Here is a 115343-nt window from a genome sequence, read left to right on the forward strand (position 1 = left end):
CTTTGATCTGGAACGCGCGTTGATGGCGGGCGATTTGCAGGTGGGCGATCTGGAGGCTGCGTGGAACGACCGTTTTGCCGCTGATTTCGGATACCCGGTCGACAAGGCGTCGAATGGCGTGTTGCAGGATGTGCACTGGTCGGTCGGGCTCTTTGGCTACTTCCCGACCTATTCACTGGGCAATGTCTATGCGGGCTGCCTGCACGAGGCGTTGCGGGCGGCGGTTCCGGGGCTGGACGACCAACTGGCGCAAGGCGACACGTCGGCGGCGACCACATGGCTGCGCGACAATTTGCAACGCCACGGCGGGCTGTTCGAGCCACGCGAGGTGATTGCCAAGGCCAGCGGACAGGCTCCGGGGCCCGAGCCATTGCTGGCCTATCTCAAGGCCAAGTTCAGTGACATATACGCGCTCTAGCCTGTCGTAACCTGATGCAAGTTCTGCGTTATTCCCCTTTTGGGGTGTCGCGCGCTGCTGTCTGCTTGGTTCACTTTTGTGAACGAGTGGAGTGTTACGATGAAACAACTGACTTTGGCCGCTGTGGCCGTATCCCTGATGGCCGCCCCCTTGGCCGCGCAGGAAACCACCCAGGCATCGGTGAACGGCCCGTCCGGCGATCCGACCTATAGTGTGCAGATCACCGGCGCGAATGGGGAAATCTACAACTGTCGTCCCGATATCCAGACTTTGGGTGGGCAATTGGTGCGGCGGTGCCAACGCCTGAGCGGTGTGGTGAACGGCCAGTTGCTGGGTGGGTCTTTGTCTGCGGGCGGTGCCCTGGCGGCGGGTGCGGTGCTGGTTCTGTTGGCGGCTGGATCGTCCTCGACCACCACGACCAACTAACAATGCGTGGCACGGCGTGTTGCGCGCCGTGCCACCTGTATAGTCAGGGTGATGCAGCGGTTAGGCCTCTGCGCCACCCTCAACGATGTCGTCCTCGCCCTGATCCGCGATCCAGGCGACGCTCACGACTTCCTCGTTCTTGCCGGTGTTGAACACCCGCACGCCGCCTGCGCTGCGCGAACGGAAGCTGATGCCGTCCACAGGCACGCGGATCGACTGACCCTTGGAGGTGGCGAGCATGATCTGGTCGTCCATCTCGACCGGGAAAGAGGCAACGATATCACCGGTTTGCATCCGCTTATCCCACGCCGTGACCCCCATGCCGCCGCGCCCCCGCAGGGGGTAATCGTGCGACGAGCTGAGCTTGCCTGAGCCGCCTGCCGTGATGGTCAGAATGAGGTTTTCGGCGGCGGACATGGCAGGGTAGTCGATCTCGACATTGGTGTTTGCGCCAACTTCTTCCTCGTCCACGGTGTCGGGATCATCCGCGATGCCTGCCATAGCACGCCGCATCTTGAGGTAGGCGGCGCGTTCGTCGGAACTTGCGTCGAAATGGCGGATCACGGACATCGAGACGACGCGGTTGTCGCCGGACAGCTTGATCCCGCGCACGCCAGTCGATGCACGCGAGTTGAACACCCGCACATCATCGGCGCGGAAGCGGATGGCGCGGCCCGCATTTGTCACCAGCATCACGTCGTCATCGTTGGAGGCGATGCGCGCATTGATCAGCTTCCAGCCTTCGCTGTCGCCCTCGAACTTCATGGCGATCTTGCCGTTCGCCTTCACGTTGGTGAAATCGGACAGCTTGTTGCGGCGCACTGTGCCGTGATCGGTGGCAAAGACGACCTGAAGGTCATCCCACTCCTTTTCATCGCGATCCACGGGCATGATGGCGGCGATGCTGACGCCCGCAGGGATCGGCAGGATGTTGACGATCGCCTTGCCCTTGGAGGTGCGGCCCCCTTGCGGCAGGCGCCAGGTCTTGAGCTTGTAGACCATGCCGTCGGTGGTGAAGAACAATAGCTGGGTGTGGGTGTTGGCGACGAAGAGGGTGGTGATCACGTCCTCTTCCTTGGTCTGCATGCCGCTGACGCCCTTGCCGCCGCGTTTCTGGCTGCGGAAATCGGCGAGCGGTGTGCGCTTGATGTAGCCGCCAGAGGTGACGGTCACGACCATATCCTCGCGCTCGATCAGGTCCTCGTCTTCCATGTCGCCGGACCAGTCGACGATCTCGGTGCGGCGCGGCACGGCGAACAGCTCGCGCGTCTCGCTCAGCTCGGCGGCGATGATGCCCATAATCCGCTCGCGCGAGCCGAGAATTTCGAGGTATTCCTTGATCTTACCTGCCAATTCTTCAAGTTCGTCGGTGACTTCCTTGACCCCGATCTGGGTCAGGCGCTGGAGGCGCAATTCGAGGATCGCGCGGGCCTGGGTTTCGGACAGGTTGTAGGTGCCGTCGTCATTCGCAGTATGGGTTGGATCGTCGATCAGGGCGATGTATTGCAGGATGTCCTCGGCAGGCCAGCGGCGCGTCATCAGCTTTTCGCGCGCCTCGGCGGCGTCGGCGGATTGGCGGATCGTGGCGACCACCTCGTCGATATTGGTGACGGCGACGGCGAGACCGCACAGGATGTGGCTGCGTTCGCGAGCCTTGCGGAGTTCGAAGGCGGTGCGACGCGCGACGACCTCTTCGCGGAAATCGATGAAGGAGGTGAGGAAGCGGCGCAGCGTCAACTGTTCGGGGCGACCGCCGTTCAGGGCCAGCATGTTGCAGCCGAACGACGTTTGCATGGGTGTAAAGCGAAAGAGTTGATTAAGTACGACCTCAGCGGTCGCATCCCGTTTCAGCTCGACCACGACGCGCACACCGTTGCGGTCGGATTCGTCTTGTACGTGGGAAATGCCTTCGATCTTTTTGTCGCGGGCAGCCTCGGCGATCCGCTCGATCATCGTGGCCTTGTTCACTTGATAGGGAATCTCATCAATAACAATGGCGTAGCGGTCTTTCCTGATCTCCTCGACCCGCGTTTTCGAACGCACGATCACGCTGCCGCGCCCTTCGAGATAGGCCTTTCGCGCGCCAGAGCGGCCCAGCATGATGCCGCCCGTGGGAAAGTCGGGGCCCGGCACGTAGTCGATCAGCTGTTCTGAGGTCAGATCCGGGTCTTCGATCAGGGCCAGGCAGGCATCGACCACTTCGCCCAGGTTGTGGGGCGGGATGTTGGTGGCCATGCCGACCGCGATGCCGCCGGCGCCGTTGACGAGCATGTTGGGGAAGCGGGCGGGCAGGACGGTTGGCTCGCGGTCCTTGCCGTCGTAATTGTCCTGAAAATCGACCGTGTCCTTGTCGATATCGGCGAGGATAAAGGACGCGGGTTTGTCCATCCGCACCTCGGTATAGCGCATGGCGGCGGGGTTATCGCCGTCCATGGAGCCGAAGTTGCCCTGACCGTCAAGTAGCGGTAAAGACATGGAAAAATCCTGCGCCATGCGCACGAGGGCGTCATAGATCGCAGAGTCACCATGGGGGTGATATTTCCCCATCACGTCGCCGACGGGGCGGGCGGACTTGCGGTAGGATTTGTCGTGCGTGTTGCCCGTTTCGTGCATCGCGTAAAGGATGCGCCGGTGCACAGGTTTTAGGCCGTCACGCAAATCGGGAATGGCGCGGCTGACGATGACCGACATGGCGTAGTCCAGGTAGGACGTGCGCATTTCTTGTTCGATCGACACCGTGGGCCCATCATAGGCCGGCCGTTCCGGTGGCGTCATTTCATCATCGTTTTCAGGGGGTTGTGGCGTGTCGTTCACGTGGCTCTGCCCGTTCTTTGCGTGGCTCTATATGTTGCGTTTCAGTCTATCAGAAACCGCAGATAAGGTGCAATGCCTCAGCGGCCCCGCTGTTAGCAGCCGCGTGGATTCGGTGCTAATGCTCTGTTTTTATTGATTATTAATCTGTGTCAGGTTCTGATGGGGCAAGAGCAACAAAAAGAGGTGCAAAATGGCACACACCGAGACCGAGCTGATGTTGAAAGGGTATGGGCTGACCACGGCGGAAATGTTCTATCGATTGCCGGACTATACCCATGTGTTGAACACCTTTGTCTGGCAGGATTACGACATCGCGCCAGACCATCCGCGCCTGTTCAAATTCATCGATTTCTGGAAGGCGGAAATCGAGGGCGCGCTGCATTCCGTGCGCTTTACCCATCGCAAAATGATGGCGAGTGGGGAGTGGCGCAATGTGACCGGAGAGTTCACGCTGCATTGAAATGTGAACGCGGCGTGCGGTGCGGGTTGGGGCGTGCCCGACAGCCAGATTGTGCAGTTTGGCGTGGAAACTGTACGTTTTCGCGGGGGTGACATGGGCGCGATTTGGGCCTGTTTTCGCAGAACTGCGCAGATTGGGCGCGAAACTGTACGTTTTCACCTGTCCTGGCGCGTTAACCGGCCGTTCACCTTTGTGCGGTGTTAACCTGTTGCCGCCAACATTAACGATGCGTTCAGAAACGTGCCCGCTCAGGCCGAGCAGGAGGCCCCGCCCAGCACGCAGAACTTGGCGCAGTGCGGGTGGTTGAGCGACACGTCACGCTCGGCCTCGGCCAGGGTCGTGCCCAGTTCGAATTGCGGATCGTAAGGCAGGAGGGTGCAGGCGAGCACCGCCGGTGTCTCGGCCCCTTTGCGTTTCACCACCATGCGGGACGACGAACACATCACCGCCTCGGGGTGCTTGTTCAGGATGCCCCAGCAGGCTGTCGTGATTTCCGGCACTTCCACGCGCGTGTCCATCTCGGGGAAAAGGACGGTGGCGCCGGGATTGTGCGCGTCGATGTCCCAACCATGGGCCGCAAACAGCGCAGCGTAGCCATTGCGCGCCTCTGCCTCGCTCTCGGCCATCTCGATCCGGCCTGCCACCGCAAGCCGTGCGCCGATGGAGGACAGCCAGTTGATCCCGCGCACTGTCTTTTCAAAGGTGCCGACCCCACGTTCGGTGTCATGGATGTGGGCGGCGTGGTGATCGAGGCTGATCCGCAAGGTCAGCTTGGCCCCGTAGGTCTCGACCAGTTCGATCAGCCCGGCCTTGATGGCGGGGCGCATCATCGGCGCCATTGCGTTGGTCAGGACCAGCACGTCATAACCGCGCACGAGGCTGCGGCCCAGCATGTCGAGGAAGTCGGGGTTCATGAACGGCTCGCCACCTGTGAACGCAATCTCGCGCACGTTCCATTTGCGCGCCTCGAGCTGGTCGAGGTAGTCCGACACCTCGTTCGCGGTCATGTAGACCAGCGCATCATTGGTGGGCGAGCTTTCGATGTAGCAGTTGGTGCAGGCGATGTTGCACAGCGTCCCGGTATTGAACCACAGCGTTTCGGGCTTGCTCAGCGCCACCTTGGCGCGCGCCTCACCTTTGGCTGTCACGTCGGGGTCTTGAAACTTGCCCAGATTGGCGAGGTCTTTCATAGGGTCGTCCAGTTCATTGGTCGCGTGGTGCGACCCTAGACCTACGCAAGAGGGCTGCAAGTGGAAAGCGGGTCAATGACGGCCTGACAGCTTTGTGATAGGCATATGGTCGCAAGGGCGGCCGCACCCCATTCCTGCGTTGAGTACCGTTTTGATTCTGCTTATGTTTGCGCAAACATTTACTAAGGAGCACATACCATGGTGTCGCGCGTCATTCCGGTCGAGCCCTTTGATCTGGTCATCTTTGGGGGCACCGGTGATCTGGCCCGTCGCAAGATTTTGCCGGGTCTGTTTCGTCGCTTTTGCGCAGGCCAGATGCCGCCGGAGGCGCGTGTGATCGGTGCTGCCCGCGCTGAAATGGACACAAGCGCGTATCGTACCTTTGTCAGCGAGGCCATTCAGGAATTCGCCGGAGTGCTCACTTGCGAGGATGGCACGCTCGACGGGTTTCTGGAGCGTATGCACTATGTGCCCATTGATGCGCGCGGTGAAAACGGCTGGTCCGAACTGGCCGACCTGATGCGCGACGATGTTGTGCGGGCCTATTACTTTTCAGTTGCGCCAGGGCTGTTTGGCGATCTTGCCGAGCGCCTGAACCTGCATGGTCTGACGGATGAGGCGACGCGCATTGTGGTCGAAAAGCCCTTTGGCCGCGATCTGGAAACCGCCCGCGCGCTGAACCGCGATCTGGCGGCCTATTTCGACGAGAGCCAGATTTACCGGATCGATCATTATCTGGGCAAGGAGACGGTGCAGAACCTGATGGCCGTGCGCTTTGGCAACATGCTGTTCGAGCCGCTCTGGAACAGCCAGTATGTCGATCACATCCAGATCACCGTGGCCGAGACTGTCGGCGTTGGTGGGCGCGGCGAGTATTATGACAAGTCCGGTGCCATGCGCGACATGGTGCAGAACCACCTGATGCAGCTTTTGTGCCTGATTGCGATGGAGCCGCCCAGCAAGTTCGATCCGGACGCCGTGCGCGATGAAAAGCTCAAGGTCATCCGCGCCCTTGACCCGGTGGAGCCGCACCATATCGTGCGGGGGCAATACGAGGCGGAAGAGGGCGCGCCAGGCTACCGTGAGGAGGTCAATGACCCACGCTCGCGCACAGAAAGCTATATCGCGATGAAAGTCGGCGTGTCGAACTGGCGGTGGGCGGGCACGCCGTTCTATCTGCGCACGGGCAAGCGCCTGAAGGCGCGCTGCAGCGAGATTACAGTGGTGTTCAAGGCGCTGAACCATTCGATCTTTGGCGAGCAGGAGGATCACCGCAACGTGCTGTCGATCCGCCTGCAACCCAATGAGGGGATCACGCTGGGCGTGACGATCAAGGAGCCGGGGCCGGGGGGCATGCGCCTTGTGGATGTGCCGCTGGACATGTCTTTTGCAGATGCGTTGGGTGATCATGCAAGTGATCCGCCCGATGCCTACGAGCGGCTGATCATGGACGTCATCCGGGGCAACCAGACCCTGTTCATGCGCGGCGACGAGGTCGAGGCCGCCTGGGCCTGGACCGATCCGATCATTGACGGGTGGGAGACACGTGGCGACGTGCCCAAGACCTATGACAGCGGCAGCGAAGGCCCCGTGGATGCGGTGCAGATGCTGGCGCGCGACACACGCGTTTGGCGCAAGGTGGCTTCATGAACATCATCGACTATCCCGATCGAGAAATGCTGGCCATGGGTCTGGCCGACATGTTGGCCAGCGAGTTGAAAAACTGCCTGTTGGTCCATGAACATGCGTCTTTCGTGGTGCCCGGAGGCACGACGCCGGGGCCGATTTTCGACAGCCTGTGCGCTGCCGATCTGGATTGGGCGCGGGTGCATGTGATGCTGAGTGATGAGCGGTGGGTGCCCGAAGATCATGAACGCTCGAACGCGAAACTGCTCAAGGAGCATCTGTTTGTGAACCGTGCGGCGGCGGCCCAGTTCCTGCCCTTTCACCAGCCGGGTGAAACGCCGCAAAGCGCAGCACCCATCCTGTCGGAACGGCTGGCGGGCGAAATGCCGATCTCTCTGCTGCTGTTGGGCATGGGGGCGGACATGCACACCGCATCGCTGTTTCCCGGCGCCGAGGGGCTGGCAGAGATGCTGGCGGATGATGCGCCGTTGGTCGTGCCGGTCACGGTCGCGGGGCAAGAGCCGCGCATATCTTTCTCGGGGCCTGCGCTGGGTGGTGCAATGGCCAAACATCTGGTCATCTATGGCGATGAAAAGCGTGCAGCCTTGGAACAGGCGCGCGGGATGGACGTCACAGAAGCGCCAATTAGGGCCGTTATGGACAGCCTGACAGTACACTGGGCGGAGTAAGACACCATGTGGGATACATTGAAGGCGCGCGCGGCTGAGGTCGCGGATCGCGCAATCCTCGATCTGTTTGATGCAGACCGGGCAGACGATTTTGCCGTGCAGACGCAGTTCATGCGCTTTGACTATGCCAAGACGAATATCGATGCGGGCACGCGCGAGACGCTGTTGGCGCTGGCGGATCGGGCAGGGGTCGCCCAGCGGCGCGATGCGATGTTTGCAGGCGCCCAGATCAACGAGACCGAAGGGCGCGCCGTGCTGCACACGGCCTTGCGCAATCTGGATGGCGGTCCCGTCATGGTCGACGGGGTCGATGTGATGCCCGAGGTGCTGGCCACGCTGGATCGGATGGAGGCCTATGCACGCGAGGTGCGCGCCAGCGCCATAACGGACGTGGTCAATATCGGCATTGGCGGCTCTGATCTGGGTCCGGCCATGGCGGTGCAGGCGCTGTCGCCCTATCGCGACGGGCCGCGGTGCCATTTCGTATCCAACGTGGACGGCGCGCATATCGCGGATGTGCTGCGCGACCTGGATGCAAAGACCACACTTGTCATCGTTGCCTCCAAGACCTTTACCACCATCGAGACCATGACCAATGCCCGCACCGCGCGGGCGTGGATGGCCGATCACGGCGGCGATCCTGCGGCGCAATTTGCCGCCCTGTCCACGAGCGAGGAAAAGACGGCCGCGTTTGGTATCCCGCCTGAACGCGTCTTTGGGTTCGAGGATTGGGTCGGCGGGCGTTATTCGATGTGGGGGCCCATCGGGCTGAGCCTGATGCTCGCCATTGGTCCGGACGGATTTCGCGCCTTTCTCCGCGGCGGGCAGGAGATGGATCGCCATTTCTGCGCGGCCGAAGGGGCAGAGAACATGCCGCTGATGCTGGCCCTTGTGGGCATGTGGCATCGGCAGGTCTGTGGCTATGCCACCCGCGCGGTGCTGCCCTATGACCAGCGGCTGGGCCAATTGCCTGCCTATCTGCAACAGCTTGAAATGGAATCAAACGGCAAATCCGTGGGCATGGATGGCCAGCCCCTGAGCGTGGACAGCGGCCCCGTTGTCTGGGGTGCGCCGGGCACCAACGGGCAGCACGCGTTCTATCAGCTGATCCATCAGGGCACGTCCGTCATCCCGTGTGAATTCATGGTGGCCTGCGAGGGGCACGAGGCCGATCTGCGCCATCATCACGACCTGCTGATCGCCAACTGTTTTGCCCAGTCCGAGGCGCTGTTGCGGGGCCGGTCGCTGGACGAGGCGCGCAGCAAGGTCGCGGACAAGTTCGAGGGTGCGGAACTGGAGCGGCAGGCGGCGCACCGCGTCTTTGCCGGTAATCGCCCGTCGACCACGCTGATCTATCCCAAGCTCGATCCGTTCACGCTGGGCCAGATCATCGCGTTGTATGAACACCGCGTCTTTGTCGAGGGGGTGATCCTGGGCATCAATTCCTACGATCAGTGGGGGGTTGAGCTGGGCAAGGAACTGGCCACGGCCTTGCAGCCGGTGGTCGAGGGCACAGCGCCCGCCACGGGCAAGGATGGGTCGACCCAAGCGCTGGTCGACTATCTGCACCGTCATCGCGGGTGACAGACCGACCTGATTGAGCGCCTGTCGGCGCACGCTATTTGGTAGTGGAATGAGGGACGCCGTCCCTCAAACGCCCTGCGGTTAACCTCGCGAAATGAAGATGTGGAGGCGCGCAGGCTTGCATGGCGCGCGCCCCCTTGGCAGGGTTGCTGTCAAGGGAGGACGTGTGCGCACCAAAGGGGTGCGCGCGGGCACGGCGATCCTCTGACATATCAAGGGAGGCGCCCGATGTTTGGCCAAATGATGAACTTTCCTCTGACCATCTCGTCGCTGGTGGATCATGCCGCACGGTTTCATGGCGAGACCGAGGTGACCTCGGTCAACACGGGCGGTGGTGTGGAGGCGACCAGCTGGAGCGAGATCGGCGCCAACGCGCATCGTCTGGGCGATGCGCTGACCAAGCTGGGGCTGGAGCCGCAGGCGCGCTGTGCGACGATTGCATGGAACAACCGCCGCCATCTGGAGATCTATTTTGGCGTGTCGGGCGCGGGGTTTGTCTGCCACACCATCAACCCGCGCCTGTTTCCCGAGCAGTTGGTCTATATCATCAACCACGCCGAAGACCGGGTGCTGTTCATCGACCGCACCTTTATCCCGCTGGTCAAGGCGATCCGCGACAAGCTGCCCGGTGTCGAACATATCGTGCTGATGGAGGGGCGGGACGAGGCCGCCGCCGAGGAGATTGCGGGGCTTGTGTTCTATGACGAGTTGCTGGCCACTGGCGCGCCTGACTTCGACTGGCCGGACTTTGATGAAAACACCGCCTCGTCCCTGTGTTATACGTCCGGCACGACGGGCAATCCCAAGGGTGTGCTTTATTCCCACCGCTCGACCGTGTTGCATGCCTTTGCCTCGAACACGCGCGATTGCATCGGCTTTTCCGCGCGGGATGTGGTGTTGCCGGTGGTTCCGATGTTTCACGTCAATGCGTGGGGGACACCCTATGCCTGCGCGCAGGTGGGCGCGCAGATGGTGCTGCCGGGGCCGGGTCTGGACGGGCCATCGCTGGTCAAGCTGATCGACACCCACCGCGTCAGCATTGCCCTTGGCGTGCCCACCATCTGGCTGGGTCTGCTGGGTGAGGCGGCCAAGTCCGGGTCCTCCCTCGACAGCCTTGAGCGCACGGTGGTGGGCGGCTCTGCCTGCCCGCCCTCGATGATCACGGCCTTCCGCGAGCAATATGGTGTCGAGTTGATCCACGCCTGGGGGATGACCGAAATGTCGCCTCTTGGGTCGAGCAACCAGCCGCTGGCCAAGCATCTGGACCTGCCCCTCGAAGACCAGCACCGGCTGCGCGAAAACCAGGGGCGGCCACCCTGGGGGGTCGATCTGAAGATCGTGGACCCGGATGGGGGCGAGTTGCCGCGTGACGGGGTGACCCAGGGCGACCTGATGGTGCGGGGGCACTGGATCCTCGACGCCTACTTCCTGACATCGCGCGAAGAGACATTGACCGATGGCTGGTTCCACACGGGCGATGTGGCGACGCTGGATGCGGACGGGTATCTGTCGATCAAGGACCGGTCCAAGGACATCATCAAATCGGGGGGCGAGTGGATTTCGTCGGTGGATCTGGAGAACATCGCCATTGCCCATCCCGCGCTGGCTGATGCTGCCGTGATCGGGGCGCGCCATCTGAAATGGGATGAACGGCCCGTGCTGGTCGCTGTGGCGGCCGAGGGGCAAAGCCCATCCGAGGCTGACGTGCTGTCCATCTTTGACGACAAGATCGCCAAGTGGCAGGTGCCCGACAAGGTGGTGTTCACCGACGCGCTGCCGCGCAATGCGACTGGCAAAGTGCTCAAGCGGAACTTGCGCGATCAGTTCGGGGATGTGCTGGTGGGCTAGGCGCGCCTTGGGGGTGTGCGAACGAAAGGATCCTGTTCCATGAAGCTGGACGTCTGGTTCGAGTTTGCCAGCAGCTATTCCTACCTCACGGTGGCACGTGTGGAGCCTCTTGCGCAGGCTGCGGGGGTTGAGGTTGTGTGGCGCCCCTTTCTGCTTGGCCCGATTTTCCGCGACAGGGGCATGGACACCTCGCCCTTTGTGCTCGACCCGCTCAGGGGCCAGTACATGTGGCGCGACATGGAGCGGCGGGCGGCGCGATTGGATCTGCCGTTCACGCGCCCGGACATCTTTCCGATGAACGGTCTGCACGCGGCGCGGATCATGACGGCGGGTTTGGGCGAGGGGTGGTGCGGCGCTTTTGCGAGGTCCGTCTTTGCGGCGCAGTTCGGGCGTGGTGCTGACATTTCCGATCCCGAGGTGCTGAAGGCGGTTCTGACCGAGTGTGGCCTCGACCCCGACCACTGGCTGCGCCGCGCGCAAGACGACGACACAAAGGCCGCGTTGCGCGCCTTGACCGAGCAGGCGCGCAGCCTTGGCATCTTTGGCGCGCCGAGTTTCGTGGTCGGGCAGGAGATGTTCTGGGGGGATGATCGCCTGGAAGATGCGATCGAGTGGGCTGTCGCTGCTGACAGGTAGCGCGCGCACTGCGACAAGGAACGGGCGCGAGGAAACCCCGCGCCCGCGTGTTTGCGTTCCGGTCTAGCCGACCTTGGCGTTGTCCGTGCGTTTGACCGCCACGATGGACGAGCGGGGCAGGGCGCCTTCGCCATCCGGGAACGGGGCGCTGGGGTGCTGGATGCCGACGAACATGGTGCGTTTGTCGCTGGACCAGGTCAGGCCCGTCACCTCGGACCCGTTGGGCCCCGTAAGGAAGCGGCGGATTTCACCGGTCACGGGGTCGCCTGCCAGCATCTGGTTGTTGCCCATGCCTTCGAATTCGCCCTCATTGTCGTCATTGCCGTCCGTCTGGATCCACATGATGCCGGTCGTGTCAAACATCATCCCGTCGGGCGAGTTGAACATGTTGCCCTCGTTGATGTTGGACGACCCGGCATAAGGGCCGGTTTCGGTCTTGGGGTTGCCCGCCATGACGTAGAGGTCCCACTCGAACGTGTTGGAGGCGTGGTTGTCACCCGAGGGGCGCCAGCGCACGATCTGGCCAAAGTTGTTGGCGGCACGCGGATTGGGGCCGTTGGGAGAGGTGTCGTCGCCACCGGCGTTCGGTTTCACGCCCCGGTTCTTGTTGTTGGTCAGGCAGCAATAGCCTTCGACCGCCGTGGGGTTGACCGCGATCCACTCGGGGCGGTCCATGGTGGTGGCCCCGACTTTTGAGGCGGCCATGCGGCTGAAGATGGCGATTTCGGCCTCGGACATGCCCGTGGCCGCAGGCGTCAGGGCCATCCATTCGCCCGACATGTCGTCGTTGAACTTGGCCACGAACAACTGGCCCTCGCTGAGCAGGGTCGAGGTGTCGCCGCCCGGCACGTAGACATCGTTGGACAGCCACTTGTACATGAATTCGCCACGCTCATCATCGCCCATATAGACGATAACGCGCCCATCGGGGGCGAGCGCATAGGCAGCGTTTTCATGTTTGAAGCGGCCAAGGGCCGTGTGCTTGACCGGGGTGCTGTCGGGGTTCGCGGGGTCGATTTCCACGATGTAGCCAGCGCGGTGCGGTTCGTTCGGGTTTTTCGAGATGTCGAACCGTGCATCAAAGCCGTGGTAGTTGTAGCGGCCCGGATCAACCTCGGTCGACACGCCATAGCGCTGGAAACCGGCGGCGGTGGCCTCGTCCAGCGTGGCCTCTTCGGTTGCGCCGAAATAGCCGTTGAAGTTTTCCTCGCAGGTCAGATAGGTGCCCCAGGGCGTGCGGCCCGATCCACAGTTGTTGAACGTGCCCAGCGACGCGGTGCCGGTTGGATCGGCCTCGGTTTTCAGCAGGTCGTGACCGGCGGCGGGGCCGTCGATTGTCATCGCTGTGTTGTGGTGAATGCGGCGGTTGTAGGGGCTGTCGACGACGACCTCCCAGCCGTTGTCACCTTCGGTGATTTCCATGACCGACACGCCCTGGAAGTTCTGAAGGCGCAGCACATCGCCTGCCGAGGCAGGCTTGCCCCCATCGTTCTCGGGCAGGTTGGTTTTCGTGTTCACATATTCGCTGTTTACCACCAGCAACTCTGTGCCGCCGACGTTGAACAATTCCATCCCGTCGGTGTTTTCGCCGAACACGCGGTCAGACCCTTCGGTGGGGATGCCTGTGGCGGGATCAAAGGCGGGCGCGTCCGAAAACAGCGGATCGCCCCAACGCACCAGTACTTTCCATTCGTAGCCTTCTGGCACGTGAACGGTGCCGTCTGTCTGGATCGGCAGTTGTTCAAAGGCAAAGCGGTCGGATTGGCTGGCCATGGCCGTCGTTCCCTTGAGCATGGACGTGCCCATCACGGCGGCACCGGATCCAAAGGCGACAACGCCGCTCATGAACCCGCGGCGCGAGATTGCGGCCTCGACCACGTGGTCAAAACCCTGCACATCCGGGCGGGGAAAATTCATTTCGTCCCAATCGTCCGGGGACATTGCAGCTTGGTCGATATCTTTCATTCCTTGCTCCCAATTTTTTGGATTTTTCACGCAGCAGATGCGTCGCGATACGGGGTAATGTCCCATCGCAAAACATTTGTGACATGCGCAGGCGTGTTGACCGAAATTATTCCTGTTAAGCGGGAAGTTCCGGCGGGTTTTTGCCGCTTGGCCGACAGGGGGGACGCGCTCAGGTCTTGAGGTGGTTCTGGCGGGCCGGTCCGCGGTACTTTTCCGTCAGGCGGGCGTCGACCTCGGTTCCGTCCTTGAGGTAGATCAGCACGCCCTTGCCGGTCGAGGCGCCCCGCATGTCCCTGATCTGATCCTCGGACCGGGTGGTGCGCTGCGACATGCGCAAGCCCCATTGGTGCAGGTGATCGAGCAGCCTGGCTTCAATGTCGCGGTACGCATCCGTCTTGGCCAGATCGACCAATTCGTCGGGATCGGTGTCCAGGTCGAACAGCATGTTGCGCAAGGACGGGGCGGCGCAGTGCATCAGCTTGTAACGCCCGTCAAACACCATGAAAAGGCGGCAGTCGCGCGGGTCCAGCCCCAGCTTTTCGCCCACGGGCTGCGCCGAAAAGTCGTATTCCGAGATCACGTAGTCGCGCCAATCCGGTGTCTCGCCACGCAGCCACGGCAAGAGGCTGCGCCCCTCGATCACGTGATCGGGCACTGTCCCACCTGCCGCCTCGATGAACGTGGCTGCCAGATCGATCGATTCCACCAGCGCGTCACATACCGTGCCGCGAGTCGCGTCGGCAGATGGGCGCGGATCGTAGAGGATCATCGGCACCTTGACGGAGGGGTCGTGAAACAGGTTCTTTTCGCCCAGCCAGTGATCGCCCAGATAATCGCCATGGTCCGAGGTCAGCACGATCATCGTGCTGCCCATCTGGCCCGTGGCCTCGAGGTGGTCGAGCAGGCGGCCCAACTGGTCGTCGCATTGCTTGATCAGGCCCATATAGGCCGGGATCACCTTGGCGCGGACCTCTTCATCCTGAAAGGATTTGCCGACGGGGCCGTTCATGAAGGTGGCAAAGACAGGGTGCGCATCCGCGCGCTCGCCCTCGGCCCGGTTGGCGGCGGGCACGTGGTTGGGCCCGTACATGTCGTTGTAGGGGGCGGGCACGATATAGGGCCAGTGCGGCTTGATATAGCTGAGATGCGCGCACCAAGGCCCTTCGGCCTGATCGAGAAAGCGGATCGCCTCGGATGTCAGCCAGGGTGTTTCGCTGTCTTCTTCGCGGATGTTGGCGGGCAGGTCGGTGTTGTCAAAGAACCAGCCCGATGCGATCTGCCCGTCCTTGACGCCCGCATTGGCGTAGTCGGCCCATGGGTTGGTGCCGTCATAGCCTTGCGACTTGAGGTATTCGTTGTAAGGGCTTCTTCTTTCGTCATAAAACCCGTCTGGCCCTTCGGCCCACAGCCCATCGTCGCGCACCCAGGGATCGAACCCGCATTCCGATGTGCGCACGCCGATGACGCTGTCGGGATCGAGCCCCAGCCGTTCCATCCCTTCGGCATCGACGGTCATATGCGTTTTGCCGATCAGGTGGCAGGACATGCCGATCTTGCGCAGATGATCGCCCAGTGTCATCTCGCCCACGCGCAGCGGAAACCCGTTCCAGTGCGCCCCGTGGCTGGCCGCATAGCGCCCGGTGTAGTAGCACATGCGCGACCCGCCGCAGATCGGGGATTGCACATAGGCGTTGGAAAACCGCACGCCCATGGCCGCCACGCGATCAAAGTTGGGTGTGTGCAGATGCGGGTGACCTGCGCAGCTGAGGTAGTCGAACCGCAACTGGTCATACATCACGAACAGGATGTTCACGTCTTAGTCGTCCCCAAGCTTCTGCAGCCTGTCGCGGACTGCCATGACCGAGGAATACGTTGAGACCGCATAGGGCACAAGGAAGGTGAGCACGCACTTGAGCCAGGCGGTGGCGTCCATCTGCCCGGTTACCATGCGATCCCCGTGGTTGATCAGCGCGATGACCACGCCGACGATCAGCGCGATCTTGGCGGCGCGCAGAACGACGCTGCGGTCCGTGGCGATCTGCCAGGGGGTGGGAGGAGCCGGTGTGCGCATGGTGGTTCGGGTGTGACCGGTGATCGCAATCTGTGCAAGGGCGTTGATCCGTGTGCACGCAGCTGTGACGCGGCGTGCATAGATACCGCGCCCCGCGCCAGCATGTCTTTGCGATCTAGAGGATGAAATCGACGTTTGTGTCGACCGCGCCGTTGCCGATCGGATCCACGATGTAGATCTGGCTGTCAGCCCGTCCGTCCCCATCGATGTCCATCGACGCGATGGCAACGGAGTCATTGTTTGCATTCACGACATACTTGATCGTCATTTCCCCAGCAGTGCCTGTAAAGTCGCTCACGTGCACGAAGGCTTGATCGCCCGCCAGGCCCGTGTTGGCGTCGATCCCGGACACATCGATCTTGTCACCATCCACCGTGTTGAAATCGTGGACTTCGTCGCGGTTGAACCTGCCGACACCCGTATGTGCGGCCCGTGCAAAGACGAACGTATCGGCCCCGGCGCCGCCTGTCAGGAAGTCGGTGCCCATGCCGCCAATCAGCATGTCGTCGCCTGCGTCCCCGAACAGGCTGTCGTTGCCCGTTCCGCCGTAAAGGGTATCGTTGTCTGCCCCGCCCATGAGCGTGTCATTGCCCTGCAGTCCAAAGATGCGGTCGTTCCCTGTCGACCCTTGCAGAATGTTGCCATGCCCGTGCGTGCCGTAGATCATGTCGTTCTGCGCCGACCCGACCCCGTGTTCGACGTTGAGAATAATGTCATTGCCTGAAAAGGCCCGGGCCAGTTCGTTTTCGAGGTTGAGGTACACGCGCCCGGTCTGGGCTGTGTAGATGACCGTGTCGTAACCTTTGCCGCCGTCGATCAAATCGTTTCCGGCATCGCCGCGCAGCACATCCGAACCCACTTCGCCGAGCAGGGTGTCATTGCCACCTCCGCCCAACAAGCGGTCGTTCCCACTATCGCCCTCAAGCTTGTTGTCCTTGTAGTCGCCGGAAACAGTATCATCGCCCCATCCGGCGACGACATTTTCAAAAGATGAAAACGTGTCGTCGACCGCAGGACCACCCGTCGCGAGGCTTGTGCGCAAGTCAATGTTCAGATTTGAATAGGTGGTGAAGGCGATTGTATCGTTGCCTTCCCCGCCGACAAGCATATCCGCTCCGCGGCCCCCTTCCACATAATCATCGCCACTCCCTGCAAAGATCGTGTCGTCGCCGTCGCCGCCCCGCAAGACATCATCGTCGCTGCCGCCATCCAGAAAATCAGCCCCATGCCCGCCAGTCAGGCTGTCGTTTCCACCGCGTCCTTCGGCGCGATTGATCGCTGAACTGCTGGAACTCCATGTGCGGTAAGAGTCCGCGTTTGTGTCATGGCCGATAAATGTCATATCGTCGCCATTTACAACAATGGTTGCAACATCCGTGAGGTTGAAGATCTGACCATTGACCGACAGCCCATAGTCCTGAGCGTAGAAAACCGTTCCCGGTGCGTAATCGCGGAAGATGACATCTTCGTATCTGCCGTCTCCGAAGATGTTGACCGTGCCCGTCCAGCCATCGTCAAAGACCTCGGCGTCTGTCCTGTGTGAAAGATAGATCGTATCTGGTCTGTAGTTGCCTTTCAGCTCGACGTTATCGGTCCAATACCACCATCGGGGTTCGTAGAAATAGTGTGTGTCTATAATGGTTTCCAGCGACTCTTGCAGCTGGGTCTGGGCGGTTTCATCGCCAAGTATTATCAAGTTCATCGTATCGAGGAGCGTCTCGGCCGACATGTTGAGCCCGGTGATCTCGGAATAGAACCTGTCAATCGTTCCGTAGAGGCGTATCGTCTCGACTGTTCCGGTCAGCACGCCATCTACGAATTGAAGCGATTGGCCTTCGATCTCCATGCGGCCCGAGACACGAACCTGCCCGCCTGAGATAAATGTTTCCTGAAAAAAGTAGGTGTCGCCATCCCAACCTTGTGTGTGTGCCGAGGATCCACCTGTGTCTTCGAAATAGGTGATGAACTCCTCAATGTAGTTCGTGCCTCTCAATACAGCCATTTCTCAATTCCATTTGCGCGTGCGGGCCGAATTCTGCCCAGTTGATCAAACCTATTGATTTTTGCCCATCTTACGGGCGCGTTGCGTCGTTCTCATGTCATTGACGACCCGGACGCTTAGGTCTGGGGAAATGGGGCACGACTTTTACGAATACAGGCGTTCAATGACAGGCCTTGGCTCATCATACTACGCGTGCGTGCGTTTTACCATGGTTTGGCATGCGCACCGCAGCGCCGTTGCCCGGCTGTGTCGTCCGAAATGAGATGAAGAATGGAGCGGGTAACGAGAATCGAACTCGTAACTAAAGCTTGGGAAGCTGCCGTGATACCTTTTCACCATACCCGCCGCTGGACCCTTGAGATAGGCAAGCCCGCCAACAGGGTCAAGCGGATTTGCGGGCCTCGTACACATTGATGCTGGCCGGGATGCGCAGGCCCTGCGCCCCGTCATAGACCGCAAAACGCTGTGCAATCGCATCCGCGAGGGCGCGGCGCTGCCGGTCGTCCGCATCAAAGAATTGCAGCGCGCGGTCGGCGGGCCCGATCCGGCAACACAGATCCGCCGCGTTGCGCAGGGTGCCCGCGGGCGTCAGTGACATATCGATATTGCGTGCCCTGATATCGCTCAGGCGTGCGGCCTCCATCATGGCGGTGACGCGCGGGATCTGTTCAAAGGCAAATGGCCCGGGCTGCGTGCGATCCACCTTGGGCATCGGGCCCAACACGTCGGCAGCTGCGGCGGCAGGCGCCATGAACCACGGATTGTCCGGGGCCGGGCCCCACGCCGCAAAGGTCATCGTGCCCCCCGGTGTCACCGCGCGGGCCATGTTGGCGAAGGCCGCGACGCTGTCCTCGAAAAACATCACGCCAAAGCGCGAGATGACACTGTCAAAACTGTCGGGTTCGAACGGATGTGTCTGCGCATCGGCTTTGAGCAGCGCGGTGTTGGGCAGCGCCTGCACCCGCGTCCGGGCAAGGGTCAGCATGATGTCGGCGATATCGAGGCCGGTCACGTGCCCCGCATCGCCCACACGCGCAGCGGCGGCCAGAACGCTGGCGCCCGTGCCGCACCCTATGTCCAGCACCCGGTCGCCGGGCCGCAAGGCGGCCGTGTCCAGCAGCAGATCGAGCACCGGCTGCATCAGCGCGTCCATCTGCGCCTGCAGATACACCCAGGCCGGGCCTGCGGAACCGTTCCAGAACTCTTCCTGATCCGCGTTGGTCATGCGCGCCTGCGTCTGCGCCGCCCGCCTTCCGTGTCGCCGTTCGTGTTGAAACTGACAGCGGGCAGGTCCACCACACTGTTCAGTATGGGAAACGGGTCGACCGAATTCGGGATGGCCGAGGCATTGACGAAATGCTCCTGAAAGCGCGGCTCGATCGCGGTTTCGACCTTGTGGATGCGGCGCACGGTGTCTTCGATCTCTCCGCGCGCGTCGCGGTTCAGCAGCGCGATGCGCGCGCCCGTGCCCGCTGCGTTGCCGGCGGAGGTGACCTTGTCGAGGGGGGCGTCCGGGATCATGCCAAGCACCATAGCATGTTTGGGCGAGATGTGAGCGCCAAACGCCCCCGCCAGCACCACGCGGTCCACCTGATCGACGTCGAACTTGTCCATCAACAGCCGCGCGCCTGAATACAGGGCGGCCTTGGCCATTTGAATGGCGCGGATGTCAGGGTTGGTGACCGTGATCAGCGGCCCACCTGTGGCGCTGCCGTCATGCAGCACATAGGAGTGCGTGCGCCCATCCGCGATGCAACGGGTCGAACCCGTCTGGTCCGCGCTGCCGATCAGACCGGAGGGGTCGAGCAGCCCGGCGAGGCGCATTTCTGCAATCGCCTCGATAATGCCGGAGCCGCAGATCCCGGTGATGCCGCTGCCCGCCGCAGCCTCGGCGAACCCGTCCTCGTCCGACCACAGATCGACGCCGATGATGCGGAACCTCGGTTCCTTGGTCGCGGGGTCAATTTCGACCCGTTCAATGGCCCCGGGTGCAGCGCGCTGGCCGGAGGTGATCTGTGCCCCCTCGAAGGCGGGGCCGGTGGGGGAGGAACAGGCCAGCACCTTGGTCTTGTTGCCCAGCAGGATTTCCGCATTCGTGCCCACATCGACCACCAGCACCAGGTCGTCGGATTTGTCGGGCGCTTCGCTCAGGGCCACGGCGGCGGCATCTGCCCCCACATGGCCCGCGATACAGGGCAGCAGGTAGACGCGCGCGGACGGGTGGATATTGAGGTCGAGATCATCGGCTCGCAGCCGCATGGAATCCGAGGTGGCCAGCGCGAATGGCGCCTGTCCCAGCTCGAACGGATCAATGCCGAGGAACAGGTGATGCATGACCGGGTTGCAGACAAAGACCGCGTCCACGATCAGCCCCTTGTCGATGGCGGCCTCGGTTGCGATTTGGGTGAACAGGGCGTTCATCCCTTCGCGCACGGCCAAGGTCATTTCGCCTGCGCCGCCGGTGTTCATCATGCCGTAGCTCACGCGGCTCATCAGGTCTTCGCCAAAGCGGATCTGGGGGTTCATGATGCCCGAGGATGCCACGACCTCGCCCGAGATCAGATCGCACAGGTGGGCCGCAATGGTGGTGGAGCCGAGATCGACCGCCAGCCCGTACACCGTGCCGTCGTAGTAGCCGGGCCAGATGTGCATGATGCGCGGTGCGTTTTCGTTGTCGCCGAGGTGGATGGCTGCGGTGACCTTCCAGCTGCCTTTGCGCAGCACCGGTTGCAGGGTTTGCAGGATATGCAGATCGGCGTGGATATTCGTGATGCCCCAATCGCGCTCGATCGCGCGCACCAGCCGTTCCAGATCGCCGGAGGGTTCGTGCATGTCGGGTTCTTCTACCTCGACATAATAGAGCTTGGTCGAGGGGTTCATGACGATATCGCGCGCCTCGGCCCGTTTGCGCACGACCTGTTTGTGCACCTGGCTTTCGGGGGGCACGTCGATCACGATGTCGCCCTGCACGGTGGCCTGGCAGCCAAGGCGGCGGCCGTCGATGAGCCCGCGCTTGGATTTGTAGCGTTCCTCGACCTTGTTCCATTCCGACAGCGCATCCTGCGCCACCGTCACCCCGTGCTTGGGGAATTCACCGTAGCTGGGCGTGATCTGGCATTTGGAGCAGATGCCGCGCCCGCCGCAGACGGAATCGAGGTCGACCCCAAGCTGCCGCGCCGCCGTCAGGATGGGGGTGCCGACGGCAAAATGGCCGCGCTTGCCGGAGGGGGTGAAAACAACAAGAGGTTCGGTGCTCATGAATGTGCCCTGGCTACAGTTTCACGCGACCATATGGAAATTGCAGCCAAGGGAAAGGCAAAGAGCGGCAAAATCCAACGCCGCCGCGTCAAAATCGGCGGCGTTGGTGGCGGTCAATCGCCGGGGCAGGGGCCCTATGGCTTGGTTTTTGGCTTGGTGGCAGCTTTGGCGGCGGGTTTTTTCGCGTCGCCCCCCTTGGTCGCCCCGATCAACCCCCCGAGCACTGTGGCGGCTTCGCCCTCGGGCATCATTGCGGCAAAGCCGGCCTTGACGATGTCGCTGTCCAGCAGGGCCTTGCCAAAGGCCTGATTTGCCTTGAGCGTTTCGACGGACAGATCGCCTGCCTTGGCCGCGCCTTCCTTGGCGGCGGTGATCTGCGCCACGGTCTGCGCGCTGAGCCCTGCCTGGCCCGACATATCGCGCACATTCTCGGTGATCTTGGATACGATGCCGGACAGGTCCGCCCCTTCGGCCAGCGCAGGTTTCAGCAGTTCGGTGATCGTCTTTTCCATCTCGACACGGTCGAAGCTGGCGCCGCGCGCGCGGGTCGCCAGGCTGACCGGGTCCATGTCGGGCGGCAGGATCGGGATCGGCGAGTCCTTCCAGTTCCAGAAGCGGGTGAGGTCGATCTTCTCTGCCGACACGGCCTGACCCAACACGGCCTCGCCAAACACGCCACCCGAGGGCAGCACGACCTGGGCCGTCGGGGCGCCGTCGCCATCCATCTCGTAGGATTTGGCATAGGCCGTATCGCCCTTGGGATCGGCATGGGGCAGGCGGAAGGCGACGTAATTGCCGTGCACGCCCAGCGGCCGCGGGTCCATCAACTGTTCGAGACCTTCGCCCTTGAAGGTCTTGTCCTTGACCAGCCGTTGAATCAGCGAGGCGTCAAGCTGGGCATAGATCGCAGCGCTCGCCTGGCTGCGCAAACCTTCCAATCGGTCAACCACGCGGGTCATGCGCTGGCGGCGCATGCGGAATTCCTTGAACTCGGAAAAGGCACCGCCGACATCCTTCAGGAATTCCTCGCATGTCTTGATATTGTATGTGACTTCGTTGCTGTTGTCCCCTGCGGCCAATTTGGCTTGGTAGTTGGCGAGTGTTTCTTCGTACCGCCACAGGATCCACGGCAAGCCCGCATATTCCGGATAAACAAACCTGTCGCCATCCGGAATTGGGTATCCTTTGCCTTTGATCGCGTTTTCGAGGATTGCTTTTTGGGTCTGCTCTTTTTCGTCGAGCAGTTGCAGGTTGGCGCCAAGAAAATCGTTCATCATGTCGCGCGCGTCGGTCACGCCCGCATTTTGCAGAACGGGCGTCAGGACGCCCTCGTACTTGCGCACGAGGTCTTGGGAAAAGTCCAACGGCACCATCGGCAGAAACACGACCCGTTCGGCATGAACGACGCGGGTTTTCAACTGATAGACTTGCAGCACTTCAAAGAACATCATCGTCAGCGCGTGCATGTGGTTGTAGTTGGCAATGACACGCGTTGCGGCTGACTGCGCCTCATTCTCGGACGCCTCGCGGACCTGCGCGGCCCTGCGCCCGCGAACGGCGTGGCTGGCGGCCACGGTGCGTTGGCTGAGGTTCTTGGACCCTTGTGCGGCGATGTCGGACGCAGCGGCCGAAGACGACATGCCCACCCCCATGCTGGTGCTGAGCGCGGTGGAGCCGGAGCCGCTGACGAACAGTCCGCCACCTGACACCGAGGCCTGCGATTGCGAGGCCGCGCCGAATTGCATCGATTGTCCGGACTGGGTGTCATGGCTGACGGCTGTCTGGGTTTCGTGCACGGCCGATGTCTGATCGTTGCTTGCATCCACGCTGTCGCTTTGCGTCGCCGCCTCTTGCGACTGCGCCCGAGAGGCGCGATGGAAGGATGTGATCGCGATCTTGGTCACTTCGCCCGGTGCAAGGCAGGTGGAGTGCAAGAGCCGCCCCAGTGCGAGCCCTTTTTCGAACCATCCCTGTTCATATGTCAGCAGCGCACCCTCGACCGGCGTGTTCGGCTGGGTTTTGGCTGGCAATTCGGCAAACGGGTCCAGCGCTTGCTTTACCTCGTTCTTGGCAATCTTGGCTGCGTCGGGGTCGCGCATGACAAGCTGATTGAAGAACATTGGCGTGGACACGGCATCATGGTCCATCTTGGGCACCAGATACTCGGGTGTCTCATCACGCACCGCATCTATGTCCCAGGTGTCCTCGTAGTGGCTGAGCGTATCGACCTCGGTTTCCACCTCGGGTTTATCTGTCGCGGTGGAGGTCGTTTTGGGTTTGGTTGTTGTGCGGGTTGGACGGCGCGCCATGGAAATTACCTTCTTTCAAATACCTGGATCGCGTTACACGCCGGAAATAACAGGTGGATACGAACCATTGCACACCACTAGACGCCACAAGTTGTCACGTTCCAAGTCTTATGACACGTTACGCGCGAAAAAAATGAAGCCCAGTAGGTTCATAAGCACTTGCGCGGCCAGGATCGCGGTGCTGCCCGACGGGTCGTAATCCGGGGCCACTTCGACCAGATCAATGCCCACGATCTCGTGCCGTTTGGCGGCTGCCTGCAACATCTCGAGCACGTCGTAATAGAGAAAGCCGCCATGGCTGGGCGTGCCCGTGCCTGCCGCGATAGAGGGGCAGAACGCGTCGATGTCGATGGTGATGTAAAGGCGCGCACCAGCCGGGATGCGCTCAATCACGCCCTGCGGCCCAAGCGTGCGGGCCTGACGGACGGACAGGATATCAGACCCCATGGCGCGGGCGTCCTCGTACCCCTCCTTTGCGGTCGAACTGACATTGCGGATGCCGACCTGCGTCAGCCCGGTGACGTAAGCCTGCTCAGCCGCGCGGCGCATCGGGTTGCCGTGCCCGTGCCGCACCCCGTGGCGTTCATCGACAAAGTCGAGATGGGCGTCGATCTGCAGGATGTGGATGTCGCCCTGATCCTCAAAGGCGCGGATGCAGGGGATGTTGACCGAATGATCGCCGCCAATGGTCACGGGCAGCGCGCCTGCCGCGAGGGCTGCGCGTACGCCCGCCTCGATGTTGCGGTGTGACCCTTCGGTATCGGTGTGGATGATATCGGCGTCGCCCATATCCACGATCCGCACTGTCTCCGGCAGGTAGGTTGCATCGTCTTCGTGATCATATGCGCCCGCATGGCCAAAGCTGAACAGGGTGGACGCCTCGCGCACCGCGCGCGGCCCGAACCGCGCACCCGACCGCCATTGCGTGCCTGCATCGAAGGGCGCGCCGAGGATGGCGACATCCGCCTCCAACGCCGTCCAATCCTCGACGTAAGCGCGTTTGCCAAAGGTCGCGATGCCCACAAAGGGCAGGTTCAGCCGACCGCTCTCGTATCCATGTGTCATGCGCGCCACCTTGGGGCGCACTGCGCGGTGGTGCAAGGGACGCATTTGGCCCTTTCCATTTTGGCGGTTGCGTGAAATAGGGACGTGCCAACTGAAACTCCCTGGCTTGAGGTGTGTGATGGAGATTCGTGAGGCCCTTACCTTTGATGATGTACTGCTGGTTCCGGCCGCATCGAACGTGTTGCCCAGCACCGCGGACACCCGCACGCGGGTCACCCAGCGCATTGATCTGAACATACCGCTTCTCAGCTCTGCCATGGACACGGTGACCGAAGCGCGCATGGCCATCGCCATGGCACAGGCAGGGGGCATGGGGGTTGTGCACCGCAACCTCGATATCGAGGCGCAGGCCCGCGAAATCCGCCGCGTCAAACGGTTCGAAAGCGGTATCGTCTACAACCCCATCACATTGCGCGCCGACCAGACCCTGGCCGATGCCAAGGCGCTGCAAGATCGTTACCGCGTCACCGGCTTTCCGGTGGTGGACGATGCGGGCCGCGTCGTGGGCATCGTGACCAACCGCGACATGCGCTTTGCCAGCGATGATGCGACGCCCGTGTCGGTGATGATGTCCTCGGACAACCTTGCCATCCTGACCGAACCGGCCGACCGCGACGAGGCGATCAGCCTGATGAAGGCGCGTCGCATTGAAAAGCTGCTGGTCACGGATCAGGCGGGCAAGCTGACGGGGCTGTTGACGTTGAAAGACACCGAACAGGCCGTGCTGAACCCAACCGCCTGCAAGGACGATCTGGGCCGTCTGCGTGTGGCCGCCGCCTCGACCGTCGGCGATGCGGGGTTCGAGCGGGCCGAGGCGCTGGTGGATGCAGGCGTCGACATGATCGTGATCGACACCGCCCACGGGCATTCCGAGGGTGTGGCCGAGGCGGTGCGCCGGGCCAAGAGCCTGTCGAACGAGGTTCAGATCGTGGCCGGCAACGTAGCGACCGGTGCCGCCACCCGCGCGCTGATTGATGCAGGCGCTGACGCGATCAAGGTCGGCATCGGCCCCGGGTCCATCTGCACCACGCGCATGGTCGCGGGTGTGGGTGTGCCGCAGCTTACGGCCATCATGGATTGCGCATCGGCGGCGGGCGACGTGCCGGTGATCGCGGATGGCGGCATCAAGTTTTCGGGCGATTTTGCCAAGGCGATCGCGGCGGGCGCATCCTGCGCCATGGTCGGCAGCATGATCGCGGGCACCGACGAGATCCCCGGGCGAGGTGATCCTGTACCAGGGCCGCAGCTTTAAATCCTATCGCGGCATGGGCTCGCTTGGCGCGATGGCGCGCGGGTCGGCAGATCGCTATTTCCAGAAGGACGCCGCCAGTGACAAGCTGGTGCCCGAAGGTATCGAGGGGCAGGTGCCCTACAAAGGCTCTGCCGGGGCCGTCGTGCACCAATTGGTCGGCGGTTTGCGCGCGGCCATGGGCTATACCGGCTGCGCGACCGTGGACGAGATGCGCCAGAACTGTCAGTTCGTCAAAATCACCGGCGCGGGCCTCAAGGAAAGTCATGTGCATGACGTACAGATCACGCGTGAGTCTCCTAACTATCGAATTATGTGATATAACATGGCGTTGTCAGTCATACTTGATGTGAATCCCAGGCCATGACACCCGGCGCGCGCGTGGCGGCGGCCATTGAAATTCTGGATGGGATCGCCGCTGGTAAACCTGCCGAGGTGGCGCTGTCCCGCTGGGCGCGCGCCAGCCGTTATGCGGGCTCCAAGGACCGCGCTGCCGTGCGCGATCACGTGTTTGACGTGCTGCGTCACTGGCGCAGCGATGCCGCGCGCGGTGGCGGAGACACAGGGCGCGCCCGCATGATCGGCCGTTTGCGCGGGCAGGGCGTGGACCCGGCAACGCTTTTTGACGGCGTTGGGCATGCCCCTGCGCCGTTGGAGGATGGCGAACACGCGGCTGGCGGTGATCCGGTTGGCGATGGAGTTCTGTGGGATCTGCCCGATTGGCTGGTGCCCGTATTCAGGGACAGTTTGGGGGACAAGGCGGCCGATACCGCGCGGGCACTCACCCATCGCGCGCCCGTGACGGTTCGCGTCAATACGGCGCGCACCGATGTTGAAACGGCCCGAACACAGCTGTCCGAGGCGGGGATCGCGGCGACCCCAAACCCGCGGGCCAGCACCGCGCTGACCATCACCGAAGGTGCGCGGCGGCTGCGCAACTCTGCCTGTTATCTTGAGGGTCTGGTCGAAATCCAGGACGCGGCAAGCCAGGCCGCCATGCTCACGATATCAGGGCAGGGCACAGCGCTTGATTTCTGCGCGGGCGGCGGTGGCAAGGCGCTGGCCCTTGCCGCGCTGGGGTGGCGCGTGACGGCCCACGACATTGATGCAAAGCGGATGCGTGATTTGCCGGCCCGTGCCGCCCGTGGGGGGCACCAGATCACGCTATGTGCGCCGGATGACATTGCCGAGGCAGGCCAGTTTGATCTGGTGCTATGTGATGCGCCCTGTTCCGGGTCGGGTACCTGGCGGCGAACGCCCGAGGCCAAATGGGCCCTGACGCCAGCGCGCCTAACAACATTGCAGGAAATGCAGGTGGATGTGCTCGAGGCTGCGCTGTGCCATGTGGCCCCGGATGGGCGGTTGGTCTATGCCACCTGCTCTGTCCTGCGCGCTGAAAATCAGGCGCAGATTGATGCATTCCTGGCGCGTCACGATGACTGGCAACTGGCTGCGTCACAGCACTGGGGCGTCGATGAATGGGGCGACGGGTTTTACATCGCCCATTTGTCGCGGTCGCGCAGCACAACCTAAAGTATATCCACTTTCGTCAAAGTTGTGCTACAGAGGGTGAGCCTTCGATGTCGTGCGGCATGGATTAAGGGCCAATTAACCGTTTTCAGCGCAAAACGGTGCCAACGAATCGACTAGGACGAGGTGACGGGTGACCGACAGCGCGCTTTCCCCCAGCAGGCTATCCCGATTTTCCGCAGGTGGCGCGCGGCGCGCATCCAGCCTTTTGGGGGCGTCTGTCTTGTTGGGCGTCATGGCAGCGCTTGCGCCCGAGCCGCTGATCCAACTGGGGCTCGCGGTTGGTGCAACCGTGCTCATGGGCCTTGGCTTTGCCGTCACGCTGTCGACGCGGCAGATGCGCAATAAACAGGCCTCGACGATGACGGCCATCGGCGACTTTATCGAAAAGGATGCTTCGCCCAGTTTCGTCTGCACTCCGGATGGTGAAGTGCTGCGCGCCAATGCGGCCGCACGCTCGACCTACGCGACGCGACGGGGCGAGACCCTGGCAGGCACGTTGCGCAATACGTTCGCCAATCCCGGCGGCATCCTGTTCCGCCTCAAGGCGTCGGCAGAGGTCGAAGGTGCGGCCCGCGAAGACATCGTGACCCGTCGCGGCCACATGCGCCTTGCCGTGCATGAAATGGATGCAGACCACCTGTTGTGGCGGCTGGAGGCTGTGCCGGACACAGGGCAGGGGCGCGGAACGGACGGGCCGGGCCTGCCCATGATCATGGTTGGGCGGACCGGCGCGGTTCTGTACATGAACGAGGCCGCGCGCACCCTTTTGGGGGGCCGGGTCAAGGGGCTCGACGCGGTATTTGACGCGTTGCCGGTGCGATATGGGCAGGTCAATCAGATCGCGACCGCAGAAGGCCCGGTGGATGTCTTGGCCACGCAAGTGGATGCAGGTGCCGGGCGCAATGCGATTTATCTGCTGCCACCCCCGGTCGATGTGCAGAACACGGGCACATGGTCCTCGTTCGAGGATTTGCCGGTTCCGCTTGTGCGCTTTTCGCCCGAGGGCAAAGTGCGCAGTTTCAACCGCAAGGGCGCGGATTTGATCGGCCCGGGCCTTGGCGAAGATATCCATATCTCGGAGCTGATGGAGGGGTTGGGGCGCCCGATCGCCGATTGGCTGGAAGAAACGGTATCAGGGCGCGCCGTTCAGCAATCCGAGTTTCTGCGCCTGAAGCGCGCTGACAAGGAAATGTTCGTGCAGGTTGCGCTGAACCGGATGAGCGATCAGGGCGAAACCTCCATCGTTGCCGTGCTGGCGGATGCGACGGAACTCAAGACGCTTGAGGCGCAATTTGTGCAAAGCCAGAAGATGCAGGCCATCGGGCAGCTGGCGGGTGGCGTTGCCCATGACTTCAACAACCTGCTGACGGCCATCTCAGGGCATTGCGACCTCTTGTTGTTGCGCCACGATCAAGGCGATTCCGACTATAGCGACTTGGTGCAGATCAACCAGAACGCCAACCGCGCTGCCGCCCTTGTGGGTCAGCTGCTGGCCTTTTCGCGCAAACAGACATTGCGCCCAGAAGAGTTGGATTTGCGCGACACGATGGCGGATCTGACCCATTTGCTGAACCGTCTGGTCGGTGAAAAAGTGCGATTGAGCCTGACACATGATCCAGTGTTGAAACCGATCCGCGCTGACAAGCGCCAGCTGGAACAGGTTCTGATGAACCTGGTCGTGAATGCGCGTGATGCCATGCCGGAAGGCGGTGAAATCGAAATCGAAACCGAGTGCGTCACCCTGGAAGAACCACTGGAACGTGACCGTGTCACCGTGCCTGTCGGGGAATATGTATGCCTGCGCGTGATCGATGCCGGCGTCGGCATTCCGGCGGACAAGCTGCAAAAAGTGTTCGAGCCGTTTTACACCACCAAGAAGACGGGCGAGGGGACTGGGCTGGGTCTGTCCACAGCTTACGGTATTGTGAAACAGACAGGTGGGTTCATTTTTGTCGACAGCACGCTGGGTCGTGGAACCTGCTTTTCCATCATGTTCCCGGTCATTGAAAACGTCGCGCCTCGGCCAGCACCTGCGCCCAAGCCGGTGCAGGCATCCGAACCCAAGCACGGCGATGGCGTCATACTGCTGGTCGAAGACGAAGCGCCCGTGCGCGCCTTTGCGAGCCGCGCTTTGAGGTTGCGAGGGTACACCGTGCTCGAAGCCGATTCTGCCGAAGCCGCGTTGAAGACGCTCGAGGACGAGACGTTGAGTGTTGATCTGTTCGTGACCGATGTGGTGATGCCGGGCAAGGACGGGCCAAGCTGGGTGCGCGAAGCGCTCAAGGAACGGCCCGAAGTGCGGGTTGTTTTTGTCTCGGGCTATGCTGAGGATCGCCTGAACAACCAGCAGGACAGCATTCCGAATTCGGTTTTCTTGCCAAAGCCGTTTTCACTGAATGATCTTGCCGAGACAGTTCACAAGCAATTGCACTGAATGGGGTCTGCGCCGGGGCGCGATTGAGAGCCGCCCCTAGTCGGCGATACTGTCATAAAGCGTGAATTCTTCTGCAAACTTGCGCCGGAACCGCGCTTCGACCTCTTCGGATAACTCCAGCGGGACCGAGGGTGACACGTTGGCCTGCTCCAACTCGAATTCCACACCCAGCCGTTCGGTCAGGAAGGTTTGCAGGCGCGGCTGGTCTTCGTATTTGAACAGGTGCGTGACGCCAGTGCCATTCGGCTGCGTTTCCAGGAATTTGAACTGGCTGCCCACGTCGGCAAAGCTGGGTTTCTGACCTTTCATATAGGCCAGTACGAACTCGTCAAAACTGATGCCATGTGTGGCATTCGGCTTGCCCTTCATGAAGTCGCGCTGGCGATACCGCCACCAACTGCCCAACCAGCTGATCGGCTCGCGCATCACGGCCATCACCTCCAGTTCGACATCGCACAGTTTGAGGAACATCGGCCGCACAAAGCGATTGTAACGATAGACGGGGGCGTGTTTCAGCATCGGCGGTTGAGAAATCACGAGGTCAGCATGCGGGCGCAATGCGGCCTCATACGCCGTCGTCCCGGTTTTCGGAACGGACAAAAACGCCAATTTCGCCTTGTAAAACACTAACATCTGCTGCGCCCCATAGTTTTTTTGACGTTATGCCGCGAGGCGTAAACTACTCCTTAACATCTCGCGGCAAAAGGTGGGTTCAGAGAATTTTATTGAAATGTTCCCGATTTGATCTCATAAGGAACGCAAGGGGAACATCGACGCAGACGCGGCAGTGATTGCCGCCCCCCAGCGGGTATGACACAAAGGACCAAATCAATGGCAACGGCAGACCTTTTGACCATGACAGACAAGAAATCGGCAGACAAACAAAAGGCGCTCGACAGCGCGCTGGCCCAGATCGAACGTCAGTTCGGCAAGGGATCGATCATGAAGCTTGGCTCGGAAGGGGCGGTGCAGGATATCGTCGCCAGTTCGACCGGCTCGCTTGGCCTCGACATCGCGCTTGGCATAGGCGGCTTGCCGATGGGGCGGATCGTCGAGATCTATGGCCCTGAATCTTCGGGTAAAACCACGCTGACCCTGCATTGCGTGGCCGAACAGCAAAAGGCTGGCGGTGTCTGTGCGTTCGTGGATGCCGAGCATGCTCTTGACCCCCAATACGCCCGCAAACTGGGTGTCGACATTGATGAGCTGCTGATTTCGCAGCCCGACACCGGCGAACAGGCGCTCGAGATCACGGACACGCTGGTCCGGTCCGGCGCCGTGAACATGGTCATCGTCGATTCGGTTGCGGCCCTGACGCCGAAATCTGAGCTGGAAGGCGACATGGGCGACAGCAGCGTCGGCGTGCAGGCCCGCCTGATGAGCCAGGCGATGCGCAAGCTGACCGGTTCGATCAGCCGCAGCAATTGCATGGTCATCTTCATCAACCAGATCCGGATGAAAATCGGCGTCATGTTCGGCTCGCCCGAAACGACGACGGGCGGCAACGCACTGAAATTCTACTCCTCCGTCCGCCTCGATATCCGCCGCATCGGCGCGCTCAAGGACCGTGACGAGGTCGTCGGCAATGCGACCCGCGTCAAAGTCGTCAAGAACAAGGTGGCACCGCCCTTCAAGCAGGTGGAATTCGACATCATGTATGGCGAAGGCATCTCGAAAATGGGTGAACTGCTGGACCTTGGCGTCAAGGCGGGCGTGGTCGAAAAGTCGGGCTCGTGGTTCAGCTACGGGGATGAGCGTATCGGGCAGGGCCGCGAGAACGCCAAGACTTTCCTCAAGGAAAACAGCCACATCGCCCTTGCGATCGAAGACAAGATCCGCGCCGCGCATGGCCTCGATTTCGAGATGCCAGAGAGCGAAAAGACCGAGGATGACGATATCCTCGAGGCGTGAACCGTCGGGTCAGGGGATGCCCGAAAATCCCCGGTGCACCTGACGGGGTGCGGACAATACCACGGACGGGGCGTTGCGACGGCAGCGCCCCGTTTCGTTTGTGGACACCACCGCGCCACGGGGCTATGTCAAGGCGATCACTCAGACGCCGGGAACCGCACCCATGCCATCGCTCAACGACATCCGCTCGACCTTCTTGAATTACTTTGAAAAACAAGGGCATGCGGTCGTGCCATCCAGCCCGCTGGTGCCGCGCAACGACCCGACGCTGATGTTTGTGAACTCAGGCATGGTCCAGTTCAAGAACCTGTTCACGGGCCTTGAGAAACGCGAGTACACCCGCGCAACATCGGCCCAGAAATGCGTGCGCGCCGGGGGTAAGCACAACGATCTCGACAATGTCGGCTATACTGCGCGTCACCACACGTTCTTTGAGATGCTGGGCAATTTCAGCTTTGGCGACTACTTCAAGCATGAGGCGATCCCCTTTGCCTGGAACCTGATCACGGGTGAGTTCGGCATCCCCAAGGATCGGCTTTATGTCACCGTCTATCACACCGATGACGAGGCGTTCGAGATCTGGAAAAAGGTCGGCGTGCCCGAAGACCGGATCATTCGCATCGCAACCTCGGACAACTTCTGGCAGATGGGCCCGACCGGTCCTTGCGGCCCCTGTACCGAGATTTTCTATGATCATGGTGATCACATCTGGGGCGGTCCTCCGGGCAGTCCGGAGGAAGATGGCGACCGGTTTATCGAGATCTGGAACATCGTGTTCATGCAGAATGAGCAGTTCGAAGATGGCTCGATGATTGATCTGGACATGCAGTCGATCGACACGGGCATGGGGCTCGAGCGGATTGGCGCATTGCTGCAAGGCAGCCACGACAACTATGACACCGATCTGTTCAAGTCCCTGATCGAGGCGTCCTCGGATGCGACGGGTGTTGACCCTTACGGTGATCAGAACGTGCATCACCGGGTGATCGCGGATCACCTGCGCTCGACCTCTTTCCTGATTGCGGATGGCGTGATGCCCTCCAATGACGGCCGCGGTTATGTGTTGCGCCGCATCATGCGCCGCGCGATGCGCCATGCACATTTGCTGGGCGCCAAGGATCCGGTGATGTACCAGCTGGTGCCGACGCTGGTGCGCCAGATGGGGGCGGCCTATCCCGAATTGGGGCAGGCGCAATCGCTGATCACCGAGACGTTGCAGGCCGAGGAAACCCGGTTCAAGCAGACGCTTGAGCGCGGTTTGAAGCTGCTGGATGACGAGGTGAGCGGGCTGGATGAGGGTGCGGACCTGCCCGGGGCCGCAGCGTTCAAGTTGTATGACACTTATGGTTTTCCCCTTGATCTGACGCAGGATGCCCTGCGCGAGAAGGGGCGCGGCGTTGATACGGACGGGTTTGATGCCGCCATGGCCGAACAAAAGGCCAAGGCGCGTGCGGCCTGGTCCGGTTCGGGTGAGGCGGCGGATGCGACCGTTTGGTTCGACGTGGCCGAAACCGGGGGCACGACAGATTTCCTTGGCTATGATACAGAGACAGCCGAAGGGCAGATCGTGGGCCTCGTCGTTGACGGGAAACTGTCGGACGAGGTGTCTGGTGGGCCCGTGCATATCGCCCTGAACCAGACCCCGTTTTATGCCGAAAGCGGCGGGCAGGTGGGCGACGCTGGCATCATTCGCACCGAAAGCGGCGAGGCGCGCGTGACGGACACGCGCAAGACGGCGGACGTGTTCATCCACATCGCAGAAGTGGTAAAAGGCAGCATTTCCAATGGTCAAGCGGCTGTTCTTGAAGTCGACCATGCACGCCGGACGACGATCCGTGCCAACCACTCGGCAACGCATTTGTTGCACGAGGCGCTGCGCGGTGCCTTGGGTGATCATGTGGCGCAACGCGGATCGCTCAACGCGCCGGATCGGCTGCGTTTCGATTTCAGTCATGGCAAGGCCCTGACCCTTGCCGAGCTTGAAAAGGTCGAGGCCGAGGTGAACACGTATATTCGGCAGAATGACACAGTCGAAACCCGGATCATGACGCCGGATGATGCGCGTGCCCTTGGGGCGCAGGCGCTGTTTGGCGAGAAATATGGTGACGAGGTGCGCGTTGTCTCGATGGGCCGTCAGGACGGGTCGGGCAAGGGCACGGGCGGCGACACCTATTCGCTCGAGCTGTGTGGTGGCACCCATGTGCGTCAAACCGGCGATATCGGCGCGTTTGTGACCCTGGGTGACAGTGCATCGAGCGCGGGTGTGCGCCGGATCGAGGCGCTGACCGGGCAGGCGGCGATGGACTACCTGCGCGCGCAGGATCACCTGCTGGTGCAGGCCGCAACAGAGTTGAAGGCACAGGCGCAAGACGTGCCAGCCCGCGTCAAGGCGTTGCTGGATGAACGCAAGGCTCTGGTCGGCGAAGTGGCGCAGTTGCGCCGTGACCTCGCTATGTCGGGGGGCGCGCAAGCCAACCCGGAGGCTGAGGCAGTGAACGGAACGTCCTTCCTTGCCCAGGTGCTGAATGGCGTGACGGGCAAGGACCTGCCCGCGCTGATTGATGAGCATAAACAACGCCTTGGATCGGGTGCCATACTGCTGATCGCTGATGCGGACGGCAAGGTCGCCGTGGCGGCGGGTGTGACCCAGGACAAGACCGACACGGTCAGCGCCGTCGATCTGGTCAAGGCGGCGGTGGTCGAACTGGGCGGCAAGGGCGGCGGTGGTCGCCCTGACATGGCCCAGGGCGGGGCCAAGGATGCAAGCAATGCGGAGGCCGCCATCGCGGCAGCCAAAGCGGTTATGGGAGGGTAAGATGCCAGCACTCTGGATAGCGCATGTGACAGTGACGGACGAAGAGGCCTACAAGAAGTATGCGGCCGGTGCGACAGTCGCCATTGCCGAACATGGTGGCACGTTCATTGCGCGGGGCGGGCGATACGTCCAGCTTGAGGGCAGGGACCGCCCGCGCAATGTTGTGGCGAAGTTCCCGGACGTGGAAACGGCTGAAAAGTGTTACCACTCAACGGCTTATCAAGCAGCGCTAAAACACGCACGTTGTGCGTCCGAGCGCGAGTTGCTGATCGTCGAAACAACCGAATAGGCCGACCCGTTGGGACAGGCAATCGAGGCATTGCTGACCGCAATCGCCCAAGCCCTTGGTATTGAAGCTGCCAAGTTTGCCCTTGGCGACCTGTTTCCCTTCATCGTCGTGACGGGCGTTGTCTGGTTTGGCGCCATCCTGTCCGTTTTCTGGATCGTTGGATTGATACTGCCGAAACGGGAATGGCACGAAGACACGCCGATGTGGGAACAGGCGGTCGGCCTGATCGCGTTCGCCGCCACGACGATTGTCGTCATTGGCGGCGGCCTTTATCTGTTCCTGACCGGCTTTTAGCTCGCGCGCGCCATGCGCTTGCGCTCATGCGGGTCCAGATAGCGCTTGCGCAACCGGATCGCATTGGGCGTGACCTCGACCAACTCGTCGTCGTCGATATAGGCAATCGCCTCTTCCAGCGACATCGTGATCGGGGTGGTCAGGCGCACGGCCTCGTCCGTACCGCTTGCGCGCACGTTGGTCAGCTTTTTGCCCTTCAGAGGGTTCACTTCAAGGTCGTTGTTGCGGCTGTGTTCGCCAATGATCATGCCGGTATAGACGTCTGCCTGCGAGCCGATGAACATGCGCCCACGCTCTTCGAGGTTCCAGAGGGCAAAGGCGACGGATTGGCCGTTTTCCATCGAAATCAGCACACCTGCGCGGCGGCCCGGGATGGGCCCCTTGTGCGGCGCCCATTCGTGGAACACGCGGTTTAGCACGCCGGTGCCGCGCGTGTCGGTCAGGAATTCACCGTGATAGCCGATCAGCCCGCGCGAGGGCACGTGGGCCACAATGCGGGTCTTGCCTGCGCCTGCGGGCTTCATCTCGACCAACTCGCCCTTGCGCACGCCGGTCAGTTTCTCGATCACGGCGCCGGAATACTCATCATCGACGTCAATCGTGGCCTCCTCGATCGGCTCGCAGCGCACGCCGTCGATTTCCTGGAACAGCACTTGCGGGCGTGAGATCGACAGCTCGAACCCCTCGCGACGCATGTTTTCGATCAGCACGCCCATCTGCAATTCGCCGCGCCCCGCGACCTCAAATGCGTCGCCGCCAGCGGTGTCGCTGATCTTGATCGCGACGTTGGATTCGGCCTCTTTCATCAGGCGGTCGCGGATCACACGGCTTTGCACCTTTTTGCCGTCACGGCCCGCAAGGGGCGAGTCGTTGATGCCGAAGGTCACGGTGATGGTGGGCGGGTCGATGGGTTGTGCGGGCAGCGCCTCGGACACGGATGTCGCGACAATCGAATCTGCCACGGTTGCCTTGGACATGCCCGCGAGGGAGACGATGTCGCCCGCTTCGGCCAGGTCGATGGGCTGTTGGCCGAGCCCGCGGAAGGCGAGGATCTTGGTGCAGCGGAAATTCTCGATCAGGGTGCCGTCGCGCGACAGCGCCTTGACGGTTTCGCCTGCTTTCAAAGTGCCGGATTCGACACGGCCGGTCAGGATGCGCCCGATGAAGGGGTCCGCGCCAAGCGTGGTGGCGAGCATGCGGAAGGGTTCGTCCTTGGCCGCGACCTGTTTGGGGGCAGGCACGTGGTCGACGATCAGATCGAACAGGGCAGAGAGATCCTTGCGGGGTCCGTCGAGTTCCATATCGGCCCAGCCGTTGCGGCCCGAGGCATACATGGCCGGGAAATCCAACTGGTCGTCATCCGCGCCCAGATTGGCAAAGAGGTCAAAGCATTCATCCAGCGCGCGGTCAGGTTCACCATCAGGCTTGTCGACCTTGTTCAGCACCACGATAGGGCGCAGGCCAAGCGCGAGCGCCTTGGAGGTCACGAATTTGGTTTGCGGCATCGGCCCCTCGGCGGCATCGACCAGCAGCACAACGCCGTCGACCATGGACAGGATCCGCTCGACCTCGCCCCCGAAATCGGCGTGGCCGGGGGTGTCCACGATGTTGATCTCGCGTGCCTTTCCACTCGACCGACGTCGCCTTGGCCAGGATGGTGATCCCGCGCTCGCGCTCGAGGTCATTGCTGTCCATCGCGCGTTCGGTCGTGGCCTGGTTTTCGCGGTAAGTGCCCGATTGCTTCAGCAACTCGTCCACAAGCGTGGTCTTGCCGTGGTCGACGTGGGCGATGATGGCGATATTGCGCAGATCCATTTCGGGCCTCTTTATACGGATACGGCCCGACAGAGCGGGCGTTTGAGCGGCCCATATCGCGCCGCGCCGCAGAAAGAAAGGTCTAGTGTGTCGCGGTGTTCGAGAACATCTGGATCACCACGATACCGGCAATGATCATTGCAAGGCCCAGGATAGCCGCCAGATCCAGCACCTGGCCGAAGACGGCGAACCCGATCACTGCGATCAGCACGATGCCAAGGCCGGACCAAAGCGCATAGGCGATGCCCACGGGGATGTGTTTGAGCGCAATGCCCAGGAAGTAGAACGCAAACCCGTAGGCGAAGACGACCAGCACCGTGGGCCACAGCCGGGTGAACTGGTCACTGGCCTGCAGCGCCGTCGTGCCGATGGTTTCGGCGGCCACGGCGACGATCAGGTAGATATAGTGCAGGGGCATGGGGCGTCCTTTCAAAGGGGCAGGGCGGTGCTGTCCTTGATCTCTTCCATCACGAAACTGGCGGCCACATCGGCCACCGGTACAAGGTGGATCAATTGCTGATAAAGAGCGTCATAGCCAGCCATATCGCGCACACGGGCGCGGATCAGGTAATCGAGGTCGCCCGTCATGCGGTAGACGCTGAGGATGCCGGGGATCGTGCGCGTGGCGCTGTTGAACCGCGCCTGCCAGTCCGGATCGTGGCTGTGCGTGCGGATCTGCATGAACACCATCAGCCCCAGTTCAGCCGCCTGTGGATCGACAAGGGCGACCCGCCCCCGGATCACGCCGCTGTCTTCCAGTGCCTTCACCCTGCGCCAGCAGGCATTGCGGCTGAGGCCCACGGCGTCGCCGAGTGTTTCCAGGGATTGGCCTGCGTCGCGTTGCAGTTCGTTGAGAATGCGGGCGTCGGTTGTGTTTATTTTCGCCATTTTTCACCAATACTCGGGAAAATTTCTCACTTCAACCGCGGTGCCGTGCATATTTTGGGAACAATGAAGACAGGGCGCATCCCATACTTAGCATGAACCACTCAACGGAGCCCGATATGATCCAGCGCCTTTTTCTGACCCATCCTCGCAGCGTCGATGAAACCTATGCCGAACATGCCGTTTTTGCGGGTGGTTTTGCGCTGCGCCTGTTTCTGGCGGGCGGGGCGGCGCTGGTGCATGCGCTGATCCCGGGCCTGTTTGAAAAGACGGCCAGCCGCATGATTGCCGAGATGTACGCCAAGACGCACAATCGCGGATCCTAAGTCGCGATGTAGCGGTCGCGGCGGTGGTTGAAGGTGATGATCAGGTTGAGCACCACGGCCCCCAGCAGGGACCAACCCACAACGCTGAGCGGGAACAGGAGTGCGGCGATGGCGAAGATCACGGCGTCCGAGATCAGCTGCACATAGCCCGCCTTGAACCCGTATCTGTCCTGGATCAACAGCGCCACGACGCCAAGGCCCCCAAGCGAGCCGTTGTGGCGGAACATGGCCAAGAGGCCGATGCCCACGGTTGTGCCGAAGATCACGGCGCCGAGGCCGGGGTGCAGCGTCTGGATCGTGAACCCAAGCGGCAGCAGTTCGGTCACGACCGACAATAGCGTGACTGACACCAGCGATTTGACTGTGAACTCCAGCCCCAGCCGCTGGTAGGCCAGCGCGTAGAAGGGCAGGTTCACGACGAAAAAGACCGCGCCGAAAGACCAGCCCGACAGGTAGCTGATGATGACGGCAATGCCCGCCGTCTGCCCGGTGATCAGCCCCACATGGGTCAGCACATGCATGCCCAGCCCGCACAGGAAGACGCCAAGCCCGAGGCCCTGTGCGTCATCCAGCGCGCTATGCGCCACCTTGGTTTCGTCGATTGTCACCATGGCCGACAATTAGGGCAGCACTGCTGTCATTCCCAGCGTGGTGCCCAAAGAAAAGGGCCCGCGCATGGCAGGCCCGTTCCACTTGCATAGCGAATGGGCGGTTTAGCCCGCCAAAGCGGCGTTCAGGTTCTCGTCGATCTTTTCGAGGAAGCCCATCGTGGTCAGCCAGCCCTGATCGGGGCCGACCAGCAGGGCGAGGTCCTTGGTCATGTGCCCGGCTTCGACCGTGTCGACGATCACCTTTTCCAGCGTTGTGGCGAATGTCATCAGGGCGGTATTGTTGTCCAGCTTGGCCCGGTGTTTCAGCCCGCCGGTCCAGGCATAGATCGACGCGATGGAGTTGGTCGAGGTCGACTGCCCCTCCTGGTGCTGGCGGTAGTGGCGGGTGACGGTGCCGTGTGCGGCCTCGGCCTCCACGATCTTGCCGTCGGGTGTCATCAGTTGCGAGGTCATCATGCCGAGCGAGCCGAACCCTTGCGCCACCACATCCGACTGCACGTCGCCGTCGTAGTTCTTGCAGGCCCAGACGAATTTGCCGTCCCACTTGATCGCGCAGGCCACCATGTCGTCGATCAGGCGGTGTTCGTACCAGATCTTCTTGGCCTCGAACTGCTCTTTGAACTCGGCGTCATAGACTTCCTGGAAGATCTCGAGGAAGCGGCCGTCATATTGCTTGAGGATCGTGTTCTTGGTGGACAGATAGACCGGCCAGCCGAGGTTGAGGCCGTAGTTGAACGAGGCGCGGGCGAAGTCGTAGATCGACTTGTCGATATTGTACATCGACATGAACACGCCGGGCCCGTCGGCCTTGTAGACCTCGTGTTCGACCTCGGTCCCGTCTTCGCCGACGAATTTCATCGTCAGCGTGCCGGCACCGGGGAACTTCATGTCCGTTGCTTTGTACTGATCACCAAAGGCGTGGCGCCCGACCACGATGGGTTGGGTCCAGCCGGGCACGAGGCGGGGCACGTTCTTGCAGATGATCGGCTGGCGAAAGATTACGCCGCCAAGGATGTTGCGGATCGTGCCGTTGGGGCTGCGCCACATCTTCTTGAGGCCAAATTCCTCGACGCGTGCCTCGTCCGGGGTGATGGTGGCGCATTTCACGGCCACGCCGACTTCTTTCGTCTTTTCGGCGGCGTCGATGGTGATCTGGTCTTCGGTCTCGTCGCGCGCCTCGATGCCCAGATCGTAATAGAGCAGGTCGATGTCGAGATAAGGCAGGATCAGCTTGTCCTTGATGAATTGCCACATGATACGGGTCATCTCGTCGCCGTCCATTTCGACGATGGGGTTCTCAACCTTGATTTTGGTCATCTGCCTTGGGCCTTTCCTTGCGCGCCTTTGCGATGCTCATAGCCGATTCCCCGGGGATGCGTCATACTCAAGGTTCTGATCGAGGTGGAGCTATTCGCCGCAGTTTGTATACGGTGGTATGCATTGACTTGAAATAGCAGCTTCGGTAGGGCCGGGCGCAACAAGGCGTCCGGTGCTCGCGATGCCCGAAATCTCAGCGCAAGAGGCCCCCATATGTCACAGACCCCCGATATCATTTACACCAAAGTGGACGAAGCACCGGAGCTGGCCAGCGCGTCATTCCTGCCGATCATCCGCAGCTTTGCCAGCGCCGCCGGGGTCAATGTGGGGGTCAAGGACATCTCGCTTGCGGGCCGCATCATCGCGACCTTCCCCGAAGCGCTGAGTGCAGAGCAGCGCCAGTCCGACGATCTGGCCGAGCTGGGCCAGCTGGTCAAGACGCCCGGCGCCAACGTGATCAAGCTGCCCAATATCTCGGCCTCTGTCCCCCAACTGGTTGCCGCTGTCGAAGAGTTGCAGGCCAAGGGTTACGCGCTGCCGGACTATCCCGAAGATCCGCAGACGGACGCGGAAAAGGACGTGCGCGCCCGCTACGACGCGATCAAAGGCTCTGCCGTGAACCCGGTTCTGCGCGAGGGAAATTCCGACCGCCGTTCGGCCCGTGCGGTCAAGAATTACGCGCAGGCCCATCCCCATTCGATGGGCGCGTGGGACGCGTCGAGCAAGACCAAAGTGTCCTCCATGCCAGGCAATGATTTTTATGCCAACGAAGTGTCGGCCACCATTACCGCCGCGCAGGCGGGCGATGCGCGCATTGAATTTGAGGCGGCGGATGGCACCATCACCGTGCTCAAGGATGTTTGGCCGCTTGAGGAAGGCACTGTTGCGGATGCGACCTTCATGTCTGCCGCTGCCCTCAGCACGTTCCTGGCCGAGGCCATCGAAGACACCAAGGCTGACGGCACCATGTTCTCGTTGCACCTGAAGGCGACGATGATGAAAGTGTCGGACCCGATCATCTTTGGCCACGCGGTCAAGGCGTGGCTGGGCCCGGTCTGGGACGCCCATGGCGACGCGATCAAGGCAGCCGGTGGTACACCGAATGCGGGCCTTGGCGATGTGCTGGCTGCCATCGATACGATGCCGAATGCAGAGGCGATCAAGGCCGAGATTGCGGCGCTCGACCGCCCGTCCATGTACATGGTCGACAGCGACAAGGGCATCACCAACCTGCACGTGCCGTCGGATGTGATCATCGACGCCTCGATGCCTGCCGTGATCCGCGCGGGCGGCAAGGGTTGGGACGAAACCGGGGCCAAGGGGGACGCCAACTGCGTCATCCCTGACAACTGCTATGCGTCGATCTATGACGAGACCATCAATTTCTTCAAAGCCAATGGCGCGCTGGATGTCAGCACCGCCGGGTCGGTCGCCAATGTCGGTCTGATGGCGCAGAAGGCCGAGGAATACGGCAGCCATCCCACCACGTTCGAGGCACCGGGCGCAGGCACCATGCGCATCGTGCTGGCCAATGGTGACACACTGCATGCGCATAGCGTCGCGGCAGGCGACATCTGGCGCTCTTGCACCGTCAAGAAAGCGCCGATTGAAAACTGGATCCAACTTGCGCTGGACCGTCAGCGGCTGACGGGGTCCGAGGCGATCTTTTGGCTGGATAAAAATCGCGCCCATGACGCGCAGCTGATCGCCTATGTCAAACCCGCGCTGGAGGCGGCGGGCGTGGCTGACAAGTTCATGATCATGGCCCCGCGCGAGGCGACACGCCAGTCGTTGGAGACCATCACGGCGGGCAAGGACAGCATCGCGATTACCGGAAACGTGTTGCGTGACTACCTGACCGACCTGTTCCCGATCCTTGAACTGGGCACGTCTGCCAAGATGCTGTCGATCGTCAAGCTGATGCAGGGTGGCGGGCTGTTTGAAACCGGGGCCGGGGGTTCTGCGCCCAAGCACGTGCAGCAGTTGCACGGCGAAAACCACCTGCGCTGGGATTCGATGGGTGAATTCTGTGCCTTGGGTGAATCGCTGAACTTCCTAGCGGATGCGCAGGGCAATACCAAGGCGGGTGTGCTGGGCCGCGCGGCCGAGGCGGCGACGCAGGGCATTCTGGATGACGACCGCTCGCCCGGTCGCAAGGTGGGTCAGCCCGACAACCGCGCCTCGCATTACTGGTTCGCCCGCTACTGGGCCGAAGCGTTGGCGGCGCAAGGTGACGACGCCGAACTGGCCGCGCATTTTGCACCTATCGCATCGGCGCTGGCCGAGGGTGAGGCGGCTATTCTGGCCGAGCTGGCAGCTGCGGCAGGATCTGCTGCGGATACAGGCGGGTATTTCCGCAATGACGACGCCAAGACCGCAACCGTGATGCGCCCCAGTGCCACGCTGAACGCGATCATCGGCTGATCTTTGGGTGGACTGACAGAACCAAAAAGCCGCCCTTTTGGGCGGCTTTTTTTGTGTCACTCTTTCGGGGCTGCGGCGCGATGCGACTTGAGCTGTTGGGCGAGAAACCTGCGCCCCGCATCATTGGCCATGCGCGTTCGGATCGCTGTCAAAAACGCCTCTTCCAGCGTTTGGGACGAGGCGCCGAGCACATCACCGACCTGCATGAACAGCCGGTCATCGCCAACCTCGTTCTGCACGGCGAGGCATTCCTCGGCCAGCTTGTTGGCCATTTCGGTGACGACCGGATCGGCCATCAGCGCGTTGTCTCGGTCAGGCGGCGTTTGACGTAGTCGGTGGTGTGCCCGATCAGCGTGTCCATATGCGGCTCTTCAAAGAAGTGTCCGGCCCCTTCGATCTGCGTATGCGTGATCGTGATGCCCTTCTGCTCGTGCAGCTTGTTCACCAGCGATTCCGTGTCTGCGGGCGGGGCTACGCGGTCGGCGGTGCCGTTGATGATCAACCCCGACGACGGGCAGGGCGCGAGGAAGGAAAAGTCATACATGTTCGCCGGGGGCGAGACCGAGATGAAGCCGGTGATCTCTGGGCGGCGCATCAACAGCTGCATCCCGATCCACGCACCAAAGCTGAAGCCGGCGACCCAACAATGCTTGGAATTGTTGTTCATCGACTGGAGGTAGTCGAGCGCGGATGCCGCATCGGACAATTCGCCAATGCCCTGATCGTATTCGCCCTGACTGCGCCCGACACCGCGGAAATTGAACCGCAGCACTGTAAAGCCCATGTTGAAAAACGCGTAGTGCAGCGAATGCACGACCTTGTGGTTCATGGTGCCACCAAATTGCGGGTGCGGATGCAGCACAATCGCAATCGGGGCGTCACGTTCTTTCTGGGGGTGGTAGCGGCCTTCGAGGCGGCCTTCGGGTCCGGGAAAAATGACCTCGGGCATATGCGTGTCTGTCCTCGCGCGTCTTTAACGGTGCCGATTTCTTGACGAAACTGATCGGGTACCTTAGAACGTTTCTAAATTGATCGACAGGATACATATCCTGCGGTGGAAAAGCATGTATGGCGTCTGGGCTTGGACGTCAATTGGGGGCGTTTGCCAATGAAACTGTCGACCAAGGGGCGTTATGCAATGGTGGCGCTGACGGATATCGCGATGCAGCCCGGCGATCAGCTTGTCAGCCTTGGCGATATCTCGGTCCGGCAGGACATTTCACTGCCCTATCTTGAACAGCTGTTCGTCAAGCTGCGCCGCGCGGATCTTGTGACATCCGTGCGCGGCCCCGGCGGGGGATATCGCCTGGCGCGCTCGGCCTCGGACATTCGTGTGGCCGACATCCTTGCGGCCGTGGATGAGACGGTCGATGCCATGCATAAGGGGGCAGGGGCGTCAGGTGCCGCTTCGGGGTCGAAGGCGCAATCGCTGACCAACCGCTTGTGGGAAGGGTTGTCGGCCCATGTCTATGTGTTCCTGCACCAGACGCGGCTTTCGGACGTTGTCGGCAATGAACTCGCCCCGTGTCCGGCTGTGCCCAACCTGTTTGCGGTGGTCGATGATGGCTGATGTCGGATGGGGACCAGCCCGTCGCTGTTGGTCGCCTGGACCAATGGCGCAGATTAATAACGACCCTTCGTGGTGTTTCTGGTCAGAAGAAACATGAGCCGGGTCTATCTGGATCATAACGCAACCACGCCGCTGAGGCCTGAGGCCCGCGCGGCGATGCTGGCCGCCATGGACGTGGTGGGCAATCCGTCATCCGTTCATGCCGAAGGGCGCGACGCCAAGATGCTGGTGGAACGTGCCCGCGCGCACGTATCCACCGCCCTTGGCGCGGACGGGGCCGACATCGTCTTTGTCTCGAGCGCGACTGAGGCGGCGGCGCTGGCCTGCGCGGGGCGTGGTCTGCACGGTGCAGCCGTCGAGCATGATGCGGTCGCGGCCTGGACGGACGACACATTGCCAGTCGACAGTGCAGGCCGGGTGCGTGTCGATGCGCCGGACCAGTCCGTGCTGCAAGCCGCCAATTCCGAAACCGGCGTTCTGCAAACCTTGCCAAACGGGATTGCGGTGTCAGACATGACCCAGGCCTTTGGCAAGTTGCCCATAAACTTCGATGCGTCGGGCGCATCCATGGCCCTGATTTCAGCGCATAAACTGGGTGGGCCCAAAGGCGTGGGCGCCTTGGTGCTGCGCCGGGGCCTCGATGTCGTGGCGCGCATTCGCGGTGGCGGGCAGGAGATGGGCCGTAGGTCGGGTACGGAAAACGTGATCGGCATCGCAGGTTTCGGCGCCGCAGCCGAGGCTGCACAGCGCGATGTGGACGCCGGAAAATGGGCCCGGATCGAGAAACTTAGAAATATTCTAGAAAGTGCTCTTGCTGACGCGTCAAATGCAACTATTTTTGTCGGGAATGAGTCTCAACGTCTGCCCAACACGACCTGTTTCGCCACGCCCGGCTGGAAGGGCGAGACGCAGGTGATGCAGATGGACCTCGCCGGATTTGCCATTTCCGCAGGCTCGGCCTGTTCGTCAGGCAAGGTCAAGGCCAGCAAAGTGCTGACGGCCATGGGCTTGGGCAATGTGGCGGCGAATGCGGTCCGCGTGTCGCTGGGCCTTGAGACGACAGAAGAAGATGTGATGCGCTTTGCCGAAGTTTGGGCGCAAAAGTTGAAGAAACACGAGGCACGCGCCGCCTGAGGCGCGCAGCACGAGGAGAAATGTCTGATATGGACAATGTTGTGGACGAAGTTGTGGTCAAGGAAGGCGTCGATCAGGAAACGGTCGATGCGGTGCGCGAAGTCGGTGGAGCCTACAAATACGGCTGGGAAACTGACATCGAGATGGAATACGCCCCCAAGGGCCTCTCACCCGATATCGTCAAACTGATCTCTGAAAAGAATGAAGAGCCGGAATGGATGCTCGAATGGCGTCTGGCGGCTTATGAGCGCTGGTTGCAAAAGGAAGAGCCCAAGTGGGCGATGGTCGATTACCCCGAGATCGACTTTCAGGATCAGTATTACTACGCCCGGCCCAAGAGTATGGAAGTCAAACCCAAGTCCCTGGACGAGGTCGACCCCAAACTGCTGGAAACCTACGCCAAACTCGGCATCCCGCTGAAGGAACAGATGATCCTTGCCGGCGTTGAAGGGGCCGAGGACATGCCCGCCGAAGGGCGCAAGGTTGCAGTGGACGCGGTGTTCGACAGCGTGAGTGTCGGCACCACGTTCCAGGCAGAACTGGCCAAGGCTGGTGTGATCTTTTGTTCCATCTCCGAAGCGATCAAGGAACACCCCGAACTGGTGAAGAAATACCTTGGTTCGGTCGTGCCCGTCTCTGACAACTACTATGCAACGCTCAACAGTGCGGTGTTCTCGGACGGCTCGTTCGTTTACGTGCCGCCGGGTGTGCGCTGCCCGATGGAGCTGTCGACCTATTTCCGCATCAACGCCGAAAACACTGGCCAGTTCGAACGTACGCTGATCATCGCCGACAAGGGCTCTTACGTGTCCTATCTGGAAGGGTGCACCGCGCCGCAGCGCGACATCGCGCAGCTGCATGCCGCCGTGGTCGAGATCATCGTCGAGGAAGACGCCGAGGTGAAATATTCGACCGTTCAGAACTGGTATCCGGGCGATGAGAACGGCAAGGGCGGTATCTATAACTTCGTGACCAAGCGCGCCGATTGCCGGGGCGACCGGGCCAAGGTGATGTGGACGCAGGTCGAAACCGGGTCGGCGGTGACGTGGAAGTACCCGTCCTGCATCCTGCGCGGCGACGACACGCAGGGCGAGTTCTACTCCATCGCCATCGCCAACAACATGCAGCAGGCCGACACCGGCACCAAGATGATTCACCTTGGCAAGAACACCAAGTCGCGCATCGTCTCCAAGGGGATCAGCGCGGGCAAGGCGCAGAACACCTATCGCGGCCTTGTGTCCATGCACCCCAAGGCCAAGGAGTCGCGCAACTACACGCAATGTGACAGCTTGCTGATTGGCGACAAATGCGGCGCCCACACGGTCCCGTATATCGAGGTCAAGAACAACTCGAGCCGCGTCGAGCACGAGGCGACGACATCCAAGGTGGACGACGATCAACTGTTCTACTGCCGGTCGCGCGGCATGGACGAGGAAGAGGCGGTGGCCTTGGTCGTCAACGGGTTCTGCAAGGACGTGCTGCAGGCGCTGCCGATGGAATTTGCCATGGAAGCGCAACAGCTTGTGGCGATCTCGCTTGAAGGATCGGTGGGGTAAATGTCGGACGGCGGCCATCAGGACGACACGCTGGTCGGAAAGGTGTTTCCGCATCACAAGGCGGCGCTGGCGGACAGACCTGCGGTGTCGCAAGGCGGAGGCGTGAGCGGCCCCATGTTTCTGGCCGTAGTCCTCGGCGGTTTGTTTGGGTTGTTGTTCAGCGTCATTGTGGCCCCGGGCTTTGCCATTGCCTTTGTTATCGGCGGTTCTCTGACCTTTGCGGCAATTGCAGTGGCATACTTCCTGATGATCGCGGACACCGCCGACGAGTATTCAGAAGGCAAGTCCCGCACCGAAGAGGAGGTGCATGCAGCCCTTGCAGAGATGAAAGCGGGCGAGAAATGAGCGAAGAATCAAGCATCCGTCGTCACGCCAGGATCGGGCCACGAGACAGGTGGGCGCAGAAATCTGCAAATTCGCTGTATGCGTTTCTTATCGTTGGATTTCTTGGTGCGCTTTTGTTCGGCTACTTGGTTCATCAGGTTTGGCCCGATGGGCTCGCTGCAGGCGGTATGGTTGGTTTCATTGTCGCTGTCACTTTGCGCGGCATTTGGACGGCTCGGCGCGACAGAGGTAGCGCCGACGAATATGCAAACGGCAAGTCCCGCACCGAAGAGGAGGTGCGCGCTGCACTTGCCGAATTAAAGGCACGGCAGAAATGACCCACACGCTGTTCCCCGATAACGAACCCAGCGCACACCGCAAGATCAAGCGGCCCGTCATGTCGGACAGTGACGGGATGCGCGAAGGGGCGTTGGCGCTGCCGATCGTGTTCATCCTCGGTTTTGTCGGCGCATCCATTGCGCACCCCGCCGCCCTGATGTCGTTCTGGGTCTGGTTTGCGTTGCTGATGATGAGCGTGGCCGTCGCACGAGGCGTTCAACGGGCGGCTGCATGGCTTTACGGCCATCAGGCGGAGGATGCGGAATGATCCTGACCACCACCCACTCGGTCGAAGGGTACAAGATCACCGACTACCGCGGCATCGTCGTGGGCGAGGCGATCATGGGCGCCAATGTGGTGCGCGATTTCTTTGCCGGGGTCACGGACATCATCGGGGGCCGCTCGGGCGCTTACGAATCCAAATTGCAGGATGCCCGCGACACGGCCATGCAGGAGCTGGAACAGCGCGCCGCGCAAATGGGCGCGAACGCGGTTTTGGGTGTCGATCTGGATTACGAAGTGGTGGGCGACAGCATGTTGATGGTGTCCGTATCCGGCACCGCCGTGGTGCTGGTTTAGACCCGATGGCCGATCCGCTCTTCTCTCACCGGCTCGCCGCATTGGCGCAGGCCCTGTTGCCGACACGGCGCATGGCCGTTGTTGATGTGGGCGCCAATCCCTTGGGCGACCCACCTTACGCGCCGCTCGCCGAGGCAGGGCTGGCCGAGTTGATCGGGTTCGAGCCGCAGCCAGACGCCTACAAGGCACTGTCAGCAACAACGCCCGCGCATGCGCGCTTTATCAACGCCGCTGTTGGTCCTGCGGGCACGGCATCGCTGAACATTTACCCCCAGCAATCGGGTCTCGCCTCCCTGTTCAAGCTGCGTGAACAAACGCTGTCTTACCTGCGCCGTTTTCAGGCGCAGCCCGGCAATGCCAGCCAGGTGCCTGTGACGCTCGACAGCCTGGATGCGTTGGGCGAGGTGCCCGCCATCGACCTGCTGAAACTGGACGTTCAGGGCGCAGAACTGAGTGTCTTGCAAGGTGGGCGCACCAAGCTTGCCCAGGCCGAGGCCGTGATTGTCGAGTTGCGGTTCTTCCCTCTGTATGAGGACGAACCGACCCTTGCCGACGTACACACCGAACTCACCGACCAAGGGTTCGGGATGCACAAGCTGCTCGATCAGAACCGCTTTGCCGTTGGGTCGCGCCACATCGACAAGCTGAACCGCCGCCGCGCCCGTTCGCAACTGATTGACGGCGATGCGGTCTATATCCGCGACCTCGACCGGATCGACACCAAAACCGACGATGCCCTGATCACGCTGGCCCTGTTCAGCGCAGGCGTCTGGCGCTCGCATGATCTTGTGCTGCGCTGCCTTGAAACCCTCGAAGATCGCGGCCGCGCACATAGCCAAGCCGCAAGCGATTACATTGCCGCCCTCCCGTCCGATTTGCGACGGGCGGTTCCGGCCTGACGACATGACAAAGGAAGAAAACCGATGCTGACCATCAAGAACCTGCACGTGAAACTGGAAGAAGAGGACAAGCAGATCCTCAAGGGCGTCGACCTGACCGTCGAGGCGGGCAAGGTCCATGCCATCATGGGCCCCAACGGGTCCGGCAAATCCACGCTGTCCTATGTGCTTTCGGGCAAGGACGGGTATGAGGTCACGGATGGTGAGGCGCATCTGGACGACACCGATCTGCTCGACCTCGAGCCGGAAGAACGCGCCGCCGCTGGCCTGTTTCTGGCGTTTCAGTACCCGGTCGAAATCCCCGGTGTGGGCAACATGACCTTTCTGCGCACCGCCGTGAACGCACAGCGCAAGGCGCGCGGCGAGGACGAGATGAGTGCCGCCGATTTCCTCAAGGTGATCCGTGCACGTGCCAAGGAGTTGAAGATCGACGCCGACATGCTCAAGCGTCCGGTCAACGTGGGTTTCTCGGGCGGTGAGAAAAAGCGCAATGAAATCCTGCAGATGGCGATGCTGGAACCCAAGATGTGCATTCTGGATGAGACCGACTCGGGCCTTGATGTGGACGCCATGAAGCTGGTGGCGGATGGCGTGAACGCGCTGCGCAGCGAGGGGCGGGGTTTCCTGGTCATCACGCACTACCAGCGCCTGCTTGATCACATCAAACCCGACGTCGTGCACATCATGGCAGACGGGCGCATCGTCAAATCCGGTGGTCCGGAACTGGCGCTTGAGGTTGAAAACAACGGCTATGCCGACATTCTGGCCGAGGTGGCGTAATGGCGGCCCTCGCAGAAAAACCGAACCTGACCGAGGCGCGGATTGCCGAATTGTGCCTGCCCAAGGGCGGCTGGTCCGAGGCGGCGCGCACCGATGCGCTTGCGCGCTTGCGCGCCATGGGCCTGCCGAACCGGCGCGACGAGTATTGGAAGTTCACGCGGCCCGATGCGCTGACCCAAGTCGGCGCGCAGGCGGCCGTGTTCCACAATGACGAGGCCCCGATTTTCGCCGACACCGTTGCACTGCGCATCGTCTTTGATGACGGGGTGTTCAACGCAGAGGCGTCCGACGATCTTGCGCTGGAGCATGTGCGCATCGAACGTTTGGCTGAAGTAAAAGCCGATATCCATTGGGCACAGGGCGTCTACGGTGTGCTGGAAACCGCCGGGCAGGACCCGGTGCAGCGCCCGCTGGCCGCGCTCAACACTGCCTTTGCGACAGACGGTGTGCTGATCCATGTGACCGGCAAGGCCGCGCGACCGATCAATTTCGTCTACAACCATGCGGATGAAAACTCGGATGCGATCCTGCACCATGTGATCAAGCTGGATGCCGGGGCGGAACTGACCGTGCTGGAAAACGGCCCAGCCGCTGCGCGGTTCAACAAGGTGATGGAGGTCGAAGTGGCCGACAACGCCACGTTCCATCACATCCGCGCGCAAGGGCGCGACCATGAACGCCTCGCCGCGACGCATATCTTCACCCGTTTGGGCACGGAATCCGTGTTCAAATCCTTTACCCTGACCGTGAACGGGCGTCTGACGCGCAATGACTGCGTGATCGAGCTGACGGGCGATGATGCGATTGCGCATGTGGCTGGTGCCTGCGTGGGCGACGGTGATTTCCACCACGACGACACCGTGTTCATCACCCATGACGCCGAACGCTGCGAAAGCCGCCAGGTGTTCAAAAAGGTGCTGCGCAACGGCGCTGTGGGCGTGTTTCAGGGCAAGATCCTGGTCAAGGCGGGCGCACAGAAAACCGACGGCTACCAGATCAGCCAGTCCCTGCTGCTGGACGGCGACAGCCAGTTCCTGGCCAAGCCCGAGCTGGAAATCTACGCCGACGATGTGGCCTGTTCGCATGGTTCGACCTCGGGTGCGATTGACGAAGAGGCGCTGTTTTACCTGCGCTCGCGCGGGGTGCCTGCCGAGATTGCAACCGATCTGCTCACGCTTGCCTTTCTTGCCGAAGCGGTCGAGGAAATCGAGGACGAAGCCCTGCGCGATGTGCTGGTCGAACGGCTCGAGGGTTGGTTGGAGCGGCACCGGGGCTGAACCATGGCCATCACACGCAATATCGCAGCCACCTATCGCGGGCCGGGCAGGGTGGTGCAACGCCTGCTGTCGCTGGGCGAGCGGGAAGATCGCGCGCTGGCCTACCTCATGGGGGCGTGCGTGCTGATCTTTATCGCGCAATTGCCGCGCCTTGCGCGCGAGGCGCATCTGACGGGGCAAGAGCTGAACATGCTGATGGGGGCGACGCTGATGGCGTGGGTCTTTATCGCACCGCTCTTGTTCTACGTGATCGCGTTTCTGGCGCGGATGGTGGCGCAGGTTCTGGGCGGCAAGGGCACAGCCTATGGCGCGCGGCTGGTCCTGTTCTGGGCTCTGTTGGCGACGACGCCGCTGATCCTGCTGCACGGCCTGATTGCCGGGTTCATCGGACCGGGGGTGCAATTGCAACTGGTTGGTCTTGTGTGGTGCGCAATGTTTCTGTGGTTCTGGATCGGCGGAACCCTTGTGCAGGAAAAACGCGCATGACCGCCTGGCCGCAACTCGCTGTTGATACGCTGCGTGATCCGCAAGGCACCGCACAGCGCATCATGGATTGGAACCTCTCGCCCGCGACGCTTTACATGGCGCTGTGCGCTGTGGCCGCGTGCAATGCGTTGCTGGCCTCTGGCCCCGTGGTTCTGGTGCCGGGATCTGTTGACGCAGTTGCGCGTGAGGCCTTGCCAGTGCTGGCCCTGCTGGAACGCCCCATCATGCTGTTCGTGCTGGTGGCTGGTGGTCTGATCGTCATGGTCCACGCCCTGTTCTGGGCCGGGCGCGCCATGGGCGGGCAGGGTGAGATGGTGGATATGTTGGCCCTTCTGGTCTGGCTGCAGGCCCTGCGTGCCGTGGCGCAGGCGGGCGTGTTGCTGCTGAGCCTTGCCGTGCCCGCGCTTGCAGGTCTGGTGGCACTGGCCGTGGTGATCGTCGCGTTCTGGCTGCTGTTGCATTTCATCAGCGCCGCTTTGCGCTTTCAGTCGCTGTTTCGCGCCTTGGGCCTGCTCGTGGCTGTGATCACCGGGCTGTTTATTGGATTGATGCTGATACTGACCCTCATGGGTGTATCGGCAGGAGGATTGAGCAATGTATGACGTGGACCGCATCCGGGCCGACTTTCCCATCCTGAGCCGCGAGGTGAACGGCAAGCCACTTGTCTATCTCGACAACGGTGCGTCGGCACAAAAGCCGCAAGTGGTGATTGATGCTGTGACCCGGGCCTATGCCGAGGAATATGCCAACGTTCACCGCGGCTTGCACTATCTGTCCAACCTCGCGACCGAGAAATACGAGGCGGTGCGCGGCAAGATTGCGACCTTCCTCAATGCCGCGTCCGAGGACGAGATCATCTTTAACTCCGGCACCACCGAAGGCATCAACATGGTGGCCTATGGCTGGGCCATGCCTCGACTTGAGGCAGGCGACGAGATCGTGCTGTCGGTCATGGAACACCACGCAAACATCGTGCCCTGGCATTTCCTGCGCGAGCGGCAAGGCGTGGTGCTGAAATGGGTTGATGTGGACAGCACCGGCGCGCTTGATCCGCAGGCCGTCATTGACGCTATTAGTCCGCGCACAAAACTGGTCGCCGTCACCCATATGTCGAACGTTCTTGGCACCAAGGTTGATGTGAAGGCGATCTGCGAAGGGGCCCATGCCAAGGGCGTCGCGGTTCTGGTCGATGGATCACAGGCAGCGGTGCACATGCCCGTGGATGTGCAGGACATTGGCGCGGATTTCTACGCCATCACGGGGCACAAGCTCTATGGCCCCTCAAGCTCTGGCGCGATCCACGTCAAGGCCGAGCGCATGGCAGAGATGCGCCCCTTTATCGGCGGGGGCGACATGATCAAGGAAGTCGCCAAGGACGGGATCATCTACAATGACGGCCCGATGAAGTTCGAGGCGGGCACACCCGGCATCGTGCAGATGATCGGCATGGGGGTCGCGCTGGATTACATGACAGGGATCGGGATCGAAGCGATCCAGGCCCATGAAGACTCCTTGCGCGACTACACGGTCAAGCGGCTGGGCGGGCTGAACTGGCTGCAGGTGCAGGGCACCACAGCGGACAAGGGCGCGATCTTTTCCTTCACGCTGGATGGGGCGGGGCATGCGCATGACATCTCGACCATCCTCGACAAGAAAGGCGTGGCCGTGCGTGCCGGGCAGCACTGTGTGGGGCCGTTGATGGAGCATATGGGGCTGAATGCCACCTGCCGCGCCTCGTTCGGGATGTACAATACCAAGGCTGAGGTGGACGTGTTGGTCGAGGCGCTGGAACTGGCGCACGATCTGTTCGCGTGATTTCGCCTCGGGGCGGCGCACCAAGGTGACGCCTTACAAACCGTAAGGCGCAGGTGTCCTGCGCCATCCATGTGTTTGGAAAATGGCGGACCCTAGAGGATTCGAACCTCTGGCCTCTGCCTTCGGAGGGCAGCGCTCTATCCAGCTGAGCTAAGGGTCCACTGGGGCGCGGTATAGCCGCGCCACCCGCGCCCTGCAATTGCAAATCGCGTGTAAGGCGCAGCCAGCTGCGCCTTACCTTGGCCGAGGTCAGAGGGCGATGCGGAACTGCGCGAGATCCGTCTGCCGCTTCGCCTGCGGGTTCAATCGTGACCCCTTTGACATCATCGATGTAGTCGGCAGCTTTGGGGCCGGTTTCGAACAGCACCGTCGTGCCGGGCAGGGGGGCGAAGGACCAGTTGGCATCCGCACGCGGGCTGATCGTGCCTTGATCGACGATGTAGCGCACGATCACGTCGCGGTTGGTGTCCGGTGCCTCGAACACGATGGTGTCGCCCTTGGCGCCGGGGAAGTTGCCACCCCCGCCTGCGCGGTAGTTGTTCGTTGCAATGATGAACTGCGCCTCCGGGTCCACGGGTTGTCCATCATACATCAGGTTGACGATGCGGTTGGCATCCGCGTTCAGCACCTCGCCTTTGGGCCCGAACTTGGAGGGTTGGCTGAGATCGATCTGGTAGGTGACCCCGTCCATCACATCAAAGTTGTAAGAGGGGAAGTCGGGGTTGAGCAGGGGCTGATCGGACCCGCCCGGTGTCACCTGGTTGAACATGCCGGCCGAGCGTTCCAGCCAATCCTTGACCTCGGCCCCCGTGACCAGAACCGCCCGCGCCGTGTTGGGATAGAGATAGAGGTCGGAGACGTTCTTGATCGCTACATCGCCCTGGGGCACGTCGGTGAAATACTCCGGGCCACCGCGCCCGCCTGCCTTGAAGGGCGCAGCAGCGGAGAGGATAGGAAGCCCTTCATATTCAGTGCCTTGCATCATGTCCCTGATGTACCAGCTTTGTGCAATGGATACGATCTGAACGGATGGATCATCAGCCACCAGTGCGAAATAGCTGTGCAGCGGTGCGTCCGTCTTGCCCACAGCGCGGCGGACGTAAGCCAGTGTTGCGTCGTGGTCGGCCTGCACGCTGTCGAGTACGGGCTGGTGGCTGTCGACCAGCGCGGTGATCGAACGGTCTTCGTTGCGTTTGGAAATGGGCCGTGCTTCGGAGCCGAAGCTGGTGATGCGCCAGTTGCTGCCATCGCGTTCCAGCATTAGATCGACCAGCCCGAGATGCGAGCCCCAGAACCCGCCCATGGCAGCCGGTTTGCCGTGGATGGTCCCAGCCGCCACATCGACGGCAGGCATGTCGGCATAGCTGGGCGAGGGGAAGACCTGGTGGTGGTGGCCTGTCAGGATTGCGTCGATCCCGTCAATTGCCGCCAGCGGGACAGAGGCGTTTTCCATACCATCCGCGTGGTCGGCAGCTCCGATGCCGGAGTGGCTGAGCGCGATGATGATGTCGGCGCCCTGTTCCTTCATCAGTGGCACCAGTGCTTTAGCGGTGTCCACGATATCGCGCGCCTGCACATTGCCCTCAAGATGACGGCGATCCCAGTTCATGATCTGGGGCGGGACAAAGCCGATAAGGCCGACTTTGATCGGATGGCTTTCGCCCGCGCCATCCGTCACCGTTCGGTCGAGGATCACGAATGGCGGCACCAGCGTCGTGTCGGCAGCGGCATTGGTGCCCTGTTCCTTGGACACGTTGGCACAGACCACGGGGAAATCGGCGCCAGCGAGCGACTTCATGAGGAAGTCGAGCCCGTAGTTGAATTCGTGGTTGCCCAGCGTGGCGGCGTCAAACCCGACCGTGTTCATGGCGGTGATGATGGGGTGCGCGTCGCCTTCCTTCATGCCCCGTTCGTAAGCGATGTAGTCGCCCATCGGGTTGCCCTGCAGAAAGTCGCCATTGTCGATCAGCATGGAATTTGTCGCCTCGGCCCGGATGCTTTCGATGATCGAGGCGGTGCGCGCGAGGCCGACGGTGTCACGCGGCTTGTCCGCATAGTAGTCGTAGGGGAAGACGTGGACGTGCAGGTCGGTGGTTTCCATGATCCGCAAATGTGCCTGATTGCTGGCAGCGCGCAAAGAGAACGGGTGCAAGGCGGCGAATGTGGCCGTCGTGGCCAGGAAGGTCCGGCGCGAAATCAGATGTGTCATGGTGTCCCCCGAGGTGGTGATTAAAGCCCCAGATTACGCCGTTAACGGGAATCTGTCACAGGAACATGTCGGTGGCGGCGAAAATGTGCATGTTTTTGTCGAAGGCGCGGAACCAATATGCAAGTCGCGGCGTTGAGCTTGCGTTGTGACACACAACACTCCTGTTGGGCGGCGTGGCCTTTTACCTCGTACACGTCGCCCGACACGAAAAAGGGCACCAGAGGCGCCCTTGGAAGAAACCGGGATGAAGGAGTTGCGGGTTAGCCGCCCCAGCTTCGCACGACGCCACAGTCCATGTGGACGAAATTGGAGCCGGAATATTTGCCGACGCCGCCACCGCGGCAGGCCTGTGCGGCGCGCGCCATCTGGCTGACGGAACGTGTGGACAGGCGCAGATCGGCGGCCTGACCTTTCATGTGCAGGGAATTCTTGGCAACGCCGCGGCTGCGCGAGCGCAACATGGCGTTGGTTTTTGGGCTGCGATAGCCCGAAAGCAACATATAAGGCTCTTCGACATCCAGAAGGTTGTGCGCTGCAGCCATGATGTCGACGGTGCGCAGATCCATGGATTTGACGTCATCGGTACGCCAATCACGCATGAAGTGGTTCACTTCCTTGACCGCGTCCTTGATGTAATGCCCTTCGATCCAGTAGATCATGTCGATCCGCTCGCCCGTACGGCCCGAATACATACGCAAGCGTCGGATGTCACCCGAACCGCGAAGAAAGCCAGCTGCGTTGGAGTAGGTTGGTGCGGCAACGACTGCTGTTGCTGCGAATGCGCCAAGCAATGCCCGGCGCGTCATGCCCGTAGTTTCATTCATCATTTCACTGCGCCGTCCCGTACGCCTGCCTGACCCATGATGTTACACGGGTCCATTCATCTCATCCCCAGATGCAACACGTCTATGGCATAGCTCGATTCGTTTACCAAGTGCTGAATCCGGTACGTGAAGGGTCGCAAGGGTTTTAGGCAATTTTTTGCGCAAAATTTGTTGAATGTGGCTCTGGCGCTTGTCAGCGATGCATGCGCGCATCACGCAAGCGCTAGTTGGGCACCTGATGCCGATGTGAATAGACAGCTCTGCGGGGGCTTTGGGATAACCGTGCAACGCTAGGCAAAACAAGACTTAACGAGGTGTGATTATGACGGTGGCCGTTTCCAGATTTTGGCTGACAATAGTAAGTGCGGCCTTTGCCGTTTTGTTGATGGGCTTGCCCCAATCTGCATCGGCGCAGGTGACTGCGTTCAAACAGGCTGTGGCCGAGGCCGCCGCGCGCGATGCAGACATGGCCGCATTCTACAAAGCCAACGGCTATTCAAGCCTCTGGACCGGACGCACAGGTCGCGAGCGTCAACGCCGCTCGGCCCTGTTCCAGGCCCTGTCGCAGGCCGGCAATCACGGTCTGCCTGCCGGACGCTATGATGCCGCGGGCCTTCAGGCCAAGATGAAGGCGGCCAAGTCCGCCCGCGATCGGGGCCTCGTCGAAGTCGAGATGAGCCGCACCTTCCTGCAATACTCGCGCGATCTGCAAACCGGCGTGCTGGTGCCCAGCCGCATCGACCGTGCCATCGTGCGTCAGGTGCCATACCGCGACCGCACGTCCTACCTTGTCAACTTCTCCAAATCCTCGCCCAACGGCTTCTTCAAGGCGCTGGCGCCAAAGACCATGGAATACACGGCTCTCATGAAGGAAAAGCTGCGGATGGAGCGGTTGCTGGCAAAAGGTGGCTGGGGGCCGAAAGTGCCTGCCAAGGCGCTCAAGGCCGGTCAATCGGGCGAGGCTGTGGTGGCGCTGCGCAATCGCCTGATCGCCATGGGCTTCCTCAAGCGCACCAACAGCCAGACCTATGACGCAGCGATGCAATCCGCTGTCCAGCAGTTCCAGCTGGCACATGGCCTGACGGCGGATGGGGCTGCCGGACCAGCCACGATGGACGAGATCAACAAGAGCGTTCAGACACGCCTGCAATCCATCATCGTCGCGATGGAGCGGGAACGCTGGGTCAACCAGGAGCGCGGCCAGCGCCACATCCTGGTGAACATTCCTGACTTCACCGCCAAGGTCGTGGACAACGGCAAGGTCACATTCTCGACCCGCTCGGTTGTCGGTGCCAACAAGGATGATCGCCCGACACCGGAATTCTCGGATGTGATGGAGTTCATGGTGGTAAACCCAAGCTGGTATGTACCACGGTCCATCGTGACCAAGGAATACCTGCCCGCGCTCAAGCGCAACCGCAACGCCGTGCGTCACATCGAGATCACGGACAGCAAGGGGCGCAAGGTCAACCGGGGTGCCGTGAACTTCAGCCAGTACACGGCCAAGACGTTCCCCTTTGCCATGCGCCAGCCGCCCAGCAAGGGCAACGCGCTGGGTCTCGTCAAGTTCATGTTCCCGAACGTGCACAACATCTACCTGCACGATACACCCGCCAAGAACCTGTTCGGTCGTGAAGTCCGCGCCTACAGCCACGGCTGCGTGCGTCTGGCCGATCCGTTCGATTTTGCCTATGCGCTGCTGGCCAAACAGCAATCCAACCCGGAAAGCTACTTCCAGTCGGTACTGGCCACGGGGCGCGAAACGCGGGTCGATCTGAAATCGCCAGTGCCTGTGCACATCATCTATCGCACGGCCTTCACAACGCCCAAGGGGCACACCCAGTACCGCCGCGACATCTATGGCCGCGACGCAAAGGTGTGGAATGCGTTGAGCAATGCAGGGGTGGCTCTGCGCGCAGTTCAGGGGTAAGTGCATCCCCTGAACGCGTGAGGGGATCCGATGCAGTATACCATCAGCGAGCTTGCCAAGGCGCTTGAGGCGCGGGCGGTCGGAGACACCAGCCTGACCATCCGCCGCCTGAGCGAGCCGGGCGATGCAGGGCCGGGTGATCTGGCCCTGGCCAGCACCCGCAAATATGCGGAGGCCCTGGCCGATGGCGGGGCCGAGGCCGCGATGCTGTGGCCCGATGCGGATTGGCAAGCGCTGGGGCTCAAGGCGGCGATCCTGCCCGAACGCCCGCGCTATGCCATGTCGCACCTGACCAGCATGATGGACGAGGGGCAGGGCTTTGCCCCCGGCATACACCCGTCGGCAGTTATCGACCCCTCAGCCGTGGTCGGCGAGAATGTGAGCATCGGCCCCGGCGCCATTATTGCGGCCAAGGCCCAGATCGGTGCAGGGTCCGTGATCGGGCCGCTCTGCTTTGTCGGTTGGCGCGCGGTTCTGGGCACACAGACCTATTTGCGGGAACATGTCAGCATCGGTGCCAAGGTGCGCATCGGTGATCGGTTCCACGCCCATCCCGGCGTGCGCATCGGCGGCGACGGGTTTTCCTTTGTCACGCCCGAGAAAAGCGGGGCGGAGTCCGTGCGCGAAACCCTGGGCGATCAGGGGCACACCAAGGATCAGCACTGGTCGCGCATCGCCAGCCTTGGCGGGGTCGAGATCGGCGATGATGTCGAGGTCGGCGCGAACTCGGTCATCGACAACGGCACGATCCGCGCCACGCGCGTCGGCGACCGGACCAAGATCGATGGGCTATGCCAGTTGGGCCACAACGTGGTTGTCGGACGGGATACGCTGATCTGCGGGCAGGTGGGCGTTGCAGGCTCGGCCACAGTGGGCGATTTCGTGGTTCTGGCGGGGCAGTCCGGCGTGGCCGACAACATAAGCGTGGGCGACCGGGTCGTGATCACCGCCGCGACCAAGGTGCTGAGTTCGGTGCGCGACGGCAAAGTCATGATGGGCTATCCGGCGGTCGAAATGAAAACCCATCTCGAAGGATACAAGGCCGCGCGCCGCTTGCCCCGGTTCCTGCGCGACGTCTCGGAACTCAAGAAAGCGGTTTTCAAGTCGGACGCCAGTGACTAAATCATGCCCAAGTCAGGCAAGAGGGCGGATGTCATGAGCGTGAAAGACAAGGTCATCGAGATCATTGCGGAACAGGCCGTACTTGAACCGGGGGATGTGACCCTGACCAGCACGTTGGAAGATCTCGGGATCGACAGCCTGGGACTGGTCGAAAGCATTTTCGCCATCGAGGAAGAATTCGATATCCAGGTGCCGTTCAACGCAAACGAACCCACCGCCAGCGACTTTGACATCTCGAACGTCCAGTCGATCATTGCCGGCATTGACACGCTGATTGCAGAACAGAAAACCTGATGCACCGCGTTGTCATTACGGGCGCGGGCACGGTCAATGCGCTTGGCCATGACGTGCCCGACACGCTTGAGGCCATGCGCGAGGGGCGCTGTGGCATCGGGCAGTTGGATTTTCAGGATGTTGAGCGTTTGTCGATCCAGATCGGCGGGCAAGTGCGCGGCTTTGAGGCCGAGGGGCGCTATAATCGCCAGCAGATGAGCCTTTATGACCGCTTTACCCAGTTCACGCTGGCGGCTGCAAAGGAAGCGATTGAACAGTCGGGCCTGTCCTTTACCGGGGACACGGCGGCCAAATCCGGCGTGGTGCTGGGCACAGCCGGGGGCGGGGTGAGCACGTGGGACGCCAATTACCGCTCGGTCTATGAAGAGGGCAAGAACCGCGTTCATCCCTTTGTCGTGCCCAAGCTGATGAACAACGCCGCCGCCAGCCATGTGAGCATGGAGCACAACCTCAAAGGTCCGTCGTTTACCGTATCGACGGCCTGTGCCTCGTCCAACCACGCGATGGCGCAGGCCTTCCAGATGGTGCGCAGCGGCATGGCCCCCGCCATGATCACGGGCGGGTCGGAATCCATGCTGTGCTTTGGCGGGGTCAAGGCGTGGGAGGGCTTGCGCGTCATGTCCAAGGACGCCTGCCGCCCGTTTTCGGCCAACCGCAACGGCATGGTGCAGGGCGAAGGCGCGGGCATTTTCGTCTTCGAGGAATACGAGCATGCGCGCGCGCGCGGGGCTGACATTCTGTGCGAGGTCGTGGGCTTTGCCATGTCCTCGGACGCCGCCGACATCGTGATGCCGTCCAAGAACGGCGCGTCGCGGGCCATGGCCGGGGCCTTGGCTGATGCCGGGATCGCGGCGGATCAGGTCGGTTACATCAACGCGCATGGCACCGGCACGGCAGCCAATGACAAGACGGAATGCGCGGCCGTTGCAGATGTGTTCGGCCCCCACGCGGACAAGTTGATGATCTCGTCGACCAAGTCGATGCATGGCCATCTGATCGGTGGCACAGGCGCTGTGGAATTGCTGGCCTGCATCATGGCGCTGCGGGACGGCGTGATTGCCCCCACAATCGGATATGAAGAACCGGACCCCGAATGCGCCCTCGATGTGGTGCCTAACGAGGCGCGCGAGGCCCATGTGGATGTGGCGCTGTCCAATGCCTTTGCCTTTGGGGGCATGAACGCGGTCATAGCCCTGCGCGGCATGTAAAACGACAAAAGCCGCCCCGGCGAGGGACGGCTTTGCCATTTTTCCTGGCGATGCGGACCGGATCAGTTCTGTGCGATAGTCGTTTTGTCAAACGAGGCTGTGAAGCCGGACAGAGACATCGTCAGGTTGACCTTTTGGTCAGGTGCCAGTGCCGGTACGATCGTCACGGTTGCCTTGTTGCCACGGCGGAAGGACGCGACCTCGTCCGCCACAAGACCGACGCGCGAATAACACCCGATCTGGTTGCAGAACGCGAAAGGATAGCGGCGGGCCTGGCCACTGTCGACGACCATGGTCAGTTGTTGGGGCAGGGAGGTTTCAAGCGGCACGATGATAGTGGCACCGGCCACCGCGCGACCTCCCTCGGGCAGGCGGAAGATCGACACTTCGGCCACGGGTGTGCCGTCGCTGTCGGAGAGCAACTGATACATCTGGCAGGGGTCTTCGCCCTCTTCGGTCTTGATGCAGCGCAAATCCCAGTCGCCATTGGTCTCGGCGGTATAGGTCTGGCCCACCTGGGGCAGGCTTGCATCCTCGCCAAGGCTCAGTTGGTTTTCGATCGGCAGTCCGCCGGTCTCGCCTTCGGACGTTTCGGCAGCAGGCGCTTCAGCCGCTGGCGCTTCGGTTTCTGTCTCGGTGGACTGCGCCATCACAGTGGCGGGCATCAGGACTGCGAGGGACAGGGCAAGCAATGAGGTGCGCATATCGGTTCCGGAATTGTTGCGTTTCGAATGGTTGCTAGCATGCCCATGCGGCGCTGTCAGGGGCTTAGCACAAAGTTTTGAGCGTGCAGCCGCCAACGCACCTGAAACTGGGCCCGAAACGCAAAAAAGGGGACCCCAAAGCCCCCTTTTCCAGGTGTTTTTTCTCCCCGTCGGACTGGCCGACTGTTATGGAGCGGAGGTTACGGAACGCACCACTGGCGGTCAACAGCTATTATCCACAAACTCTTCACATAATCCGGAATTGCGGCCCGAAGCGAAAAAAAGGCCGCGCACAAGGCGCGGCCAGTCTGACAGGGAGGAATGTTCCGCGCCAGGAGGACAAATTAGGCGGGAACAAAAACACTATGGCACCCAATCGTTAACTTTGTATGGTCGCTCCGATAGTGCCCGTGGACAAAAGGTTAACGACAATGCCCGACAGTATTTTCATTGGTGGCGGCGGTGTGGATTACGCTGAAAAGCAAGGTCTTACACTGAAGTACGCCAACCGCCACGGGCTGATCGCCGGTGCGACGGGCACGGGCAAGACCGTGACGCTCCAGATCCTGGCCGAGGGGTTTTCGAATGCAGGCGTGCCGGTGTTCCTGTCGGACGTCAAAGGCGACCTTTCCGGCCTCGCCAAGTCGGGCACGCCCGACCACAAGCTGCATGAACCCTTCACCAGCCGTGCGACCAAGATCGGGTTTGACGACTATACCTACCACGCCTGCCCGGTGACATTCTGGGATCTGTTCGGTGATCAGGGCCACCCGGTGCGCACAACCGTGTCCGAGATGGGTCCGCTGTTGCTCGCCCGCCTGCTGGAACTGTCCGAAGCGCAAGAAGGTATCCTGAACATCGCCTTCCGGCTTGCGGATGAAGAAGGCATGCCGCTGCTCGACCTCAAGGATCTGCAGGCGCTGCTGGTCTGGATTGGAGAAAACGCCAAATCCTTGTCCTTGCGCTATGGCAACGTGTCGTCCCAATCCATCGGGGCGATCCAGCGTCGGTTGCTGGTGCTGGAAAACCAGGGCGGCGCGGGGCTGTTTGGTGAACCCGCACTGGAACTGGCGGACCTGATGCGCACCGATGCGGATGGCAAGGGCATGGTGAACATCCTTGCTGCCGATCAGCTTATGGGCGCGCCCGGCCTTTATGCGACGTTCCTGTTGTGGCTGCTCAGCGAGTTGTTCGAGGAACTGCCCGAGGTCGGCGACCCGGACAAACCCAAGCTCGTGTTCTTTTTCGACGAGGCGCATTTGTTGTTCGAGGATGCGCCCAAGGCGCTGGTCGACAAAGTCGAACAGGTGGCGCGTCTTATCCGGTCCAAAGGGGTGGGGGTGTATTTCATCACCCAGAACCCGGCGGATGTGCCGGAGGATATCCTTGGTCAGCTTGGCAACCGGTTCCAGCACGCGCTGCGCGCCTTTACGGCCAAGGACCGCAAGGAATTGCGGATGGCGGCAGAGACCTACCGCGAGAACCCCCGTTTTTCGACCGAAGAAGCGATCCGCGAGGTGGGCGTGGGTGAGGCCGTGACCTCGATGCTGATGAAGAAGGGGGTGCCCGGGATTGTCGAGCGGACCCTGATCCGCCCGCCATCCTCGCAACTGGGTCCCATCACCAAGGCCGAACGCGCCGCCCACATGGCCGCTGGCGACATGGCGGGCAAGTATGACGAGCGGCTTGACCGCAAATCCGCCTTTGAAATCCTGAAGGCGCGTGCCGACAAGGCGGCAGCGGAGGCAGCCGCATCCGAAGAGAAGGCAGAAGAGTTGGAGCCTGTGCTGCGCGAATTCAACGCCGGGCGCCGCTATTCCGGCACGCGCGTCACACGCTCCACCTCTCGCTCTACGCGTTCTTCCACCAGCTTTGGCGAGGCGATGACCAAGATGGTGGTCAAAGAGCTGACCGGCACGACAGGGCGGCGCATGGTGCGCGGCATTCTGGGTGGATTGTTCAAGGGGCGCTGACGTGCCCGCAGCTCAATACATCGACGTCTTGTACCCGGCCTCGAGTGCCTCATCCAACTGGCGCATCTCTCGTTCATCGCTGGGCGCACCATCTGTCTGATCGAGCATGATCTTCATCAGTGACGGCATCTCGCTGCGATCTCGCTGATGGTCTGAATCCCATAGATGTGAGCGCCGAAAGGCCTTGGCGCAATGCATGAACACCTCGCTCACGCGCACAACGATAGCCACCCGCGGCGCGCGGTCGTTTACCCGCATGGAATCCAGCAGGCCCGGATCGGTGACAAGGCTTGCTTCGCCATTCACCCGCAACGTGTCGTCAAAGCCGGGGATGATGAACAAGAGACCCACGCTTGGGTTGGTCACGATGTTGGCCAATGTGTCGAGCCTGTTGTTGCCCGGGCGGTCCGGGATCGCCAGAGTCTTCGGGTCGAGCACCTTTACAAACCCGGCAGGATCGCCGCGCGGGCTGACATCTGCTGTGCCGTCGGCGTTCTGCGTACCGACACACAGGAAAGGCGAAAGTTCGATGAAGCGCCGTGCATGTTTGTCGAGCATCGGCAGCGCCTTTCTGCCCGCCAGATCATGGGTCGGGGGGAACAGGTCGCGCAGCGCCTGTTCGCTCGTGATCTTGTGTGCGGGGTCGAGTTTGAAGTCTTGCATGTGCGTGCCTTTTCCAATCGACCCCGTACTTATTTCTCCGGGATCAGTCCCCGCGGACTGAAGCGCAGGACCAACAGCAACACAAGCCCCATCGTCAGCAGCCGCATGTGTGCTGCGGAGTCCAGAAGGTGGTCACGCAGCCAGTAGCCTTCGGCCATGCCAGCGGTGATCAATTGCATGAGGCCCAAGCCAATCGGTTCGACCATGACCCACAGCCACCAGATCAGAAAGCCGCCCAACACGGCGCCCAGGTTGTTGCCCGACCCGCCCACGATCACCATCACCCAGACAAGGAAGGTAAAGCGCAGCGGTTGGTAGGTGCCCGGCGTCAACTGCCCGTCAAGCGTCGTCATCATCGCCCCGGCGATGCCGCAGATCGCGGAGCCCAGCACAAAGACCTGCAAGTGGCGCGCCGTCACGTCCTTGCCCATGGCTTCGGCGGCGACCTCATTGTCGCGGATCGCGCGCATCATACGACCCCAGGGGGAATGCAGCGCGCGCTGCGCCAGGAGGAACAGGACGATCAGGACCACGGCAAATAGGCCCGCATAGATCAGCTTGACCCAGAGCGTTGAGGCGGTGACCGGGTCCAGCCCAAGGTTGGTGACCCGTTCGACAAAACCGGGATCGTTCTGCAGGTTGATCTCGTACGGGGCAGGGCGGGGCAGGCCCACCACGTTCTTGACCCCGCGCGCCAGCCAGTCCTCGTTCTTCAGCACGGCAATGATGATTTCCGCGATGCCCAGCGTGGCGATGGCCAGATAATCCGAGCGCAGGCCGAGGGCCGTCTTGCCAATGATCCACGCGGCACCTGCCGCCAACAGCCCACCGACAGGCCAGGCCAGCAGGACGGGCAGGCCAAGACCACCAAGGTAGCCCGCATTGGCCGGGTTCACCGCCTCGACCGCCGCGACGCCACTGTCAAACACCGCGCGATACACGAAAAAGCCGATGACAAGGATTGCGATCATGCCAATGGCCCGCACACGCCCTTTGGGCAGTGCGTTATAGGCCAGGATCGCGCCGACAATGGTGGCCGCACCCAGGATAAGCGCGAGGATCACGCGGATACCCCCAGCGGCCCAGGCCTCACCCACAGGCGGCATTGAAATCAGCACGGTGGCCAGACCACCAAGAGCGACAAAGCCCATGATGCCCACATTGAACAGCCCCGCGAACCCCCATTGCAGGTTCACCCCCAGCGCCATGATGGCCGAGATGAGGCCGAAGTTCAGGACAAACAGCGCCGAGTTCCAGCTTTGCACGATGCCGGTGCCAATGATGAGCGCAGCGATGAAGGCGAAATAGAGAATGTTGAGTGTTGTATCGCTCATACCGATTTCCCCGCAAACAGACCGGTGGGCCGGAACAATAGGACGATCAGCAGGATCACAAAGCTGACGGCGAATTTGTAGTCAGTGGACAAAAGTTGCGCCAAACCATCGGGTGCCAGTGCATCCGGCAGCGCGTAGTTTGCCACTTTTTTCCAGGCATAGGTGATCATTACCTCGGAAAACGCGATGGTGAACCCGCCTGCAATCGCGCCGATGGGCGATCCAAGCCCCCCGACGATCGCGGCGGCAAAGATGGGCAGCAGCAGTTGGAAATAGACAAAGGGTTTGAACGATTTGTCGAGGCCGTAAAGGACACCCGCAATGGTCGCCAGTGCGGCGACGATCAGCCAGGTCACCATGACCACACGCTCCGGGTTGATCCCCGAGAGCAGCGCCAGATCCTCATTGTCCGAATAGGCCCGCATCGACTTGCCCGTCCGCGTGCGGTTGAGGAAGTAGAACAGCAGCGCCACGACAATCACGGCCGTGATGACGGTGAGGCCTTGGGTTGTCTTGATCGCGAGGCCTTCCTTGAGGCCTGTAAGCGCCTTGAATTCGCGCACCGAGATGATGAAACGTTCGCCATCCGAAAACCGCTGGTCATTGGGGCCTATGACAAAGCGGACAAGCCCGTTCATGATGAACATCACGCCAAGCGAGACGATCACAAAGATCACCGGCTTGGCCTTTTGCGTGCGGTAAAAGTGATAGACGGTGCGGTCGGTGAACAGGATCAGCGCCGCACAGCCCGCAATGCCAAAGGGCAGGGCCAGAAGGGCTGTGGGCAGGGGGCCTGCGCTGATGCCCATGCTCTGGAACCACCACGTGAACAGGATGGTGACCATGGTGCCAAAGGCCATCGTGTCGCCATGGGCGAAGTTGGAGAACCTCAGGATGCCGTAGATCAGCGTGACCCCCAGCGCGCCGAGGGCAAGCTGCGAGCCATAGGCGATGGCCGGGATCAGGACGAAGTTGGAGAGCGCCACAATGGCGTTGAGGAGGTCCATTACGCTTGCTCCATCTCTACAATGCACGTGTCTTGAGCTGCCAAAACCGAACGGTCTGTCATGAAACTGTTTACATGCACGCTTAGCTTGCCTTGCGCTTCAAAGGATGGCGCTTCATCTGTTTTTGGTACAGCGACACTTAACATCCACGCTCCATGCAGATCGCCGGCCGTAAAGAACGACCAAACGCGTGAACCGAAAGACGCGTCGATAAAAATCGCGGGCCAAGGAAGAGATTCCGGTGATCCAGGTGTCCAGAACTCTGCGATCTCCGTGCTTTCCTGCAAGCGCACTTTTACCGTTATGGGGCCGTCGTCTTGCACATTGCCGCAATCCGAAAAAGCGGGACACGCAAGAACAAACGCGCAGGTTATTAGATAGATCATCCTATCCTCCCAAAAAGCTCTTGCGCACTTCAGGATCGGCCAGCAATTCCTTGCCCGTCCCCGTAAACGCATTGCGGCCCTGCACCAGCACATAACCTTTGTCAGCGATCTCAAGCGCCTGGCGGGCATTCTGTTCGACCATCAGGATCGGGATGCCCGTGCGCGCCACCTCGATGATGCGATCGAACAACTCGTCCATGACGATGGGGCTGACGCCCGCGGTCGGCTCATCCAGCATCAACACCTTGGGTTGGGTCATCAGCGCACGGCCCACGGCGACCTGTTGGCGCTGACCGCCTGACAATTCACCTGCAGGCTGGCGGCGCTTTTCTTTCAGAATGGGGAACAGGTCATAAACCTGCGCCATCGTGTCCGAAAAATCGTCACGCCGGATAAAGGCGCCCATTTCCAGGTTCTCCTCCACCGTCATGGAGGTAAAGATGTTCGAGGTCTGCGGCACAAACCCCATGCCCTTGCCCACACGGTCCTGCGGGGACAGGGCGGTGATGTCCTCACCGTCGAGCCGCACAGACCCCTGACGCACATCCAGCATGCCAAACACGGCCTTCATTGCCGTCGACTTGCCCGCACCGTTGGGGCCGACAATCACGGCAATCTCACCCGGCTCGACCGCAACAGTACAGTCATGCAGAATATCCGGACCCGCACCATACCCACCGGTCATCGTGTCGCCGATCAGAAAGGGGTCAGCCATCGAATGCCTCCAACACTACAGCGCTGATCAGATCTTGATGCGCCGTCTGGTGATCTTTGTGAAACAGGGTGAAACCACTTCTTTGGCTTTGAAAAAACAAAATGCGCCCATTTTGATCAAATATGCTGAACGCTACGACCTGATTTCCGTGCGCGTATACAATTTGCTGACCCTGAAGTTCGCCCAATCGCGCACTTTTCTTTTGAAGCACCGTCGGGGCTTCACCGTCAAAGTCGGCCAAATCGGTCAAGGTCCTGTTCACTGCTTCAGTTTCGACGGGTCTGTCGACAGGCGTTAAAGAGGTCACAAAACCCTCGAACGCTTCACGGACAAATCGCGGGCGGAGGGCCTTTGTGTCAGTCTGCGGAAAGGGCGCCCACGAAGATGGCAAAGCACATAATTCACCAACGAAAGCGACCTCCGTGCAGCGTTCGCCACCACTGTCACTGAACCGCCAGAAGCCATCGTCAAAGATCAACACCTTTTGGTCTTCAACTGTGCCTTGGAGCATGAGCTCTCTGGCTTGTGTCGTTGCACCTGTGAAAAGCAGGGACAATGAGAGCAGTATCCGGACGCTCAAGAATGAGACGACATTCGCTTCGCGACGGATCATGCGCCCACCTTGTCCTTGTTCTTGAGGCCGGTGCCCAGATAGGCCTCGATCACCTGCTCGTTGGCCTTGATCTCGTCCAGCGTTCCCTCGGCCAGCACACGCCCCTCGGCCATGCAGATGACGGGGTCGCAGATCTTGCCGATGAAATCCATGTCATGCTCGATCACGACAAAGGTGTAGTTGCGCTCAGAGTTCAGGCGCAGGATCGCATCGCCAATGGTGTTGAGCAGGGTGCGGTTCACGCCTGCGCCGACCTCGTCCAGAAACACGATCTTGGCGTCCACCATCATGGTGCGCCCCAGTTCCAGCAGCTTTTTCTGCCCGCCAGAGACTTGGCCCGCCTTGTGATCAGCCAGATGTTCGATTGTGAGGAACTCCAGCACCTCGTCGGCCTTGGCGGCCAATGCACGTTCCTCATCCGCAATGCGCTTGCGGCCAAACCAGGTGTTCCACAGCGTCTCGCCCGATTGGGCACCGGGAACCATCATCAGGTTCTCGCGGCACGACATCGAACTGAATTCATGCGCGATCTGGAAGGTCCGCAGCAGGCCCTTGTGAAACAATGTATGCGGTGGCAGGCCAGTAATGTCTTCACCGTCCATGGTCACACGGCCGGATGTTGGTGGAAGAACGCCTGCGATCACGTTGAAAAGAGTGGTTTTTCCCGCACCGTTCGGCCCAATCAGGCCGGTGATTGACCCCTGCGCAATAGACAGCGATGCACCGTCCACGGCATGGAAACCGCCGAAGTGTTTGTGAATGTCGTCAACGACGATCATATATGTCCCCGCGTCACTTTAAGAGTGATCTTCAAGATATTGAAACAGCCCGGGGATTGCGCCCCGGGCTGTCTGATCAAGTCGCGTTAATCTTAGCGGTACTTGGCCGTAGTGATTTCGCCACCTTCGATTACGATCTGGCGATAGTTGCCTGCCGATTCACCGGGGCCGATCAGCTCGACCGCCGTCGCGCCGACATAGTCGATGTCGCCACCGTCCTTGAGGATCTGCAGTGCCTTGGCCAGCTCACCCGGGAAGATCTGTTCGCCCGGTGCGTTGGCCACGTCCATCACGTGCTCTTTGTAGTCGTTGCTGTCCTTGGAATTTGCCGCCTGCATGGCCAGCATGATCAGGGCAGCCGCATCATAGGACTCAGGTGTGAAGGGCGATGTGGCATCGAATGCACCTGCCACCATGTCTGTGAACATCGCGGCCCCTTCGGAGTTGGTGCCGGGGTGCTGGCCGGTCGAGCCTTCGATCTCGTCACCGAAGTTTTCCTGCAGCTTGGCGCCGATCATCCCGTCGGGGAAGTGGAACGTATCGAACGCGCCGGAATCCAGCGCAGCGCGCACGATGCCCGATCCACCCTGGTCGACATAGCCTGCCACAACCAGACGGTCGCCACCGGCCGAGGCCAGCGCGCCGACTTCAGCCGAATAGTCGGCCTTGCCGTCTTCGTGGGCGGCATTGATGGTGACTGTGCCGCCCGCTGCCTCGAACGCAGCTTGGAAGCTGTCCGCCAGACCCTTGCCATAGTCGTTGTTGGTGTAGGTCACGGCAACTTCGTTGATGCCTTCTTCCATCAGGACTTGTGTCATCACGACACCCTGACGTGCATCCGAAGGTGCGGTGCGGAAGAACAGGCCGTTGTCTTCGTTGTCATTGTGGCTGAGGCCCGGCGAAGTGGCCGACGGAGAAACCATGACGACACCGTTGGCCACGGCTACGTTGTTCAGGATCGCGCCGGTCACACCGGAGCAGTCCGCGCCCATGATGCCATCGACCTGGTCGGATGTGACCAGGCGTTCGGCTGCAGCTGTCGCAGCACCCGCGTCGACACATGTCGAATCCGCGCGCACGGACGAGACCGTCGCGCTGTCCAGCAGCAGGCCGGAATCGGTGACTTCTTTCATCGCCAGTTCGGCGCCGTCCGCCATCGAGGGCGTCAACGATTCAATGGGGCCGGTAAAGCCCAGGATGATGCCGATCCTGACTTCCTTGGCGTGGCCGTCCGCAAAGGCAGTGCCTGCCATCAAAGCGGTTGCAGCAGACGCCATAAGCAGTTTTTTCATGTTTTTACTCCCGTTGGATTTTTTATCCTGCCGCAAAGCCTAAGCGGGGCAATTGGAAAAGAAAAGACGAATAGTCCTGCCGCGAACACGTGAATGTGGGTGGATGTACCGGCGCGGCTGCCTACCTGTGGATGGATTGATCAGAGGAGAGAATGTGATGCGTGCCTGGCTTGGTCTTTGCCTGATGTGGATGCCTGTTGCGGCAAGTGCGCTCGATACGGATCGCGGCCCGGTTACTGTCACGCCCGTGGCCACGGGGCTGGATGAGCCATGGGGTGTGGCGCCGCTGCCGGATGGCAGCCTTCTGGTGACAGAACGGGACGGCGCGCTGCGGCGTATCGTTGATGGGCAGGCCAGCGATGTCAGCGGGTCACCGCGCGTCGAGGCGCAGGGGCAGGGTGGTCTGCTGGACATCACAGCCGCTCGAGATTTCGCCCAGAGCCGCACGATTTTCCTGACCTATTCCAAACCCCAGCGCGGCGGCTCTGGTACGGCTCTTGCCGCAGCCGAGCTGAGCGCGGATGGCACACGCCTCGAAAACATGCGTGACCTGTTTGAAAGCGCTGTGGGCGGGCGCACGGGCCGCCACTTTGGCAGTCGCGTGGTCGAGGCGCCGGATGGCACCTTGTATGTCACGATCGGGGATCGCGGTGACCGCCCGTCGGCCCAGGACCGCAGCCTGCACAATGGCTCCATCGTGCGCGTGAACCGCGACGGATCGGTTCCTGCCGACAATCCCTTTGTCGGCACCCAGGGCGTGTTGCCTGAAATCTGGTCCTACGGACATCGCAACCCGCAGGGCGCTGGTCTGGATGCGAGCGGCACGTTGTGGACGGCCGAACACGGCGCGCGTGGCGGGGATGAGGTGAACCGCATCCAGAAGGGCGCAAACTATGGCTGGCCGGTGATCTCTTACGGTGTGCATTATTCCGGCAGATCGATTGGCGAGGGCACGGCGGCGCAGGGCATGGAGCAGCCCGCCCACTACTGGGACCCCTCGATGGCCCCATCCGGGTTGATGGTCTACCAGGGCGACATGTTCCCCGAGTGGAAGGGCGAGATGTTCGTGGGATCGCTGAAGTTCAGCTACATCTCTCGGCTCGCGATTTCCGGGACCGACGTGCGCGAGGTCGAACAGATCGAGGGGGACGAAACCCTGCGCGTGCGTGACATTGTCGAGGCGCCCGATGGCAGCATCCTCTTCATCTCTGTCGGCAACGGTGCGGTCTATCGTATGTCGCGCTGACAGCGCCGCCGTATCGTCGCATTTCCCGCCGACATTCTCATGGCATTGCATCTAGTGGGTCGCGTAACTTGGGGCCACACCCCCTTTTTGCGCCGCGATTTTGACTAGCCAACATCGAAGAAAACTCTATTGTTGCAGCCAATTAAAACTGGATTGGCAATTCTGAGAAAGGCCCAATTAAGACCGGAACAAGAATTGATTTTGTTCTATATTGTTCCTGTTACGTTGAGTGGCCCGTTTGACTAAATCTTTTTTTACAACGACTTGGAGCTTCGAGTTAAAAAGCTTGGAGGCTACCACAACGCCCATCTTCATCTTGACCGCTCCCATACTTTGGACAGGGCCACCGCAGGTTCGTGCGGGAACACTGCGCATGCAACACTCAGCCACAAACACAGCCTTATCTCTGGCTTTCATCAAGGGCCTTGGTATGCGCCTGAAAACCTGTCCCGTCGGCTGAACAAGAGCCTGGATGACATGGTCGCTTGCAACACCAGGCGCGCTGACAGTGTCATCGACGTGACGGCAGATGGTCTCGGCCTGCGCGCCTTGGAAACTGCGCTGTCGATTGGCCGGAGACGGGCCCATGAAATCGACTTTCGCGCAGCGGTCTATTCACCGCTTGGCTTTCGGGATGACGCCCCGGAACGGTGGGAGTTGATTGAGGAGGGCGCGAAGATTGCAGATTTCGTGGGCTGTCTGCCTGAACGCGACGACAGGACGGACTATCCGGATCACATTGGGTACGAAAACACATGTAGCCGCATGCTGGACCTCGCAATGCGCCACGATCTGGACCTGCAAATTCATACGGATCAGGCCAATCACCCAAATGAGAGCGGGACCGAGCGATTGCTGGATGTCATCGACGCGGATGGCGTTGTCTTTGGCACAGAAAACGCGCCGAGGATTTGGGTCGTGCACATGATTTCCCCGTCGCTTTATCCGGACGCACGCTGGAGCGATCTGGTGACACGCCTGCGGCGCGCGAATATCGGTGTGATCTGCTGCCCGTCGGCGGCGATTGGGATGCGCCAGTTGAGAGGCGTGATGACACCGACCACCAACTCCATCGCGCGGGTGCTGGAACTGTGTGCCGCAGGGATTCAGGTGCGCCTTGGCAGTGACAATCTGGCGGACATGCTGTCACCCTCATCCACCGCGGATTTGACCGACGAGGTGTTCATGCTGTCGGCTGCATTGCGGTATTATGACATCGACGTGTTGGCGAAACTGGCTTGCGGTCAGCCGCTGGGCCAAGATGACGTCCGTTCCATTGAGATGCACCTGGAGGCAAACGATGTTGAAATGGCTAAAGCAATGCGTCGGTGGGGCACCATCGCGTAAGCACGCCAATGCGCCTTTGCATCAGGACGCACTGAACCTGACAGACCCGCGCACCATCGCTGCATTCAAGGAGACGGCCAAGGCGCTGCGAGAGCACAGGCCGGTTTGTCCCGTGACCTCCGGGGGTGTTTTGTTGCTGCGCCCGGACGACGTAAAGGCCGCGTTTTCGAACAAGCTGCTGTCAAACCAGCCGTCGCGGTTTTCGGCCTTGGCGCCCAGGAACACCGACAAATACGTCGCGGCCTCTGTCGCGGCGAACATTCCGCCCTTTCTGGACGCGCCACGGCACGTCGATATCCGCAAGTGGTTGAGCCGATGTTTCTTTGAACGCATGCGCACGTTCGAACCTCAGATCGCGGGTATTGCCCAAACACATATCGATGCTATCGCCCCGGCGACTCGGCTCCTTTTGGTCGAGCACATCGCCCGCGATTTTGTCGTCGACACGATTGGCAAGTTTGTCGGGGTGGAGGTTGCGCCCGCAGACATGAAGCAATTCACCGGTGCGCTCTTTCGGTTGTTTGCCCCGGCGTCAGATGCCGAGACGTTCGCGCAGACCAATACCGATCTGGCGGCTGCGCGGCAGCAGTTGGTCCACGCGTTGCACGAACGACGCAAAGACCAATCAGCCTGCCTTCTCAACTTGCTTGATCAGGACGGTCAGTCAGATGTGAGCGGCGCGGACAAAGACCTCATGATCGCCGACAACGCGCTGTTGATCCTGGCGGATGGCGTGGAAAACGTGGAGGCGGCCATCGCTTACGTGATGATGCGGTCGCAATCGCAGAACGCGGATATCACCCCGGACTTCGTGCGCGACACGATCGCGGCAGATACGCCCGGGCAAACCATCGCGCGCATCGCCTCGCAGGATTTTCTGATCGGCGGCGAAAGAGTATCTGCCGGAACCCCTGTGTTTTTGTCGCTTGCCAGTGCAAATGATGCGGCCGCGCCGAGCGAAGATTTCAGTTTCGGAATGGGGCGCCACAGATGCATTGGAGAGTCGCTGGCGATTGCCATGATCTCGACCTTTTGCGCAATCCTGTCCGAGCGGGGGCCGCAAATTGACACATCGGACCTGCACTATGCAGCGATGTTCGGGCACAAATGGCCCAGAGGTGTCACGCTCAGGCTGACCCGCTAGGCTGGCACACGAAGACTGGGCAAAACATTTGGCATGACCAACACCTTGCGCGCGCCGCTGGATTTCGACGTGAACCGCATCACGCCCTGGCTAACCAGACAGCAGGATATCCAAAGCGGCAGACGCTTGTCAGGAAACGAAAGCTCAAAGCTGAGTTCGACCACTTCGGACGGCGCGATCTTTCGATCAAACGAAGCATAGCCAGCACATGCAGTGCGCAGATGGTTGTCCAGGTTCAGCAGATCGACTTGCACCGACAGGCCGCTTGTGGCCGTCGGTTCCCACACCTGTTGGGACGTGTTCTGAACGGCAATCCTGACCGTACGGCGCGCGCCCCTTTCATAGACCAACGGAAAGTCCAGTATCTTGATCTTTGCGCCAGGCGGCTGCATCCGCCTTGCCAAATCCCATCCCGTGGCGGGGGTTGGCCCCGCTTCGACCGCCGGGGCGGCGCCATCAATCGCACCATTCAAAACAGCCACATGGGGCGCAAGATCGATTGCTGCAAAGCGATGATCGGAATCGACATTGAGGATCTGTGCGCCAATCGGATGAACAAGATCTAACGCCAGATCATAATGCGCAAAGTTATTGCGCGCGGAGTTCTTCTTGCACTTCGACATGCAATGGATCGTGGGGAAGTTCACTTGGCGGTCAGGCCAGAAATCAAAGCTGATGAACACCCGAATGTCGCGCCCCATGTCCCTGAGCTGATCTGCCGTATGCAACATGACTGATGCGCCGCCGCAAAACCCTCCGAGGGAAATCGAACCGCTGGGCTGGATCGTATCAATTTCACGGGCCAATTGACGGGCCAACGCGTCAAAATCGGATACATCCCGCTTTTTGAACCGGTACAGCGAGCCTGAAAAATACACCGGACGCTTTTGCCCGAGCGTGTCCACAACCGGTTGGATTTCGCCTGCACCCTGACTGGCCCAGAACAGCGGGGCGCCGGATTTCAGGCTCCCAACGCCGTGCATCAACCCGCCCGCGATTGTTGCCCGCCCGGGCCAGCCCGCCATGTTCTGTCGGACATACCGGATGGCCCGGCTTTCCTCTTCAACCGTTGTCGGCTTGGCGTCGGACAACGAGGCCACGAGGCCCGAAAAGGTCGGGTTTTCAAACAACTGGTTGGACGAAATACTTCGCTTCAGCTTGGTCTCAAGGCTCAGCAACAGCTGCGTCGCACTCAGACTGTCGCCGCCCATGTCAAAGAAATCATCATCCCCAGCAGGAACGCGGCATTTCAGAATACGCGCCCACTGGGTCGCCACGGCTTTCGCCTCGGGCGACAGCGATACGTCAGACGCAGCGTGCCCCCCGGTACGCTCAAGCCAGGCGCGGGTGCCTTCGCGCTTCAAAAGAACCCGGTCGACCTTGGCGTTTGCCAGTCGCGGCAATTGATCCACAACCGAAACTGCATTGGGACATTTGAAATCAGCAAGGCGCGTCGCCAAAAACTGCTTTACTTGCGCGACCTCATGCGGCGCGCGTGTCGCAACAGTAAGGCCCACCTGTTCACCCAAGCTTGGATGCGGCAATGCATAGGCCGCAGCCTCGATAATGTCCGGCATCAACAATGCTGCGGTTTCAATTTCATGGGGCGACACCTTTTCGCCGCCCACGTTGATCATCTCTTTCAAGCGGCCGCGCAGAAAGAGATAGCCATCATCGTCCACCACGCCCAGATCGCCAGTGCGAAACAATGCGTCAAAGAACACCTCTTCCCTGGCCATGCCTTCATATCCGTCAAACACAGTTGGGCCCGTGACGCAGACTTCTCCGACCTTGCCGGCCTCAACAGGGTTTCCGAACCCGTCCATGATGGCGACCGAAACACCGACGGGTTTTCCGACGCTGCCAGGCTTGGCTGATTTTGGATCACGCCCGTTTGTTGCAATTTGACCGGCGGTTTCCGTCATTCCGTACATCTCGACGACGGGACAGCCGAACAGGTCTTCGGCTGATTGCCGCAGGTCTGCGGGCACAGGGGCTGCGATGCTGCGAATGAATGTCAGGGACGTGGCTGCGTCGCGGATCACATCCGGATCAAGGTCTTCGACCATCCGGCGCAGGATGGTCGGCACGATCTGGATCCAGGTCGGCCGCTTTGCAATGATTTCATGCGCCAGCTGTTCCGGAGCCCGCTTGTCAGTGATCGACACAGCACCCCCGACGCTGAGCGGGGCAAGCAATACATCAACCAAAGCACCGATATGAAAAGTGGGCAGCGCATTGAGCGCATGATCCTGCGAGGACAGCTGGTGGCCTGCCGCGATGTTCCTGGCGGATGCATTGATCGCGTCGATGCGGATCGGAACCCGTTTGGGCAGACCAGTCGAGCCGGAGGTATGGAGGATCAAGCGCCCGGAATGCGCGGAAAGCGCATCACGTGGTGGAACGGCACCTGATGTCATGCCCTGCCAGGCGGACGTGACAAGCGCATCCCAGTCCACAACCCTCGGAACCTGAAAGAGGTGCCCTTTGTTGGCCAAAAACTCCGACGACAGGATGGCGCAGTCCGCGCCAGAGCTGTCGACCACATGCGCGATCTCTGAATCCGTCAAGTTCGGATTGATTGGCATGTAGTCAAACAGTTCGGTGATGAACAAAAGCGCGAACAGCGATGTTTCATCGTCTCGCAGACAGCCGACAACGCGCACGGGAGGGTTTTCAATCTGCCCGGCAAATTCCTGTCTGATCCAGTTTCGCAGTCTGTGAAGATCATCGAAGCTGAGTGACCAGTCGTTGCTGATGAGAGCCGTCTGGGACCCGAAAGGAAAGTCCATCTTCATAGTCGTGACTGCCACCAACACACTTCAATCGATCATTACTGCCTGTTCACTTTGTTTGACTTGGTGCTTCGCCGCAACTGCCTTGTGGCGCGTCAGTGTTGCGCAGACGACGGCGCGACTGCTGTCGCCGCGCTATGTCAAACGGAAAACCGATACCAAAGATGGAGTAAATGGCGGAGAGGCAGTCCGTATAATCCTTGTTTTTTAAGGTTCGACTGAATTCGCACATTCTCACAATAATCATTTAATTACAGGTATATAAATTCATGGCCTCTCATTGACGTTCGCACTCGTTCACCTTAAATCGAGGGAAAGTGTGGGAACAAATGTGGGAACAATATGCCCTTGAGCGTACAGAAAGTAAAAACAGCACGGCCCGGACGCCATGGCGACGGGCGCGGGCTGTTTCTTTATGTCAAACCATCCGGGGCGCGGTCTTGGGTTCTGCGCTATCAGGTGCAAGGGAGGCGGCGTGATTTGGGCCTTGGGTCATTTCCCGATGTTTCACTCGCAATGGCTCGTGACCGCGCATTGGAAGCACATCGCCTCATTGCCGAGGGCGAAGACCCCATAGCCAAAAAGCAGCAAGCCAAGTCCAAGACCTTCAAGGACGCCGCGCGGGAACTGATCGAAAGCAAAAAGCCCGGTTGGAAAAATGCCAAGCACTCCGCGCAATGGACTTCAACGCTGGAAGCATATGCCTTTCCCAAGATCGGGCAGGTTCAAATCGCAAGGATAGAAACTGCGGACGTAATCGCTGCGCTCACCCCGATATGGTCTGCGAAACCCGAGACCGCGAACCGCGTTCGGCAACGGATCGAAGCAGTGCTTGACTATGCATCTGCGCTTGGCATTCGCACAGGGGACAATCCAGCGCGTTGGCGCGGCCATCTCGACCACCTCTTGCCGAAGCCCAAGAAAGTCCGCGCTGTGAAGCACCACGCGGCGTTGCCTCATTCGGAGATTGCCGGGTTCATGGCGGATTTATCCACGCGTCAGGGCGTTGCGGCGCGGGCGCTCGCCTTTACCATCTTGACCGCCGCGCGGTCGGGCGAGACGCGCGGCATGACATGGGCTGAGGTCGATCTGGACGCAAAGGTCTGGACGATCCAGGCAGAGCGCATGAAGGCGGGCAAGGAACACCGCGTGCCTCTTACGGATGCAGCAATAGCCTTGCTCGGCGCAAAGGGCGAAGAGGCCGCGCTCGTCTTTGGCAGCGAAACGAAGGCAGGCAAGCCGATTTCCGATATGAGTATGACCGCTGTTCTGCGCCGGATGGAGCGTAACGTGATCACCGTCCACGGTTTCCGTTCCACTTTCCGCGATTGGGCGGGAGAGACCACAGCCTTTCCTCGCGAAGTCATCGAGGCGGCGCTTGCCCATGGCATCAAGGACAAGGCCGAAGCTGCCTACGCCCGTTCTGATCTGTTCGACAAACGCCGCGAGTTAATGAGGGCATGGGCCACCAAAACAATCAGTCACAACTTCGGGCAAAAAATCATCTCAATTTCAGCAAATCAGGGTCGGGGCCCATAAACCGGCTCTAACTACAACGGCAGCGTCCATACCAGCACCGGACGTTCGCCGATATCGCCGCTATGACTGAGTTGCGGACAATCCCGCCAAACAGTTTTCGCGCTTCGCCGACGCAGCATCCGTTCGCGCGTGCGGCACATTTTTTGCTGCGACGCAATGCATGTCGTCAGACCGGTTGTTGGCTTTGAGGCGCCGCCCGCTGTCGGCGGGCAGGACCCCATGTGAGGCAGGCATCTGAAGCGGCGCGTTCGAACTGTGCCTGGCACATCGTGCAGCCCCGAGGGCCGTCGGCATGGTCCGCAGCATGACATAACCGTGGACGCGCGGTGAATCCCCGGCTAGGGTCCATGCGTACTATTGTGTTGTTTTTCGTTGTTTTTCAATAATTCACGGAGCTTGGCCGTGCATCAGCCTGTCCTTGTGGCAATTGTCGCCGCAGTCCTATCTGCATATCTTCCTGTAGCCGCCAGCGGGCAACAGTCGGACCGCGGGGTGTCGGTCCTGTCCAACTTCATGGGCTGTCGCAACGGTGAACGTGTGCCCGCAGGGTCGAACCCGACCCGTGGTGGGACCCCGACAGAGGACGGTGCCAGGACGTATGACTGGGCAGTCGCAGACGGGACCGCCGATCCGACCATTGCAACGGCGACGCCCTGTTTCGCCCGCGCGGATGGAGTCTGGCGCCCGGACATCGAGGTCTCGCTGCGCAGGGACGTGGATGTCAGCATGTGGAGCGGCGATGCCAATCTGTCTTCGCTGGCACATGGAATGTATACGCAACCGGGGCTTGTCGTTCTCAGCATAAGCCCGGACGGCAACACGGTCACGGTACGTGACACCGCCAACACCCTGCGCAGCACAGTCTATGAGGCGGAGGACAACACGCCGCTGACAGAAGTGATGTCGAACCGAAGGCAGTCCAAGTTCTATACGGCGCGCGGGGCTGCCGGGCACGGCGATCGGCTGGAGTTGGGGACAACACGGTCGGGACGATCAGAGCTCCGCCTGGGGGCGGACACCTATGTCCGGCCTGCGGCCCAGCCGCGGTTCGGTCATTGCCTGCGTGGCGCGGACGACGGCGGCGACTCAATCGCTGCGGCCTTCCTGACCATCGAGAACCTGCGCGCCATCCAGCGCGGCTATGATGTCGTGTTCCAGAACCCCTTTTTCCTGCTGGACAACAACAAATCCGCCGTCTTTGCCCTGTCTGACCGGAAGTGCCTTGTGGAGCGGCTGGAGGTGCCCGAGGGCTGGACCATGATTGTCGAAGGGACGCAGGGGGCCATGAGCCACCAGTCGATCGTCACCAGCCAGAGCGAACACCAGACCATCACCGGAGCAAACTTCGGCTTCGGTGTCGAGATCGGCGGAGGGGAGGACGAGGATGCCGGGTCTCTCCGGCCCGGGGTGGGCTACAGCTATGAACACTCGAAGAACGAAGTGAAGGGGATGCAGGACAGCGATACGGTCGGGTCCGTGATCGCTTATTCCCGGCAGAAAATCATGGCGCTGGTGTTCAACGAGGGCGAGGTTGCGCTGTCCGACCGGTTTGTCGACCTGGTCTACCGGATCCAGAGGCAGGGCGCGGACGACACTCAGGTACTGGACGAAATGATCCGCAGCTTCGGGACCCACTATCCCTATGCCATCACCTTCGGCGCAAATGCGCGGCTGACACGCTCGATTGAACGTGCCGCTTACACGGAGTCCCTAAAAAACGACGAATCCTTCAAACACTCTGCAAGTGCACAGGGTTTGGGGGTGTCGTTGAATGCGACATACGGTGAATTGAGCGGCACCGCCTCGTCGACCTCCGACAGCTATGAGACCGAGGATTCGACCTTTGTCGCCGTGAACGGGAACGGGTCCTGGAACGAGAACGGATATTCCGCCGGGTCCAGCCCGGCTCCGATCCTTCTGGATCTCAGGCACCTCGATACGTTGCTGACCCCGGTCTATTTCCCGGACGAGCCAGAGATCTACACCCGCGTCCGGGCCCGGGTCGCAGACCACATTGACGCCTACCTGCGCGGATACCAGGACCTGATCAGCCGGGACTCGCTTGCGCCGCGACATCCGCTGCCGCACAAACACATGTTCCATTTCCGGCCTGCAGGCGGTGAGACGTTGAGCCTGATGGTCTGCGAGACGACGGAACACGGTTTCAGCGGCTATTATGTGCTGGGCGGCGACTTGCGTGATCTTCAGGAGGGTGAGAACCCGCTGACACGCTACAGCGCATACCGGATGAAACGGGAAACGCTGGCGGACGGCAGGCTCAGCTGGACCGGGTTCGAACGCGACGGAACCTTCCTGCCTACACAGATCGAGGTTATCGAGGGCAGCGCGATCCGCGTCGGCGTGTATGAAAACTTCTTTCAGGCACTCGACCCGAACAAGGGCCGGGTCAGCGCCGCATCCGACAGGCTCGCCTTGACGCTGGACATGGAAGCGGTCGGCAAACCCTGCTGGGACGTCGCGGCGTTGAAGGACGAAGTCCTGACGGAAGAAGCAAAGGCATTGGAGGATACGGAATGAGCCATGTGATGGCGGCGCTGGCCGTCCTTCTGGCAGTAGCGCTCACGCTGCCTGCCACCCCGGCCCAGGCCTGTTTCGGCTGCTGTTTCGGCAAGAAATGCGGCAAGACCAAAAGCGCGGCGAAGCCGCCGGTGCAGCAGTCGCAGGCTGCGACCCGGTCCAACTCCACATCCTCGAAGGGGCGCGGAAAACAAAGCGCAGCGGCTGCCGGTGTTCTGAAACGGCAAACGACAACCGCCCGCGCGTCTTCGACCACCAGGGGGCGGGCGCGGACAGCGTCCCAGAACGCGCCACGCAAGTCGCAGCAGGGCGCTGCGCGGACCGCCAACTCCCGCAGCTCAGCCGGAACGCGCGGTTCCAGATCCAGAGCGTCCACATCCGCCGGGACGGGCAATGCGCGCAAATCGGCGTCCGGTTCCCGGGTCGCGCCCCAGGTACAGGCGCAGAACGGTCAGTCCAGCCAGGGGCGCGGCACTGCCGCCCGCACACGGACCAACTCGCTGACGGACACATCGTCGGTGAACACGCTCGCCAGCCCGGTCACCCCTCGGCTGACCAGGGATGATGCCGGCAATCCCATCGATCAGGCCCAGTCGGAGCAGCAGACGGCCCAGCAGGCGGAAATCAACCGGCAGACCCAGACCCGGCTGGCCGGACGGCGGGCCGCAGCGGAGCGCCGTCGCAGCCTTGGCCGCAAGCGCCAGCCGGGGAACGGACAGGAACAAGAAGGACAGGGACAATGACCACAGACGGAACCACGCGGGCAGAGCTTGTAGTCGGGAGCCTCATGACGTCGCTGCGCATGGCGTTGGGAACACTGGCCTGCACACTGGCGCTCAGCAGCCCTGCCGCAGCCCAGGACTACCAGCCCGACGTGCTCGAAATGCCGGACGGGCTCGGGTATTTCTTCGACTGGGACCCGGCCTACGACATGGCGGGCGGCGGAACAATCGAGTTCTGGACCATGCCGTTTTTCGAAGAGGCCCCGGGCTATGAACCGTTCATCGTGTCCAGCGCAGGTGAACTTGGCGCGTCCTATGCCGTGGCAATGACCGAGGCCCGCGATGGGCTGGTCCTTCTGGCCGGGGATGAAGAGGGTGTGATCGGGTACGATTTCACCGTGGGCCGGCCCCATCACGTCGCCATCAATATCTACGAGGACGGCACGGTCGTTTACGTCAACGGGGAGCCGCGGGCCGACTTCGACTTTGTCGTTCCGGCCCTGCCTGCGACGGCGTTGTTCCTTGGCACTGCCAACGGCGAGGATGCGGGGTATCAGGGTATGATCGCCCAGCTTCGGTTCTGGGGAACGCCCGTGGATCCCGACTATCTGGACGAGTTCAAGCTCAAGCCGCCCTTGTCGCCGGAAGGGGATCACCCCGATGTCGAGTTCCTGCGCGCGATGAGCGATTTCTCCGCGGAATCGATCGACATCATCGAAGCTGTGACCCCGCGCTGATCCGGCCAGCGGTAAAAGCGGTCGCCCATCTCAGCACCGGGCGTGCAGCGGTTCGCCGCGGTGCTGCCCAGTGCGCAAAGGCCGGGATACACCGCGCCCGTTGAACCAGTCCGGGCCGGTGTGGACCCCGTTCCTGTGTTCCTGATGGGACCGCCTGCGGGGTGGAGCCTTTACGGACCCCGCTCAGCCACCAGCCGCGTTCCAGGTTGAGAACGCCACAATCGCCGGCAAAGGACCAGCATTCTTTGCCTATGGCGAACAATCTGCGTGAACCGGCGGTTCTACTGACAGATCTCAGCTATGATGCTGATCGCATTCGTAAAACCGTTGGCCAGCGCGATATCCTGCCACAGATCCCGATGCGGCAATCACGCACAATTCGGGTCGGGGTGGATCACAAGCTCTACTGGCTTCGCAACATGGTCGAGCGGTGTTTCAACAAGCTGAAAAATGCCCGTCGCGTTGCGACACGTTACGACAAAACCGCAGAAAGCTTTCTTGGCTTTTTAGAAGTCACATCAATCCGTTTGTGGCTCCACCATTTGTCGACATGACCCGAAAATCCTCGCTGCGCGGTAAACGAATGGCACCGGCTTCCGCCGCCGCGCAGCATCGAGGGCCGAGCATCTGTGGCAAATTTCGTGCTGCGAGTGCGCGCAGCGAGAAATGTGCATGGCCGGGTCGGGCTCGATGCTGACCTTGGCTTCACATCGTGCGAACGTCGGTCGCAGCCCAAAGGAGACATTGGATTGTTGCTCACAGGTGGCCGCGGCACGGACAAATTGAGCCTTTGCCGCAATGGCGGCGACGCAAAGCCCATTTGCAGTGTCAGATTATAGGCAAAATGTTCTTTAAATCAGCTGTAGGCAGTTTTGATACTCATCTTTGGAGAAACATAGCCTCCTTCAATGCTCAAAATTCCGGCTGTTTTCAGTCTGTTCGTTATTACTCTCAAATCCGTTAGATTGACTTCAGAACGATTATGGCTTCGCAAGTATTTGTTTGTTGTAGTAAGAATATCATCTTCAAAAACTGGGCGTTTTCGATTTTCTAGATGCAATTCCCACAACGCCAAAAAATAACTCCCTTCAGCAAAAGACAGACTTTTTCGAGGTGCTGAAGAGTAGTTGACAATTAGGCCGAGTATCCCTGCAACCAGTACAATACCCTTACTCACGAAAACTGCGGGAAGCGCGAGCACAAATCCAGCAAGCGACTTAAAGTCTACAAGTACATAGGACCTTATAGTAAATCTCTGTTCCGTTGGATCGTGCAAAACAGGAAACTGGAAAACCGGGCCTTCAGGGTCGTCTGGGCCGGATAACCACGGTTCCTCATGTTGGGTTTCGCGTCGAAAAGTGTCGGTGAATGCGTCTTCAGATATTGCATGATCTTCAACGTTGTTCTTCAACTCGTTGAGGTGTTCGCTTACAACCTGCATGAAAAAATCTACGTGATCGCTAGACACTTCCAATAATCCTCCACAACTCAAGAAGAAGCTCAATGGTAACTTAAACCAGAATACCGTTACCACGGCTTTTGTCCAAGGGCATCAGTCGCATTTGTTCACCTAGTTAGTCTAAGTTAGTGAATGGCAGCTCATGAACTTGAAGGTAAAACACTTTGATGCAGAAATTGCAGCGGTGGATAAGAGACGTTCCCGCAGCGTGCAGCTTAGATAAATTTTGGGCTCTCTGCGGACCTCAGGCGCGCACCGCGCCAAAGTCAGCGCGCAGCCCAAAGCGGCAGTTGCAGGAGCTGCCCGATAGATTACGCAGTGCAGAGCTTTGGGACGATTCGGGTTTTCACCGCTTGCAGTTCATAAGATTGCCATTACGACCGACGACTTCTTGCCAGTGCCACACACTCTGCTGGACGTGCACCAAAACAGCCGATGGGCCACGCTGGCATCGGAAAAGGTCTATCCCAATAAAGTGGTGCACGGCATCGCAATAAACTCTTTGATCCCAAAATAAACTTCAGAGTCAATTGCGACCGCCCACACAAATGGATCTCGAAAGTCCTTTTGAAAGGCCATTTTTGACATGAAGTTTCCCGGCTTTTGGTCAAACGTAGCTATGACAGAACCCTCTTCGTCATAGAAATGAATCGAAGTGCGGTTTCTCCGATGAGCATGGACTTGGTGTGGGTTGAAGACGCCGCTTTGCGCATAAAGTACACCGACGGCGCACACAGGTTCGTCGAAGGATATCAAAATAGGATCCTTTCCCATTCCGAGCTTTTTATTGTATCCGGAAAGCGAGAAATTGGTTAGCCAGAGAAAGTCGGCAGGAAGGACCCGCAAAAGATAGGCGTTTGCCCAACTGGTGTCCCGTACACGGCCTCGCACAACATGTACGCGAGATAGTGGAAATGGACTGATGGTAACTGACGAGAATGGCCAATAGCCGAATTTGAACTTGCCGAGACTGTCGCCCATCTCAAAGGAGCCGGTGACTGAGAACACGAGCTCGTCTTTTTCCTCGGGGTGAAGGCTATCGTATTTAATTTCCTCCATCGCAACTGCCTGCGACACACCGTGCAAGAATACGCACACTACAAAACTGAGTATCAACGCTCGCGCAACCATCCATTCAAATTTCAGCAAGGTTAGCTCTCCACTATTGAGATCAGTTAGTAGCCCACAGCATAAAGACGATGCTATCGGCCACGTCGAACAGTATGCCTCCAATGAAGACCCCTACAACGGTTTTCCAAGCCCCCAAAAAATTGACTCCTCAAAAAAACTGCATAGGCTCAGACTGGCCGCTTTCTGCGCAACGCGGACCTTCGCACGCCGCCTACGGCGCACCAATGGTGAATGGATCCGAGCCATCAATTGGTCTGCATTGAGTGTTGGAATCTTGCAGCAAACCCTAGCGCACAATAGAAATGGTGTATCTATTGACACCAAGGCACGAAATATACGGCATCATACACAGGGTTTTTACGCAAAGCGCCCAGCGGGAGATTGAAAGCATTTCTTGAGGCAAAGGGTGTCGAGATGCCCGCGGATTTCAATTGGAACAGAGCGGGGCAGGGCGGGGCGCTTGTCTCTAGCCTCATCGAGGTGCTGCATAACCTGCCTGCGGTTAAACAGGACAGTATCAAGGCCGAACTGGATCATCTGGCCAGCCTGACGAATGACGCGGTGATGGTCAGCGCAGAACAGGTCTGCCCGATGATGGGAATTGATCTGGAAGGCTTTGAAGGCGTGCAAGACGTGCTCTTAATGCTGGCGCTGGATCATCCGCAAGCGTTTGAGCGGGTGGCCGTGCAAGCCTCGCTCAATCGGCGCACCGGTGGCAGGCATTGGTCTGCTTTCCAGTTCGATGACGATGGAAAGACTTGGGCCTTGGAGGATGAGGCAGCCCGCGCTGCCTTCGTAGGAGCAGCGATAAAGATTCTGAACCTGCTTGCGCATCGCAAGCGCGAGGCCGATTGGTACCGGGCTGTGCGTGTCCACCCCATTACCGGCCAGGAAGCTGAGATCGTCCAGGCCACGATCTACGTCGAAGACCATGCCGCAATCGAATTGACCTTTGGGGCGTCGGAGGGCTTGGAGCGACATGTGTTTCAGCGGGTCTTGGAGGTGGGCATTGCATGCAATCCAGCCGAACAGATCGTCGAGATATGCGCCGCTGGAGGAAAGAAGGTCCGCGATGAATATGCGCGAGCCTTCTCAAGGCACTTTGCGCCGGGATCAGAGCTACCCGTCGAAGCACCACGCCGCGACGTGTTGTTGGACACGCTGCGTTCCAACCCGGAGTTTCCTGTTGAACCAGCAGATGGTGTTGAGCGCGTCGAGGTGTCTTCGCTCGACTTTTTCTCAACTGGCGGGGGCTTCGCGCGCTTCGAAAAGCGCGGCGATGAAGAAACCGTATACCAATTTCTCGACCGACGGTTCGGGCCAGTCTCCCCGATCAAGGTTGGTGGATGGCGCATCGTCTCTGCCACGTTGCGGATTGTGTTGACCGCTCAAGATGGAAAGCGCCGCCGGACGCTGACCGTGACATTACGCACCCCCAACACAACGACCATCCCAAACAAGACAGAGGCGGACCGCGAATTGGTGTTGAACCTTTTGGAGCGATGGAACCTGATTGCGCTCCCGGTGCCTGAAACTGAAGTTGTCGAGGATGGTTGATTGAACGCGGTTTCGTTGCTTAGCGAGATCATCGAGCAGGTTGGGAAAGTGGGGGCTCGGGCTTATCGTAACGACGCGCAATTTGGGGCTTTGCTGGACGCAGGGCTGCTCCAATGCGATGGCATGGTGCAATCGGTGGTTTGTGCGAACTGCGACGAATCACACGACGCCGAAATCATCTTCGAGGGTGGTTCATATGGCCACTACTGCCCCGACCTAGGCTTTGTTACCATTGAGCGCGCGGATCTTGTTTCCATGCGCCCCAACCTAGTTGGGCTGGTTGAACAACTACATGTCGCATTTGGTTGTGAGCTGGGAAGCACGTCACAACTCGGGCCGCACACATGGCGTATCGGACTAGTGGAGACCCCCGGCGGGCGGGCGGTCGCCTACTTTCATCCGCGTCTTTTGAACAGCGATGATCTGGACGACTTAAACACAGCCCTGCGCGCTGAAATCCGGCGCGACTATTCGCTCGTCGTCACCGCCGCTGGGCTGTTGCCTTATCGGGATGCCGCCACGCGCAACCTTGCCCAGCTAGTGCAGCTGGACTTGCGGGTGTCACGGTTACGGAAGGATGTGACTGTCGCCGAAGCTGTGGGCGCGCCCAACAAGCCAACCGGCGGGCGGCCAAGTCTTCACCGTGAGCACCTGCATGAGCTACTGGCCGAACGTGCCACGCAAGGCTCGGCTGAGAAAGGGCGCAACGCAGAGGCAGAGGCAGTTCGTGCCGCATACATCGCGCGGTTCCCGAACGTACAACCTCCCAGACTGTCAACAGTAAAAGCTTATGTTTTAAAGTTTCGACGCGGATGAAAACTGGATGAAAACTTAAGCCCTGTTTTGATCCACCCTACGTCCGCGATGGTTCACCCATCTTCTCACGATGGAGTTTGAACCATGACAGACCTGAACGAAGCGAACCCGAAACACACACCCATTGCAGTTTCCCCGGACGAGGCGGCACGGCTTGCAGGCATTGGGCGCACTACGCTTTATGCGGCGCTAGCCAAAGGTGATTTGCCGAGCATTAAGATCGGCACGCGGCGGCTTGTGCGGGTGGACGCCATTCGCGAATGGCTGGCCCGGAATGAAACCGGCCCGAAAGCGTAAGGGCAGGTTATGCCTAGGTCTGCACGCATCAACGCAATCAAGCTTTTGCATTGTTACACGATCCGTGAAGCGGTGGACGTGACCAACGTTTCGGCGCGCACTATCAGCACTTGGATCAAGGAAGGTTTGCCGGTGATGAAGCACCAGCGGCCTTTCCTCATTCGCGGCGATGATCTGAAGGACTTCATCCGGAACAGGCGCAAATCCCGAAAAAACAAAACGGCCCTGCACCAATTCTATTGCCTCGGCTGTCGAGATACGCGCGATGCAGCGGGCGGTTTTGCCGAAATACTGGTCAACGGCAAACGCATGACGCTCAAGGCGATCTGTGACGCATGCGGCAACATGGTCAACAAACCGATTGCCAAATCATGCCTGCCAAACCTCACGGGCAAGCTGGAATTGCTGCAACAGGTGGAAGGGGAGCTGCCAAAGTCTGCGGTTTGCGGCACTGAAACAGGTATGAACCCGGCAGCGAAACGCAAACACCGGAATCGACATTAAGGTTGCGGACTCTGCCCCCCTGAACTTCCACTTTCAGCCCCCATCCATGACGTAGCTTTTTGACGCCAAAAAATGGCGCAGGAAAGGACACAAAGTGGCGAAGAGACGCAACGAGAAAAACGAGCGGATCAAACGAGATTATCTCTATTATAGAAAGCACGCAAAGCAGTGTTCAGCAAAGACACTGGACCGTGAAATCGCAACACTCGAACGCTTCGACGTTTGGAACGGGCGCAAAGACTTCGCGAGGTTTCACATCAAATGGGCTATGCAATTTCGCACGTATCTTGAGCAAGCGAAGTCCGCACACGGCAAGCCTTTTTCTAAGTCTACGCAGCGCGCAATCATGGCCACCCTGCGCGACTTCACGATCTGGCTTTCTCAGCAAGACGGCTTCCGCCGACGCATCAGGTTGGAACATGCAGAGTACTTCCGTCTATCTTTGCGCGACGAGGCCGAAGCGCGCGCCGCTCCGGAAACTCCAGCTCCTAGCGTCAGACAGGCAAAGCGGGCGCTTGAACTAATGCCTGAAACAACGCCGCGCGAAATGCGCGACAAAGCCCTGGTATCGCTTCTGTGCCTGTGCGGCCCGCGCGTTGCCGCGATTGCTACACTGCGCATAAAACACGTCGATCTTGATGAGAAATGCGTGAAACAGAACCCGCGCGAAGTTGCCACGAAGTTCGGCAAGCCGATTGACAGCTTTTTCCACAAAGGCTTTTCCGAGGCGGCTTTGGCGAGGTGGATGATTTATCTCGACGAGGTCGCGCTCTACGGTCCGGATGATCCGCTCTTCCCGGCTACGGCGATTTCAGCGAAGGGAACCGAGGGTTTCAAGGCAACGGGGTTCGAGCGTCGCCACTGGTCTACGACCGTACCGATCCGCAAAATAGTCAACGCCGCCTTCAAGGCTGCTGGGCTTGAGCCATATGGACCACATTCTTTCCGGCACATGCATTCGCGGCACATCTCTCGTCACTGTAAAAATATTCCGGAGTTGGTCGCGGCGTCGCAGAACCTTGGCCATAGCGACGTGTTGATGACACTTAAGCATTACGGCCAAATCAGCCGCGAAGAACAGCGCCGCTTGATTACCGGCCAAGAACGAGAGGAAAGCGATGATTGAAGCAGGGCCTCAATGCACCACTCCGCGCGTGGGAACAAGTGTGGGAGCGATTTGCGACTATGCTAAAAATTTTCAAAAAATACAAGAACATACGGAGTCGATGTGGCGGAGAGACAGTCAGTCCGCTTTAGCGTGGAGGTATGATAAGTAGCTGTTTTTATGATATTATATCTGCGGTAAAACAGCGACTTGTATAGCGATATGTATAGCAAATTTATAGTTCAAGCACCGCAAATGATGTCAAAAACGGCGCACGAACCAGTCATTTGATATTTGCTCGATGTTTCTAACCAGCGGTCGCTTTTCTTGATCGTTCATACGGCTAAAGTTTTTGACAGAAAATGCAATCGCACGCTGGATCGGTGGTGATACCGTTGGAAAGACTTCCATAGCCAGACGCCTTATGGTGTGCCGTTCCAACTGTTGAAATCCAAGCAGGATCGCCTCCCTAAAGAAGTGTTGGTTGTCCAGATTTCGTTGACGATTGATGACTGCGTTCGCGAGTGTGTTGTCCTCGTAACCGTTTGCAGCGCATAGCCTTATAAGCGGCATCTGAAATGGGTAGGGGCAGCTCTCAACACCCATCTCACTCAGAAGAACGTCCCGAACCATTTCCTTTACGTTGGGATGAATACGTTCCTCGTCTTTTACCAATGCGTCAACAATGTAAAAAACCGATGTGATCTTTGCGCGCAAAACTGCTTCTAGGATTTCTACATCTTGGCGAACGTAAACGAAGTACTTTGTGGCGGTTCTGATCGCCTCTTCTTGCTCCGCACCCTGTGTGTTTTGAACAGCCGCAACTACAGCTCCGACCTGAAGCGTTCTCAACCTCCTCAGAGCTTCCGCACCAGGATATCTATAGAAGCGTGAAATTGACGTGCGACCACTGACTTGCACACGGCGTTGAACTAGTTCGCGAGCGCTTTCGTCTATGCGTTCGTGTTCATCGCCCACGTTCAACGCCGTGGTATCAGGCAACTCCGCAATCGATTGAATCTGAAAAATCCTGGTCTTGCGATTGTTCAGCGTCAATCCTTCCTGTGCGAGCAGTTCGCTAAGCAGCCTTACCGCGTCATATGCTTCCGCACGGGTCTCAGCAAAAAGCCGATAATCGTCAACGTAACGTACATAGGTCACGCTGTTTCGTTGCAGTTCGCGGTCAACTGCGATCAACGCTGCTTCTGAAAGAATTCGGCTTGCATCTGATCCAACTGGCACACCGAAACTGCGTCTATCCCCAGACCACTGAAAGAGTATTTCGCGTGCAAGGTCAGCAATCTCTCTATCGCAGCCACAGTCCCCAAGATGGTTCTCAAGAGGGTGGTTTCCAATTCGGTCAAAGAAATTGGAAATGTCGGTTACTACCTTCCATTCGCCGATTCGTGCGCGGGAGAGTTCGCCAGACGCTTGCCTAAAGGAGTCGTAACCGAAGTCTCCATCAAAGACTGTGCCTGGGGTGTCTGGCCGTCGATGCGAATGAACGACGTTATCCTGTTTCGACGGCCGCTGGGTCTCGATTTGAGGCGCGAGCAGCAATGCCACCGAAAGATACTTCACCACGTCAAATGGGTCTATCCACGCGACGCGGCGCAGAGTGTGTTCGTCCTTTGGAACCATGTAGTAGTAAGGGTTGCCGATTGGCGAGTTTGTTAGGTTCCGTGTACGCAGAAAACTGAGCGTTGTTCGATACGCTTCCGTTCGAAAACTTTCGGCATTGGCCTCGATGACTTGATGCTCGATTGAGCGCATAAAGATTGGTGGCTTGGCTATGTCGTCCAAGCCATGCTCAATCACATGATCAATGGCTTGATTAACTGCAGCAGCAATTTCTTGAAAATTTGGCACTCAAAATCTCACTGCACTTTCTTACCCGTAATGCAGCGATAGCATTTGGCGACGACAATGACCACTGAATGAAACGGGCGTGTAAAGTACCGATCTATCAACACCATTGGCGCTCTCTTTGCGCATTCTGAAAAAGTGTGATATAAATGCAACATATATAATTTCAAGATGTGTATTTCATGGCTCTTTTTCAAATCAAAAAAGCCCTCGGCTTTAGGCCGAGGCAACTTCAACAGGACTCCAAATCAGTCACACTGACAGACAGTGAGGCCCTTTCGCTCTTTGGTGCCATCCCCACGTCGTCCGGCATTCAAGTATCACCGAACTCCGCACTTAAAGTTCCTGCGGTTGCGTGTGCGGTCGGTCTAATCTCAGAAACGATGGGTGGTCTTCCCGCGAAGCTGCACGACGCAGAGAACAAAGACATCCTTGCAGATCATCCGGCTCACAAGCTGATCCATCGCGAAGCGAACCCTTGGACATCTGCGGCACAACTACGCGAACAACTGACACTGGATGCGCTTATGCACGGTGCAGGACACGCGCTGGTGATCCGCAACGCCAACGGTGATCCGATTGAGCTACATCGACTTGAACACGGTCGCTGCCAGCACTGTCTAGAACTTGACGGAACACCCTACTACCTCGTCACACCAGAAGGCGCAGGCCAAGTCCGTATGTCATATGCGGACGTGTTGCGTGTTGAAGCGTTCGGAGCCGTATCACCAATCACGCTTGGTCGCGAAGCTATCGGCCTCGCGATGCAATTCGAAAACCACATGAGCGGTGTTTTCAGCAACGGTGGCCGCCCAAGCGGTGTCATTACATCTACGAAGGTGTTGGACGTAGAAACCAAGAAGAAATTGGCAGCTTCATGGTTCGCAACACACGGCGGCAAGAATGCTGGTGCAACTGCGCTTCTAGACGAGGGTATGAGCTACAACCAGATCGCAATGACGATGGTGGATACGCAGTTTGCGGAAAACCGCCTCGAACAGATACGTGAAATCGCGCGCGTGTTCCGGGTTCCACCGACACTCATATTCGAACTGACACGCGGCACATGGTCGAACACCGAACAGATGATGCGCCAATTTTTGACGCTCACTTTGAAGCCTTGGATCGAAACATGGGAATGGGGTTATGCGCGTTGTCTACTGACTGATCAGGAGCGCGACGAACTGTCCGTAAGTTTTGACGTCGATAATCTCCTTTCGGCAGATCACGCAGCCAAAGCGACCGCGTTTAGTCAGTATCGCGCTGCGGGTGTGATGACAGCGAATGACGTTCGCGAAAATCTCAATCTTCCACCACGCGAAGACGGCAACGAACTCTCGAACCCGTTCACGACTTCAAACACCACACCGCCAGCAAACAACGAAAACGCTGATCCGGCCAACTCTGATCAAGAGGAGGCCGCGTAATGGATGTCACCAAGTTCTTCGGCGATGCGGATTACACATTCGCACTGACCGATGACATGATTCTGGAGGTAGAGCGCAAAACCGAAATGGGGATCGGTGCGCTTTATCTTCGGATGATCAACACAGCTTTCGCGCTCAGAGACTTAACCGAGATTATCCGTCTTGGACTGATCGGCGGTGGAACATCACCCGAGCAAGCCAAGGCACTCACGACAACCTACGCAACCAACCGTCCAATAGCGGAGCTTCTACCGCTGGCTTTGGACATCCTGGATGCGCGTTTCAACGGACCTGAACAAGAACAAAAAGAAGAGGTGGATAGTGACCCAATTTCTTGAAATCAAAGCTGACCTGCAGGTCAAAGATACAGGCGAAATCACCGGACTAGCATGGCCTTGGGGTATCCCGGATCGTGTTGGTGACGTGATGACAAAGGGCGCACTGTCTGCGCCCAATCAACTGCCGATGCTTTGGAGCCATGATCAGTCCGAAGTCATTGGTGTCTGGTCTGAAATTACAGACACGGGCGCAGGCGTGGAAGTCAAAGGCCAATTGCTGGTCGATGACATTCCCAAAGCCAAAGAGGTTCACGCGCTTATCAAATCCAAGGCCGTGAACGGTCTGTCCATCGGTTTCGAAACCAAAGACAGCAAGCGGAACCCGAAGGGCCGCACCATTACCCAAGCAAACCTTTTGGAAATCTCAATTGTCGCGGTTCCGTGCCACCCGGACGCGCAAATCACATCACTCAAAGCTGGTGGCACAGAACCCATTGAAAAGAAGGAAATATCTAAAATGGAAAAAGAAGAAATCGAAGCCCTGATCGCTGAACAGATCGCACAACTAACACCGGCCAATGACGCACCCGATGCCGATACCAAAGCGTTTGATGCAGTCCAAAAGCGTCTCGACCAACTGGAAGCTAAGGCGGCCCGTCCGCAAGGAGTTCACGTTGTTCAAAACAAGGACAAAGAGCTTGAACAAAAAGCTTTCGGTAACTTCCTGCGTCGTGGCGTCGAGCGCATGGATGCGGATGAAGTCAAAGCACTGACGGTAGGTACAGATGCAGACGGTGGATACCTTGTACCCGAAGAAAACGGTAACGAGCTTATCAAACTGCTGAACGAGTTTAGTCCGATCAGACAGTATGCGCGCGTTATCAATACCTCGGCCTCTGAGATTGTTTATCCGCGCCGTGTAAGCGGAACATCCGCAACTTGGACGGCTGAAACTGCAACTCGCACTGGTTCGGGTATGGAGTTTGAACAGGTCAAACTGCCGGTGCATGAACTGGCAACTTTCACCGACGTTTCCAACAAACTGCTAGAAGACAACGCTTACGGTCTGGAAGGTGAATTGCTGCAAGACTTCGCAGAAAGTTTTGCAAAGAAAGAAGGGCAAGCATTCATCAGCGGTGACGGCACAATTATGCCAAAAGGCATTATGGCTGCCGGTAACGGTATCGCTGAAATCAAGTCCGGTCATGCTTCGACACTTGGTGTAAGTGCTGCGGACACTCTGATCGCAACATTCCACAAAATCGCAAGTGTGTACGCACAAAACGGTGTGTGGATGATGAACCGCAACACGCTGTCGGCAATTCGTCAACTGGCCGATACGACAGGTCGTTTCATGGTCATTGATCCGATCAGCGAAGCCGCACCTTCTACGCTGCTAGGTCGTCCGGTTGTTGAAATGCCAGATATGGACGATATCGGAGCAGGCAAATTCCCGATCTTGTTCGGTGACATGAGCGGTTATCGCATTGTAGATCGTATCGGTCTGACAACGCTGCGTGACCCTTACAGCCTTGCGACAGCGGGACAGGTACGCTTCCACGCACGTAAGCGCGTTGGTGGTGATCTGACCCACCCGGATCGTTTCATTAAGCTGAAAATCGCAGCCTAATATGAACGCGCAGCCCGCATATGACGTGATCCTGACGCACGGTGGAAACATCGTGCGGCTGATCCCTTCTTTGCGCGCTGCGGTCATTCTCGAACAAAGGGACGGCGGTTTTGTCGCCGTCCTATCTGATCTATCCAATTTCAAACTCGGAACAGTCTACGCAATCATCCGCGCATCTGCATCAAGCACCAGAGACGCAGAGAGCTTCATACAGTCGCTTGGCCCTGTTTCACTGCGCAGAGTGCAGGAAATCACTCTAGAGCCACTGGTGACGCTGATGTCGCGTCTTATGAGCTTTGGTGACGATACAGACAGTGACACACCGAAAAAGAAAACGAACAGCAAACCCGTAGCTTGGTCCGACCTTCACAAAGACCTGTTCAAGATGGCTACTGGTTGGCTGCACTGGACACCCGAAACTGTCTGGAATTCGACACTACCAGACCTGCTACTCGCCATCGAAGGTTACTTCGATCAGCTTCAATCCACACACGGCACAAACGACGACAACGAACTGTCAGAGGAACAACGCCAAGCCAACATTGAAGCTGGTCTTGATCCTGACTTTGATCGCGCTGGACTAGCATCTCTACGCGGTTTGGGGAGTGTCACATGACGACGTTCCCGAGACTAAGAACATGCTGCAACACTGTCGTTCCTGCCGGTGAACTGTGCGCATGTCAGAAGCGTAACAATCAACAGCGCAAAGCACGTCACGACCGCAATAGACCAACCGCACACCAACGCGGCTACACGCATCAATGGCGCAAAGCATCGAAGCAATTTCTACAGATGCACACACACTGCGGATGCGGACAACGCGCTACGCTGGTGGATCACATCACACCGCACAAAGGCGATACAAATCTGTTCTGGGATCGCACCAACTGGCAACCGCTCTGCATCACCTGTCACTCCAAATTCAAACAGAGATTGGAGCGCAAACAATGAAAATTGACCAAAGCGAAAGAGCATTATGGTGCGCGGTTCTTCACAGAGCAATCGTTGACGCTACCGAAGGTGCCGGAGGCACAGGACTATCAGAAGTACACAAGCTAAGAGCAATCGAACGCGCACGTAATCTATTCGCAAGACCAAATCTCGATCTTGAAGTAATCTGCACATTAGCTGGCTACGATGACGATGCGGTCATAGAGAAAGCACAAGCAAAAATCGCAGAAGCACCATCAGCGGAAGAACTTGCTAAGTCTAAAGCAAAATCCGGTGCTGGCCGCGAAGCCACGCCGATCACATACAACGGCAAGACACACACCGTCGCAGAATGGTCAGACGTTACCGGTGTCAAAGAGACCAGTATCAGAAACAGACTTAAAAAGAATCTGCCTTTGGAACAGGTGTTCACAAACGGTTACCTGACTTCAAAAACAAAAATCGCAGCTAGCAAAAGCACAGATGACAGCAAGGGCCGGGTACGTCTGGACTTTGTAGACAGTTTAGAGACCGGCGCGTGAACAAACGCACAAGAGATTTGAATAATTAATATTTGAAAAGAACACTTTAGAGGCAATCAACAATGGCACAGACATCGCTAACGCAGCTTAAAAACCAACTGAATATTCAACACGATCTGGACGACGCTTTGTTGACGCAAAAGCTGTCCGTTGCCGAGAGCTGGATCACCCGAAACATTGGCTCAGCCTTCGACGTGAACGAGCCTATCCATGTCGAAGTGGCACTTATGCTTGCGGCTTACTGGTACGAACAACGCGAGGCTGCATCTTTCGGTATGACGACAGCACCGGTTCCCTTCGGTGTTCACGCTCTTTTGCAGAGCTACAGAGAAAGCGTGGTGGGTCATGTCGCTTAACGCTCAATCACTACGTCTGCAAAAACAGCTTAAAGCCATTCCGCCGGAGATTGTGGAACAGCTTGAGCCAGCTTTGATCAAAGGTGCCGAAGAAGTCGCGGACACCATGCGTCTACTCGTTCCGGTAAAAGAAGGTGATCTTAAAGCTTCGATCACAGTCACACCACCAGGACAGACAACACCAGCTTATGCGGTCGGTGGCGGAAAGCGCACGGCACAGACAAACCAAGCCTTAGTGACAATTGGAAATGAGGATGTTCGCACCGGTCATATGGTGGAGTTTGGAACGGTCAAATCGGCGGCACAGCCATTCATGCGACCGGCAGAACGTCTAGCGAAGCCAAAGGCACTACGTCGCATAAGTCGCGCTATCGGTAAGGCCATCCGCAATGTTGTTGGAGGTCCAAAATGATTGATCCGGTAGAGACCCTTCAAACCACAATTCGAGGTACATTGATCAGTGATCCGGGTGTTACTGGTCTGATTGATGCGGAAAGCATTCGCAGCGGCTCAAGTATTCCGCCTACGTTTCCATGTGTGATCATGTCTGATCCACAGACCGTCAATCTCGGTCGAACTGCTGGCGGACAGCTTCTTACACGCGTGTATCTCGACCTGCACATTTGGTGCTTGGACCAAGCTGCAAACACCGCAACGCATATCGGTGCCGCTTTGACGAATGCACTTTGGGACATGCCAGAGGGATCAACGTTGATGATCCAAGAATGGGTGCGTCCAGACTTTCGCTACATGCGCGATCCAGATCCCGACAAAGCTTATCGTCACGGTGTTGGAACCGTTGAAGCTGTCATTATGTGGAGGCCATAAAATGAAAATTAGAAGCGGTAAACTAGACCGACAAATCACTATCACGCGGCCATCTGAGACGGTTAGTCCGAGTGGTCGAGTGACCAAGACATGGACGCCAATTCAAACGGTGCGCGCCGAGAAAGTTGTGCAAACCGTAGCAGAGGAATTGGCAGGTTTCGGCAACGCAGCCGCAGGCGACATCACACTGCGCATTCGGTTCTTGGATGATCTGAAAACCGCTGATCGGATCACACTGGACGGCGCAGACTATGACCTCGAACAGATCACAGAACTTGGCCGCAGACACGGGCAGGAATTGCGCGGGGTGTTGGTACAATGAACGCTTCTGGACAAGGTAGAAAATTCATTCCGAAACCAGACGAAAACGCACTCACACGCGCACCCGTTGCACCTTCGCATCTCGACCAGTTTGCCAAGGAAGAATGGAAGCGCGTCATGCCGTATCTGGTCAAAAACAAGATTGCCACAAAGATCGATCTGACCGGACTAGAACTCTATTGCGAGATGATATCCACCATCCGCAAGACCAGAATTCTCATGCACAAAGCGCTGGCGAAAACAGTAAAAGACGAGGATGACGGCAAGTCCGTTGAGTATCAGAAACTATTCGGTGTCGTGAACCGCGCGACCATGACAGCACGCTCACTAGCGAGTGAATACGGTCTTACACCGGTTAGTCGCGCAAGAATGGCCGAGCTTACAGAAGACGATGACGACAGCGACAATCCGTTGGCGGTTCGGTGATCAGTGGATGGCTCAAGCATCATAATCCCAGACTCGGAATCCGTTTCCGAAGGCTCAAGCTATCCAGAATGGATATATGACGGTTCGGTAATTCCCGATCCGCTGGGTTGTGGTGAGCGCGCGGTAAAGTTTCTTAGACTTCTTAGACATCCTAACAGCACAGCCGATGGCAAAGCTTTTCAGCTACATCCGTTTCAGGAACGCATTGTCAGACGCATCTACGGTCCGCGACATGACGACGGTCGCAGGATCGTACAGAACGTCTTTCTGCTGGTCCCCCGTGGTAACAGAAAGACCAGTTTAGCCGCTGCACTTGCACTACTGCATACCATCGGTCCAGAGCGTGTTCCGAGCGGTCAAGTCATCTTTGCAGCCGCCGACCGAGAACAAGCGTCAATCGGATTCACAGAGGCCGCAAACATCATCCGCGAAGACAAGCGCTTGGTGAAAGCAACCAAGATTTACGACGCATTCAACAGCGCCAAACAGATCGTATTCAAGCAAGATAACGTAACGCTGCGGGCCATCTCTAGCGACGGTAAAGCTGCGCACGGTATGACGCCCAACTTCACACTGATTGACGAGCTACACGTGTGGAAAGGACGCGACCTATGGGAAGCGCTAAGTTCCGGCTCCAGTAAGGTCGATGACAGCTTAACAATAATTGCGACAACCGCCGGACGCGGCGCAGAGACACTATCGGGTGAGCAATTCAACTACGCTACAGAGGTCGCTAAAGGCGAGATACAGAACCCCGCATATCTGCCAATTCTGTTCGGTGCGGCTGCTACCGACCACTGGCAGGACGAGGAACTTTGGCATCGTGTAAACCCCGGTTTGCAGCACGGTTTTCCGAGCTTGAACGGTCTGCGCACACTCGCGAAAGAGGCCGAGCATAGACCTTCTGACAAGTACGCCTTTCTGCAATTCAATCTGAATATCTGGCAGGCCAACAGTCGTGATCCGCTATTCAGTATGCAGACCTATGACAGCCGCAAATTCGATGATGATCCAGAAACACTGGAAGACTTTCCGTGCTGGTTAGGTGTCGATCTATCGGTGAACGGTGACACGTCATGCGTCGTGGCTGCGTGGTTGCATGATGATGGACAGATCACCATCAAACCGACCTTCTTTATTCCTGGTGATGGTATTCAAGAGCGCGCAGAGACAGACGGTGTTCCTTATGAATTGTGGCGCGATCAAAGGCACGTCATTGCTACACCGGGACCGATTATTGATCCTGATTTTGTAGAGGATCACATACGTGAACACTGCGCCACACATGACGTACAAGAAATCGCTTTCGACCCCTACTTGGCGCGCAAGATGATGCAAACCTTGTATGACGAGGGATTGCCAGTAGTCGAATTCAGACAAGCACCGCTGTCTATGAGTGTCGCAATCGGTGATCTTGAAAAGGCCGTGAACGGTAAGTTCATCCGACACGATGGTCATCCGGTACTGCGGCATCATTTCGATTGTGTGGTTGCGTCACGCAATGAAACATCGGGTTTGGTCAGAATGCACAAAGGCAAAAAGACCGACCGGATTGACGGCGCGGTTGCCGCTGCGATGGCCGTTCACAGAGCCAGCCAAGGTGAGACAAATCGTTCCCAATATTCCGGGGAAGATGCAGAAATTTTCGTATTTTAGGAGATTACAAAATGAATGAATTACAAGGACTTATAGTTCCAGTTGAGGCACGTATCGACAAACTTGAGAAGGGTTTGGCACGTGCCAACAAGAAACAGCGTCAAGCTGCTACTCAGATGGAACGTAGAGCAAAGCAAAGTGCCAATCGTCTAACCGCTACCTACGGACGTGCTGGTTACAACATCGCGGCCAGCTTTGGCAAACTTGGACCCGCACTGTTAGCTGGTATCTCGGTTGGTGCTGTCAGTACCGCGACCGGACGTATCAGACGTGTTGTCGGTGAGGTCGCGCGTATCGGTGATGCAGCCAAAACGGCAGGCTTGGACATCGAGGCATTTCAAGAATTGCGGTATGTCTCGGATCAAAATCGCATCGACGTAGATGCGATGGTGGACGGTCTGAAAGAGCTTAGCTTACGTGCGGACGAATTTGTCGTAACCGGTGGTGGACCCGCTGCGGAGGCTTTCGCAAGACTTGGTTTCACCGCAACGCAGCTTGCCGAAGGTTTGAAACAGCCGGATAAACTGTTCGAAGACATCATCGAGAAAATGCAGGACTTGGACGACGCAGCGCGTATCCGCATCTCGGATGAAATCTTTGGTGGTACGGCGGCAGAACAATTCACTGCACTGATCGACAAAGGCGCGGACGCACTGCGCGAAACCAGACAGGCCGCGCGTGATGCTGGTGCTGTTCTGGATGCAGAGGTGATCCGCAAGGCCGAAGAGCTTGACCGCAAGTTTGCAGCGCTCACCACAAGAATGTCGAATTTCGGGAAAGCACTGGCGGTTGGTATTGCAGACGCATCCGTAAAGCTGGTGACACTGCGCACTGATCTGGAAGACCTCACCACTACGGTAGAGCGCGCAGAGAGCTTGCTGGGTGAAGGCACGACCGTCGAATTATCCACGGATCAAGGTGCGCTGGATCAACATAAGAACACGGTTGAGAGCATCGTCAGCGAATACCACAGACTTGCAGAAGCTGCGGATCAACTTACCGGACCGCTGTTTCAATCTGCATCCACACTGGCGATGTTTGGTGAGACAGATGCTTCCGGTGAAATGAACCGGATCGCGACCGAGATAAACACACTGGTCGGTGATCTGAATGACGGTTCTATCAGCGCCGAAACCTTCGAGAAACGCATCCAAGAACTCGCCACACAGGCTCAGACTGCGCTCGCCGAAGTATCAGCGATTGACGGTGTTCAATTTGGCAACGTGACATCCGCACTTGGCGGTTTCGTCACGATAATGAATGCAGCAATCGCACGTGCCAGAGAACTACGCGCGTCACTTCCAGGTGCCAATCCAGACGGTACTGCTGATCCAAGCGCAGTTAATCCAGACGCCGGTGATCCACGCGGTAATCAGCTTAATCCGCCAGCACGTGTTGTGCCACCGACCGGACCAACAACATCGCTTAGACCGCAATTGCCGGGTGTTGACGCATCTTTTGGCTTTCCAGACAAACCTACGGGTGGTGGTTCTTCCGGTGGTAGTAGATCGCAAAGCGACTATGACCGCGAATTGCAGTCTATCGCAGAGGAAACCGCTGCACTCAATCTTGAGGCACAAGCACTTGCGGAAGTCGCTGGCAAGCGCATCGAACACGGTGACGCACTGGAATACGCTAGGACGCGGGCCGAGCTTCTAAGCGCAGCACAGCGCAGCGGTGTAGCAGATACACCGGCACTGCGCGCACAGATCGAACAGCTTGCAACTGAATATGTTAAGGCAGCTAACTCGGCTGATCTGGCGGCAGAACGTATCCAAGAGGTTCAGGAAGCATCCGCGCAGGGTGCCAACAGCATCGCCAATGTCTTCGAACAAATGGCGACAGGTGCTTTGACCGCAGAGCAAGCGGTCGGACAGCTAATCCTTCAAATTCTGAAACTGAGCTTGAAAAAACGCTTGCTTGAAAGTGCATCCGGTGCCGGTGGTTCTGTCTTTGGTAGTTTTCTCACATTGCTAGGTGGTGGTTTCGCAAACGGTGGTTTCACTGGACGTGGCGGTAAATATGAACCCGCCGGAATCGTCCACAAAGGTGAGTACGTCATGTCGAAAGCCGCAACATCTGCCATCGGTGTTGGTACACTCGACCAACTACACAGGAGTGCCCAGAGAGGCTACGCAGACGGTGGCCTAGTCGGACGTGCTGCGAACGTCTCAAGCGCACCTAACACGTCTTCTAGCGGTTCTGGTGAAGCATCGCAGGCGATCACGATCAATGCACCTGTGACGGTGAATGGATCGGCAGGGACGCCGGAGCAAAACGCTGATCTGGCTAAGCACATGGGTAGGCAAATGGAGGCGACTATGCGCGGTGTTGTTGTCCAAGAAATTACCGCACAGATGCGTCCTGGAAATATGCTCAATCGAGCTGGGACTAGAAGGTAAAGGTTAGGGCTTCGTTAGACATTATTCTAACGATACCAATATTTTACGCCGTCAGTTCGATTTGACAGACAAGAATAAATAAAGTAAGCTTTATGTGCTACTTGTTAGCGAGCATCAGCCTAAGCAGCCGTGAGGCTTGACCCGATACTTTCTATGACGGTCGCCTACAACCGCACACTAGAATTGATAGTGTCATATCGTTCTAGCCACGTCACCGACCTTGCTAAAGAACCCTCAGAAAGCCGGACACTTGACGGCGCGAGGAGTCATCCAGTCGGTGGGATGCAAGTTGGATCGCTTGCGGCCACACCCGGTAGAAATATCGGACGGATCGTAGGGGTTGCTACTCATAGCATCCAGAAAGAAGACGGCTCTGGCCTAGGAGTGTCACCCGTCTAACGTAAGGTAATTGGAGGAAAGTTGCCTGCGTTGCTCAATCTTCGGATTGTAACCGTATTGGCTGAAAGGCCAGGGATCATCGAATATCGCTAGGACAATGGATACCGCCTAGCTCAGCTGACAACTGAGGTTCGGTTCACCACTTCGACGGAAAGAAATGAAATCCCCCTGTAGGTAAGAACTAATGGGACCGTTGTGTCGTGTGATTGGTTTTTACCTACAGGGGGGAAGTCTCTCTGGAAAGGATACATATTCATTATACAAAAATCATCATAAGTTACTAATTTTAGGAGAAAAAATGAGAGAAACAGATCATGCGCGCGAAGCTTTGGATCGTAAATACAGTGAGTTGTCACGGCTTAGTTTGAGCCGCATCGAAGCCGCAAATTTGAAACTTTTGGCAGATCGTTTTGACGCGGTGGATAGGGCGCTTTTACGTCTTCGAGAAAAGCATCTTTCGGCACCAAAATAAGTCAATTAAGTACCACATCGGACTAGACAATCACATCCTGTATGGGGTATATAAATACCACTGCACAGCAAGGCGGTAGAGCCGCGCCCAGACTTCTCAATTCACCATTGCGAGTTTCTCTGGGTGCGGTGTTTTACTGCCACGGCAGATTTAAGTTCAGAAAAAGTCCACCAGGGGCGCGCTGCATGGACCATACGGTGGCAGTTAGCGCACAACAAAACCAGATCGCGCAACTTAGTGGTTTCACCGGGTTCCATCTCTGAAATCGGCTTTGTGTGATGGCACTCGATGAAGTCTGCGCCGCGCTCGCCATAGACTTTCGCGTAGTCGAAACCACAAGCCTCACACGCTAGGTTGCCATGCTTTTCGCGATACTGCCTTTTCTTTCTAGTCACTATACTGCGGTCGCGCTCACGGTAGCGATGAAGCCTTGTAAGTAGGCGACCTTCTTTTGCCTCGGGTTCGTCATCGTCCTGTGACGAAACAGGCATGTCGAATCCGATTGCGGCCATGATCAACTTTGCGGTCGTCGTTAGCTTGTCAGGTTGATCTGCAAACTCGCTCCACAAAATGGCTTCTAGCTTGTTGCCTCGATCCAGGCCTTTGCTCGGCCAATCAGGATCGTGTGCCCTGAAATTCAGAAGCTTCATGGACACGCCAGCAGGGTTTCGAAACGTTTCCGATCCAGAAACGCCAAGCAATAGCGCAAGTGCATGGATGTTGCGCGTAAGTTGTTGAACACCATCACTCTGTGGGTCGAAGTAATCGCTACGGTTTTGGAGGTAGTAGTCTAGCGCAAGGATATGTTCGTCACGGCTCCAAGGTGGATTCCGCTTGCTCTTTTTGGCCATTAACTGGATCACTCAGTCGGTTGTCACTCGTTCGAACCATACATGCTGTTCGCCACCAGGCCAGACGGTATCATCAGGCAATGGGTACAGGTTCGCGTCTGCGGTTTGTATTGCGGTTAGAGCGTCTTCGACGGCGTATGCTCTCACCATGCCTAGTGAGTTTGTGCCATGTACGTGTTCGGTTTCAAATGCCCAGATCATAAGAAATCGATACCTTAAGCTTGGTTAAACATGTGTTAATCCAACACGGTTGCAAATGAGTCTTACACGCTGTAAGACTCAAGATTAAACAACGCTGGAAACCCGATGAGCTTCCCAAGCCTTTCGCAGAAAGAATATGTGATCCTGGACCTGTTGCGTTCCGGTTCTGAGATGTTTGGCCTTGAGATGGTTAAAGCCAGTGACGGTGCACTTAAGCGCGGCACGATTTACGTAACGCTGCAACGTATGGCCGAGAAGGGTTATGTGAAGTCGCGGCAAGAGAAGAATCCTACGGACCCAGGAATGCCCAAGCGCGTCTACAAAATTAGCGGTGAAGGTTCTGCCGTTCTACGTGCGACAGACATGGCACTAAACCAGATGGGTGATCTCGGGCATGCGTAAGCGGGATTTAGCGCAAATAAGTGAGCGGCTGAAAGGTTGGCAGAAGATTCCGCTTGAAACCATGCCTTATCCAGGCAGAAAAGTACATTCGACGGAAACCGTTTCGGAGACAACGACCGAAGGAACATCTAAGGCTGTGCCCATCTTAGCAATGGAAATTGCTCGAGAGCTTGCCATAAGAGACGGCAGTGATGAAACAAGCTCCGATACCATCGAATTTGTCGATACTGCTTCGGGCCACAAGACAGCCGTGCGGAAAACAAACATTAATCGGTTTTTCGGGTATTCAGGCGTGTTGTCTGATAAACAGCGAACCAATCTGATCCGGGGGCTATGGTTGCACCGTTCCACTGTAAGCATGCCGCCCGCCACCAGTCTTCGAACAGTTTTAAAGTTCGTCTTTTCCAAAAAAGCGTTTGACGAAGTTTTCTCACAGGCGATTTCCGACATCCATGAAGAGTACTTTCAGGCGTTAAATGAACAACGCACAAGAAAAGCACAGTTTATCGCCATGCGCGGTCGCTTGAGCCTGCTGCTGACAGTGGCTTGCTACCTCTCAGCCACTGTGTTGAAAAAAGTAGTGAATATCTGGAAGTTGATACCCTGACCGATCACTCAGAAACTTTCTTTTTAAGTAAATCAATAGCTTACCAACCAAAAAGTCAACTTCTAGCATAGCGGGAGTTCCCCCGAGAAAAACTTTCTATAGCGTATTCATGTCGTATGATTTGGAAACGCTTAGACGCACAGAGCGCAGGCTTGCCGCCCTTGTGGTGGCAAACCCCGTCTACGTTCCATTGTTCGTGCGTATCCAGAAAGAAATCGAGCTAATGACCGCTCAAGATGACGCCATAGCGAAGGCCAAAGCTATTGCAGACAGTTACAATGTTACAATGCTGTCGCTTGAACGATGCCCTGCAGGTGCGCCAAGCTAGCACCTTTGCCGTAGCGTTCACGGTTCAATGAATGTCCCATCAAATCGCGGCGGATGCGCTCGTCTACACCTGCGGCCAGCTGTCGATCTTCGAACGAGTGCCGCAGCCCATAAAGCGAATGACCGACTGTCTCTAGTAGACCATTGTTTCGCAGATACTTGTTCACGACCGCGCTCAGCCCTGCCGAACTACCGCGATAGCGTTCAAAGCCATATGGGAACTTTTTCATCGCTTCCAGTGACACACCACAAAGCGGGATCACACGCTTTGCATTCGAACTCTTCAGCTGCCGTCCTACAGCTTCAATCGAGATGTGCGGCACCTCCGCGTCCAAGTGGATACAGCCAGCAGTCAGGGCGGCAAGTTCGCTCGGTCGTGCACCTGTATTAACCATCACAAGCACGATAGCCGCAGCTTGATCGTTCAAGCCGTCCAGTGCGCCTTCGACCATGATCTTTTCTTTGATCCACGAATCGGAAAACGAAGGACGTTGCTTAGCTTCACTTTCCTTGAATGCGAGGCCAGTGAGCGGTAGTACCAGCCCCAGACGCTTCATCATGTTCACAGTCTTCAGCACATCGCCTAGATGTGTGAAGTCTTTGTTTGCTGATGTGTTCGCCAAATCATCTTGTTCGATCTTTTCAAGCCACCATTGCCGATAATCCAGCATGTCATCTGGGGTGATTTTGCTTATCGGCTTGTCACCGCACACCGAGATGAAATTGTTCACTGCGCGGATGCGTGGGTTCTTCCATCTGCGTATCTGGTCTTCGGACTTGCCTTGAATGCGATCACGCGCAAGCTGCCAATACAGGTCTAAACACTCGGAGACTTTCAGCGCTGGCGGTTCTGCGCCACCGAGCAAAGCTTCGGCCTCTAACAGATCAGGCGCATCCTCGGGGCCGCCTATCGCAGCCACACGTTCGACAATTTGCTTTGGATCATCAGCCAAGCGGCTGACAGGCATGTACCTAAACCCACGCGCAGCTGCTAACTCTCTCGCTGCGTCGAAGCGCTGGTTCGCGTCCGTGGTGTCACCTTTCAGTTTGGCTTCCCATCCGTCCAACATTTGCGACCAAACGAGAGGCGCCTTGTCTTGTGCCTCACTCTCACTGTCGGTGCCTAGCGCGCACCAAACAAACTTGCGAGGTTCAACCCCTGCGTATCGTTTCGGGACGCGCTTGTAGAGCGAGAACTTTTTACCACGCTTCTTGATCGACACGCCGCTTCCACCTCCGGATTGAGACCCGTTTGTATAGCAACTTGTACAGCGAAATGTATAGCAAAAACGGCTGAAAAGATGCGTCCTGGCTTGCGGAATCAACTCAACATATTGTTTTCAATTGAAAAATGCTTCTGGCGACGCAGTTTTTTGGCGGAGAGACAGGGATTCGAACCCTGGGTGGGCTTGCACCCACAACGGTTTTCGAGACCGCCCCGTTCGACCACTCCGGCACCTCTCCGCGGGGGTCTGGTGCGCCCAATTAGAGGCAAGGGCCGCCAAGGGCAAGGCACATTTCGCCATATCTTGCGCACACGGGAAATTTGATGGACGCGCGCGGCAATTTGCATACCCTTGGGGTGACCACATGAAATGGGCCCGTGGATCAAACGGGTCGTGTTGAAAGGAACGGCATGCGCGCTCTTCGTCTTTGTATAACGAGCTTTGTTTTTTGTCTGGCGTTGCCCGGCCTCGTGCTGGCGGCGGATCGGGCAAAATTGCAGGACTTCCTCGAAGTGACGGGGTTTGACGTCGCCCTGGAAAGCATCCGACTGTCCGCCAGTTCCGCGCCCGAGATGCTGGGCCTGCAAGCGCAGGACTTCGGCACGGAGTGGACGCGCCTGACCGAAGACGTGTTTGCCACGGACAAGATGCACGACATGGCCCTCGATATCCTCGAGCGCACGTTGGACGACGACATGCTGACACACGCGGCTGACTTTTACGCCTCTGATCTGGGGCAACGGCTGGTCGTGGCCGAAAATGCATCGCACATGTCCGAAGAGGATGCGCTGAAATCGGAAAGCGGCGAAGCGATCGTGGCGGGGCTTGAGCGGTTTGATAGCCCACGCCTCGAGTATATCCGCCGCATGAACAAGGCCTCTGACAGTGCAGGCACCGCCGTGCGCGCCATTCAGGAGGTGCAGGTGCGGTTCCTGATGGCCGCCTCTGCCGCCGGTGTGATCGAGATGCAGTTGGACGAACCGGCCCTGCGCAACCTGTTGTCGGGCGACGAAGAAGAGATGAAGGCCGACATCGAGGCGGGCGCGCTGACCGGGGCGGCCTATACCTACCAATCCTTTTCAGATGCCGAAGTGCTGGCCTATGCCGAAGCGCTGGAACACCCGAAGATGCGCAAGGTCTATGACCTTATGAACGCGGTGCAATACGAGATCATGGCCAACCGTTTCGAAGCATTGGCGCTCGCGATGCAGAACCTGCAACCCAGTCAGGAACTTTAGATGCGCCTGATCGCGGTCTGTCTGACCTTCTTCTTTTCCGTACACGCCGCGCTGGCGAATGACGATGCAGATCGGTTGGTCGACGCGCTTGGTGTGCCCGCGCTGATCCAGGCCTTTTCGGCAGAGGGCGAACAAGCCGGGCAATCCATTGATGATGGGTTTCTCGACGGGCAGGGCGGGGATGTCTGGGCCGAGACTGTGCGCCGCCTCTATGACCCTGCGCGGATGGAGGCCGAGATTCGCGCGACCATGACCGAGGTGATGGATCCGGACATGGCAGCGCAAGCCCTGCTGTTTTTCGAAAGTGACCTTGGGCGCAAGATCATCGATCTGGAGGTAAAGGCGCGGCAGGCCATTATCGACCCGCAGGTCGAGGCAGCAGCCAAGGCGGCCCCGTCGGCTCAAGGCGCATCCGTGACCGATTTCCTGGCGGCCCGCGATCTGATCGACCGCAACACCGATGTGGCCGTAGAGGCGCGCACAGCGTTTTTTGACGGGCTGATCCTGGCCTCTGGTCATGCTGATGCGCCCGATGTCGAGGCCCTGCGCCCCGGCATTGCCGAAGAAACCGAAAGCTGGCTGCGTGGGTATTACGCTGTGATCCAGTCGGCGCTCAGCGCGGATGACATAGCGATCTACACGGCCTTTTGGGAAACCGAGGTCGGCGTGGCTGTCGATGACGCGCTGTTCGCGGCATTTGGCCAAAGCTATACAACCTTGTCCTATGCCCTTGGGCAGGCGGCGGGGCGCATGATGCCGCAAAGCGAGTTGTGAGCCCGATAGCGCTTGACTTGCGCGGGTGATGTGCACATAAGCCCGCATCTCTGGCCAGCACTCCGCTGGCCGGTTTCGTTTAAATGACGCCTGCAAGACAGGCGCGCTGTTCGAGGCGGACCCCGGATCAGGGGCCACAAACACCGGGAACCCGGGGCCACAGGACGCGGTAGACAAAGGAATGAACGCTATGTTCGCGGTTATGAAAACCGGCGGCAAACAGTACAAGGTTCAATCGGGCGACACGCTCCGCGTTGAAAAACTGGCCGCAAATGCAGGTGACAAAGTCCAATTCAACGAAGTTCTGATGATCGGTGGCGACGCCCCCGTTGTCGGTTCGCCCGTTGTGGCAGATGCAGGCGTCCAAGCCGAAGTCATCGAACAGATCAAAGGCCCCAAGACGATCAACTTCGTCAAGCGTCGCCGGAAGCACTCTTCCAAGCGCACCAAGGGCCACCGCCAGCAACTGACGCTGGTGCGTGTGACAGACATCCTGGCATCGGGCGCTGCGGCCTCCGGCATCATGGCGGCTGAAAACGGCGCGGGCTTCGGCTTTGCCGCCGCTGCGACCGAAGCGGCCAAGCCTGCCGCGAAGAAAGCCAAGGCACCCAAGGCTGCCGCGCCTGCTGCCAAGGCAGATGCACCCAAGGCCGAAGCCAAGAAAGCCGCACCCAAGAAGGCCGCCGCTGCCGACGCCGGCGCGGATGACCTCAAGGAGCTGTCGGGTGTTGGTCCCGCACTTGAGAAGAAGCTGCACGCCAACGGTGTGACCACGTTCGCGCAAATCGCGGCATGGACCCCCGAGGACGTAGCTGATATGGACGAGAAACTGTCTTTCAAAGGCCGGATCGAGCGTGAAGGCTGGATCGCTCAGGCCCAGGAAAAGACAAAAGGCTAAGGAGAGAGACGCATGGCACATAAAAAAGCAGGCGGTTCATCCCGTAACGGTCGCGACTCCGCAGGGCGTCGTCTTGGCGTGAAGAAATATGGCGGCGAAGCTGTCATTCCCGGCAACATCATCGTGCGTCAGCGCGGCACCAAGTTTTGGCCTGCCGAAGGCGTTGGCATGGGCAAGGATCACACGATCTTTGCGACCGTTGATGGCGCGGTGACCTTCCACAAGGGGCTGAAAAACCGCACGTTTATCTCGGTCCTGCCAGTCGCGGAGGCCGCGGAGTAAGCCGTACCCAAAAGGTTTTGACAAAATCAGGGATCGGCGGAAACGCCGGTCCCTTTTTCTTTTTCGATCTCGATTTACGCAAGGAACGGTTTCATGCCGGACCATATCACGACAGACCGTTTGATCCTGCGCCGCCCCCTTATGACGGATGCAGACGTGATTGTGCCGCTGATCGGTGATCTCGAGGTGGCGCGGTGGCTGACGCGCGTGCCGCATCCTTATGGTCTGGATGATGCAAAAGGGTTCCTGAGTGCGGTGATTGACAAGGGGGCGGACGTTCATTTGATCGAACATGACGGTCATCTGGTCGGTTGCATCGGCACCGTGAACGAATTGGGCTATTGGCTGGGGCGCCAGTATTGGGGGCAGGGCATCATCAGCGAGGCCTGCACAGCGGTCATCGCCGGGTACTTTGCCGATGGGCACACGGATTTGGACAGCGGATACTTCCTCGGCAACGCGGCCTCGCGGCGCGTGCTGGAAAAACAGGGCTTTGTGCCCACATCCCTGTGCCAGAAGAAATCGAAGGCGACAGGCGAGACACACACGCTGCAACGCATGCTGCTGACCCGCAGTGCGTGGGAGGCGCGGACATGAGCATTGCGGTCACGTCCTTCGCCATATTCGCGGCCAGCCAGGTGGGCACACCCGGGCCTGCAAACATGGCGCTTCTTGCCACCGGCGCGCGCTACGGCTTTCGGGCCGCCTTGCCCTTTGTCGCCGGTGTGGCGCTCGGCAAGCAGTTGGTGATCTGGCCAGTGGGCTTCGGTCTGATGACGCTCGCCGATCAGGCGCCTTGGGTCTTTGAGGTGCTCAAATGGGTCTCGGCGGCTTACATCATGTGGCTGGCATGGAAGGTGGCAAACCTGCGTCTGGGGCAGGCCGACCCGGCCTCATCCGCGCCGGGATTTGCGGCTGGTTTGATCGTGCACCCGCTTAACCCCAAGGCATGGGCAATGATTGTCGCAGGATTTACCGGATTCGTAAGCCCCGGCACAGATCCTGTTATCGCGACGGCAACCATTGGCGGCATATTGCTGGCCACACAGGTGCTATTGCACCCGCTTTGGACACTCGCGGGCGATCGTATCGCGCGCACCCTCGCAGGCACGCCTGCGGAACCCTATCTGATGTATACCCTCGCTGGCCTCACGGTCGCGTCGGTGCTGTTTGTTCTGTTCGGAGGAGGGACATGACGATGGAGATGGAGAAAATCGTGACACAACCCGTGATCGAGACGGAACGCTTTGTTCTGCGCCCCTTGCGCAAGTCTGACATGGGCCTGATCGAGATGTATGCAGGCGACGTGCGTGTCGCGCGCATGACCACGTCCATTCCGCATCCCGTCCCGCCGGGCATGACCGAAGCTTTCGTGACCCGCGCCATGTCGGATGATCGCGAGGAAGACGTGTGGGCCATGGACGGCCACAAATCCGGCGGTGCCGAAGTGATGGGCCTGATCTCGCTCGAGCGGATGGACCGTAACCAGTCCGAAGTGGGCTATTGGGTGGCGCCGCCGTTCTGGAATACCGGTCTTGCCTCGGACGCCGTGCAGGCACTTGTCGCGGCGAACCCAATGGGCAACGCGAACATGTATGCCAGCGTCTTTCAGGACAATCCGGCCTCGGCCCGCGTGCTGACCCATTGCGGGTTCGAATACCTTGGCGATGCGGAATCCTTCTCGGTTGCGCGGGACGCCACGGTGCCCACGTGGACCTATAGCCACAAACTGTGATTGCGGGGCCGCGCGCCCCGCTATAGGACGCAGATATGAAGTTTCTTGATCTGGCCAAGGTTTACATCCGCTCGGGCAGCGGCGGCAACGGGTGCATCTCGTTCCGGCGCGAGAAGTATATCGAGTATGGCGGCCCCGATGGCGGCGACGGCGGCACGGGCGGTTCGGTCTGGGCCGAGGCTGTGGACGGGCTGAACACGCTGATCGATTTTCGCTATCAGCAGCACTTCTTTGCCAAGAACGGTGTGCCCGGCATGGGCCGCCAGCGCACCGGCAAAGATGGTGATGACATCGTGTTGCGTGTGCCCGTGGGCACCGAAATTCTGGACGAGGATCAGGAAACGCTGATTGCCGACCTGACCGAGTTGGGACAGCGCGTGGAACTGGCCCGCGGCGGCAATGGCGGTTGGGGCAATCTGCATTTCAAATCCGCCACCAACCAGGCCCCGCGCCGGTCAAATCCCGGGCAGGAAGGGGTGGAGCGTACGCTGTGGCTGCGCCTCAAGCTGATTGCGGATGTGGGTCTGCTGGGCCTGCCCAATGCGGGCAAATCGACATTTCTTGCGACCACCTCAAATGCGCGTCCCAAGATTGCGGATTATCCCTTTACCACGCTGCATCCAAACCTTGGGGTTGTGGGCGTGGACAACACCGAATTTGTCGTGGCTGATATCCCGGGCTTGATCGAAGGGGCCTCCGAAGGGCGCGGCCTGGGGGATCTGTTCCTCGGCCATGTGGAACGCTGCGCGGTCCTGTTGCACTTGATCGACGGAACGTCCGAGACGGTGGCCGAAGACTACCAAACCATCATTGGTGAGTTGGAGGCCTATGGCGGTGATCTGGCGGAAAAGCCGCGCATCACAGTGTTGAACAAGGTCGATGCGCTGGATGAGGAAGAGCGCGCAAGCGCACGGAAAGATTTGGAAAAAGCGTCCGGTGGCCCTGTCATGCTGATGTCGAGTGTCGCACGTGAAGGCGTGACAGATGTATTGCGGGCCCTGCGTGGTCAGATCGACGACGACCGCCTGCGCCATCTCCCGCAGGAAGAGGTCGCGCCATGGCGTCCCTGACCACTGCCAAGCGGCTCGTGGTAAAGATCGGGTCGGCCCTGTTGGTCGACCGTGACACGGGTGATTTGCGCAAGGACTGGCTGGAAGGGCTGGCGCAGGACGTGGCCTGGCTGAAAGGGCACGGTGTGCAGGTCGTGCTTGTGTCCTCGGGTTCGATTGCGCTTGGGCGTCAGGCGCTTGGGTTGTCGGCGTCCGACTTGGCGCTTGAACAGTCGCAAGCCTCTGCTGCAGTGGGCCAGATCCGCCTCGCGCGCGCATACGAAGAGGCGCTTGCCCCGCACGGTATCACCACCGCGCAAGTGCTGATGACGCTTGAGGACAGCCGCGACCGCCGCCGCTACCTTAACTCTCGCGCGACGCTGGAACAGCTGATCACCCTTGGCGCGCTGCCCATCGTCAACGAGAATGACACGGTCGCTACGGACGAAATCCGCTTTGGCGACAACGACCGGCTGGCTGCGCAGATCGCCGCGACCATCGGGGCGGATCAGTTGGTGCTGTTGTCGGATGTGGACGGGTTCTATTCCGCCAATCCAGCCGATGATGCATCGGCCACGCGGTACAGCGTGATCGACACGATCACACCCGAGATCGAGGCGCAGGCGGGCGATGCGGGGTCCGGCCTGTCCAAGGGCGGCATGAAAACCAAACTGATGGCGGCCAAGACGGCGACGGCAGCGGGCTGCGCCATGGCGATCTGTCACGGGGCGGCGATGCACCCGCTCCGCGCGTTGGAAGACGGTGCGAACGCCACGTGGTTCACCGCCACCCTTGACCCGCAAGCTGCCCGCAAACGCTGGATTGCCGCGATGAAACCACGCGGGGTCATCACGCTCGATGCTGGTGCGGCGCGCGCTTTATGCAATGGAAACAGTCTTTTGCCTGCTGGGGTTCATGCAGTTTCCGGCGCGTTTGGACGGGGCGAACCTGTCGCCATCCACGGGCCGGACGGTCATCAACTTGGCCTTGGACTCAGCCGTTATACAGCCGATGAAGCGCAAAAGATCAAAGGGCACCGCAGTGCTGAGATCGAGGCGCTGCTGGGCTATCCGGGCCGCGCCGCGCTGATCCATCGCGATGACATGGCGCTGTGATCTTCTTCTGACTGGAAACACTACCGCCGGATGCATTAATGTCGATAGCGCACCGCCTGCAAAGGACGCCACATATGAAAGACCTCGCTGACATCCCCGCCGTCATGGCCGACATCGGCGCGCGCGCCAAGGCGGCCGCAGCCACGCTCGCCTTTGCCAGCGCCGAACGCAAACATGCCGCGCTGATCTCTGCTGCCGAGAACGTCTGGAACGCCCGCGATGTGATCATCGCTGCCAACGCACTTGATCTGGATTTCGGGCGCGAGAAGGGTCTGACAGACGCCATGATGGACCGCCTGCGTTTGGACGAGGGCCGCATTCAAGGCATTGTCGATGGCCTGCGCGCCGTTGCCGAACAGGCTGATCCGGTGGGCGAAGTGCTGGCCGAGTGGACCCAACCCACGGGCCTGAATATCCAGCGTGTGCGCACGCCTTTGGGGGTGGTCGGTGTCATCTACGAAAGCCGTCCCAACGTCACGGCAGATGCGGGCGCGCTGTGCCTGAAAGCTGGCAACGCGGTGATCCTGCGTGGCGGATCCGAGAGTTTTCATTCCTCCGGTGCCATTCACGCCGCCCTTGTGCAGGGTCTGCGCGACGCAGGGCTGCCAGATGACGCGATCCAGCTGGTGCCCACCCGTGACCGCGCCGCCGTCAGCGAGATGCTGACGATGACCGATACGATTGACGTGATCGTGCCCCGTGGCGGCAAAGGGCTTGTCGGGCTGGTCCAGCGCGAGGCGCGCGTGCCTGTCTTTGCCCATCTCGAAGGGATCGTGCACATCTACATTGACAGGGAAGCGGACCCTGAAAAGGTGCTGAAGGTCGTTTTGAACGCCAAGACTCGGCGGACCGGGATTTGCGGGGCTGCGGAGTGTCTGTTGATCCACGAGGACTTAGCAGACACGATCGGGCAGGGGGTGGTCCGGGCGCTGATGGATGCAGGTGTGCGAGTGCATGCGGACGTGACGCTGCAAACGCTCGACGGGGTTCTGGCCGCAACGCAGGCCGATTGGGGCAAGGAATACCTCGATATGGACATCGCCGCGCGCGTTGTGCCAGACCTTGATGCCGCCATGGATCACATCCGCACTTATGGATCAAACCACACTGATTGCATCCTGACTGAGGATGACACAGCAGCTACGCGCTTCCTCAGTGAACTCGACAGCGCGATCCTCATGCACAACGCGTCGACCCAGTTCGCGGACGGGGGGAATTCGGCATGGGGGCCGAGATCGGGATCGCAACGGGCAAGATGCATGCGCGCGGGCCCGTTGGTGCCGCGCAGCTGACCAGCTTCAAATACCTTGTGCGTGGTGACGGAACGGTGCGCGCCTAGAAAGTGATGCGCAACGTTGCGTTGCTGACCTCGGCGCGAACGGTGCGCGATGCATCGCCTGCAACGGCGTGCAGTAGCGCAAATTGGACATGGGCGGGCGCCAGATCCACCGGGTCGGCGCCTGTCATCACGTCCCACAAGGCCTGATCCACATTGGTCTTTTCCGAAAAGCCCGTCACCGCCCACTTGCCTGCATCGCAGCTGATTTCGATACGGCCCCCATAAGGCATGCTGGTTTCGAGGCACTGGATGGCCAGAAATGCCATGCGCACGGCCCATCGGGGCTGTTCATCCAGCGGGCCATAGGCCACCTTCAGACGTCCACCGCCGAGAATGTCATTGAGGATCGACACGACCTCGGCCCGGCCCATGGGCTGGTCGCTGGCCGCGCCATAGGCAATGCGGAAAAAGCGGATGCGCGCGCTGGCGTTCCCCACACTTTCCGAAATCAGGTCGATCTCGGGGCCGTCGCGGTCATCGGACATCCCCAGCAACTCGAGCCCGTTGTTGATCGCACCGATGGGCGATATCAGGTCGTGACAGATACGGCTACCAATCAGGGCAGCCAAGCTTACATTAGACTGGCCCATCGACGGCCCCCAAACGATGCCCACACGAAAGGTAGGTCATGGAAGATCTGAACGCCATTCTGGCCCCCGGCATGTTGGTGCGCCATCCCACGCAAGCGGAATGGGGCGTCGGTCAGGTTCAAAGCAACGTGGGCGCGCGCGTCACGGTGAACTTTCCCGATGC

106 protein-coding genes, 3 tRNA genes and 5 pseudogenes (2 of these 114 running past the window's edge) are annotated in these 115343 nt (G+C 59.3%); 75 read left to right on the forward strand and 39 right to left on the reverse strand.

Going from position 1 to position 115343, the window contains the following annotated elements:
* Together ACMHLQ_RS22020 and ACMHLQ_RS22025 are read left to right on the forward strand one after the other, a co-directional pair.
* Positions 1-418: the 3' portion of a carboxypeptidase M32 gene (locus ACMHLQ_RS22020; protein WP_415402805.1), read on the forward strand. 1058 nt of this gene lie to the left of the window's left edge; 418 of the gene's 1476 nt are visible here — the last part of the coding sequence; its start codon lies off the left edge, out of view; the stop codon is at positions 416-418.
* Between the two features lie 99 nt (positions 419-517).
* A complete protein-coding gene (locus ACMHLQ_RS22025; protein WP_415402806.1) occupies positions 518-844 on the forward strand; it encodes a hypothetical protein in 327 nt (108 codons plus the stop codon).
* A gap of 60 nt (positions 845-904) precedes the next feature.
* On the opposite strand, the gene gyrA is transcribed toward ACMHLQ_RS22025, so the two are convergent.
* Positions 905-3658 (reverse strand): DNA gyrase subunit A, encoded by a 2754-nt coding sequence (gene gyrA, locus ACMHLQ_RS22030; RefSeq protein ID WP_415402807.1) that lies wholly within the window; start codon positions 3656-3658, stop codon positions 905-907.
* 190 nt (positions 3659-3848) lie between these two features.
* Here gyrA and ACMHLQ_RS22035 point away from each other — a divergent pair, with 190 nt between their 5' ends.
* Positions 3849-4118, forward strand: a complete 270-nt coding sequence (locus ACMHLQ_RS22035) for an usg protein (RefSeq protein WP_415402808.1) — start codon at positions 3849-3851, stop codon at positions 4116-4118.
* Between the two features lie 248 nt (positions 4119-4366).
* Here ACMHLQ_RS22035 and ACMHLQ_RS22040 read toward each other — a convergent pair whose 3' ends face one another.
* On the reverse strand, positions 4367-5308 hold the full coding sequence (locus ACMHLQ_RS22040; protein ID WP_415402809.1) for a radical SAM protein: 942 nt from the start codon (positions 5306-5308) through the stop codon (positions 4367-4369).
* Between the two features lie 198 nt (positions 5309-5506).
* Here ACMHLQ_RS22040 and zwf point away from each other — a divergent pair, with 198 nt between their 5' ends.
* From zwf to ACMHLQ_RS22065, 5 genes are all read left to right on the forward strand, one after another.
* Positions 5507-6958 carry a glucose-6-phosphate dehydrogenase gene (gene zwf / locus ACMHLQ_RS22045; RefSeq protein WP_415402810.1) on the forward strand — a complete coding sequence of 484 codons (1452 nt, stop codon included), beginning with the start codon at positions 5507-5509 and terminating at the stop codon, positions 6956-6958.
* Positions 6955-7623 (forward strand): 6-phosphogluconolactonase, encoded by a 669-nt coding sequence (pgl, locus tag ACMHLQ_RS22050; protein WP_415402811.1) that lies wholly within the window; start codon positions 6955-6957, stop codon positions 7621-7623. The genes zwf and pgl overlap by 4 nt, the downstream gene beginning before the upstream one ends.
* Before the next feature lie 6 nt (positions 7624-7629).
* Positions 7630-9207 (forward strand): glucose-6-phosphate isomerase, encoded by a 1578-nt coding sequence (gene pgi / locus ACMHLQ_RS22055; protein WP_415402812.1) that lies wholly within the window; start codon positions 7630-7632, stop codon positions 9205-9207.
* A 228-nt stretch (positions 9208-9435) separates the two neighbouring features.
* Positions 9436-11055 carry a long-chain-fatty-acid--CoA ligase gene (locus ACMHLQ_RS22060; RefSeq protein ID WP_415402813.1) on the forward strand — a complete coding sequence of 540 codons (1620 nt, stop codon included), beginning with the start codon at positions 9436-9438 and terminating at the stop codon, positions 11053-11055.
* A gap of 39 nt (positions 11056-11094) precedes the next feature.
* Complete coding sequence (locus tag ACMHLQ_RS22065; protein ID WP_415402814.1) at positions 11095-11691, forward strand: 2-hydroxychromene-2-carboxylate isomerase; 597 nt, start codon at positions 11095-11097, stop codon at positions 11689-11691.
* 63 nt (positions 11692-11754) lie between these two features.
* On the opposite strand, the gene ACMHLQ_RS22070 is transcribed toward ACMHLQ_RS22065, so the two are convergent.
* The 9 genes from ACMHLQ_RS22070 to speB all read right to left on the reverse strand — a co-directional run bounded on the left by ACMHLQ_RS22070 (position 11755) and on the right by speB (position 24361).
* A complete protein-coding gene (locus ACMHLQ_RS22070; RefSeq protein WP_415402815.1) occupies positions 11755-13656 on the reverse strand; it encodes a PhoX family protein in 1902 nt (633 codons plus the stop codon).
* A 169-nt stretch (positions 13657-13825) separates the two neighbouring features.
* Positions 13826-15469: a sulfatase-like hydrolase/transferase gene (locus ACMHLQ_RS22075; protein ID WP_415402816.1), complete on the reverse strand. Its 1644-nt coding sequence runs from the start codon at positions 15467-15469 to the stop codon at positions 13826-13828.
* Between the two features lie 3 nt (positions 15470-15472).
* On the reverse strand, positions 15473-15727 hold the full coding sequence (gene nrtS / locus ACMHLQ_RS22080; protein ID WP_415402817.1) for a nitrate/nitrite transporter NrtS: 255 nt from the start codon (positions 15725-15727) through the stop codon (positions 15473-15475).
* Between the two features lie 115 nt (positions 15728-15842).
* Positions 15843-17729: a calcium-binding protein gene (locus ACMHLQ_RS22085; protein WP_415402818.1), complete on the reverse strand. Its 1887-nt coding sequence runs from the start codon at positions 17727-17729 to the stop codon at positions 15843-15845.
* 271 nt (positions 17730-18000) lie between these two features.
* Positions 18001-18074: transfer RNA gene (locus ACMHLQ_RS22090), tRNA-Gly, on the reverse strand.
* 37 nt (positions 18075-18111) lie between these two features.
* Entirely contained in the window at positions 18112-18954 is an 843-nt protein-coding gene (locus ACMHLQ_RS22095) for a class I SAM-dependent methyltransferase (RefSeq protein ID WP_415402819.1), read from the reverse strand.
* A complete protein-coding gene (locus ACMHLQ_RS22100) occupies positions 18951-20987 on the reverse strand; it encodes an ASKHA domain-containing protein (protein WP_415402820.1) in 2037 nt (678 codons plus the stop codon). Before ACMHLQ_RS22100 ends, ACMHLQ_RS22095 begins: the two co-directional genes overlap by 4 nt.
* A 134-nt stretch (positions 20988-21121) precedes the next feature.
* Positions 21122-23296: a hypothetical protein gene (locus ACMHLQ_RS22105; RefSeq protein WP_415402821.1), complete on the reverse strand. Its 2175-nt coding sequence runs from the start codon at positions 23294-23296 to the stop codon at positions 21122-21124.
* 108 nt (positions 23297-23404) lie between these two features.
* Positions 23405-24361 carry an agmatinase gene (gene speB, locus ACMHLQ_RS22110; RefSeq protein ID WP_415402822.1) on the reverse strand — a complete coding sequence of 319 codons (957 nt, stop codon included), beginning with the start codon at positions 24359-24361 and terminating at the stop codon, positions 23405-23407.
* Positions 24362-24479: 118 nt separating this feature from the next.
* On the opposite strand from speB, the pseudogene guaB reads away from it, so the two are divergent.
* The 3 genes and pseudogenes from guaB (at position 24480) to ACMHLQ_RS22125 (ending at position 29577) form a co-directional block, all read left to right on the forward strand.
* Positions 24480-25929: pseudogene (gene guaB / locus ACMHLQ_RS22115) on the forward strand (IMP dehydrogenase).
* Positions 25930-25973: 44 nt separating this feature from the next.
* Positions 25974-27143 (forward strand): RsmB/NOP family class I SAM-dependent RNA methyltransferase, encoded by a 1170-nt coding sequence (locus tag ACMHLQ_RS22120; protein ID WP_415402824.1) that lies wholly within the window; start codon positions 25974-25976, stop codon positions 27141-27143.
* Between the two features lie 232 nt (positions 27144-27375).
* On the forward strand, positions 27376-29577 hold the full coding sequence (locus ACMHLQ_RS22125) for an ATP-binding protein (protein WP_415402825.1): 2202 nt from the start codon (positions 27376-27378) through the stop codon (positions 29575-29577).
* A gap of 36 nt (positions 29578-29613) precedes the next feature.
* Here the strand turns inward: ACMHLQ_RS22125 and ACMHLQ_RS22130 are convergent, their stop codons facing one another.
* Positions 29614-30210: a gamma-glutamyl kinase gene (locus tag ACMHLQ_RS22130; protein ID WP_415402826.1), complete on the reverse strand. Its 597-nt coding sequence runs from the start codon at positions 30208-30210 to the stop codon at positions 29614-29616.
* A 198-nt stretch (positions 30211-30408) separates the two neighbouring features.
* Between ACMHLQ_RS22130 and recA the strand changes: the two genes are divergently transcribed.
* From recA to ACMHLQ_RS22150, 4 genes are all read left to right on the forward strand, one after another.
* Positions 30409-31488, forward strand: coding sequence for a recombinase RecA (gene recA, locus ACMHLQ_RS22135; protein ID WP_415402827.1), 1080 nt, complete (start codon positions 30409-30411; stop codon positions 31486-31488).
* Between the two features lie 163 nt (positions 31489-31651).
* Positions 31652-34303 carry an alanine--tRNA ligase gene (gene alaS, locus ACMHLQ_RS22140; RefSeq protein ID WP_415402828.1) on the forward strand — a complete coding sequence of 884 codons (2652 nt, stop codon included), beginning with the start codon at positions 31652-31654 and terminating at the stop codon, positions 34301-34303.
* A gap of 1 nt (position 34304) precedes the next feature.
* Positions 34305-34592 (forward strand): DUF1330 domain-containing protein, encoded by a 288-nt coding sequence (locus tag ACMHLQ_RS22145; RefSeq protein ID WP_415402829.1) that lies wholly within the window; start codon positions 34305-34307, stop codon positions 34590-34592.
* Between the two features lie 9 nt (positions 34593-34601).
* Positions 34602-34886 (forward strand): hypothetical protein, encoded by a 285-nt coding sequence (locus ACMHLQ_RS22150; protein WP_415402830.1) that lies wholly within the window; start codon positions 34602-34604, stop codon positions 34884-34886.
* On the opposite strand, the pseudogene typA reads toward ACMHLQ_RS22150, so the two are convergent.
* From typA to ACMHLQ_RS22165, 3 genes and pseudogenes are all read right to left on the reverse strand, one after another.
* Positions 34883-36701, reverse strand: a pseudogene (gene typA / locus ACMHLQ_RS22155) (translational GTPase TypA). The gene ACMHLQ_RS22150 and the pseudogene typA overlap by 4 nt on opposite strands.
* An 82-nt stretch (positions 36702-36783) precedes the next feature.
* The gene (locus ACMHLQ_RS22160; protein WP_415402831.1) at positions 36784-37119 is read right to left on the reverse strand and encodes a DMT family transporter; all 336 of its coding nucleotides are present in this window, start codon (positions 37117-37119) and stop codon (positions 36784-36786) included.
* An 11-nt stretch (positions 37120-37130) separates the two neighbouring features.
* Positions 37131-37589 carry an Lrp/AsnC family transcriptional regulator gene (locus ACMHLQ_RS22165; protein WP_415402832.1) on the reverse strand — a complete coding sequence of 153 codons (459 nt, stop codon included), beginning with the start codon at positions 37587-37589 and terminating at the stop codon, positions 37131-37133.
* Positions 37590-37705: 116 nt separating this feature from the next.
* On the opposite strand from ACMHLQ_RS22165, the gene ACMHLQ_RS22170 reads away from it, so the two are divergent.
* Entirely contained in the window at positions 37706-37912 is a 207-nt protein-coding gene (locus tag ACMHLQ_RS22170; RefSeq protein ID WP_415402833.1) for a DUF6356 family protein, read from the forward strand.
* Here ACMHLQ_RS22170 and ACMHLQ_RS22175 read toward each other — a convergent pair.
* Positions 37909-38523, reverse strand: a complete 615-nt coding sequence (locus ACMHLQ_RS22175) for a YitT family protein (protein WP_415402834.1) — start codon at positions 38521-38523, stop codon at positions 37909-37911. The two genes, ACMHLQ_RS22170 and ACMHLQ_RS22175, sit on opposite strands and share 4 nt — an antisense overlap.
* A 102-nt stretch (positions 38524-38625) precedes the next feature.
* Positions 38626-39840, reverse strand: a complete 1215-nt coding sequence (locus ACMHLQ_RS22180; RefSeq protein WP_415402835.1) for an NADP-dependent isocitrate dehydrogenase — start codon at positions 39838-39840, stop codon at positions 38626-38628.
* A gap of 213 nt (positions 39841-40053) precedes the next feature.
* On the opposite strand from ACMHLQ_RS22180, the gene ACMHLQ_RS22185 reads away from it, so the two are divergent.
* The gene (locus tag ACMHLQ_RS22185) at positions 40054-42264 is read left to right on the forward strand and encodes an NADP-dependent isocitrate dehydrogenase (RefSeq protein WP_415402836.1); all 2211 of its coding nucleotides are present in this window, start codon (positions 40054-40056) and stop codon (positions 42262-42264) included.
* A gap of 56 nt (positions 42265-42320) precedes the next feature.
* On the opposite strand, the gene ACMHLQ_RS22190 is transcribed toward ACMHLQ_RS22185, so the two are convergent.
* Positions 42321-42560, reverse strand: coding sequence for a hypothetical protein (locus tag ACMHLQ_RS22190; protein WP_415402837.1), 240 nt, complete (start codon positions 42558-42560; stop codon positions 42321-42323).
* Positions 42560-43213, reverse strand: a complete 654-nt coding sequence (locus ACMHLQ_RS22195) for an alpha/beta hydrolase (RefSeq protein ID WP_415402838.1) — start codon at positions 43211-43213, stop codon at positions 42560-42562. The genes ACMHLQ_RS22190 and ACMHLQ_RS22195 overlap by 1 nt, the downstream gene beginning before the upstream one ends.
* 159 nt (positions 43214-43372) lie before the next feature.
* Between ACMHLQ_RS22195 and ACMHLQ_RS22200 the strand changes: the two genes are divergently transcribed.
* From ACMHLQ_RS22200 to ACMHLQ_RS22260, 13 genes are all read left to right on the forward strand, one after another.
* On the forward strand, positions 43373-43834 hold the full coding sequence (locus tag ACMHLQ_RS22200) for an Rrf2 family transcriptional regulator (protein ID WP_415402839.1): 462 nt from the start codon (positions 43373-43375) through the stop codon (positions 43832-43834).
* A 93-nt stretch (positions 43835-43927) separates the two neighbouring features.
* Complete coding sequence (locus ACMHLQ_RS22205; RefSeq protein ID WP_415402840.1) at positions 43928-44968, forward strand: cysteine desulfurase family protein; 1041 nt, start codon at positions 43928-43930, stop codon at positions 44966-44968.
* Positions 44969-44997: 29 nt separating this feature from the next.
* Positions 44998-46524, forward strand: a complete 1527-nt coding sequence (gene sufB / locus ACMHLQ_RS22210) for a Fe-S cluster assembly protein SufB (RefSeq protein WP_415405334.1) — start codon at positions 44998-45000, stop codon at positions 46522-46524.
* Complete coding sequence (locus ACMHLQ_RS22215) at positions 46525-46869, forward strand: hypothetical protein (protein ID WP_415402841.1); 345 nt, start codon at positions 46525-46527, stop codon at positions 46867-46869. It abuts the gene before it with no gap.
* On the forward strand, positions 46866-47186 hold the full coding sequence (locus ACMHLQ_RS22220) for a hypothetical protein (protein ID WP_415402842.1): 321 nt from the start codon (positions 46866-46868) through the stop codon (positions 47184-47186). Before ACMHLQ_RS22215 ends, ACMHLQ_RS22220 begins: the two co-directional genes overlap by 4 nt.
* The gene (locus tag ACMHLQ_RS22225; RefSeq protein WP_415402843.1) at positions 47183-47455 is read left to right on the forward strand and encodes a hypothetical protein; all 273 of its coding nucleotides are present in this window, start codon (positions 47183-47185) and stop codon (positions 47453-47455) included. Before ACMHLQ_RS22220 ends, ACMHLQ_RS22225 begins: the two co-directional genes overlap by 4 nt.
* Positions 47452-47766: a heavy metal-binding domain-containing protein gene (locus ACMHLQ_RS22230; protein WP_415402844.1), complete on the forward strand. Its 315-nt coding sequence runs from the start codon at positions 47452-47454 to the stop codon at positions 47764-47766. Before ACMHLQ_RS22225 ends, ACMHLQ_RS22230 begins: the two co-directional genes overlap by 4 nt.
* A gap of 5 nt (positions 47767-47771) precedes the next feature.
* Complete coding sequence (locus ACMHLQ_RS22235; RefSeq protein ID WP_415402845.1) at positions 47772-48665, forward strand: FkbM family methyltransferase; 894 nt, start codon at positions 47772-47774, stop codon at positions 48663-48665.
* A 24-nt stretch (positions 48666-48689) separates the two neighbouring features.
* The gene (gene sufC / locus ACMHLQ_RS22240) at positions 48690-49445 is read left to right on the forward strand and encodes a Fe-S cluster assembly ATPase SufC (protein WP_415402846.1); all 756 of its coding nucleotides are present in this window, start codon (positions 48690-48692) and stop codon (positions 49443-49445) included.
* A complete protein-coding gene (locus tag ACMHLQ_RS22245) occupies positions 49445-50722 on the forward strand; it encodes a SufB/SufD family protein (protein WP_415402847.1) in 1278 nt (425 codons plus the stop codon). Before sufC ends, ACMHLQ_RS22245 begins: the two co-directional genes overlap by 1 nt.
* A 3-nt stretch (positions 50723-50725) precedes the next feature.
* Entirely contained in the window at positions 50726-51208 is a 483-nt protein-coding gene (locus ACMHLQ_RS22250) for a YIP1 family protein (protein ID WP_415402848.1), read from the forward strand.
* Complete coding sequence (locus ACMHLQ_RS22255) at positions 51205-51810, forward strand: Yip1 family protein (RefSeq protein ID WP_415402849.1); 606 nt, start codon at positions 51205-51207, stop codon at positions 51808-51810. Before ACMHLQ_RS22250 ends, ACMHLQ_RS22255 begins: the two co-directional genes overlap by 4 nt.
* Entirely contained in the window at positions 51803-53023 is a 1221-nt protein-coding gene (locus tag ACMHLQ_RS22260; RefSeq protein WP_415402850.1) for a cysteine desulfurase, read from the forward strand. The genes ACMHLQ_RS22255 and ACMHLQ_RS22260 overlap by 8 nt, the downstream gene beginning before the upstream one ends.
* Before the next feature lie 83 nt (positions 53024-53106).
* On the opposite strand, the gene ACMHLQ_RS22265 is transcribed toward ACMHLQ_RS22260, so the two are convergent.
* The 3 genes and pseudogenes from ACMHLQ_RS22265 to ACMHLQ_RS22275 all read right to left on the reverse strand — a co-directional run bounded on the left by ACMHLQ_RS22265 (position 53107) and on the right by ACMHLQ_RS22275 (position 56056).
* Positions 53107-53183, reverse strand: a tRNA-Arg gene (locus ACMHLQ_RS22265).
* Between the two features lie 177 nt (positions 53184-53360).
* Positions 53361-55232: pseudogene (locus ACMHLQ_RS22270) on the reverse strand (bifunctional 2',3'-cyclic-nucleotide 2'-phosphodiesterase/3'-nucleotidase); the annotation flags it as partial.
* 260 nt (positions 55233-55492) lie between these two features.
* The gene (locus ACMHLQ_RS22275) at positions 55493-56056 is read right to left on the reverse strand and encodes a YcbK family protein (protein WP_415405335.1); all 564 of its coding nucleotides are present in this window, start codon (positions 56054-56056) and stop codon (positions 55493-55495) included.
* A 385-nt stretch (positions 56057-56441) separates the two neighbouring features.
* Between ACMHLQ_RS22275 and ACMHLQ_RS22280 the strand changes: the two genes are divergently transcribed.
* From ACMHLQ_RS22280 to ACMHLQ_RS22295, 4 genes are read left to right on the forward strand one after another with little or no spacing between them, the layout of a single operon-like run.
* Positions 56442-57986, forward strand: a complete 1545-nt coding sequence (locus ACMHLQ_RS22280) for a L,D-transpeptidase family protein (protein ID WP_415402851.1) — start codon at positions 56442-56444, stop codon at positions 57984-57986.
* A 30-nt stretch (positions 57987-58016) separates the two neighbouring features.
* A complete protein-coding gene (gene lpxD / locus ACMHLQ_RS22285; RefSeq protein WP_415402852.1) occupies positions 58017-59108 on the forward strand; it encodes a UDP-3-O-(3-hydroxymyristoyl)glucosamine N-acyltransferase in 1092 nt (363 codons plus the stop codon).
* A gap of 33 nt (positions 59109-59141) precedes the next feature.
* Entirely contained in the window at positions 59142-59402 is a 261-nt protein-coding gene (locus tag ACMHLQ_RS22290) for an acyl carrier protein (protein WP_415402853.1), read from the forward strand.
* On the forward strand, positions 59402-60610 hold the full coding sequence (locus tag ACMHLQ_RS22295; protein ID WP_415402854.1) for a beta-ketoacyl-[acyl-carrier-protein] synthase family protein: 1209 nt from the start codon (positions 59402-59404) through the stop codon (positions 60608-60610). The genes ACMHLQ_RS22290 and ACMHLQ_RS22295 overlap by 1 nt, the downstream gene beginning before the upstream one ends.
* Before the next feature lie 62 nt (positions 60611-60672).
* Here ACMHLQ_RS22295 and ACMHLQ_RS22300 read toward each other — a convergent pair whose 3' ends face one another.
* Positions 60673-61314 (reverse strand): invasion associated locus B family protein, encoded by a 642-nt coding sequence (locus ACMHLQ_RS22300; RefSeq protein ID WP_415402855.1) that lies wholly within the window; start codon positions 61312-61314, stop codon positions 60673-60675.
* A 431-nt stretch (positions 61315-61745) separates the two neighbouring features.
* Here ACMHLQ_RS22300 and ACMHLQ_RS22305 point away from each other — a divergent pair, with 431 nt between their 5' ends.
* Positions 61746-63287, forward strand: a complete 1542-nt coding sequence (locus ACMHLQ_RS22305) for a helicase HerA-like domain-containing protein (protein ID WP_415402856.1) — start codon at positions 61746-61748, stop codon at positions 63285-63287.
* Positions 63288-63299: 12 nt separating this feature from the next.
* Here the strand turns inward: ACMHLQ_RS22305 and ACMHLQ_RS22310 are convergent, their stop codons facing one another.
* From ACMHLQ_RS22310 to ACMHLQ_RS22345, 8 genes are all read right to left on the reverse strand, one after another.
* Positions 63300-63950, reverse strand: a complete 651-nt coding sequence (locus tag ACMHLQ_RS22310; protein WP_415402857.1) for a pyridoxamine 5'-phosphate oxidase family protein — start codon at positions 63948-63950, stop codon at positions 63300-63302.
* A 29-nt stretch (positions 63951-63979) separates the two neighbouring features.
* Positions 63980-65284, reverse strand: coding sequence for a branched-chain amino acid ABC transporter permease (locus ACMHLQ_RS22315; protein ID WP_415402858.1), 1305 nt, complete (start codon positions 65282-65284; stop codon positions 63980-63982).
* Positions 65281-66291, reverse strand: a complete 1011-nt coding sequence (locus tag ACMHLQ_RS22320) for a branched-chain amino acid ABC transporter permease (protein ID WP_415402859.1) — start codon at positions 66289-66291, stop codon at positions 65281-65283. Before ACMHLQ_RS22320 ends, ACMHLQ_RS22315 begins: the two co-directional genes overlap by 4 nt.
* Complete coding sequence (locus tag ACMHLQ_RS22325; protein ID WP_415402860.1) at positions 66291-66677, reverse strand: hypothetical protein; 387 nt, start codon at positions 66675-66677, stop codon at positions 66291-66293. Before ACMHLQ_RS22325 ends, ACMHLQ_RS22320 begins: the two co-directional genes overlap by 1 nt.
* Position 66678: 1 nt before the next feature.
* Positions 66679-67392, reverse strand: coding sequence for an ABC transporter ATP-binding protein (locus ACMHLQ_RS22330; RefSeq protein WP_415402861.1), 714 nt, complete (start codon positions 67390-67392; stop codon positions 66679-66681).
* The gene (locus ACMHLQ_RS22335) at positions 67385-68005 is read right to left on the reverse strand and encodes a hypothetical protein (protein ID WP_415402862.1); all 621 of its coding nucleotides are present in this window, start codon (positions 68003-68005) and stop codon (positions 67385-67387) included. Before ACMHLQ_RS22335 ends, ACMHLQ_RS22330 begins: the two co-directional genes overlap by 8 nt.
* A complete protein-coding gene (locus tag ACMHLQ_RS22340; protein WP_415402863.1) occupies positions 68002-68784 on the reverse strand; it encodes an ABC transporter ATP-binding protein in 783 nt (260 codons plus the stop codon). The genes ACMHLQ_RS22335 and ACMHLQ_RS22340 overlap by 4 nt, the downstream gene beginning before the upstream one ends.
* Before the next feature lie 92 nt (positions 68785-68876).
* Positions 68877-70076: an ABC transporter substrate-binding protein gene (locus tag ACMHLQ_RS22345; RefSeq protein ID WP_415402864.1), complete on the reverse strand. Its 1200-nt coding sequence runs from the start codon at positions 70074-70076 to the stop codon at positions 68877-68879.
* Positions 70077-70233: 157 nt separating this feature from the next.
* On the opposite strand from ACMHLQ_RS22345, the gene ACMHLQ_RS22350 reads away from it, so the two are divergent.
* The 3 genes from ACMHLQ_RS22350 (at position 70234) to ACMHLQ_RS22360 (ending at position 73813) form a co-directional block, all read left to right on the forward strand.
* Positions 70234-71322: a PQQ-dependent sugar dehydrogenase gene (locus tag ACMHLQ_RS22350; RefSeq protein ID WP_415402865.1), complete on the forward strand. Its 1089-nt coding sequence runs from the start codon at positions 70234-70236 to the stop codon at positions 71320-71322.
* Positions 71323-71799: 477 nt separating this feature from the next.
* Entirely contained in the window at positions 71800-72669 is an 870-nt protein-coding gene (locus ACMHLQ_RS22355; protein ID WP_415402867.1) for a hypothetical protein, read from the forward strand.
* Complete coding sequence (locus tag ACMHLQ_RS22360) at positions 72623-73813, forward strand: cytochrome P450 (protein WP_415402868.1); 1191 nt, start codon at positions 72623-72625, stop codon at positions 73811-73813. Before ACMHLQ_RS22355 ends, ACMHLQ_RS22360 begins: the two co-directional genes overlap by 47 nt.
* Here the strand turns inward: ACMHLQ_RS22360 and ACMHLQ_RS22365 are convergent.
* A complete protein-coding gene (locus ACMHLQ_RS22365; protein ID WP_415402869.1) occupies positions 73810-76479 on the reverse strand; it encodes an AMP-binding protein in 2670 nt (889 codons plus the stop codon). The genes ACMHLQ_RS22360 and ACMHLQ_RS22365 overlap by 4 nt on opposite strands.
* Before the next feature lie 471 nt (positions 76480-76950).
* Here ACMHLQ_RS22365 and ACMHLQ_RS22370 point away from each other — a divergent pair, with 471 nt between their 5' ends.
* The 5 genes and pseudogenes from ACMHLQ_RS22370 to ACMHLQ_RS22390 form a co-directional block, all read left to right on the forward strand.
* Positions 76951-78147: a tyrosine-type recombinase/integrase gene (locus ACMHLQ_RS22370; RefSeq protein ID WP_415402870.1), complete on the forward strand. Its 1197-nt coding sequence runs from the start codon at positions 76951-76953 to the stop codon at positions 78145-78147.
* Positions 78148-78549: 402 nt separating this feature from the next.
* The gene (locus ACMHLQ_RS22375; RefSeq protein ID WP_415402871.1) at positions 78550-80685 is read left to right on the forward strand and encodes an MAC/perforin domain-containing protein; all 2136 of its coding nucleotides are present in this window, start codon (positions 78550-78552) and stop codon (positions 80683-80685) included.
* The gene (locus tag ACMHLQ_RS22380; RefSeq protein ID WP_415402872.1) at positions 80682-81428 is read left to right on the forward strand and encodes a hypothetical protein; all 747 of its coding nucleotides are present in this window, start codon (positions 80682-80684) and stop codon (positions 81426-81428) included. Before ACMHLQ_RS22375 ends, ACMHLQ_RS22380 begins: the two co-directional genes overlap by 4 nt.
* On the forward strand, positions 81425-82144 hold the full coding sequence (locus ACMHLQ_RS22385; protein ID WP_415402873.1) for a LamG-like jellyroll fold domain-containing protein: 720 nt from the start codon (positions 81425-81427) through the stop codon (positions 82142-82144). Before ACMHLQ_RS22380 ends, ACMHLQ_RS22385 begins: the two co-directional genes overlap by 4 nt.
* A 206-nt stretch (positions 82145-82350) precedes the next feature.
* A pseudogene (locus tag ACMHLQ_RS22390) lies at positions 82351-82698 on the forward strand (transposase); the annotation flags it as partial.
* 302 nt (positions 82699-83000) lie between these two features.
* Here ACMHLQ_RS22390 and ACMHLQ_RS22395 read toward each other — a convergent pair.
* Complete coding sequence (locus tag ACMHLQ_RS22395; RefSeq protein WP_415402874.1) at positions 83001-83585, reverse strand: hypothetical protein; 585 nt, start codon at positions 83583-83585, stop codon at positions 83001-83003.
* A 480-nt stretch (positions 83586-84065) separates the two neighbouring features.
* Complete coding sequence (locus ACMHLQ_RS22400; protein ID WP_415402875.1) at positions 84066-84752, reverse strand: hypothetical protein; 687 nt, start codon at positions 84750-84752, stop codon at positions 84066-84068.
* 396 nt (positions 84753-85148) lie between these two features.
* Here ACMHLQ_RS22400 and ACMHLQ_RS22405 point away from each other — a divergent pair, with 396 nt between their 5' ends.
* The 5 genes from ACMHLQ_RS22405 to ACMHLQ_RS22425 all read left to right on the forward strand — a co-directional run bounded on the left by ACMHLQ_RS22405 (position 85149) and on the right by ACMHLQ_RS22425 (position 89034).
* Positions 85149-86291, forward strand: a complete 1143-nt coding sequence (locus ACMHLQ_RS22405; protein ID WP_415402876.1) for a hypothetical protein — start codon at positions 85149-85151, stop codon at positions 86289-86291.
* Positions 86292-87107 (forward strand): hypothetical protein, encoded by an 816-nt coding sequence (locus ACMHLQ_RS22410; RefSeq protein WP_415402877.1) that lies wholly within the window; start codon positions 86292-86294, stop codon positions 87105-87107. It begins immediately after the preceding gene.
* Positions 87108-87191: 84 nt separating this feature from the next.
* Positions 87192-87404: a helix-turn-helix domain-containing protein gene (locus ACMHLQ_RS22415; RefSeq protein WP_415402878.1), complete on the forward strand. Its 213-nt coding sequence runs from the start codon at positions 87192-87194 to the stop codon at positions 87402-87404.
* 9 nt (positions 87405-87413) lie between these two features.
* Positions 87414-87908: a helix-turn-helix domain-containing protein gene (locus ACMHLQ_RS22420; protein ID WP_415402879.1), complete on the forward strand. Its 495-nt coding sequence runs from the start codon at positions 87414-87416 to the stop codon at positions 87906-87908.
* Positions 87909-88002: 94 nt separating this feature from the next.
* Positions 88003-89034 carry a tyrosine-type recombinase/integrase gene (locus ACMHLQ_RS22425; RefSeq protein ID WP_415402880.1) on the forward strand — a complete coding sequence of 344 codons (1032 nt, stop codon included), beginning with the start codon at positions 88003-88005 and terminating at the stop codon, positions 89032-89034.
* Positions 89035-89274: 240 nt separating this feature from the next.
* On the opposite strand, the gene ACMHLQ_RS22430 is transcribed toward ACMHLQ_RS22425, so the two are convergent.
* Positions 89275-90882, reverse strand: a complete 1608-nt coding sequence (locus ACMHLQ_RS22430) for an RNA-directed DNA polymerase (RefSeq protein ID WP_415402881.1) — start codon at positions 90880-90882, stop codon at positions 89275-89277.
* A gap of 179 nt (positions 90883-91061) precedes the next feature.
* On the opposite strand from ACMHLQ_RS22430, the gene ACMHLQ_RS22435 reads away from it, so the two are divergent.
* From ACMHLQ_RS22435 to ACMHLQ_RS22500, 14 genes are all read left to right on the forward strand, one after another.
* Positions 91062-92306 (forward strand): phage portal protein, encoded by a 1245-nt coding sequence (locus ACMHLQ_RS22435; RefSeq protein WP_415402882.1) that lies wholly within the window; start codon positions 91062-91064, stop codon positions 92304-92306.
* On the forward strand, positions 92306-92644 hold the full coding sequence (locus tag ACMHLQ_RS22440; protein WP_415402883.1) for a gene transfer agent family protein: 339 nt from the start codon (positions 92306-92308) through the stop codon (positions 92642-92644). The genes ACMHLQ_RS22435 and ACMHLQ_RS22440 overlap by 1 nt, the downstream gene beginning before the upstream one ends.
* Positions 92628-94214: a phage major capsid protein gene (locus tag ACMHLQ_RS22445; RefSeq protein WP_415402884.1), complete on the forward strand. Its 1587-nt coding sequence runs from the start codon at positions 92628-92630 to the stop codon at positions 94212-94214. The genes ACMHLQ_RS22440 and ACMHLQ_RS22445 overlap by 17 nt, the downstream gene beginning before the upstream one ends.
* 1 nt (position 94215) lies before the next feature.
* The gene (locus tag ACMHLQ_RS22450; protein ID WP_415402885.1) at positions 94216-94830 is read left to right on the forward strand and encodes a hypothetical protein; all 615 of its coding nucleotides are present in this window, start codon (positions 94216-94218) and stop codon (positions 94828-94830) included.
* A 176-nt stretch (positions 94831-95006) separates the two neighbouring features.
* Positions 95007-95165 carry an HNH endonuclease gene (locus ACMHLQ_RS22455; protein WP_415405336.1) on the forward strand — a complete coding sequence of 53 codons (159 nt, stop codon included), beginning with the start codon at positions 95007-95009 and terminating at the stop codon, positions 95163-95165.
* On the forward strand, positions 95162-95686 hold the full coding sequence (locus tag ACMHLQ_RS22460; protein WP_415402886.1) for a hypothetical protein: 525 nt from the start codon (positions 95162-95164) through the stop codon (positions 95684-95686). The genes ACMHLQ_RS22455 and ACMHLQ_RS22460 overlap by 4 nt, the downstream gene beginning before the upstream one ends.
* A 62-nt stretch (positions 95687-95748) precedes the next feature.
* Positions 95749-96042 carry a head-tail connector protein gene (locus ACMHLQ_RS22465; protein WP_415402887.1) on the forward strand — a complete coding sequence of 98 codons (294 nt, stop codon included), beginning with the start codon at positions 95749-95751 and terminating at the stop codon, positions 96040-96042.
* Positions 96032-96454: an HK97-gp10 family putative phage morphogenesis protein gene (locus ACMHLQ_RS22470; RefSeq protein ID WP_415402888.1), complete on the forward strand. Its 423-nt coding sequence runs from the start codon at positions 96032-96034 to the stop codon at positions 96452-96454. Before ACMHLQ_RS22465 ends, ACMHLQ_RS22470 begins: the two co-directional genes overlap by 11 nt.
* Entirely contained in the window at positions 96451-96870 is a 420-nt protein-coding gene (gp17, locus tag ACMHLQ_RS22475) for a tail completion protein gp17 (protein ID WP_415402889.1), read from the forward strand. Before ACMHLQ_RS22470 ends, gp17 begins: the two co-directional genes overlap by 4 nt.
* A gap of 79 nt (positions 96871-96949) precedes the next feature.
* Positions 96950-97192, forward strand: a complete 243-nt coding sequence (locus ACMHLQ_RS22480) for a head-tail adaptor protein (RefSeq protein WP_415402890.1) — start codon at positions 96950-96952, stop codon at positions 97190-97192.
* Complete coding sequence (locus ACMHLQ_RS22485) at positions 97189-97617, forward strand: phage terminase small subunit P27 family (RefSeq protein WP_415402891.1); 429 nt, start codon at positions 97189-97191, stop codon at positions 97615-97617. Before ACMHLQ_RS22480 ends, ACMHLQ_RS22485 begins: the two co-directional genes overlap by 4 nt.
* Before the next feature lie 3 nt (positions 97618-97620).
* Positions 97621-99273, forward strand: a complete 1653-nt coding sequence (locus ACMHLQ_RS22490; protein WP_415402892.1) for a terminase large subunit — start codon at positions 97621-97623, stop codon at positions 99271-99273.
* Between the two features lie 11 nt (positions 99274-99284).
* Positions 99285-101675, forward strand: a complete 2391-nt coding sequence (locus ACMHLQ_RS22495) for a phage tail tape measure protein (RefSeq protein ID WP_415402894.1) — start codon at positions 99285-99287, stop codon at positions 101673-101675.
* A 697-nt stretch (positions 101676-102372) separates the two neighbouring features.
* Positions 102373-102546 carry a hypothetical protein gene (locus tag ACMHLQ_RS22500; protein ID WP_415402895.1) on the forward strand — a complete coding sequence of 58 codons (174 nt, stop codon included), beginning with the start codon at positions 102373-102375 and terminating at the stop codon, positions 102544-102546.
* Between the two features lie 101 nt (positions 102547-102647).
* Here the strand turns inward: ACMHLQ_RS22500 and ACMHLQ_RS22505 are convergent, their stop codons facing one another.
* A complete protein-coding gene (locus ACMHLQ_RS22505) occupies positions 102648-103397 on the reverse strand; it encodes an HNH endonuclease (RefSeq protein WP_415402896.1) in 750 nt (249 codons plus the stop codon).
* A 306-nt stretch (positions 103398-103703) separates the two neighbouring features.
* Here ACMHLQ_RS22505 and ACMHLQ_RS22510 point away from each other — a divergent pair, with 306 nt between their 5' ends.
* Positions 103704-104000, forward strand: coding sequence for a PadR family transcriptional regulator (locus ACMHLQ_RS22510; protein WP_415402897.1), 297 nt, complete (start codon positions 103704-103706; stop codon positions 103998-104000).
* Positions 103993-104607, forward strand: coding sequence for a hypothetical protein (locus ACMHLQ_RS22515; protein WP_415402898.1), 615 nt, complete (start codon positions 103993-103995; stop codon positions 104605-104607). Before ACMHLQ_RS22510 ends, ACMHLQ_RS22515 begins: the two co-directional genes overlap by 8 nt.
* A 281-nt stretch (positions 104608-104888) precedes the next feature.
* Here the strand turns inward: ACMHLQ_RS22515 and ACMHLQ_RS22520 are convergent, their stop codons facing one another.
* Both ACMHLQ_RS22520 and ACMHLQ_RS22525 read right to left on the reverse strand, forming a co-directional pair.
* The gene (locus tag ACMHLQ_RS22520) at positions 104889-106157 is read right to left on the reverse strand and encodes a tyrosine-type recombinase/integrase (RefSeq protein WP_415402899.1); all 1269 of its coding nucleotides are present in this window, start codon (positions 106155-106157) and stop codon (positions 104889-104891) included.
* Between the two features lie 151 nt (positions 106158-106308).
* Positions 106309-106398, reverse strand: a tRNA-Ser gene (locus ACMHLQ_RS22525).
* A 172-nt stretch (positions 106399-106570) separates the two neighbouring features.
* Here ACMHLQ_RS22525 and ACMHLQ_RS22530 point away from each other — a divergent pair.
* The 10 genes and pseudogenes from ACMHLQ_RS22530 (at position 106571) to ACMHLQ_RS22575 (ending at position 114590) form a co-directional block, all read left to right on the forward strand.
* Positions 106571-107398: a DUF2059 domain-containing protein gene (locus tag ACMHLQ_RS22530; RefSeq protein ID WP_415402900.1), complete on the forward strand. Its 828-nt coding sequence runs from the start codon at positions 106571-106573 to the stop codon at positions 107396-107398.
* Positions 107399-108172 carry a DUF2059 domain-containing protein gene (locus ACMHLQ_RS22535; RefSeq protein WP_415402901.1) on the forward strand — a complete coding sequence of 258 codons (774 nt, stop codon included), beginning with the start codon at positions 107399-107401 and terminating at the stop codon, positions 108170-108172.
* 190 nt (positions 108173-108362) lie between these two features.
* Positions 108363-109070, forward strand: a complete 708-nt coding sequence (locus ACMHLQ_RS22540; RefSeq protein ID WP_415402902.1) for a 50S ribosomal protein L21 — start codon at positions 108363-108365, stop codon at positions 109068-109070.
* 12 nt (positions 109071-109082) lie between these two features.
* Positions 109083-109352: a 50S ribosomal protein L27 gene (rpmA, locus tag ACMHLQ_RS22545; RefSeq protein WP_299145275.1), complete on the forward strand. Its 270-nt coding sequence runs from the start codon at positions 109083-109085 to the stop codon at positions 109350-109352.
* Positions 109353-109445: 93 nt separating this feature from the next.
* Entirely contained in the window at positions 109446-109949 is a 504-nt protein-coding gene (locus ACMHLQ_RS22550) for a GNAT family N-acetyltransferase (protein WP_415402903.1), read from the forward strand.
* Positions 109946-110548 carry a LysE family translocator gene (locus tag ACMHLQ_RS22555; RefSeq protein WP_415402904.1) on the forward strand — a complete coding sequence of 201 codons (603 nt, stop codon included), beginning with the start codon at positions 109946-109948 and terminating at the stop codon, positions 110546-110548. Before ACMHLQ_RS22550 ends, ACMHLQ_RS22555 begins: the two co-directional genes overlap by 4 nt.
* A 2-nt stretch (positions 110549-110550) precedes the next feature.
* On the forward strand, positions 110551-111087 hold the full coding sequence (locus ACMHLQ_RS22560; RefSeq protein ID WP_415405337.1) for a GNAT family N-acetyltransferase: 537 nt from the start codon (positions 110551-110553) through the stop codon (positions 111085-111087).
* Positions 111088-111122: 35 nt separating this feature from the next.
* Entirely contained in the window at positions 111123-112157 is a 1035-nt protein-coding gene (obgE, locus tag ACMHLQ_RS22565; RefSeq protein ID WP_415402905.1) for a GTPase ObgE, read from the forward strand.
* Complete coding sequence (gene proB, locus ACMHLQ_RS22570; RefSeq protein ID WP_415402906.1) at positions 112145-113251, forward strand: glutamate 5-kinase; 1107 nt, start codon at positions 112145-112147, stop codon at positions 113249-113251. The genes obgE and proB overlap by 13 nt, the downstream gene beginning before the upstream one ends.
* 74 nt (positions 113252-113325) lie before the next feature.
* Positions 113326-114590: pseudogene (locus tag ACMHLQ_RS22575) on the forward strand (glutamate-5-semialdehyde dehydrogenase).
* Here the strand turns inward: ACMHLQ_RS22575 and ACMHLQ_RS22580 are convergent.
* Positions 114587-115180, reverse strand: coding sequence for a histidine phosphotransferase family protein (locus ACMHLQ_RS22580; protein WP_415402907.1), 594 nt, complete (start codon positions 115178-115180; stop codon positions 114587-114589). The pseudogene ACMHLQ_RS22575 and the gene ACMHLQ_RS22580 overlap by 4 nt on opposite strands.
* 38 nt (positions 115181-115218) lie before the next feature.
* Between ACMHLQ_RS22580 and ACMHLQ_RS22585 the strand changes: the two genes are divergently transcribed.
* Positions 115219-115343, forward strand: partial view of a DUF3553 domain-containing protein gene (locus ACMHLQ_RS22585; RefSeq protein WP_415402908.1) — the 5' portion only. The gene runs 64 nt beyond the window's last position; the window shows 125 of its 189 coding nt (coding positions 1-125); it begins with the start codon at positions 115219-115221; its stop codon lies off the right edge, out of view.

The organism is Tateyamaria algicola, assembly GCF_047715485.1.
Classification (GTDB): Bacteria; Pseudomonadota; Alphaproteobacteria; order Rhodobacterales; family Rhodobacteraceae; genus Tateyamaria.

Bases quoted from the DNA above. Each gene is read 5' to 3' on its own strand.
- ACMHLQ_RS22025 (WP_415402806.1), top strand. From the start codon at position 518: ATGAAACAACTGACTTTGGCCGCTGTGGCCGTATCCCTGATGGCCGCC.
- ACMHLQ_RS22035 (WP_415402808.1), top strand. From the start codon at position 3,849: ATGGCACACACCGAGACCGAGCTGATGTTGAAAGGGTATGGGCTGACC.
- ACMHLQ_RS22040 (WP_415402809.1), bottom strand. From the start codon at position 5,308: ATGAAAGACCTCGCCAATCTGGGCAAGTTTCAAGACCCCGACGTGACA.
- zwf (WP_415402810.1), top strand. From the start codon at position 5,507: ATGGTGTCGCGCGTCATTCCGGTCGAGCCCTTTGATCTGGTCATCTTT.
- pgl (WP_415402811.1), top strand. From the start codon at position 6,955: ATGAACATCATCGACTATCCCGATCGAGAAATGCTGGCCATGGGTCTG.
- pgi (WP_415402812.1), top strand. From the start codon at position 7,630: ATGTGGGATACATTGAAGGCGCGCGCGGCTGAGGTCGCGGATCGCGCA.
- ACMHLQ_RS22060 (WP_415402813.1), top strand. From the start codon at position 9,436: ATGTTTGGCCAAATGATGAACTTTCCTCTGACCATCTCGTCGCTGGTG.
- ACMHLQ_RS22065 (WP_415402814.1), top strand. From the start codon at position 11,095: ATGAAGCTGGACGTCTGGTTCGAGTTTGCCAGCAGCTATTCCTACCTC.
- ACMHLQ_RS22070 (WP_415402815.1), bottom strand. From the start codon at position 13,656: ATGAAAGATATCGACCAAGCTGCAATGTCCCCGGACGATTGGGACGAA.
- nrtS (WP_415402817.1), bottom strand. From the start codon at position 15,727: ATGCGCACACCGGCTCCTCCCACCCCCTGGCAGATCGCCACGGACCGC.
- ACMHLQ_RS22085 (WP_415402818.1), bottom strand. From the start codon at position 17,729: ATGGCTGTATTGAGAGGCACGAACTACATTGAGGAGTTCATCACCTAT.
- ACMHLQ_RS22095 (WP_415402819.1), bottom strand. From the start codon at position 18,954: ATGACCAACGCGGATCAGGAAGAGTTCTGGAACGGTTCCGCAGGCCCG.
- ACMHLQ_RS22100 (WP_415402820.1), bottom strand. From the start codon at position 20,987: ATGAGCACCGAACCTCTTGTTGTTTTCACCCCCTCCGGCAAGCGCGGC.
- ACMHLQ_RS22105 (WP_415402821.1), bottom strand. From the start codon at position 23,296: ATGGCGCGCCGTCCAACCCGCACAACAACCAAACCCAAAACGACCTCC.
- speB (WP_415402822.1), bottom strand. From the start codon at position 24,361: ATGACACATGGATACGAGAGCGGTCGGCTGAACCTGCCCTTTGTGGGC.
- ACMHLQ_RS22120 (WP_415402824.1), top strand. From the start codon at position 25,974: ATGACACCCGGCGCGCGCGTGGCGGCGGCCATTGAAATTCTGGATGGG.
- ACMHLQ_RS22125 (WP_415402825.1), top strand. From the start codon at position 27,376: ATGGCAGCGCTTGCGCCCGAGCCGCTGATCCAACTGGGGCTCGCGGTT.
- ACMHLQ_RS22130 (WP_415402826.1), bottom strand. From the start codon at position 30,210: ATGTTAGTGTTTTACAAGGCGAAATTGGCGTTTTTGTCCGTTCCGAAA.
- recA (WP_415402827.1), top strand. From the start codon at position 30,409: ATGGCAACGGCAGACCTTTTGACCATGACAGACAAGAAATCGGCAGAC.
- alaS (WP_415402828.1), top strand. From the start codon at position 31,652: ATGCCATCGCTCAACGACATCCGCTCGACCTTCTTGAATTACTTTGAA.
- ACMHLQ_RS22145 (WP_415402829.1), top strand. From the start codon at position 34,305: ATGCCAGCACTCTGGATAGCGCATGTGACAGTGACGGACGAAGAGGCC.
- ACMHLQ_RS22160 (WP_415402831.1), bottom strand. From the start codon at position 37,119: ATGCCCCTGCACTATATCTACCTGATCGTCGCCGTGGCCGCCGAAACC.
- ACMHLQ_RS22165 (WP_415402832.1), bottom strand. From the start codon at position 37,589: ATGGCGAAAATAAACACAACCGACGCCCGCATTCTCAACGAACTGCAA.
- ACMHLQ_RS22170 (WP_415402833.1), top strand. From the start codon at position 37,706: ATGATCCAGCGCCTTTTTCTGACCCATCCTCGCAGCGTCGATGAAACC.
- ACMHLQ_RS22175 (WP_415402834.1), bottom strand. From the start codon at position 38,523: ATGGTGACAATCGACGAAACCAAGGTGGCGCATAGCGCGCTGGATGAC.
- ACMHLQ_RS22180 (WP_415402835.1), bottom strand. From the start codon at position 39,840: ATGACCAAAATCAAGGTTGAGAACCCCATCGTCGAAATGGACGGCGAC.
- ACMHLQ_RS22185 (WP_415402836.1), top strand. From the start codon at position 40,054: ATGTCACAGACCCCCGATATCATTTACACCAAAGTGGACGAAGCACCG.
- ACMHLQ_RS22190 (WP_415402837.1), bottom strand. From the start codon at position 42,560: ATGGCCGATCCGGTCGTCACCGAAATGGCCAACAAGCTGGCCGAGGAA.
- ACMHLQ_RS22195 (WP_415402838.1), bottom strand. From the start codon at position 43,213: ATGCCCGAGGTCATTTTTCCCGGACCCGAAGGCCGCCTCGAAGGCCGC.
- ACMHLQ_RS22200 (WP_415402839.1), top strand. From the start codon at position 43,373: ATGAAACTGTCGACCAAGGGGCGTTATGCAATGGTGGCGCTGACGGAT.
- ACMHLQ_RS22205 (WP_415402840.1), top strand. From the start codon at position 43,928: ATGAGCCGGGTCTATCTGGATCATAACGCAACCACGCCGCTGAGGCCT.
- sufB (WP_415405334.1), top strand. From the start codon at position 44,998: ATGGACAATGTTGTGGACGAAGTTGTGGTCAAGGAAGGCGTCGATCAG.
- ACMHLQ_RS22215 (WP_415402841.1), top strand. From the start codon at position 46,525: ATGTCGGACGGCGGCCATCAGGACGACACGCTGGTCGGAAAGGTGTTT.
- ACMHLQ_RS22220 (WP_415402842.1), top strand. From the start codon at position 46,866: ATGAGCGAAGAATCAAGCATCCGTCGTCACGCCAGGATCGGGCCACGA.
- ACMHLQ_RS22225 (WP_415402843.1), top strand. From the start codon at position 47,183: ATGACCCACACGCTGTTCCCCGATAACGAACCCAGCGCACACCGCAAG.
- ACMHLQ_RS22230 (WP_415402844.1), top strand. From the start codon at position 47,452: ATGATCCTGACCACCACCCACTCGGTCGAAGGGTACAAGATCACCGAC.
- ACMHLQ_RS22235 (WP_415402845.1), top strand. From the start codon at position 47,772: ATGGCCGATCCGCTCTTCTCTCACCGGCTCGCCGCATTGGCGCAGGCC.
- sufC (WP_415402846.1), top strand. From the start codon at position 48,690: ATGCTGACCATCAAGAACCTGCACGTGAAACTGGAAGAAGAGGACAAG.
- ACMHLQ_RS22245 (WP_415402847.1), top strand. From the start codon at position 49,445: ATGGCGGCCCTCGCAGAAAAACCGAACCTGACCGAGGCGCGGATTGCC.
- ACMHLQ_RS22250 (WP_415402848.1), top strand. From the start codon at position 50,726: ATGGCCATCACACGCAATATCGCAGCCACCTATCGCGGGCCGGGCAGG.
- ACMHLQ_RS22255 (WP_415402849.1), top strand. From the start codon at position 51,205: ATGACCGCCTGGCCGCAACTCGCTGTTGATACGCTGCGTGATCCGCAA.
- ACMHLQ_RS22260 (WP_415402850.1), top strand. From the start codon at position 51,803: ATGTATGACGTGGACCGCATCCGGGCCGACTTTCCCATCCTGAGCCGC.
- ACMHLQ_RS22275 (WP_415405335.1), bottom strand. From the start codon at position 56,056: ATGAATGAAACTACGGGCATGACGCGCCGGGCATTGCTTGGCGCATTC.
- ACMHLQ_RS22280 (WP_415402851.1), top strand. From the start codon at position 56,442: ATGGGCTTGCCCCAATCTGCATCGGCGCAGGTGACTGCGTTCAAACAG.
- lpxD (WP_415402852.1), top strand. From the start codon at position 58,017: ATGCAGTATACCATCAGCGAGCTTGCCAAGGCGCTTGAGGCGCGGGCG.
- ACMHLQ_RS22290 (WP_415402853.1), top strand. From the start codon at position 59,142: ATGAGCGTGAAAGACAAGGTCATCGAGATCATTGCGGAACAGGCCGTA.
- ACMHLQ_RS22295 (WP_415402854.1), top strand. From the start codon at position 59,402: ATGCACCGCGTTGTCATTACGGGCGCGGGCACGGTCAATGCGCTTGGC.
- ACMHLQ_RS22300 (WP_415402855.1), bottom strand. From the start codon at position 61,314: ATGCGCACCTCATTGCTTGCCCTGTCCCTCGCAGTCCTGATGCCCGCC.
- ACMHLQ_RS22305 (WP_415402856.1), top strand. From the start codon at position 61,746: ATGCCCGACAGTATTTTCATTGGTGGCGGCGGTGTGGATTACGCTGAA.
- ACMHLQ_RS22310 (WP_415402857.1), bottom strand. From the start codon at position 63,950: ATGCAAGACTTCAAACTCGACCCCGCACACAAGATCACGAGCGAACAG.
- ACMHLQ_RS22315 (WP_415402858.1), bottom strand. From the start codon at position 65,284: ATGAGCGATACAACACTCAACATTCTCTATTTCGCCTTCATCGCTGCG.
- ACMHLQ_RS22320 (WP_415402859.1), bottom strand. From the start codon at position 66,291: ATGGACCTCCTCAACGCCATTGTGGCGCTCTCCAACTTCGTCCTGATC.
- ACMHLQ_RS22325 (WP_415402860.1), bottom strand. From the start codon at position 66,677: ATGATCTATCTAATAACCTGCGCGTTTGTTCTTGCGTGTCCCGCTTTT.
- ACMHLQ_RS22330 (WP_415402861.1), bottom strand. From the start codon at position 67,392: ATGGCTGACCCCTTTCTGATCGGCGACACGATGACCGGTGGGTATGGT.
- ACMHLQ_RS22335 (WP_415402862.1), bottom strand. From the start codon at position 68,005: ATGATCCGTCGCGAAGCGAATGTCGTCTCATTCTTGAGCGTCCGGATA.
- ACMHLQ_RS22340 (WP_415402863.1), bottom strand. From the start codon at position 68,784: ATGATCGTCGTTGACGACATTCACAAACACTTCGGCGGTTTCCATGCC.
- ACMHLQ_RS22345 (WP_415402864.1), bottom strand. From the start codon at position 70,076: ATGAAAAAACTGCTTATGGCGTCTGCTGCAACCGCTTTGATGGCAGGC.
- ACMHLQ_RS22350 (WP_415402865.1), top strand. From the start codon at position 70,234: ATGCGTGCCTGGCTTGGTCTTTGCCTGATGTGGATGCCTGTTGCGGCA.
- ACMHLQ_RS22355 (WP_415402867.1), top strand. From the start codon at position 71,800: ATGGTCGCTTGCAACACCAGGCGCGCTGACAGTGTCATCGACGTGACG.
- ACMHLQ_RS22360 (WP_415402868.1), top strand. From the start codon at position 72,623: ATGTTGAAATGGCTAAAGCAATGCGTCGGTGGGGCACCATCGCGTAAG.
- ACMHLQ_RS22370 (WP_415402870.1), top strand. From the start codon at position 76,951: ATGCCCTTGAGCGTACAGAAAGTAAAAACAGCACGGCCCGGACGCCAT.
- ACMHLQ_RS22380 (WP_415402872.1), top strand. From the start codon at position 80,682: ATGAGCCATGTGATGGCGGCGCTGGCCGTCCTTCTGGCAGTAGCGCTC.
- ACMHLQ_RS22385 (WP_415402873.1), top strand. From the start codon at position 81,425: ATGACCACAGACGGAACCACGCGGGCAGAGCTTGTAGTCGGGAGCCTC.
- ACMHLQ_RS22395 (WP_415402874.1), bottom strand. From the start codon at position 83,585: ATGCAGGTTGTAAGCGAACACCTCAACGAGTTGAAGAACAACGTTGAA.
- ACMHLQ_RS22405 (WP_415402876.1), top strand. From the start codon at position 85,149: ATGCCCGCGGATTTCAATTGGAACAGAGCGGGGCAGGGCGGGGCGCTT.
- ACMHLQ_RS22415 (WP_415402878.1), top strand. From the start codon at position 87,192: ATGACAGACCTGAACGAAGCGAACCCGAAACACACACCCATTGCAGTT.
- ACMHLQ_RS22420 (WP_415402879.1), top strand. From the start codon at position 87,414: ATGCCTAGGTCTGCACGCATCAACGCAATCAAGCTTTTGCATTGTTAC.
- ACMHLQ_RS22435 (WP_415402882.1), top strand. From the start codon at position 91,062: ATGGCTCTTTTTCAAATCAAAAAAGCCCTCGGCTTTAGGCCGAGGCAA.
- ACMHLQ_RS22440 (WP_415402883.1), top strand. From the start codon at position 92,306: ATGGATGTCACCAAGTTCTTCGGCGATGCGGATTACACATTCGCACTG.
- ACMHLQ_RS22450 (WP_415402885.1), top strand. From the start codon at position 94,216: ATGAACGCGCAGCCCGCATATGACGTGATCCTGACGCACGGTGGAAAC.
- ACMHLQ_RS22455 (WP_415405336.1), top strand. From the start codon at position 95,007: ATGCACACACACTGCGGATGCGGACAACGCGCTACGCTGGTGGATCAC.
- ACMHLQ_RS22460 (WP_415402886.1), top strand. From the start codon at position 95,162: ATGAAAATTGACCAAAGCGAAAGAGCATTATGGTGCGCGGTTCTTCAC.
- ACMHLQ_RS22465 (WP_415402887.1), top strand. From the start codon at position 95,749: ATGGCACAGACATCGCTAACGCAGCTTAAAAACCAACTGAATATTCAA.
- ACMHLQ_RS22470 (WP_415402888.1), top strand. From the start codon at position 96,032: ATGTCGCTTAACGCTCAATCACTACGTCTGCAAAAACAGCTTAAAGCC.
- gp17 (WP_415402889.1), top strand. From the start codon at position 96,451: ATGATTGATCCGGTAGAGACCCTTCAAACCACAATTCGAGGTACATTG.
- ACMHLQ_RS22485 (WP_415402891.1), top strand. From the start codon at position 97,189: ATGAACGCTTCTGGACAAGGTAGAAAATTCATTCCGAAACCAGACGAA.
- ACMHLQ_RS22495 (WP_415402894.1), top strand. From the start codon at position 99,285: ATGAATGAATTACAAGGACTTATAGTTCCAGTTGAGGCACGTATCGAC.
- ACMHLQ_RS22500 (WP_415402895.1), top strand. From the start codon at position 102,373: ATGAGAGAAACAGATCATGCGCGCGAAGCTTTGGATCGTAAATACAGT.
- ACMHLQ_RS22505 (WP_415402896.1), bottom strand. From the start codon at position 103,397: ATGGCCAAAAAGAGCAAGCGGAATCCACCTTGGAGCCGTGACGAACAT.
- ACMHLQ_RS22510 (WP_415402897.1), top strand. From the start codon at position 103,704: ATGAGCTTCCCAAGCCTTTCGCAGAAAGAATATGTGATCCTGGACCTG.
- ACMHLQ_RS22515 (WP_415402898.1), top strand. From the start codon at position 103,993: ATGCGTAAGCGGGATTTAGCGCAAATAAGTGAGCGGCTGAAAGGTTGG.
- ACMHLQ_RS22530 (WP_415402900.1), top strand. From the start codon at position 106,571: ATGCGCGCTCTTCGTCTTTGTATAACGAGCTTTGTTTTTTGTCTGGCG.
- ACMHLQ_RS22535 (WP_415402901.1), top strand. From the start codon at position 107,399: ATGCGCCTGATCGCGGTCTGTCTGACCTTCTTCTTTTCCGTACACGCC.
- ACMHLQ_RS22540 (WP_415402902.1), top strand. From the start codon at position 108,363: ATGTTCGCGGTTATGAAAACCGGCGGCAAACAGTACAAGGTTCAATCG.
- rpmA (WP_299145275.1), top strand. From the start codon at position 109,083: ATGGCACATAAAAAAGCAGGCGGTTCATCCCGTAACGGTCGCGACTCC.
- ACMHLQ_RS22550 (WP_415402903.1), top strand. From the start codon at position 109,446: ATGCCGGACCATATCACGACAGACCGTTTGATCCTGCGCCGCCCCCTT.
- ACMHLQ_RS22555 (WP_415402904.1), top strand. From the start codon at position 109,946: ATGAGCATTGCGGTCACGTCCTTCGCCATATTCGCGGCCAGCCAGGTG.
- ACMHLQ_RS22560 (WP_415405337.1), top strand. From the start codon at position 110,551: ATGGAGATGGAGAAAATCGTGACACAACCCGTGATCGAGACGGAACGC.
- obgE (WP_415402905.1), top strand. From the start codon at position 111,123: ATGAAGTTTCTTGATCTGGCCAAGGTTTACATCCGCTCGGGCAGCGGC.
- proB (WP_415402906.1), top strand. From the start codon at position 112,145: ATGGCGTCCCTGACCACTGCCAAGCGGCTCGTGGTAAAGATCGGGTCG.
- ACMHLQ_RS22580 (WP_415402907.1), bottom strand. From the start codon at position 115,180: ATGGGCCAGTCTAATGTAAGCTTGGCTGCCCTGATTGGTAGCCGTATC.